Genomic DNA, 100,352 nt, shown 5'->3' with positions numbered 1-100,352 from the left:
GATCAGACATGTTCACCGCTCGTTTTTGAACCGTGAATCACGCCGCAAAACGGAAATCAATGGGTCCTGACCCTAGACAATATGCAATGGAAACAAGAGGCAGATCAGGGGCTAATTCGGGGGTCAGTTGCACCGCTTACGCTCAAAGAATACATCAACGGATTCTACAACCCGGGCCACCGACATTCAGCACTGAACGGGAGCATCCGGTCGCATATTGAGGGTTCGGGCATCCGTATTGAGAAAAAACCGACGCAAGCAGCGCCGGTTTTCATAGTCTCTTCCTAAGAGACTGCTAACGGTGTCAGCCGAATACACGCCCCAGTGCGCCATCGACAGCATCGGTGATTTGGTCGATGTCATCCGCGGTGGCAATCAGCGCTGGTGAGAAGCACAGAGTGTTGTTCCGACCGGGGACCGAGCGGTTGGTGACGCCGATGATCACGCCTTGCGCCATGCAGTCGGCCACAACGGCCTGGGCAAGCTTCTCATCAACTGGCTCACGGGACGCGCGGTCTGCGACCAGCTCAGCACCCAGGAACAAGCCTTTGCCGCGTACATCGCCGATGACCTTGTGCTTTTCCATCAGCGCCTGAAGGTTGCCCGTCATCCGGTCGCCCATGGCCGTGCAGTTGCCCAACAGGTTTTCATCCTCGATAATCCGCATGTTCTCGATCGCGGCCGCTGGACCGGCGGTGCAGCCACCAAATGTCGAGATATCGCGGAAATAGCCCATCGGGTCCGAGGCGTCTTCTTTGAACATGTCAAAGACTTCCTCAGTAGTTACCATGCAGGCGATGGCGGCATAGCCCGAGGCGACACCCTTGGCCATGGTCACAAAATCTGGCTTTACGCCATATTGTTGGTAACCGAACCAGGTGCCGGTGCGGCCCACGCCGCAGACGACCTCGTCGATATGCAGCAGGATATCGTATTTCTTGCAGATTTCCTGTACGCGCTGCCAATACCCTTCGGGCGCTTCGATCACGCCGCCACCGGCGGTCACGGGCTCAAGGCACAGGGCGCCAACCGTATCGGGGCCTTCGCGCAGGATCACCTCTTCGATCTGATCCGCGGCCCATTCGCCGAAATTCTCTTCGGGCGCGCCGTCCAGCTCGTGCTTGCGGTATTCCATGCAATGCGGCACGCGGATGAAACCGGGGGCGAAAGGCCCGTACTGCGCGTTGCGCTCGTCCTGACCACCTGCCGACATCGCTGCCAGGGTCGAGCCGTGATAGTCGCGGTCACGGTACAAAATCTTGGTCTTCTTGCCGCCGTATTTCTTGTGGGCGATTTGGCGAACCATCTTGAACGCCTTCTCATTCGCCTCGCTGCCCGAGTTGGTGTAATACACGCGGCTCATGCCAGGCATTTTCTCGATCAGCTTTTCGGCGAACAAAGCACCTGGGATCGAGCCTGCCGAGTTGGCGAAATAGCACAGCTTCATCAGCTGGTCGTAAACCGCCTTACAGATCGATTCGCGGCCATAGCCGACATTCACAGTCCATACGCCGCCCGATACAGCGTCCAGATGCTCTTTGCCTTTTTGATCCCAGACACGCATGCCCTTACCTTCGACAATGATGCGCGGATCGTTGGTTTCAAAGGGTTTATGCTGGATCAAGTGGTGCCAAATATGGGCGCGGTCGGCTTCGACGACGCGGGAAAGATCGTTTTCGTTGAACGTGCCGTCCATGACATGTCCTTTCAAAATTAGCGTGTGCACATCTTACAGAGGCGGTGTCGCCTCGGCTTGTATATTCGATGGCTCAGATCAGCGTGAATGGCCAGTACAAGATAGGGCCAGATCGGGTAGGTTGGTATCGCCAGTCGGGCACAGCACAGTTATTTGGCCGCCTCAGCCCGTATTTCTACGGGTTTGTCATGGGACTATGTTTGTGTTCAATTCGCGCAACTTGCGATTTGGGAGGATCCGCAGATGACAGGGGCCAACATATATGAACGCCACTTGGATCAATGTCAGGCGAATTATACGCCGCTGTCACCGCTAAGCTTTATCGAACGGACGGCGCAGGTCTACCCTGATTACCCGTCAGTTGTTTATGGCGTCCGCCGGTATTCCTGGGCCGAAACCTATACCCGTTGTCGTCGACTGGCGAGCGCTCTGGATAGGTGTGGAATAGGGCGAGGAGATACAGTTTCGATCATCGCAGCAAACATCCCCGAACTGTACGAGGCCCATTTTGGCGTTCCTATGGCCGGCGCCGTGCTGAACGCGATTAACACCCGGCTGGACGCGCCGATCATTGCCTTCATCCTGAACCATGCTGAATCCAAGGTGCTGCTGGTCGATCCGGAATTTTCTGCGATTGTGCAAGACGCATTGGAACAGGTTGATCACGATATTCTCGTCATCGATATCGAGGATCCCAGCTTTGATGGTGGCGAGAAACAGGGCAGTCTGACTTACGATGCGCTCTTGGCCGAGGGCGATCCCGAGTTCGCATGGTCCCTGCCAGCGGATGAATGGAATGCGATCACGCTGAATTATACCTCGGGCACCACAGGCAATCCAAAAGGGGTTGTGTATCATCACCGCGGTGCGGCCCTGAATGCCCAATCTGATCTGCTTGATTGGGGCATGCCTCGGCATTCTGTCTATCTGTGGACCTTGCCGATGTTCCACTGCAACGGCTGGTGTTTCCCTTGGGCTATGGCGGCAAATGCAGGGGTCTCGGTTTGCCTGCGGGCGGTTCGGGATGAGCCGATTTATGCCGCCTTTCGGGATGAGAAGGTCACGCATTTCTGTGGTGCGCCGATTGTTCTGAACATGTTGGCCAACGCGCCCGATCACCTTAAGGATTTCGATCACGAGATCAAAGTGATGACCGCAGGCGCTCCACCTCCGGCGGCTGTGGTTAAGAAGATGGAGGATATGGGGATCGAGGTTACCCATGTCTATGGCCTGACCGAGACTTATGGTCCGTCCGTGGTCTGCGCCTGGAAGGATGAATGGAACAGCAAAGAAGGCGAAGAACGCGCCGCTTTGAAGGTTCGTCAGGGTGTGCGGTATTCGGCCCTGTCTGGCCTTATGGTGGCCGACCCGGATACGTTGGAACCCGTGCCTGCGGATGGCGAGACGCTGGGTGAGATTTTCATGCAGGGCAATGTTGTCATGAAAGGGTATCTCAAAAACTCCGATGCCACGGACAAGGCGTTCCGGGGCGGCTGGTTCGCCTCAGGCGATCTTGGGGTGATGCATGCGGATGGATATGTCGCACTCAAGGACCGGTCCAAAGATATCATCATCTCGGGAGGTGAGAATATCTCATCGGTTGAGGTTGAGGATATCTTGTACAAGCACCCCGCCGTGATGGAGGCCGCCGTGGTCGCCCGCCCCGATGACAAATGGGGCGAAACACCCTGCGCCTTTATTGAACTCAAACCAGATGGGCAAGCGACAGAAGCAGAGATCATCGCGTTCTGCCGGGACAACATGGCCCATTTCAAGGTGCCTAAGACGGTGGTCTTCGGTCCTTTGCCAAAGACTTCGACCGGCAAGATTCAGAAGTTCAAGCTGAGAGATCAGGCGAAGGCGTTGGGTTAAAGCTGGTCGAAGATCGACAGATCCAGATCCAGCATCTCACCCATCCAAATGGCGCGGTCGCGGTGGTCTGCCAGATGCTCGCCGGTTTCGGGATGGGTGAATATCGTCAATCCTTGCCGATTCAGCGTCAGCCAGGGAATGACCTGATCAAATGCGTCGGCTGCAAAGCCCAACTGGCAGCTCCACCTTGGATGTGGGCCTACATTGCGGGCGTGCATCCGCCCCATTGCAACTGGGAACAGGCGCACTGCTTCTTCACAGAGCTGCCGGGCGGTATCCTGCGTTTCTGCATCGAAATAGACATGGGCGTGATAGCCGATGATTTCGGGCATTGGGGCCTCCTGCATTTTGTTTTGAAGAACGTAAGGCAGGGGTCAGGCAATTCCCATTCGCATCGACACACAGACCCTGTGCAGAGGATCAGGTGGGGGCGTGTTGATCGGGATGCGCTGCGGCAAAGGCTGGGTGTTTGGCGCAGGCGGCCTCGACGCCCAGGATACGGGGCAGGTCGGTCAGATCGACCTGATAGCGGCGGGCATTGTACATCTGTGGGACCAGGCACAGATCAGCCAGCCCTGGCTGCGGCCCAGTGCAATAGGGGGTCTGTTGGAAACCGCCCAACTGGGCTTCGAACGCAAGCAGACCCGGTCGTATGAAATGGTTCATCCATTTGCCAGGCATACCTTCCGCATTCCCACTGAGCGCGGTTGCATGGCGTGCGACTGACAAATTGCAGACTGGGTGAAGATCAATTGCGATGGTTTGTGCCAGCGCCAGTGCTTGTGCGCGAATACCGGGTTCCGCAGGAAGCAACCCCAGACCCCGCGTCATGTCCAGATAGTCGATGATTGCCAAAGATTGCGTCAGCCGCAGCCCGTCAATCTCAAGCACAGGAACCAGCCCCTGAGGGTTGCGCCTCAGATGCGCATCAGATTTGTGATCTCCGGCGACAAGATCGACAGACACCGCACGATAGGTGATGCCAGCCAAGTTTAACGCGATCCGCACCCGGTAGCTGGCCGACGAGCGCCAATAATCATACAGAACTACGCCACTCATCGCTGGCCTCCTGTTTACGTCAATTCTCGTTCAGCTTGGCGGCTTTCAGGGCTTCAGACAACACCTCGGCATTTCCGATATGGTTGGCTAGCACCAGTACCAGCCGCGCATTCAGCGCGTCGCTGTCGGATTTATCCAGCCGGTCATGGGCAGCGATCAGTTCAAAATAGAAATCATCTGCATTGTCCAGATTAGGTGTGAGGATCAGTTGGGTCATCTCGCTTACTCCTTACCGGTGGCCCTGCGGATCGCCTGCCGGAATGCATTTTCTTCGTACGTATCACGGCGGGCGGCCACGTGTTGATCGGGACGGATCAGATAAACCGCGCTGGTGGCATCCCCCAGATAGCGGCGCTTGAGCGCCAGGGTCGGATCGTCCTTAACCGACAACGCCAAGCGGGTTGCCTGAACCCCGTCTTCCTCAAGAGTGTCTGGTGCGTCGGCGTCAATCGTCAAAAGGGTAAACTTGCCCGCGAGTTTCGGCAGCAGGAACGCGGCGCCGAGGGGGGCATCCGGGCACGCTGCGCCGGGACGGGTGATATCTGGCCCGTTCAGCGCATCTGCGGAATTCAACGACGAGCCCGCATAGGTACAAGGTGTGCTCAGACGGCCGGAATTCACCAGAGGGCGCGCGAATTCGTAGTGCTCGCCCAGGTCCAGAACGGCGTCGCGCAACAAGCGGGACATCTGGGATTTCGGCGTGATGAAGTCGGTCGAGCGACTGGAATAGGCAATATTCTCATCAGCGGCCTGCACCCGTTCATGGCTGTAGCTATCCAGCAAATAATCGGGCGCTTTTCCGTCGATAACCAGCTTCAGCTTCCAACTCAGGTTGTCCGAATCCTGTACACCCGAATTGGCCCCACGCGCACCAAACGGGCTAACCTGATGGGCGCTGTCGCCGGCAAACAAGACCCGGCCATACCGGAATCGCTCCATCCGGCGACACTGGAAGGTATAGATCGAGACCCATTCCAAATCGAATTCGACATCTTCGCCCAGCATCTCCTTGAGGCGCGGGATCACATTCTCGGGCCGTTTTTCCCGTTCCTTGTCGATATCCCACCCCAGTTGCAGGTCAATGCGCCAGACATTGTCGGGCTGTTTGTGCAGCAGGGCGGATTGCCCCCTGTTGAACGGTGGATCAAACCAGAACCAGCGTTCGGAAGGAAAGTCAGCCTCCATCACGACATCAGCTATCAGGAAGTTATCTTCGAACACGCGCCCGTCGAAATCCAACCCGAGCATCCTGCGGGCCGGAGAGTGCGCGCCGTCACAGGCGATCAACCAGTCGGTTTCGATGTTGTAGGGGCCTTCGGGGGTCTCTACCTCAAGCGTGACATGGTCCTCATGGGTGCCGATCGCCTCGACCCTATTGCGGCCGCGAATATCGATTGGCGCGCCTTCAGCTTGGAGTGCGCGCAAGCGGTCCACAAGGATCTGTTCTAGGTGATATTGCTGCAGATTGATAAATGCCGGATTGGCATAGCCTTGTTCTGGCTGCAAATTGAATTCATAGATCTGTCTTGTGTCGAAAAAGACCTTGCCGGTATCCCAAAGAACACCTTTCCGCACCAAGGGCTCTGCGCATCCAAGCCTGTCGGCTATGTCCAGCGTGCGCTGTGAAAAACAGATGGCCCGGCTGCCAAAGCTGACCTTGTCATTTTCGTCCAGAACGACAACCTCAACGCCCTGTTGTGCCAGATCAATAGCTGTGGCCAAGCCGATTGGCCCGGCGCCGATGACGATCACCTTGTGGCGTATTGGGGCTACGGCGTCCTGATCGGGATTTCGCGCGTAGGCGTAAAGCGGTATTTCGAAGATCTTGTTCATGGGGCTCTCCCATTGCGCTGCGCTGAGGGTCCTTTCCACCAGCCGTTCAGGCTCAGTGGTCCCGATCCCAGGGTCTCACCAATCCGTCCTGCGAAAAACGATCTGGATCAAATGCGACCGTATGTCCTTAACTCTGCAAGGCTTCCCACATCTCCAGATCTCGTTGGGCGGTCCAGATGCGCGGGGTGTCGATCCCGCGCGCCTCGTCATAGGCACGGGCGACGTTGAAGGGCAGGCAGTGTTCATAGATCGCGTAATCGGCGAATTTCGGGTCGCATTCGGCGCGCACCGCGTTCCATGCTTCCTTCAGGCTTCCTCCGCGCGCCGCAACCTTGGCTGCCGGACGATAGGTGCTGTCGACAAAATCGCGGGTGTTTTCGATGGCTGCATTGACCATGTCCTTGCCGACCAGGGCATCGCCACGGCCTGGCGCAATGGCGTCGACATCAAACCACTTGATCTCATCCAGTGTATCGCCCCAGTCGCCGAAATGCCCATCGCCGCAGTAGCAGGCCGAGTGATACTCGACGATGTCACCGGTAAACATCACATTCTGATCGGGTACATGGATGACGATATCGCCTGCTGTATGTGCGCGGCCCAGATGCATCAGGTCAATCCGACGTTTGCCCAGATACACCGTCATGGTGTCGTTGAACGTGGTCGTGGGCCAGGTCAGACCGGGAATGCTTTCGTGCCCTTCGAACAGGCGCGGGAAACGCTGGAACTCACTGTCCCAATCTTCCTGTCCCCGTTCCACCACCATCGCGCGGGCCATGTCTGACATCAGGATCTGCTGCGCCCCAAAGGCGCTGGCACCCAGAACACGGACGGCGTGATAATGGGTCAGCGCCACATGCGTGATCGGCTTGTCGGTGACCGAGCGCACGCATTCGATTACCTTGTTGGCCAAACGGGGCGTCGCCTGTGCCTCGACAATCATGACACTGTCATCACCGATGATGACGCCCGAATTCGGATCCCCTTCGGCGGTAAAGGCATAAAGCCCGTCTCCTACCTCGGTGAACGAGATTTTCTTTTCCGACATGTCCCCCTGGGACGCAAATGCCTTGGCCATTTGTGGTTCCTTATCGCGAGTATGGGTTTTCGAGAGCGGGCAGCACGGTTCCGGCACATTCGCCAAATCCGATCGTGTACCCTTTCCCCTTGGCCGCTCCTGTCAGGGTCAGCGTGTCGCCATCCTCGATAAAGCTGCGGCTTTCGCCGGTTTCCAGTGTCAGCGGCTCTTTCCCGCCCCAGCTGAGCTCCAGCAACGAACCGCGCTCGGGCTTTGTCGGGCCAGAGATCGTGCCGGACCCCAGCAGATCACCGGTGTTCATCGGGCAGCCCGACGTCGTGTGATGGGCCAACTGCTGTGCGGCGGAATAGTACATCTGACTATAGTTTGTTCGCGCGATTGTGGTTGCGGCCTTGCCGTCCGGAGCCATCGTGATCGACAGATCAATGTCATACAGCATCGGGCCGGTCTCTTTGAGGTGACCCAGCAACTCAAAATCCCGCTCGGGCGTGTCACAGCGGAAAGGTTCCAGCGCCGCCTTGGTCACGATCCATGGGCTGATCGACGTGGCGGTGGCCTTGGCCTGAAACGGCCCAAGCGGCTGATACTCCCACGCCTGAATATCGCGGGCGGACCAGTCATTCAGAAGGACATAGCCAAAGATATTGTCGTCTGCCTCTTGTACGGAAATTGGTCCGTCAGAGGGCGTGCCCACGATGGCGCCCATCTCAAGCTCGATGTCGAAACGACGGCTGGGAAGGAAGGCCGGAAGGTCCTGATCGGGGGATTTCAACTGGCCCCAGGGGCGGCGGATATCTGTTCCCGACACCACGACCGAAGACGCCCTGCCATTATACCCGATCGGAATATGCAGCCAGTTAGGGGGCAATGCATTCTCTGGTCCACGGAACATGGTGCCGACATTTTGGGCGTGGTGCCGGCCGGCGTAGAAATCGGTATATTCGCTGACGGCAAAAGGCATGTGCAGCTCGGCATCTGCCTGCGCCACAAGCAAAGGCGCGACGTCCTCTTTTGCCGCGCTGCCTTCGGCCAGCAGATCCATCAGACGGTTGCGCAGGGCGGCCCAAACGGCGGGGCCTTGCTCCATCAGCGGGTTCCAGAAAGGCAGGTCGAACAGCGGTTCGTCGTCCAGAACGACCAGTCCCTCGGCCTCGGCAGCTGTGACATCAAGGATCATGTCGCCGATTGCAACACCACAATGCGGGTCTTCGCCGCCAGTCGAAAACACGCCATAAGGCAGGTTGTTCAAAGGAAAAGGGTGATCGGCAGAATTGGCCGAGCTCACCCAGGATTTCTTCAATGGCATTTTGTCTCCAAACCTCTGTCAGGGGCCAAGATTTTTCGTCGAAAAATCTGCGACCTCAATCGGAATTATTTCTTGCCCGGTGTACCGTCGAACTTTTTCTCAAGCGACGTCCAGCAGTCAATGTAATCATCCTGCAGCGGGGCCTCGGTCGCTGCAAATGATGTCAGATGCTGCGGGAACCGGGTTTCGATCATGAAGGACATCGTATTATCCAACTTATCCGGTCCAAGGTTCGAATTCGACGCGTTGTCAAAGGCATCCTGGTCAGGTCCGTGAGGCAACATCATGTTGTGCAGACTCATGCCGCCGGGAACAAAGCCCTGTGGTTTGGCGTCATACTGGCCATAGATGTTCCCCATCAGCTCAGACATGATGTTCTTGTGATACCAAGGGGGGCGGAATGTATCTTCGGCCACCATCCAGCGTTCGCGGAACAGGACAAAGTCGATATTGGCCGTGCCCGGTTGTCCAGACGGCGCGGTGAGTACGGTGAAGATCGACGGGTCAGGGTGGTCAAACAGGATCGCCCCCACCGGGCAATATGTGCGCAGGTCGTATTTGTACGGGGCATAATTGCCGTGCCAGGCGACTACATCCAGCGGGCTTTGCCCAATCTTTGTGGTGTGGAACTGCCCGCACCATTTGACAGTGACGGTCGATGGTACCTCACGGTCTTCATAGGCCGCGATAGGTGCCTTGAAATCGCGTGGGTTGGCCATGCAGTTGGCGCCGATCGGCCCGCGTCCGGGCAGTTCGAATTTTTGCCCGTAATTCTCGCAGACAAAGCCGCGGGCAGGGCCCTCAAGAACCTCAACCCGATAGACCAACCCGCGCGGCAGAATGGCGATTTCCTTGGGCTCAAGGTCGATGATCCCCAACTCCGTCGCAAAGCGCAGGCGGCCTTCTTGCGGCACCACCAGCAATTCGGAATCGGCCGAGAAGAAATAGTCATCCACCATCGATTCGGTGACCAGATAGATATGGCTGGCCATCCCGACCTGCGTATTCACATCCCCTGCTGTGGTCATCGTGCGCATGCCTGTCAGCCATGTCAGCCCATCTCGGGTATGAGCGACGGGGTCCCAGCGATACTGGCCCAGGCTGGTCACATCTGGGTCAACACAAGGTGCCGATTTCCAATAGGGCAGGTCGATCTTATCGTAGCGATGCGAATGCTTCACCGAAGGGCGGATACGATAGCACCAGGTGCGCTCGGGTGGGTTGGCGGTAAAGGCAGTGCCGCTCAGTTGTTCGCCGTATAGCCCATAGTTGCAGCGTTGCGGGCTGTTCATGCCCTGCGGCAGCGCACCGGGTAGGGCCTCGGTTTCGAAATCATTGCCAAAGCCGGGCATATAGCCCGGATGGGTGCCAGTGGGCGTACTGGCCTGGATCATTTTATGCGGGTCTGTCGGATGGTTCATCCTTGGCTCCTGCTGTTTTCTGCTTGTGAGATAATAGTTGATTTTGTAACTAACAAGCATGACAAAGACAGAAAGTACCGAAAGAGACGGGTTTGATCTGCTGGATTTCCTGCCCTATCTGCTGAACCGGGCAGCCGAAGAAAGCGCACTGGAATTTCAGCGTGTATACAAAGACCGCTATGGGATGCTGCGCACGGAATGGAGAGTGTTGTTTCATCTGGGCAATTACGGAGAATTGAGCGCGAAAGAAATCGGTCAACGCGCCAGGATTCACAAAACCAAGATAAGCCGCGCGGTCAGCAGGCTTGAGCAGCGCCGATTTCTTGTCAGAACCGTCAGCCAGACGGATCGCCGCGTTGAACATCTTGCATTGACCACGGCCGGACGGTCGGTTTATCGCGAATTGCGTGGTATTGCGCAGCAATATGATGCTCAGCTTGCCGCAATGTTCACAGAAAACGAGGCTACCTTGTTGCGCAAAATGTTGCGAAAGCTGGCTGATATGAATTGACCTCTGGTAATTCGAACCCTTCGCTCCCAGATGGAAGCCAGAGCGGACACAGGAATGTGAAATGACAGCCCCGAACCAAAACGCGGCAAAATCAAATGATCTGATCAACTGGCTGGTGACGCGGGGCCTTGAAGGTGCCGAAAAAGAAGAATTGCTGGATGGCTATTGTACCCGTCTGATTGAACTTGGTGTGCCCCTGATGCGATTTCACGCGGCGCAATCGGCGCTGCACCCGGTATATGGCGGCACCGGATACAGCTGGTATCAAGACACCGGCGGTGACTATCAGAAATTCGAGTATTCAGAAGAGACCAGAGAAGACTGGATGAGCAGTCCTCTATATGCGATTTTACATCACGATCTTGACGGCGTCCATGAACGCATGGTCGATCAGAACGAGCCCAGCCGCTATCCATTGATCAATGAATTACGCGAAGCTGGTGCGACCGAGTATTACGCTAAAGGTGTGAATTTCGATCCGCGGTCGCAGACCTCAAAAAAAGCCGTAGATGGAGTCCTGTTGTCGTGGGCCTCGAACGCGCCGGATGGGTTTCGGGAACAGGATCTTGACCTTATCAATACGGCTCTGCCCCATTTGGGCCTGGCACTAAAGTCAGCCTCGAACGCGCGGATATCCAAAGATCTGATGCGCGTCTACTTAGGTCGGGATGCTGGACGGCGTGTTTTGTCGGGTGAAATTCGTCGCGGATCCCTACAGCAGATCGACGCCGTGATATGGAATTTCGACCTTGAAGGCTTTACCAGCCTCTCCGAGAATCTGCCCGGAATCGAGATCATCGATATGTTGAACGACTATCTGGCGGTTGCCGTTGGCGTCGTGCACGATAATGGCGGCAATATTCTGAAGTTCATGGGCGATGGACTGATGGCTATGTTCAATGTCGGCGAGATTGAAGAGGACGTGCAGGCGGCCCTGCAGGCGGTTCCCATGTTGCAGGACCGGATCGCCGAACTGAATGCGCAGCGCGAATCCGCTGGACTGCCGGTGGCCAACTTCACACTGGCCTTGCATGCGGGCGAAATTCTGTATGGCAATATCGGTTCTGAGACACGTTTGGATTTCACAGTGATCGGCCCAGCGGTGAATCAGGCCGCGCGTATCGCTGGGATGCATCGGTCCTTGGGGCAACGGATACTGATCTCGGATGACGTAGCCCGCGCGGCGCAGCCCTACGATCAGGATCTGATCTCGGTCGGGCGCTATATGCTGCGCGGTGTGGCCGAGCCGAAAGAGCTGTTTACGGTTTATAATGTTGCCGGAACGCAATCAGGCGTTTGAGCGTCCGGTTTGAGCCCATATTAGCGATTTTCTGCAACGCGGCGAAAGCCAGCTTCCGCAAAATCGGATGCAGTCTAACCGCTTGACGACAGAAAAATTTCAGATTAGCCAACGTACAGGCTGTGGACGCCTGCCTCCCGCTGACTTTTGTCTTGGTTAAGTTCTGCGACTTAATTCTCTATCTACCTCTTTCCGCATATCGCGCGGATGGTAATGCGGGTCCCATCTCAAATTGCGCGATCAGGCAAGAGAGATATGGGACATGACTGATACCCCCACTAATACATTCACCGATGGGCCGCTTGGCACCATCTACTTTAGGACCGCATTTCCGATCATTTTCGTGATGGGGATGAATGGGCTTCTTTCTGTCGCAGATGCGCTGTTTCTGGGCATTTATGTAGGCCCTGATGCGCTGGCTGCGGTCACCTTGATGTTCCCGATTTACATGCTGATTGTGGCGCTTTCCACGCTTGTGGCTAACGGCATGTCGAGCCTTCTGGCGCGATCCCTTGGCGCGGGTGACATGAACGGCGCGCGTGCCACGTTTGCAGGCGCACACGGGCTGGCAATTGGATTGGGCGCAGTTCTGATAGTGTTGTTCCTTCTATTGGGCCAGCCAGTTGCATTGCTGGCCGCTGGTGGGTCAGAGACTTTGGCCCAGATGGGGGTGGTCTACCTGCGGATTACGGTGTTTTTCTCGCCACTGTTGTTCGTGTTGTCAGTCAATTCTGATGCGTTGCGCAACGAAGGGCGCGTGGGCTTCATGGCGGCGATGAGTCTGTTGGTTTCGATTGCAAACATCGGGTTCAACTACGCACTAATCGCCGTTCTGGACATGGGCGTCGCTGGGTCAGCCTATGGAACTGCGGCGGCACAAGCGCTCGCGTTTACGATCATTTTTGCGTTCCGATTGTTTGGGGAAACATCGCTGCGTCCTGCGACCTTGCTGTCCCATTCCGCATGCGGAAAATGGGGGCGGATCCTCGCACTGGGTGCACCACAAAGCCTCAATTTCATTGGACTAGCTCTCGGGTCGGCCGCGATTATCTCAGCCCTGCAATGGATTGGTCGTCCGGGTTATGCCGACACAATTACTGCTTACGGGATCATCACGCGAGTCATCACCTTTGCTTTCCTGCCTCTTCTGGGCTTGTCGTTTGCAATGCAGACGATCACGGGCAACAACTATGGTGCTGAACTTTGGCAAAGGTCAGATGCAAGCCTGCGCATGGCACTTTGTGTCGCGTTTGTTTATTGCGCAATCGTGCAGGTCGTTGTGATTAGCATGCCTAGCCGGATCGCCAGCGCGTTTGTAGACGACACGTCGGTCATTGCAGAAGTTGCGCGCATCTTGCCGGTAATGACATGTGTCTTTTTCCTGTTGGGCCCGTTGATGATGATTGCGACCTATTTTCAGGCGATTGGATCTGCAAGAAAGGCAGCCCTTCTAGGGCTGACAAAACCTTATGCCTTTGCGATCCCGTTGACGTTCCTGTTGCCCCTCTGGTTTGGCGAAGTTGGCATCTGGTATGCGGGCCCGCTGGCCGAAGTGATGATGTTGGGTCTCACCGTTGTAGTGTTGTGGCTCTCCGCCCAAGACCCAGAGTTAAAATGGGGTATTTTCCACACCAAAAAAGGAGTGGCGTCATGAACACGCAATTTCCGTCAGCTACGCAAGCCAAGGATCAAGCTAAGCGTTTGCGCACAAAATTGACCGAAGAAGGGGCATCGATTGGCCATGCCAAGTCCCTCGAGTTGGTCGCCCACCAACACGGGTTCCGCGATTGGAACACGATGTTTGCAGCCATCGGAAACGGACCACCCAATGGATGGGCCATCGGGGACAAGGTCAGCGGAACGTATCTATCGCAACCGTTCACGGGGCATGTGGTCTCTATTTCGATCATGAAACCAGGATGGTTCCGGTTAGAGCTGCACTTGGATGAAGCCGTAGACGTTGTCACATCCGAAGGCTTCTCAAATTTCCGCTCGCGCATTCGTGGTGTAATTGGTCCCAAAGGACATTCTGTTGAACGGACAAGCGACGGGCAGGCGCACCTTCAAATCAATTTATGCTGACTGGGAAATCCGGTTCTTAAATTTGTCAGCGGCTGTTGGCGCGATTGAAGCCGATGGCGGTCTTGTCCCGTAACCTGTGAATATGTCGTATTAGAAATTCTGCGCAATCGGCGAATGGCAGATTTTGCCGCTGTCTTGCGGCGGCGGAACCTGACCTCTTACGGAGATTTTCGTGCGCGAGCGCGCGCAGCAAAAATACCGAAGGTACAGATTGGGCTCAAAGCCGTCATCTGACAGTTTTTGTATGGTTCAAACGATCAGAAGTGGTGGTCGATGTCTGCTGTGCGGACAAACATGCCCCTGGTATTTTCCGCTCGAATGACCGCTTTGTACGCTTTGTGATCGCGGTGAAAAACATCTCTGGCGGGAAGTAGGCCTTCGGTGGTGATGTAAAACTGAACGGTTGCTGGATAAGATCAAACCTTCAATCTGACAGAAACAGTAGACTTCTTTCTGTGGAGAAAGCCTCTGATTGAGTTATGTAAATTGCAAGATTATCGAAGTCCTTTTGATCTGTTTGAAACGAACCCACGTTGTTGGCTTCGAGTACTGATTGATGGACCAAACCAAGGTTAAAAGGCCAAGAAGGTTTTTCCGTGAGGACCAAAGACGGCAATTGCCCAGCACCTGCACTCCGATTTTCTCTGGTAGGAAACTGAAAACACTGCATTTTCAGATCCTGAGTCTCTAGTATCCGGACCTGATACCGAGAGGCTTCCAAACAATAAAGCCTAGCCATCTTTTCGCATGGAAATACCGTTCATCCAACGTTCACATTCTATATATGCGCTTTTCATCTCTGCGAGCCATATTGTCCTACTGAATTTAAATACCGTTGGTTCACAGAAACAACCGACGAGTAACCATACCGCTGCTCAGAACACCGGCTTGTTCAGAGAACTTTGGCTCACTCTCACCATATACGGTGAAATGAAACATACCGGTTTCGTTATCTTTGTCTGTTACGCACGCCCAGACAGTTGTGTCGCAAACTTTTCGAAAGACTAGAACCAGTGTTATGCTTTTTCACAACCCACCTATTCAATGTGGCGTGGTCAACTCGCACACTGCGTTCAGCCATGATCTCTCTATTACTTGCCCACGTAGTGCAAGTCCGCCAGCCACAAAGAAGTGCCTCTTCTGACCGTGAACTTGAAGTCAGTCTGGCCGTCATTCAAACCTGCACGCAGAAGATCGGCAATCGTATCTTGCCCATCGATATTTTCATCTGTCGGAAAATATGCTGTCAGCTGGTCGTTCGGTTTCAGAGTTGTGCCTGGGCCTACATCTTCTGGGACATGAACCACGCTCGTAACCCATTTTCCATTCTCAGCATATTGAGTTTGAAAAACGACGCCATTCGACAAGGTCGTGTCTTGTACGACACCCAGTGTAACGTCCCGCACTTCTACACCGTCTCTTGGGTTTGAAAGCCCGATGGTCACATCCATGGTTCCCTCTTGCGAAGGAGTAGCCCCAGATTGAAGTAGAACGGCAGCGATGGAGTTCAGATCATTGATTTCAATCCCATTGACAGAGTCAATACGCAGCCCCGCGTGAACCCAAACCGGGGCCTCGCTAGCGACGTATTCCACAGTATCGGGACTATCCGCCGACGCTACAAAAGGCAGAAGAACCTTCCATTCAGATTTCACTGAAGTCGGCCCTAAATCCTGAACGATTTGAGTGGTAGTATCAGCTTCGACATTCGCCTGATCTGTGTCGCCAGTGCTCACTTTAGCAGCAACTTCAACGCTAGCCTGCGCGCGCGATTCTGCCTCTGCCATCGCCATTGCGACTGCTTCGATCTCAGCCTGTGCTCGGGCTTGCGCTTCTGCTGCGGCTTTGGCTGCCGCTTCGACTTCGGCCTGCGCGCGCGCTTCTGCCTCTGCCGCGGCTTTGGCGGCCGCTTCAACCTCGGCTTGCGCGCGTGCTTCTGCCTCGACAACGGCTTTGGCACGTGCTTCGGCTTCGGCTTGGGCCGCCGCCTGAGCAGCCGCTTCGGCCTCAGCCTGTGCACGAGCTTCCGATTCGGTTGCCGCTTTGGCGCGGGCTTCGGCTTCGGCCTGAGCCGCTGCCTGAGCTGCAGCTTCGGCCTCAGCACGCGCTATGGTCTCTGCCTGCGCGCGGGCTTCGGCTTGGGCCAGTCGTGCCTCGGCTTCTGCGACCCGTGCGGTGGCATCTGCGATTGCTTCTGCTGTCGCCGCTGCTTCGATCTCAGCTTGGGCGCGGGCTTCAGCTTCGGCAGCCAAAACGTCCTCTTGCGTTGCTTGTGGCTCGGAGGATGGTGAAAATGCTCCGATGGCCAGCACGCCGACTACGGCACCTACAACTCCAAATGCCAGCAGCCCGCCGGTTATTGCGACACGGTTGATTCCGCCGGATGAAGAGACCGCAACTCTAACATCCTGTTCAACGGTGGTCGGTTCGGTCAAGTGATCTATCGCCTCGAGCCACTCATCAGCGGTTTGAAAGCGATCCTTTGGCATCGCCGACATAGCCTTGTCGAGCGCTTCGAGAAAGACGTCATCATACTTATCAAAGCGCCCCTGCAAAGGTTTGCAAGGATCGGGCTTTTGCTCGGCAATCGCAGAGACCCGAGTCTGGCTGTCTGGCGCGCGCTCTCCGGTGATCACATGATAGAATGTTGCCGCCAAGGAATAGAGGTCGCTAAACGGTCCTTGCACGCCGTCAGTGACATAAAATTCCTGTGGGGAATAGCCATCCTTGACTGCGCGTAAGGCAGACAAAACACGGTTTGTTTTCCTATTTTGCTCACGCGCAGCACCAAAATCAATCAATACAGGTATCTTGTTGGGTCCGACCAGAATGTTGTCAGGCGATATGTCCCGATGCAACATCCCTTGCTTGTGCATAAATGCGACCGCATCCAGAATCTGCCGCAGGATCGACATGACATCGGCTTCGTCCAGCTGGGTTTCAGCGTCGTCGATTGCGTCCAAAAGGTCTGGGCCTTCAACGAAGTCCAGTGCCATATAGGCGGTGTCGTTGTCCTCAAAGACTTGGTGCACACCAACGATATTGGGGTGATCCATAGTTGCCAGGCGCTGTGCTTCGTTGATGAAGTGCCGCACAATCTGGCGAAGATCTTCTTTGTGTTTTTGCACACGAGCCTTCACCAGCAGATTCTGTCGGCGCGCGAACATGGCTGGAAAACACTCTTTGATGACCACCTTGCGGTTGAGACTGTCATTGGCCAGATAGGTAATGCCGAAGCCGCCGCTGTTCAGGTAGTGGTCAATTTTGTACTGACCATGCAACAACCGGGCGCCGGCAGGGAGATCATCTGCGGAAGAGGCTCCGATCATCTGACCCGTATCTTCATCACCAGTCGTTACTAGTTTCATTACGTTGCCCATGCCTCGTCCCGTCCGTTATCGTCCCTTGCACATCAGGAATTATTCAATTTCCAATCACAAAACGTTTCTCAGTTATACACACTCTTTACGCGAGTCCGTTTGTTTCGTGATTTCCAGTATGCACACTGTTCGATCCAAGTTGGTCAGCGTAGGAAGTCAGTACATACAAACGTTTTACTTTTGCTTTATCGGAACCGGAACCATTGAACGGTTAAGCTATTTTGCAAAGGTTCACGACGCCTTCAAACATGTGATAATCTCAATCAAACCTTGTTTTAGCTATATGTTAGATCTTGGCTTTCAGATTAGCGGCAATGCAAGACGATCGAATGCCACGAGAGTAGTGGCGGCGCATGTTGTTTACCAACTGCGCGAAGATTTCGACCGAACGATTAGAATTCATGAATGTAGCCTGGTCAATTGACCCCTCAACTGGGGTGCGGATGGACATCAGCGTCTTGTAGCCACCTATGATTTCCAGAGCCTGAACCACGCAATCGTAGTCTACTGTTTCACCTTCGCATGAGTCGCAGTAGCGTTTTACGATGTTCAAGTATTTATCGGTTTCACTGATGCGAGAAATGCTTTCGTTCAAGCGAACCAAATCGACACTTTCAGGCAAGTCCGAGCCCCGGCCCAGCATCACTGTCGTGAACTGGTTGGCTTCGTCGGAAAAATGCTGATTGAGGTTCAACAGTCGTGCCAGTCGTTTGAGACCCAACAACCCCGAAACACGTTTGGGATTGGATTCTTCCACAAAGGCCCGCATCGTGATCGCCTTGTTTTCCCGCGCCATATAAGCTTCGATCCACTTGAGAAAACCGGCTTCGGACAGGCCGTAGTTTTCTGAAGGCATGGAATTGATCAGATCAAAGCGGCCGTTATTCAGTGTATTCCACAATACATACTCGGCGCCTTCAATCTCACCATGAGTTTGCAGTGCTATCGCATTGCTGATTGGCTGACGACCAACCCGATATCCAAAGATGGCCTCGCCGTGTTTTTGTAGGGCAGGATTGCTCAGAGCAAGCAACCAGTTTACGGTTCCCTTATCGGGATCCGGTGCACGAAGAAGCTGGTCTCGTGCCTGATGATTGATCAAGTAATCGGAAAATCCTCCAGGTACAGTATCGCGATCGATCTGACCAAGGATCATTTGCGCCGATGTGTTCCCCTGACTGGCCGCTTCCGACAAACCTTGCAGGCCTACGGCCTCGCTACCATTGAGCCAGCTGTCTACTGCGGATTTGTATGGGTCTTCCTGCGCGACAGCCGCCCCTGACAATTGCAGTAGGAAAACATTGGCCAATACTGCGAGCATTCTCATACGACGTTACTCCATTGAATTATCGTCTTGGTCACTGACCGTTGTATTCCCGTTCCGAAGCTGAGTTGGCGCTTCGCTACTGGGATGTGGTGACAACGTCTCGCAACCAGACTTCCACTCGGCGGTTGATACGGCGACCATTCTCAGTGTCGTTGCAACTTAGCGGCGAGATCTCACCATAACCCAGAGTTCGGATGGTTAACCCGTCCAGGCTGTTGGTAGGCGCTGCTTTTAGCAACGCATTGCTAACTTGTTTGGCACGCTGCTGACTGAGTGACCGGTTGGATCCCCCAGCGCCGACAGAGTCTGTGTATCCGATCAAAAGAAGTTCTTTGTTTGTGGTTTCTTCCTTGGCAAGCAACGAAGCAAGGCGCCTTATGTCGTCCTGTGCCCGCGTATCCAGGCGAGAGGATCCGAATGCAAACCGAAAGGTTATAGAACTACGGTCGGCACCGGACAGCTCAGCCGACATTTCCTGCAACTGTTTCAGGGTAACCTCTGCATCGGTTGGCATTACTGCGCCAAGATAGCGTAGTCCCTGCTCATTGGGGCCTTGCAGGGATTCACCAAGTGACACAAAGCCCGAAGCATCAATTGTCTCTTGCGCCTTTTCGCTTTCGAGGAATTGCATGAAGCGGTTCAACTGTGCTGGCGCAGTTTTGCCGGTATATGCATACAAGCGTCGGCTAAGCGGGTATTCTTCTGTCTTGATGGTGAAAGGTGTCGCTGGAACCTGAATTCCACAAACACCGCGAATTGCAAGAACCTTGGCCTCATCAGCACTTGCGAGGCTGGTAATTCCGATACCAAGCGGATCAGAAGCAACTGCTGCAGCCAATTCCGTGTCTGTTTCGAAAAAGCTTGTATCGCTCGCGTATGTTGCGCCCACGGGGTTCATGATCAGGTCATTGAAAACCAACGCAGTTCCGCTTTCAGGCGCTCGCATGTAAAGCTGGATCGGGGCATCGGGCCCACCAATCTGGCTCCAGTTGGAAATGGCTCCGGAAAATATCCGCGCTAGATCCTGTTCGGCGACTGCCCGCAGTTGGTTACTTTGCGATGTAATAACAACTAAACCGTCCAGCGCAAAAATTTTCTCGTTTTCACTCGTGGTGATATCCCCGAGTCCAGCCTGCGATGCGCTCGCCAGCTCGTCGGGTTGAGCAGGGCGTGTGGTCACGGCCAGTGCTGAGTTCCCATCGACCAGTTGTTTGATCCCGTCTGCGGAGTCACCACCCATCAAGGAGACTTCGGCCAAAAACTCGCCTAGCTCGTTACGGAGCAGTAGCTTATCGACACCTTCTTCCTCAGAGCGCAAAGCAGTGCCGCCAATCTCCTCACCGAATTGCGTCGTAAGATCAGCGAATAAGACATCGACCAGGCGAGAAGAACCTGAAATGCCATATTCGACTGGACCTTCGTTCCGACTGGGGCAGGCTTCGCCTATGCATTCAACTTTGAAAGCGTCAACCGTGATTGTACCAACCACCGTTCGGAGTTCGTAATTGGCGCCATCAAAATCTATTAGCTCTCCGGTCAGAGTCATTCCGCCGTCTAAACTGTTCAACTGAACAGTTTCAGCGTTTGCCATGGTCGCGACGGACAACATCAACGCACCAGAGGTAGTTTTCAGGACCCGATTTAACATTTTCCTAACCTCAAACTTCTGATTATTGATTCTCGTTTTACTCAAGGTTGTTTCGCAAAAACTGATACAACCTTCATAATTTCTTAATGACGTAGCGGTACCCGGGAAGTTTAGTCAAGGCTGCAGCGGGGATACATAAAATTGCCTTGCTTCCCCCCACTTATGGACACGTTTGAGGCAGATTCTGACCACAGTTGGCGCTCTTTCTTAGCTTGTATCCGAAGCTGACGCGATTCAACGTCGAATTGAGTCGTGATTTTAGGGGCTCAGGTTTTCCCTGAGATTTCCCAGAACGAACCTCATACCTTTCTTGCCACGCATTCGCAGCCTTTGACCCAGGTGATTCTTAACTATTTCGGGCACTCGAACGGTTCTGTTGCAAAGTTCTGAACCTGCCGAGCGGTTTCAGCAATCGCTCGTGAGTTAGGCCGCGAGCTCGGCGAACTGCCGAAACGGACAGAATCCGGGTGTGAATTGCCCCTTGCGGATTATGTGAGGGACTTCGATATCGTCCAAAGTTGGCGCTGCTGAAGCGAAGGGGTTGTGTCGCAAACTTTAAATGACGCGTACGGCACATGTGTGGGTTCAAGCCATTTAGATCAGCTTCAGCCACACTGGATGGCATTGAGGTAGTCAACATGATCCGGAAGAAACAATTCTCTAGTAATACAACCTCTGGCTTTCGGATGTTTGCTGAGATCGCAGGATAATTGGGTCTAGCATAACGCTGGTTCTAGTCTTCGAAAAGTTGGCGACACAACCTTTGGGCCAGTCGCAAACGCGCAGCACTCCAGTTGGAGTCGTAGATTCCCATCATCGAGCACAAGCTACAAATACGCTTCGATAGTGAAGTACATTATTTTAGACATTGTGTATAATATTTCATACAAGTAGTAAGCAATAATCGACTCATTAGAAGTGTTCTGTCCAAAAGGGATTTCAGAAATGACCTACCAAGATCGCAATACGGTCGTCTCGATCTTCGTGAACCTCGCCGTTAGTGCATTTGTTGTTTCACGGCTTCTGGATATGAATGCCTCTGGATTGTTTGATGGCCCAGACGCTGTAAACAACTGGGCCCGCATGGTGATCTGGCTGATCCCCTTGGGCGTCGTGGCCACCATCATCGGCACCATACTGTTCAACATTGGGTTTGCGATTGTTACACACGAACCCAAACCCAGCTTCGTCGTTGATGAACGTGACAAGATGTTCGAGCGCCGTGGCAGCTACGCCATCATTATCTTCGCCGGTGCGGGTTTTATCTCAGCTGTCGTCGCCATGGCTCTCAACGCATCAGCGCTCACTGGCTTCAACATCATCTATTTCGGAATGGCCTTCGGATCCCTGTCAGCAGATATTGTCAAATTTGCTAGCTATCGGCGGGGGTACTGATCCATGGGCAAGCTCAGGATCACCAACAATATTAGACGTCTACGCTTTGACGCAGATGAAATGACGCAAAAAGAACTCGCCGAAAAGGTTGGAGTCACCCGACAAACCATCGTTGCCATTGAAAACGCCAAATATTCACCAACGCTCGAACTGGCGATCTTGATTTCTCGTGTATTCGACAAGCCCCTCGAAAAAGTCTTCGACATCCAAGACGCCAGCTAAATCATCGCGTCTGCTGCACCCTACCAAAGGATTAGATATGTTCATCAAACCCACCCGGTTCTGGAATCTGATGGCGAGATCCTATGCCCGCCGTCCGGTCCAAAACCAAGCCGCCTATGAATACAAACTGGACATAACTGCAAGACACCTGTCCCCCCAAGACCGCATCCTGGAATTTGGCTGTGGCACAGGTACGACGGCGCTCATTCACGCCCCAAAAGTCGCCCATATCGACGCCATCGACTATTCATCCGAAATGATCTCAATCGCCCGGGAAAAAGCCGACGCGCAGGGTAGCAAGAACATCAACTTTGAAGTTAGCGCGTTCGAGTGCTGGCCTATTCCGGCGAAGGGTCAACAGTATGATGCCGTACTGGCTATGTCGATCCTGCACTTGGTACTGGATCTTGACGCGACACTGGACCGTGTTCGTAGTTCCTTGAAGGAAGGTGGCCTGTTCTTCAGCTCGACGGTCTGCCTGGAAGGTCTCGAGAAGTTCGTCATACCAGCTCTCGGGACCATCGGCCTATTGCCCAAGATCCGCGCCCTGACGCAAGAAATCCTTGTAGAGCGTATGCAAGCTCATGGGTTCGAAATTGAACAAAAGTGGCGTCCCGAAACGGGTTCGACTGCTTTCATCATCGCAAGGAACAGCGGTTAGTCGTTCGACATCTGACAACACTGACCCAGCCGTTCATGCACGCCGCCGAGAACGGCTGGAGAGAGCCCTGATTGACCTATGCTGATACACGCATGAATGTCCGCTATGGGGCAAGCAAAGCAATAGCGATGGTTGAGGCGATGATGCGAAGTACAATGTGGCGACGGATTGATGTCGTGGGCACAGATGCCTGTTCGGTTAACCGTAACGGAACGTCTCGCGTAATCTCGGGCATGGCTGTCTACGTAGTTGAAAATTCTCCTGTCAGAATAGCTTATTCCGTGACCTGTAATGACGAATGGGTGTGTAGCGCCGCCACCGTACAGCGTTGGATTGGGGCAGATAGGGTTGATCTTGTTTTAGTGAAGCAAGACGATGGTACATGGACCTCGAATGACAAAGTTGTGGATGCTGTTGATGAATTGCTCGACATCGATCTTGGGTTTACACCGGCCACGAACACGAACACGAACACGAATGCGATCAAGCGACTCCAGCTAGGGATTGGAGATCAGGCAGAGTTCACTGCTGTTTGGTTGGATGATGAAACCTGGACATTCAAACCGCTGAAGCAACGATATGAGCGGCTGAACGAGAATACCTATAGGTACACTTCGATCAATAGTGGATACGAAGCAAATTTGACTGTCGATGGATTTGGTTTCGTTCGAGTTTACCCTGAGTATTGGAAAGCAGTGATAGCTTAGGCCCAACAAGGGCTCTAAAGCTAAAACGATTGCCAGAAACGGACTTTCGTTTTTCCAGGTGAGCGGCAGTATAGTCCGTCTACCCGTCGTAAAAAGCTTCTAAAAATCGATCTCAACACCCGGCAGGTTCAGCTCTTTCATCATGTCGCGCAATTCCTGACGTGCTGCGATGTTCGAAATGTTCAGCTGTTTGATCCCGATATCCTTGAGGTCCAATAGGGTCAGCCCGCGCGGGAACAGCTCTCGGAAAATAACGCGTTCGGAAAAGCCCGAAGCAACCCGGAAGCCGATCCGCTGCGACAGCATCTCGATCGCGCGCTGCATCTTTTCCTTGTTGACCATGCGTTGGGTACCGACGCGGTTGCGCACAACGACCCAGTCGATGGGCTTCAGGCCGGCTTGCGCGCGCAGCTGGCGTGCGTTCCAGACCATCTCGGAATAGACCGACGGGCCCAGAATATTCTCACCCTTTGAATCGATGCGTGCCAGCAGGTCAAAATCGATAAAACTGTCGTTCAGGGGAGTGATCAGCGTATCAGCCAGCGAATGCGCCACCTGGCTGAGACGGGTATGAGAGCCGGGGCAGTCGATCAGGATGAAATCGCTATCGCTTTCCAGCTCGGACACGGCCGCTGAGAGGCGGTGGTCATAGATGTTTTCTCCCGGTTTCAGCGTGCTTGCATCAATCTCGGGCAGGTCATGGTGGCGGGGGCTGGGAAGGGTCAGGTCCGCGCTTTTCAGAAAGCTATTCCGGTTCTCGAAATACCGTCCCAAGCTGCGTTGCCGCAGGTCCAGATCCAGGGTGCTGACCTTGTGACCCAGGCGGGCGAGTGCGGTGGCCACATGCATGGACACAGTCGATTTGCCCGCGCCGCCCTTCTCGTTCCCCACTACGATAATATGTGCCATGCCTGTATTCCCAAGTCTCACCGTGTTTGCGTACACGTTGTTGCAGGCCACTATATGTTGTGGAAAGCGGGAAGGGAAGAACCCGAAGCAATGTATGGCGGCATAAAAAGGCGGTGTTGCGGAAATCTCAGCCTGCCCACAGACCGCTGACTTGCGAAAGCCAGGACTATGTTTCAATCTCCAGGCTTAAGGACTGTGAGAAAGACATGGCTTGGAGCATCTGTTTCTGAACGTACTGAATGTGGTGCTGCCGGTGCTGATCTGTGCCGGGGCTGGGTATGTACTGGCGTTGACCAAAACGCCCTTTGACAACAAGGTAATTGGCGCGATCGTTTCGCGGGTTGGATATCCCACACTGATCATCTCTCATCTGTCGGCCACAAAGATCGCTGTTGGAACGTTTCTGGACGTGATGGCCGCTGCGGTTTTGGCGATTGCCGGGTTTGGTGTTCTGGGATTTGCGGCGCTGAAGGTTATGCGCCTACCGGCGCGGGCCTTTCTGACGCCTCTGATGCATGGGAATGTGGGCAATATCGGATTGCCAATCACCTTGCTTGCGTTAGGCGATGCGGGGATGGCCTATACGATGGCTTTTGTAGTGGTCGTTCTTGTCAGCATCTTCACTGTAGGGATGTGGATACCAGCCAAAGAGTTTTCGCCCAGAAAGCTCGCCACCTCGCCGATCATATATGCGGTGGTCCTATCGCTGGTGCTGATGGCCAGCGGCTATAGCCTGCCTCAGCCTGTTGCGAAGTCATTCGATATCCTGGGTGGGCTTTCCATCCCGCTGATGCTGCTGACATTGGGCCACACATTGGCCAGCCTTCGGGTCAACCGCCTTGGGCGTGCGGTGACGCTGACCGCTTTGCACCTGGTGATGGCAGTTGCAATCGCCAGCGGGTTGGTCTGGACCTTCGGCTTTACAGGCGCTGAGCGCGGCGCGGTGATCCTGTGCTGTTTGATGCCGTCATCGGTGGCGACCTATTTGTTCATAGACCAGCATGTGCCGGAATACGGCCCCGATGTTGCCGGGTTCATACTGGTTTCGACGCTGACAACGATCATCGCTTTGCCGCTGGCACTGTCATACTGGATCTAAAGCTAGGCGGCTTGCACATTCCTGTTAAACTATCGTTGTGACGATCCAAAACCGCCACCCGTATTTAAGGACGTATTTGATGTTAAAAGCGAATTCATCTGATGCTGGCGCACGCGTTGTATTGGTCATGACGGCGATTTGCATGGTTGTTGTTGGCTTCAATTCCACGGCGGTCGCGACCATCCTGCCTGATCTCAAAAATGAGTTCGATCTGTCGCCTTCGGGCCTGCAATGGGTCATGGCCATCTATACCGTGGTCAGTGCCACGCTGGTGACGATTATCAGTCGGCTGGGTGATATCACGGGCAAGCTGGGCGTGTTTCTGGTTGGCATGATCGTTTTTGCCATAGGCTCTGCCTCGGCCTTGTTCGCGCAGGACGGGGCGATGATGCTGTTTGGCCGTGGGGCGCAGGGGGCAGGGGCCGCAGCGCTGTTTGGCACGTCGTTGCCCTTGTTGACTGCAGCGACCCCGGAGGAAAAACGCGCCAGCGTTACCGGAGCATGGGGCGCCATCGTCGGACTGTCGATCGGGATCGGCCCTATCCTTGGCGGCGCATTCGCCCATTACATCAGTTGGAGAGCCGTATTCGCCACCGATCTGATCCTGCTGACCACCGCGTTTATCATTGGCTTGACCGTGAGAAAGCGGAACTATGTACCGAACACGCGACTGGCCGGTGCCCGGTTCGATTATCTCGGCGCTGTGGCTCTTGTGCTGTTTCTGGGGCCGCTGTCATTTGCCCTGAGCAATGGGGAAAGTGGAGGATGGCAGGCACCGTTGACGCTGGTGCCGTTGGGTGTGGCCATGCTGGCCATGGTCGGCCTTGTGCTGGCTTCGCGCCGCAGTGAAGATCCGTTGGTCGAGCTGCGCTATTTCCTTCATCCGCGCTATTTCATGGCGGCAGCGGGGATGTTCCTTACCGGCTTTATGCTGTTTGGTTTTTTCGTCTACTTCAACACATTCGTCCAATCGCCTGATGCATTCGGATACACGTCTATCGGGGCTGGGCTTGCGATTATGCCGTTGAGCCTAAGCATGTTCGCGATCTCGGTCATCGCTCCTCGATTTCTTGCGCCCTACAGCTTTCAATGGCCTGTTGTGATCGGGCTGGGCGCAATGGCCGCTGGGTTTTTGTTGCTGACCACGATTACAGTTCCCACTCAATATGCGCAGATCTGGTGGAAGTTGATGATCGTCGGCATTGGTCTTGGTATCTGTTTCTCGCTGCTACCGCGTCTTGGGTTGCGGCTTTTGCCTGATGAGCATGTGGGGCAAGGCTCAGGTGTAATCAATGCCTGCCTCTATTTCGGGGCTACGTTGGGGGCTGTGGTCTGCGGGCTTGCCGAAGCCATCACCTCTCGTCGGGGTCTTACCGAAGTGATCGACGCGTTACCGGCCGGCTCGGCCCCCCGTGATGATCTGGCTCATGCGCTGACCCACGGAACGCCCAGTCAAATCCAGCAACTGATTGCCGGCATGGATCCGACGTCGGGAAGTGCTCTGTCAAATGCTTTGCGCGACCTGCAGGACAACGCTTTTGACAGCGCCATGATGGTGACGGCGATTGCGGCGCTGATCGGCGTGACGCTGGGGTTGATGTTGCTGCGCGGCCCTGTGCCCCCGGTGCACAGCGCGGCGGATCTGACACGCGCGAAGAATTCCTGAGGGATTGATCCTGACGCGTTTCTTGCCAGGGCGGTGTCAGAGGTTTCGGGTAAAACGAAAAAGGCCGCCCAGAGGGGCGGCCTTTCGCATTCGAAACGGGTCAGGCTTAGAAGCCCAAACCTTCGTATTTCTTTTTGAACTTCGACACACGGCCACCGGCGTCCATCAGACGCGCGCCGCCACCGGTCCATGCGGGGTGCACGGAGGGGTCGATTTCCAGAGCCAGCTGATCGCCTTCGGAGCCCCAGGTGGATTTCATCTGAACTATGGTGCCATCGGTCATTTTGACGTCGATGACGTGATAATCGGGATGGATGTCTTTTTTCATCTTTCCGTTCCTTACGCTTCGGCGCCAGCTTTGGGCTTGTAGTTGGTGACCTCTGCGATACGTGCGGATTTACCGCGACGAGTGCGCAGATAATACAGTTTGGCGCGACGAACGCGGCCACGGCGGACAACGGAGATGCTGTCGATATTGGTTGAATACAGCGGGAACACACGCTCCACGCCTTCACCAAAGGAAATCTTACGCACGGTGAACGCACCGGCGATGGTGTTGCCACCTTTACGGGCGATGCAGACGCCTTCGTAGTTCTGAACACGGGTGCGCGACCCTTCGGTCACTTTAAAGCCGACACGAATGGTGTCACCGGCTTTGAAATCGGGGATGTCTTTCCCCAGGGCGGCAATCTGTTCCGCCTCAAGCTGTGCGATCAGGTCCATCGCAGGTTCTCCTATCTGCTCGTGGTTGGTCCACGAAGTTTGGGCACGGCCTGAGAGCTCTTGGTCTTCACCGGGTCCTGCGTACAGCCCGCCAGAGGTCAGATCGAATGTTCACTTGGTCTCTGGCCTGCCCGCCGCGCCGTGGCTGAAGAAAGCCGGGCGTCACGACATGATGCAAACCAAAACACCGGAGTCGCGAAGTTGCGGCACCGGATTGCGGTCATTTACGGGCATCGGGGGCAGGGATCAAGCCTAAATCGCCATGCAAGGCGGGGAAAACGGTGGGTTTCCGCCGCACGCAAACAGAACCATTGCCTTGCGGGGCTGATCAGGCAAACTGGACGTAATTATAAGAGCAGTCATTTGATACAGGATTAGATCATGCGCACCGCATTGATGCTCGCCGTCATGGCCTTTGCGACCCTGTCCTGCGGTCGCAGCAGCCCGCCGCCGCAACTGGTCGAGGCCCAGTCGTTTCCAGATGCTACGCCGCCCTCTGTGATCTTCCCAGCCTTTGCAGATGCAGACCCCCACGAATGGGAAGGGAGACATCCGGGGCATTACCCGGTGCACGGGCTGGACGTATCGCGCTGGCAAGGAGCGATAGACTGGCGCACCGCCAAGCAGTCCGGCGTTAGTTTCGTCTTTATCAAAGCGACCGAAGGGGGCGATGTCGCCGACCCCATGTTTGCCAGCCATCGGCAAGGTGCGCAGGCTGCGGGCGTGCCGTGGGGGGCATATCATTACTACTATTTCTGCCGGTCGGCGCGGGAACAGGCCCGCTGGTTCATCCAGAACGTACCCAAGGGATCGGATCTGCCACATGTGCTGGACATGGAGTGGACCCCGCATTCTAAGACCTGCACCTTGCGCCCCGATGGTGCGACGGTCCGGGCCGAGGCTCAACAGTTCCTGGATATCCTCGAACGCCACTATGGGCGCCGTCCGATCGTCTATACGACGGTGGATTTCTATGGTGATACGAATATCGGGCGGCTGCCCAAGACTGAGTTCTGGTTGCGTTCGGTCGCCGGTCATCCGCGAAATGTGTATCCCAAAGCGGTGTGGCGGCTCTGGCAATACACCGGCACCGGGCTGGTGCCCGGTGTTCAGGGGAGGGTTGATATCAATGTCTTCAACGGGCCACCGGAAATCTGGGCGCGCTGGAAATCTGGTAGCCCTTAGACTTTGGGCACCCCATAGGTTTCGATGGTGTCGCCCACGACGAAGTGATCAAGCCTGCATTCGCGCTTTTCCCCCCCGAATAATTCTGCAACCGGGACCGCTCAGCTGCGGGGCTCATGTCACACGGGGGATGTCAGTCAGACGTCTCTTCCCGTTCACTCAGATAGGCCTCCCACAGATCGGGTCGCCGTTCGCGGGTGATCTGTTCGGACATATCGTGACGCCATTCGGCGATGCGACCATGATGGCCTGACATCAAAATCTCGGGGATTGGGCGGCCTTTCCATTCGGCCGGGCGGGTGTACTGGGGGTGCTCCAGCAGGCCCGACGAAAAACTCTCTTCTTCGGCCGAGGCCTGATTGCCCAGAACGCCGGGGATCAGACGCACCGTGGCGTCGATCAGCGCTTGCGCGGCAATCTCGCCTCCGGTCATCACGAAATCCCCCAGCGAGACCTCTTGGACGCCGTAATGCTCCAGCACCCGTTCATCAACACCTTCAAACCGCCCACATAGCAGGGTCATGCCATCACAGCGCGCGAGGTTCTGCATCATGCGCTGGTCCATGCGGCGACCGCGCGGGCTAAGGTAGATCAGAGGCCAGTTTCCTTGCGCCTCGGTCATCGTGTGCTCGATTGCTTCGCCCAATACATCAGAGCGCAACACCATCCCCGCTCCGCCGCCGGCCGGGGTGTCGTCCACATTGCGATGCTTGCCGACACCGAACTGACGCAGGTCAACGGTTTCCAGCTGCCACAACCCTTCTTGCAGGGCTTTTCCAGTCAGGCTTTCGCCAAGAACTCCGGGAAAGGCCGACGGAAACAAGGTGATGATCTTGGCCTTCCACACCCCATGCAAATCGGGCGTGGGCGTAAGCAGTTCGCGCGGTTTCAGCGTAGGACGGATCGCCTTGCGACCATGAGATTTCGGGGACGTATCAGTCATGATGTACCAATCAGGTCTGTCTGCGCGCGTTCAATCACGGCAGTCTTTTGCGCAACCAGAGCCGCTTCTTCCAGGCGCGAACGGTTCAGTTCCAGCAACTCGGACAGGACGTCTTCGGGGAGCCGGGTATTGACCTGAGTCGGAGGCACCAGAAGGTTGGCCTTTTCACGCGACAGGTCCATAAATTCGGCAAAGGGGTCGCCAGGTCCAAGCCGTCGCAGTTGCAAATCTTCCAGCCATTCAGTCGTAACAGAGACGGAAGGCAGCTTTTCCTTGATGCGGCTGACGGTGTCTTGCAGCGGGGGCAGGTGGTCCAGGTTGTCGCGAAAGGTTTCAAAGTCAAAAACCTGTCGCATCCGTTCCAGATCATGTGCCCACAGGCTGCGCAACCAGCCTCCGCGCTGGCGCAGAGACAGGTATATTGTGATCTCAACCTCTTGCCCTGAAAATCGCTGGCGAATTGAATCCACCAGACAGGCAGCCAGATCGGGGGCCGCAGCATAGCCTTGGTCGATATTGCGGCTGGGCCTGAGGCCGGCGAAGTTTTCTTCGCTCAGGATCAGTCCCCGCTTGTCGCCGAAATCCAGGCTGTCCAGAAATTCGCGCAGCTGACTGCCAAACTCGGAGAGGGTTCCCACTGTTCCATAGACGGAATGGTTGGTGGCCGCGCGGGACAGGCCGGAATTGCGGGTGCGATACGGTAGGACCAGCGCAAAATGCGGCCAAATCAGCTCGCGATTTTCATAGAGGAAGGATTGTGCTGCTGTTGTGCCAGTTTTGTGCAGGCCCAGATGCAGCAGGACCCGACGCATCAGATCAGCCCTTCGGGCGGGTCGGCGACGATGCGGCCCTGTTCCAGATCAACTGTAGGAACCGACTCGAGTGTGAACGGTAGCAAAACAGTGGAATTCAGGCCCGGCCCGTGCAATTCCAACAGGTCCGCCGCACCGTGGTTCTGGACAGATTTAACCTGACCCAGCAACGCGCCCCCTGTGTCATAGACCGCAAGTCCGATTAGATCTGTGTGGTAGAACTCGTCATCAGGTAGCGAAGGCAACTGATCGCGCCGCGCAAACAGGCGCAGCCCCTTCAGGTCATCTGCCTGTTCCTTGGTTTCAACTCCGCCCAATCTGGCGGCAAAGCCATTCTTGATCGGACGAGTCAGGACAAGCGGATAGCGTTTCGCGCCCTGTTCATCCGTCAGCGGCGAATAGGCTTCGATATCCTCAGGGATCGCGCAATGGCTTTTCAGGCGCACTTCGCCGCGCACCCCGTATGAGCCCGCAACACTTCCTACGCAGATCAGGTCATTCATTTGGTCCATCCACCGTCACACATAGCCCGTCTTGCCATAACCCGCGTGCCTCACACGCTTCGCGCTGGTTCGAGCGTTCGAAAAACACGCCCACAATAAAGGCGATCATCAACAGGATAGGAAGCCGTAATAGTCCGAACATACGTCTATCGTACCTCCACAAGCAGGTTGTCGTCGCGGAATTCCCAGCCAGATTGCTGCAACTCGGGGGTTTCCGAGTGCTCTTCGGGCCATCCGACACAGAAGTAACCGATCAACCGCCAGCTATCCGACACATTCAGATCACGCGCCATTCGTTCGGGGTCCAGAATAGACACCCATCCCAACCCCATCCCTTCGGTCCGCAAGGCAAGCCAGAACAGGGTGACTGCCGAGACCACGGAATAGCGCCGCATCTCGGGCATCGAACCTGCACCCAAACCGCGCCCCTTGTCGGTGGAATCGTCGCAGAACACGGCCAGCTGCACCGGTGCTTCCTGCATTCCCGTCAGTTTCAGCTGACTGTAGAGCCGCGCATTGTCGCCCGAGTATCCCTTTAGGGCCTGGGCATTCGCCGCCTGAAAGTTCTTAAGCGCAGCCTCACGCGCGGGGGTACTTTCGACTCGGACCACACGCCAAGGCTCGCTGAGCCCAACAGACGGCGCCAGTCGAAATGCGTCGAGGCAGCGCGTCAGCACTGCCTCGTCCACAGCATCGTCGCGAAACCGGCGCACATCGCGCCGGAGCCGCAACAACAGATCGAACTGCGCGCGAAAATCGTCGGTAAAGGTCTGATCCCGCACGCGCCGCCCTGCTTACTCTTCTGCTGCTGCTTCTTCAGCAGGCGCAGCAGCAGCTTCGGCAGCTTCAGCGGCCTTTGCAGCTTTTTCTTCCGCGCGCTCCTGAGCTTTCTTGCCCGGGGTACCCTTGTTGGGGTTGCTACGCTCAGCTTTTTCCTTGGCGCCGGCTGCTTCCAGCATGCGGGCGATCCGGTCGGTGGGCTGGGCGCCCTGGTCCAGCCAGTACTGGATGCGCTCCATGTCCATTTTAACGCGCTCTTCGTTGTCTTTCGGCAGCAGCGGGTTGTAGGTGCCCAGCTTTTCGATGAAACGGCCGTCGCGCGGCATGCGGCTGTCGGCAGCCACGATGCGGTAGAAGGGACGCTTTTTCGAGCCGCCGCGGGCGAGACGAATTTTCATTGCCATGGTGGTATCTCCTTTAGATGGCGTGTGCCGGGAACGGCCCGGTCAATTCTGGTGTTTCTTATGGTGTCGGATGACTTCCTGAATGATGAAATTCAGAAAAGCCTTGGCGAAATCGGGGTCAAGATCGGCCTCTTTCGCCAGGTCTTCTAACCGTGCGATCTGCGCAGCTTCGCGCGTGGGATCGGACGGGGGAAGGTCGTGTGCCGCTTTCAGTTTGCCAACGGCTTGTGTGTGCTTGAACCGCTCGCCCAGTGTGTAAACCAGAATCGCGTCCAAGCGATCGATGCTTTCGCGGTGGTCCTTGAGCAACGCGGCAGCCTGAGTCACGGGATTGGTCATTGGCCGGTCCTTTCGGTGGTCAAAGCAGGTTCGGATAAATCGAGCGTGGGATGGCGCCAGACCTGGCAGGGCTTGCCCATCACTTCGCCTTCGCGCTCGAAGCTGGCCCCCATACGCTCGGCCAAGGCACGAGAGCGCGTGTTTTCATGCGCGATATAGCTGATGACGCCATTCAAACCCTGTTGGCGCGCAGCATAGTCGCGAGCTGCAAGGGCTGCCTCGAAAGCCAGACCTTTGCCTTCCGCCCCGTCCATCAGGGTCCAGCCGAGTTCGGGTTCGTCCCAGCCAGGTACATCAATGATGCCAACCGCGCCAACAAAGCGACCGCTGGAATTCTCGGTCAGATGCCAAAGGCCGTAGCCTTTCAGCGCCCAGTGACCCAGACGCGTTGCCAGAGAGCTCCAGCTGCCCACCTGATCCCGCGGACCGCCAACCATATGGCTGCGCTCGGATGCATAGAAGGCAGTCAACTCAGGCAAGTCATCCGCATGCGGGGCCCGCAGAACAAGGCGTTCAGTTTCGATGATCGGGATGGAGAACGTCGTCATGCGTATGCCTCCACTCCACCGTTCTCAAGGTCTGATGGAGCCGGATGCCGCCAAACCTGCATCTCGCCATAGGCCGGGTGTTTATAGATGCTGTCAAACCGCGCACCCAATCGATCGGCCACGGCTCTGCTCGCCAGATTGTCGGGGTCGATCAGAGAAATAGCAGTATCCCAGCCCAGTACGTCATAGGCATATGTCCGTGCTGCGAGCGCCGCCTCGGTCGCGTATCCTTTGCCTGTTGCGCTGCTCATCAGTGTCCAGCCGATTTCCGGCTCAGGCCAGCTATGCGGAAACCACAGCCCTACATGGCCGATGTATTTGCCGGCGCCTTTTTCCTCTACCGCCCAATACCCATAGCCGCGAAGGGTCCAGTGACCCAGCAGTAGGGCAAGTGTCCGCCATGTCTCATCCGCACGTTTGGGACCGCCGACGAATTTCGATGCGTCGCTGGCAAAGAATGCTTCCAGCGCGCTGAAATCGTCCTCGCACGGGGCGCGCAGGATCAGGCGTTCGGTTTCAAGCCGGGGGATATGAGGTGCAGCGGCGGTCATTTACTTCTTTTTGCCAAATCCGCTGAGGCCCGGAGGCAGGGCCATGCCTCCGCCCATTCCGGGCATCTTGCCACCCATCGCTTTGGCCGCCTGCTCCAGCGCCTTGGGGTCCATGCCTGCCGCCATGTCTTCTGGCGAGGGGCCGCCTTTACCAAACATGCCCTTCATGGCCTGTTTCAGCATCTTGCCTTTGCCCATCTTGCCCATCTTCTTCATCATGTCCGACATCTGCCGGTGCATCTTGAGCAGCTTGTTGAGGTCGCTGACCTCCATACCCGAACCCGCCGCGATACGTTTCTTGCGGCTGGCTTGCAGCAGTTGCGGGTTGGCGCGTTCACGCTTGGTCATGGATTGGATCAAGGCGATCTGGCGCTTGAGCACCTTGTCATCCATGCCCGATTCTTCGACCTGTTTGGCCATCTTGCCCATGCCGGGCATCATGCCCATCATGCCTTGCATGCCGCCCATCTGGATCATCTGTTCCAGCTGCATCTTCAGGTCGTTCATGTTGAACTGACCTTTGACCATACGCTTCATCATGCGCTCGGTCTGTTCGATCTCCATCGTTTCCTGGGCCTTTTCGACCAGGGCAACGATGTCGCCCATTCCCAGAATACGTCCTGCAATCCGGTCCGGCTCGAACGTCTCAAGCGCGTCCATCTTTTCGCCCAAGCCCACAAAGCGGATCGGTTTGCCGGTGACCGCGCGCATCGACAACGCCGCGCCACCGCGCCCGTCACCATCCATCCGGGTCAGAACCACGCCCGAGATACCGACCTTGGCTTCAAATTCCTCGGCGACCTCAACGGCGACCTGACCGGTCAGACCGTCGACGACCAGCAGGGTTTCGCGCGGGTCGACCGCGTTGCGAACCTGCTCGACCTCGTTCATCAGCACTTCGTCGATGTGCAGACGGCCCGCGGTATCGAGCATATAGACGTCATAACCACCCAGCGTCGCTTGCTGCTTGGCGCGTTTGGCGATGTCGACGGGCTTCTGGCCGGGAACAATCGGCAGCGTATCGACGCCGACCTGCGTGCCCAGAACGGCCAGCTGATCCATCGCCGCCGGGCGATAAACATCCAGCGAGGCCATCAGGACCTTCTTGCCCTCTTTCTCTTTCAGGCGTTTGGCCAGCTTACCGGTGGTTGTCGTCTTACCCGAACCCTGCAAACCGACCATCAGGATCGGGGCAGGCGGGTTGTCGATCTTGAGCGCACCGGGATCATCCTCACCGCGCAGCACGTCAACCAGCGTGTCATGCACGATCTTGACGACCTGCTGGCCGGGGGTGATCGACTTGGTAACAGCCTGACCGGTGGCCTGATCCTGTACCTTCTTGACGAATTCCCGCGCGACCGGCAGCGAGACGTCGGCCTCAAGCAAGGCAACCCGTACTTCGCGCAGGGCGGTCTTGACGTCCTCTTCAGACAGCGCACCCTGTTTGGTCAGCCGGTCAAAGACGCCAGAGAGGCGTTCGGATAGATTTTCAAACATGCCTTCGGCCTCCTATGCCGGTTATCTGGTGGCGCCTCTTAGATAAGAAACACCGGTTAAATGCACAATTGCCCCCACGGGCGTAACACGCTGGTGGGGGGCGATCCCTGAACGACTCAAGGGACCGGAAGATCAGACGCTTCCGGATGTTGGGCAGGGATTTAAGCTGAACGGCTAGCGGTGTCAACCTTGCGCGCGGGAAGCCAGTTATTGACCGCATCAACCAGCCGATGCGCACCACGACCGTTCGAGAACGCTTCGACGATAGGATGACGTCCCGCGCTCATCCCCTTGTCCAATATTAGCACAGGGCGATAGAGGGTGGATGACCCCTTGTCGCTTCTAGATATAGTGCTTTCAATCTCCGCATGGGATAGGTTTGAAAGCACATGCTCGACAGTCTCATAGCCAAAAACCGACTGCCTGCGGATCATAATGCGGTCTTCCTTTCGGTCCAGGATGACCTGAACACGACGGACAAATGCGCAGAATGCTCCAAAACCCATTCCACCGCCGAACAGTGCGAAGAAGATGCCGAACAAGATGCCCTCACCGCCTTCGCTGGCCAAGAACAGGCCTGCGCCGACAAATGCCAGAATGAAGAAGACCAGCATGATGCCGATAAACCAAGGGGTATCGGAAAGGATCAACTGGTTAGAGGAATTGCGCGTCACTTTCATGGCGGCACGCTAGCACCCGTTTTGCGGTTTGTCTCGGCTTGAAATCGTACCCGTGTTGGGCGATGAGCGAGGCAGACAGGAGGTTCCCATGGACGCATCATCCGCTTTTCAAGACACATTGCCGCTCAGTTCCGATGGGCTGTTGGCGCAGCTGGATGCGTGGGGCCTGACCTATAGGCTGCATACCCACATCCCGCTGCGCACGGTTGAGGATGCGAAAGGCGTCGAAGATCAGTTTCTTGTGCCGGGTGAGCGTACCCTGCGCCTCAAGAACCTCTATCTGCGCGATAAGAAAAAGCGGAACTATCTGGTGACGCTGGAACAGAGCCGCGACATCGACCTCAAGGCGCTGGGCGCCGAGCTGGGTGTCGGCAGCCTGTCCTTTGGCTCGGCGGATCGGCTGTTGCAAAACCTCGGCATCCGCCCTGGGGCTGTCAGCCCGCTGGCGATGATCAACGGGGTGCAGAATGATGTACGCTTTTACATGGATGCTGCCGCACAACAGGCCGATGTGATCAACATGCATCCCTTGGTCAACGACCGCACAGTTGCCATATCGCGCGCTGATTTGATGGCCTTCTTCGATCGGATTACATGCGCGGTGAACTGGCTGCCCTGATCAGGGCACTAACGCCTCCTCCAGGGCCGCGGCCACATGTGCAGCGGACGGGTTGATGAACAGATGCCCGTCAGCCTCGAACACAGGGTCGTCCAGATGATCGGGAAAGGCCAGCGGCAGTTCCGTACAGGCCAGAAGGATTGCGGTTCCGTGTTCGGCATGCCGGTTACAAAAGGCCAGCAGGCGCGCACGGGCGCTTTCTGACGCGCCGCCGTAGAAATCACCGTCGATCATCGCTTGCATCTTTGCAATTTCGCTTTCGGGCAGGCGGGCGTTTGCGCTGATGCCAATCTCGCCCAGCTTGTTGGCATAGTGCGTTGCCTGCATCGTTACCGTGGTGCCCAGAACCAGCGCGCGCGTGGCGTCTGTCGAGGCCGTAACCTCGGCGGTTGCATCGAAGATGCTGAGAATGGGCATCGTAACGCCCTGTCGGATTGCATGCAGCCGCGCGTGGGGTGTGTTCGAGGCGATAATCCCAAAGTCACAGCCAGAGGCTTCAAGAGTTAACAAAGCTTCCCGAAATACAGCATCAAATCCGGCCCAACTGGCCTCATCGCCCGCGACGCCACGCAGGGCACGGGTTTTAGCCTGGGTCACGGACTCGATGGTCATGGGTGGGATGGGCAGAGGGGATCCATGTCCGCGCTGGGCGAAAAACCGCCCCGAGCCTTCGGCAATCGCCCGGTAATAATCAACGGTCGAGGCCCAGCCCACGCCGCCCAGAATGCCGATCTTTTTCATTGCGTGCGTCCAGTCTGCCCATTTGGTATCCAGGACAGACTGGACGTTTTCTGAGGTGAAGGTCAATCAGGCTGCCAGTTGCGAAACCGCATTTCGTGCATTGCTGAGAGAACCTTCGGCATCCAGCGCCAACTGGTCGGCGGCGACGATTTCGACGTCATGGATACCGATAAAGCCAAGTACATGCTTGGCATAGGTGGTGGCAAAATCGACATCAGACCCGACAGCTGTGCCACCCGACGCCACGGCTAAAACCGCGCGCTTTCCATCCAACAAGCCTTTTGGACCGCTTTCGGAATACGAAAAGGTCACTCCGACGCGGGCAATCAGGTCGATCCAGGCTTTGAACGCCGCGGGCACCGAGAAATTGTAGATCGGCAGGCCTATGACAAGCGTATCGGCCTGCTGCAGTTCAGTAACCAGCTCGTCAGACAGGGATAATTGGTCCTGTTGCATGGTACTGCGCTGATCGGCAGGGGTGAAATTTGCGCTGACCCAAGCTTCGGTCAGCAGCGGCAGAGGTGTGGCAAGGTCACGGCGAATTATGCGGTCAGCGCCCAGGTGATTGACGATGCGTGCCGACAGGTCACGAGTGGTCGAGCCTTCGCGGCGGGCCGATGCGTCGATATGCAGGATAGTTTTGGTCATGGTTCAATTTCCTTTGGTGTGCAGGATGTGTCTTGGCCCGATATGAGCGTTGCGCGAGCGAACAAAACTCTGGTAAGTCAACAGGGTCTGTTAGAATTTGCACAATGGAAAACCGCAGTGGACAACTGGGACGAGGTAAGAACCGCCTATCAGGTGGCGCGTATGGGAACGGTCAGTGGCGCGGCCGAGGTCCTGGGTGTGCATCATGCCACCGTCATTCGCCACATTGATGCAATTGAGGCCCGGCTGGCGGTCAAGCTGTTCCAGCGCCATGCGCGCGGCTATACCCCGACCGAAGCCGGAGAGGACCTGTTGCGTGTGGCACAGGCGACTGAGGATCAGTTCAATCAACTGATCGGCCGTATGAAGGGTCGGGGTGATGACGTGTCGGGCGAGTTGGTCGTGACGTCTCTGTCCTCTCTGGCATCTCTGGTGGTGCCGGTTCTTGCCGAGTTTCAGCGACGGCACCCGGAACTGATCGTCCGGTATCTGACCGGTGATCGGCTGTTTCGTCTGGAATATGGCGAAGCGCACGTGGCGATCCGTGCCGGGTCAGCGCCTGATCAGCCCGACAACGTGGTTCAGTCCTTTATGAAGCAAGAGGTCGGGTTATACGCCAGCACCGATTATGTCGCGCTGCACGGCAAGCCTGGCAGCCTGGATGACTTTGCGGATCATTCTTTCATCAGTACCGATGACGAAAACAGCCGAGCGCCGTTTTCCCGCTGGTTGCGCCAGACCGTGCCAGCCGAGCGCATCACCTTCCGTTGTACCAACAACTTCTGTATCCGCGAGGCGGTCCTGTCCGGGGCGGGTATCGGTTTCATGCCACGTTGGTCAGCTGCAGGAGATCCGAATCTGGTCGAAGTGATCGACCCGATGCCGGAATGGTTTGGTGATCTGTGGCTTGTTACCCATGTGGATCTGCATCGCACGACCAAGGTGCAGGCCTTTCTGACCTATCTGAAAGAGCAATCCAAGAGCTGGGCAAAATGAGTCAACAGGCGCGTGGCCATCTGGCCATGCTGATTTTTTCGGCCCTGGTTGCAGGGAGTTTCTCGCTGGGGTCACTGATCGCCAATCAGATCGCGCCCGAAGCCATTACCGCGGCCCGGTTCGGCATCGCATCCGTGGTGATTGGGGGTGCCGCCCTTATGACCACCGGCCTGCCGCGCAGCGCGGCACAAGCCTCGTGGCGCTATTTGGTTCTGGGCGGAGTATTCGCGGCCTATTTCGTGTTGATGTTCTACGGGTTGAAAACTGCACCGCCTGTCAACGCGGCAGCGGTCTTTACGCTGACTCCGGTTATGGCCGCATTCGCCGGTTGGATCTTGTTGCGCCAGATCACCACACCAAGGATGGCGCTTGCACTGACCCTTGGGGCAGTCGGGGCGCTGTGGGTGATCTTTCGCGCCGATTGGCAAGTCGTGCGCGCGTTCGATATCGGGCAGGGGGAAATCATCTATTTCTGGGGCTGTGTCGCGCATGCTTTGTATACCCCCCTTGTACGCAAGCTGAACCGTGGAGAGCCTGCAGTGGTGTTTACCTTTGGTACGCTTCTGGCGGGATGCCTGATGCTGACGATCTACGGGTGGTCCGAGATCCGTGCCACCGACTGGGCGAACCTGCCAGCGATAGTCTGGGTGGGTTTGATTTATGTTTCGGTCTTTGCAACCGCGGCCAGTTTCGTGCTGGTTCAGTATTCAACGCTGCGCCTGCCATCGGCAAAGGTGATGGCTTATACTTATCTGGTTCCCAGTTGGGTCATTCTGTGGGAAATCTCTCTGGGGCAGCAGGCGGTTGGCCCTGTCGTCTATTTTGGTGCCGGTCTGACGATCCTGGCCCTGGTTTTGCTACTGAAATCCGAGGAGGGCAAACCCGCGCGTCCTTTGCCGCAAGCCGATTGAACTTGTGAAACGACCAAATTGTGTCAGGCTTGGCCCTAGACCAGAATATGAAACGTCCAAGGGGACGACATGAAACCAGTTCTTTCCATAATGATATTGGTGGCTTGCGGCGCCTGTGCCGGGTCATCTGAAACGGATTTACAAGCCAGTTGCGAGGCGCTGGTCGCAGCCGAAACTGGAACGCGGCCCGGGGATGTTCGGGCATTGTCCACCGATACCGAACCGGACGGGTCGGTCACGACGGTTTCCGTTACCGGGGCCCAGGCCCCGTGGTTGTGTCGGGCGGACCCTTCGGGGGTCGTGACCGGTGTTGAATACAGTCAGGAAGGCTAGCCCGTTTCAATGTTTGACCAAGCGGGCGACGGTGTTGAGGCAGATCAAGGCCTGGCACCCTCTGGTTTCTCTATGCTTCAGGCCAAGGAGGAACGTCCCATGTACAGTCATATCATGATCCCGGTTGATCTTCATCTGCCACCCGAGGTGCGCAAGGCCGCCAAAGTTGCAGCAGCTATAGCCGAATGGCAGGGGGCCAAGATTACTTTGGTCAGTGTCACCGGCACCCAACCGGGTGACCCTGTTCAGTCAGATGCTGCGATTGACAAGAACCTACGTGATTTTGCTAAACAGCTGGCTGAAAGCAGCGGGACCGAAGTTGCGTATCGCAATATCCATTCGGTTGATGTCGCCGCCGAAGTTGACGGTGACCTGACACGGACTGCCGAAGAAATCGAAGCTGACCTTATCGTCGTCGGCACCCATGCGCCGCGTATTACCGACTATATATTCTCGAGCCATGCGGGGTATCTGGCGAAACATGCCAGTGTCTCTGTTTTTGTAGTCAGGTAGGCGGATCATTCCTCGGCTGCGGGCAGTTCAACCTCAAGAAATCGTTCGAACGCGTCCAGATTGACCGGCTCGAACTGCCCGAACCCTTGCATCCAGACGGATGCGGATCGCAGCGCGTCAGGCTCCAGCTTGCACCACTTCACCCGTCCGCGCTTTTCCTGGCTGATCAAACCGGCTCTGGTCAGGATCACCAGGTGTTTTGAAATCGCGGCAAGCGACATCTCGAACGGTTCGGCGACATCCGTCACCGCCATGTCATCCTCCAGCAGCATCGCAAGGATGGCGCGGCGTGTGGGGTCGGCAAGGGCCGCAAAAACGGTATCGAGATCGTTGGACATACTCCTTTCCTAAAGCGCAAGAACCGGTTTGACAATTTTCGGTATGAGGTCACTGTGCCCCGGCATGTGTATCGGGGGTTGGGATGTCACTAAAATACTGGCTGGTGATTTGTATTCTTGGCATCGGCTGGGGCATGTCCTTCATGTTTAATGCCATTTTGCTGCGGGAACTTGGGCCGCTTTCGGTGTCGATGGGACGGGTTGCATTTGGGGCGCTGGGGTGCTGGGTCTATGTGATCGGGGCGCGATTGCCAGTCAATCTGACACTGACACGTGCGTTTGGGTTGTTGGGATTTGGTGCGCTCAGCTATGCCGCGCCCTTTGCCTTCTATGCGCTTGGGCAACAGCATATCGCTTCGGGTGTGGCAGGGATCGTCAATGCAACGACACCGGCCTTTGCCGTCATTGTTTCGCATTTCTGGCCCGGAAGTGAACGTGCCACCCTGTTAAAGTCTCTGGGCGTGGTTTGCGGCTTCACCGGTATCGTTGTGCTGTCCCTGCCTGTACTGGGCGGTGGCGCGTCGTCCGAATTTTGGGCGATCCTTCTGACACTTTGCGCACCGATCTGCTATGCGTTCTCAGTCAACATCGCGCGGGCCTTCCGGGATATGCAACCTGTGGTTCTGACCGCCCTTGCATTGACGGGTGCTACGCTGGCCATCACGCCCTTGGCGCTTTGGCAAGAAGGACTACCCCAAATAACCCGGGCCGAGACTTGGGCCTCGCTGGCGATGATCGGGTTTGTGCTGACATCCGCCGCCTTTATCGCGTTCTACTGGTTGCTGCCCAAGGTTGGCCCAACCAATATCTCGACAGTGACATTGATTGCGCCTGTTTCGGCGCTGGTGCTTGGAACATGGGTGCTGGGAGAAACCCTGCGGCCCGAGCATCTGCTGGGAATGGCAGCGATCTTCGCCGGTCTGCTGCTGATCGACGGGCGCGTGATCAGACGTATCTGGCAGGGGGTGTCGGGCAAAGATCAACCAAAAGGTTGAATATGCGGATTCCGTACCTTTGTACCCGCTTCCTGTGGTTCGGGCTGATCACGTCTATGCTGACTCGGAAAAAATGTCTTTAAAAACAATAGAGTAAAGTGCGGCAATTCGGGCTGCCAACGCCGTTGACTCTGCGCTCTCCGCCCCTTAGCACCGTGCCCAAGACTGTACGAGGGAAACGCCCGTGACTGATGATGACCAAAAGCAGCGTATGGCGCAGCTTGAGGCCAAGATCACGGCGGCAAAAAAGGCCAAGTCAAAGCCTGAGGCCCGTGCGGACGCCGATTATTCGGGAGGCGAGCTTGCCTGGCGGATGGTCATCGAAATGGTATCCGGTCTGGGGATCGGATTTGGCATCGGATACGGGCTGGACAGCCTGTTCGGGACAATCCCGATCTTCCTGGTGCTGTTCACATTGCTGGGTCTGGTCGCCGGAGTAAAGGTTATGCTCCGCAGCGCACAACAGGCGCAAGAGAAACAGATGGCCGACAAGGCCGACGAAGACGAGAGGGACTGAACGTGGCAACTGAGACCACCGCAGCAGAAGGCAGCAGCCTGGTTTTCCATCCGATGGATCAGTTCATCGTCAAACCGCTTTTTGGCGACGGTGCGATTGCTTGGTACACGCCCACTAACGTCACTCTGTGGCTGTTTTTCGCAATTCTCGCCGTGATCGGCCTGCTGGTGCTCAGCACGTCCAAGCGCGCCATTGTCCCGACGCGCATGCAGTCGGTGGCCGAACTGGCCTATGGCTTTATCTACAAGATGCTTGAAGACATCTGCGGCAAGGATGGCGTCAAATACTTCCCCTATGTCATGACCCTGTTCATGTTCATCGTGACCGCGAACTTCCTGGGTCTGATCCCGACCTCGTTCACAACTACATCGCATTTCGCCGTGACCATCCCACTGGCGCTGGCCGTGTTCCTGACTGTGACCATTCTGGGTTTTGTCAAGAACGGCGCCGGGTTCCTGGGCCTGTTCTGGGTCTCCAGCGCGCCGCTGGCGCTGCGCCCGATCTTGGCGATTATCGAGCTGATCTCGTATTTCGTGCGCCCGGTCAGCCACTCCATTCGTCTTGCTGGTAACGTCATGGCAGGCCACGCGGTTATCAAGGTTTTCGCAGGCTTCGCCGCGATTGCCGTGATCTCGCCAGTGTCCGTTCTGGCGATCACCGCAATGTACGGTCTTGAGGTCCTAGTGGCCTTTATCCAGGCCTACGTATTCACCATTCTGACCTGTGTATATCTGAAGGATGCACTGCATCCGTCGCACTAAGGTCCGATACCCAAACATCGAAACTTCCAATTCGTAAGGAGAAACATCATGGAAGGCGATCTCGCACACATCGGCGCAGGCCTGGCAGCAATCGGTTCCGGCGCAGCCGCAATCGGGGTGGGCAACGTAGCAGGCAACTTCCTGGCTGGCGCTCTGCGCAACCCTTCGGCGGCTGCTTCGCAGACCGCAACCCTGTTCATCGGTATCGCATTTGCAGAAGCCCTGGGGATCTTTGCATTCCTAGTTTCGCTGCTGCTGATGTTCGCCGTCTAATCTGCGGAACCTGATCCTTACGCGCAGGTGGGCCCAAGCCATAGCGGCCCACCTGTTGTAAAGACAACGTTCCGACGGAGGACATCATGGCGACAGAACCCGTATACGAAGAGGTGGCTGGCACCTGCGTTGACTCTCATGGGTCGGCGATTGGTATGCCTCAGCTTTGCTTCGATTGGTTCCCCAACCAGATTTTCTGGCTGGTCATCACGCTGGTCGTCATCTTTCTGGTCCTGTCCCGCGTGGCTCTGCCCCGCATCGCGGCAATCCTGGCGGAACGTCAGGGGACCATTACAAATGACCTGGCTGCGGCCGAAGATCTAAAGGCCAAAGCGGTCGAGGCTGAAGAGGCCTATAACAAGGCGCTGGCCGATGCCCGTTCTGAGGCACAGCGTATCGCTGCCGAAGCACGCGCCGAAATCCAGTCTGGTCTGGATGACGCGATTGCCAAGGCAGATGCTGAAATCGCTGCAAAAGCGGCTGAATCGGAAAAGGCTATTGCCGACATCCGTGCAGGTGCGCTGGAAAGCATTCAAATCGTTGCCAAGGATACGGCAGTAGAACTAGTTACCGCTCTGGGTGGCGAGGCTGATGCCAAAACCATCAACGGTGCGGTTGACGCGCAGACAAAAGGATAAGTGACATGCGGAACACTCTTGCCCTTATCCTGACATTTGCTGCCGCCAGCCCCGCGCTGGCCGCAAGTGGCCCGTTTTTCTCGCTTGGCAACACCGACTTTGTGGTTCTGCTGGGCTTCATCGTTTTCATCGCAGTCCTGTTCTACTTCAAGGTCCCGGGCATGATTGGTGGAGCGCTGGATAAGCGTGCCGAAGGCATCAAGTCCGAACTGGACGAAGCTCGCGCCCTGCATGAAGAAGCGCGTAGCCTGCTTGCCTCGTACGAGCGCAAGCAACGCGAGGTTCAGGGTCAGGCGGATGCCATCGTGGCCGCCGCAAAGGAAGATGCGGTTTTGGCTGCTGAGCAAGCCAAGGTCGATCTGGAGAAATCCATCGCGCGCCGTCTGGCGACCGCGCAGGACCAGATTGCATCGGCTGAAGCGTCGGCTGTCAAGGAAGTCCGCGATCAGGCCATCACCGTTGCTATTTCTGCAGCCAATGCTGTGCTGGCCAAGCAGATGACCGCCACGCAGGCCAACAAGCTGATCGACGCATCCATTGCGGATGTGAACGAAAAGCTTCACTAAGACAATTCCGGCCCGGCAGCACATCTGCCGGGTCCGGACATTGGGCTGCGAATCTCGCACCCCGCTTCCCGATTTGACCGGGGACCGATTGTCTGCGTTACATATTCGGAAACACTCCAACCAATTTTGCGCCCGTGCGACGGCATATGCCGAAACCGGGCTGGATAAGAGCCCTTTATGACCGAATTGCCGACAATCAGTGTCGTTATTCCCAACCTGAACTGCGTCGATTTCATCGAACGGACAATCCTCTCTGTGCTTGAGCAGGAATATCCTAAGCTGGACCTGATCCTGACGGACGGCGGTAGCACCGATGGTTCGATGGAGGTGGTCGAAAAGTACCGCGATGCGTTTTCACATATCATCTCGGGCCCGGATACCGGGCAGGCCAACGCTGTAAACAAAGGCTTTGCAGTGGCCACGGGCGACGTAATGGGTTGGATCAATTCGGACGATGTTCTTATTCCCGGCGGCCTTGCCACGGTAGGATCGCTGTTTGCGTTGAACAAAAACATGAACTGGATGACTGGGCGGGTCACGTGCATTGACGAGGAAGACAATGTCCTGACTGTACGGCGCCCAAAGCCTGTTTCACGGGTAAGACTGCTTGCCGGGGATTATCAGTGGGTTCAGCAGGAATCGACCTATTGGCGGCGTGACCTATGGGATCAGGTCGGGGGCCAACTGAACGAGAACCTCAAGCTTGCCGTCGACGGAGAGTTATGGCTGCGGTTTTCGCGACATACCGATTTGGTGCCCGTGCATGCTCAGGTTGGGGCTTTCCGGTTCCGCAAGGGCCAGCGGTCCGAAGCGGCTGAGGCTTACCATGCGGAAATGCTTCAGGCGATTGAGGTCGAGCGTCAGGCGCAGGGCCGGTCGGATGACCTGATCGGGGCGATATTGGACACGCCGTTGGAATTGCGCTCTCGGACCGAAGCTGAAGGGTTGTTTCCGTCGCTGTCCAGTCAGGACCCGAAGGCAATGAAACGGCCAAATTTGTGGGTTCACAGTCTTAAGCGGCGGCTGAACGGAATTTAACCCTCAAGGCCCTGCTGTTTCTCCCGCCTGCTGGTCCACCACACATAGGCCGCCAAGAGTGTGATTGCGATTTCGATCTTGAAGGTCCAATGGCTTAGAAAAGATAAAATCCAATGAGAATGCGTGGCCTGAACAACCACCAGCGGGTGGGTGAATTCGGAAATTGGCCAAGCCCATGCCACTTCGCCAACAATCGAATCCAAGGTCATATGCACCAGACCCCCGGCGCCGAAGGCTGCAGTAATAAGACCTGCGCGCGGGAATCTTAGCCGCAGCAGCAGGCCGAGCGTCAGGATGCCGAGCCAGAGCAGAGGGCGGTGTGTGAGGTATTCGTGATGGTGGTGGCTGCGATTGTCTACGAAATAGAACCACAGCAAATCGATATCCGGGGCGATGGAACCAATCATCGCAGCGGCAAACGCAGCTTTATCCAATCCGGGCGTCGCAGTGCGAAAGACCAGATACGCACCAGGTAGGTGCCCAATGAACATCAGTGCTGTCCTGTCTCATGGTCTAGGCGCTGCTGCGCAATGGCTTCGTTCCGCAGGGCTTTCTGGTGGTCTTCCATGCAGATGCGAACAAAGCCCAGATGCTCCTGGACTGCAACGCGCGCCGCCTCAGGGTCGCGAGCCTGCAGCGCTGAATTGATTTCCCGGTGCTGATCCAGAATGGCGTCTCGCGTCGTACGCTGCCGGAACATCATCTGCCGATTGTAGAAGACACCCTGTCGTAGCAGGTCGAACATCGACCGCATCATATGCAGCATGACCACGTTGTGACTGGCTTCAATGATGGCCATGTGGAACTGTGCATCCAGATGGGCCTCTTCCTCGGCCGCATTGCGGGCATGGGCGGCTTCCATCTTGTCAAAGATCGCCTGTACGACCTTCAGGTCGCTTTCCGACCCCAGTCTTGCCGCGCGTTCTGCTGCAAGCCCTTCCATGTCCCGACGGAAGGACAGATAGTCGAAAACCGCCTCGTCATGGCTGCTGAACAACCGGATCAGAGCCGGTGAAAAAGCCGAGCCTAAGACTTCGGCAACATAGATTCCTGACCCCGCCTTGGCTGTCAGCAAACCCTGATGCTGAAGATCAGAAATCGCTTCGCGCAGTGAGGGGCGTGAAACGCCCAGACGGTCGGCCAGTTCCCGTTCTGCAGGCAAACGTTCTCCCGGGCGCAGAATCCCGCGCAGAATCAGCAACTCGATTTGTTTGACCACCGCAATGGACAGCTTTTCAGTTTGGATCTTTTGGAAGGGCATGGCGGCGCGTTTTCGAAATTGGTCAATTCATATGACCACGTATCCGGGCCTGGTTCAAGCAGGGGGGTGGAGTTGAATTTAGGTCAGCAATATTGACATTATAAAATTTGCACCTAGGGTGGGTCGCAACAGGGCAGGAGGAGGCCAAGGATGACCCAGAATCTGTTTGCAACGCGCGCGTCCCGGATGAAAGCATCGGAAATTCGCGAGTTGTTGAAACTTCTTGATCAGCCGGGAATCATCTCGTTCGCCGGCGGCATCCCAGACCCAAACCTGTTTCCCACCGAGGCCTTTGCCCAAGCTTGTCAGGCCGCTTTGAATGCTGGGCCGCAGGCGCTGCAATATTCAGTCAGCGAGGGCTATGGTCCATTGCGCGAATGGCTTGTGCAGCATATGCGCGAGATCGGCGTCGATTGTAGTGTCGATAACATCCTGATCACCTCGGGATCGCAACAGGCCTTGGATTATCTGGGCAAGCTCTATTTGTCGCCAGGGGATACTGCGTTGATCGGCTGGCCGACCTATCTGGGGGCGATCAACGCCTTTGATGCCTACGAGCCCCGGTTCGACCGTCTCATGCTTAATGGCAATAGAGGTGCCGCCGAATATTCCGAAGCCGCAGGCGAGGGCGCGGTCAAATTCGCTTATCTGTCGCCTGATTTCGCAAATCCAACCGGTGAAACCGTTGACCTGCGTGGTCGAGAATACCTGCTGGATCTTGCCGATGATCTGAATATCGCGGTGATCGAGGACGGCGCCTATCAGGCTCTGCGCTATGAGGGTGACGCGATCCCTCCGGTCCTGGCGTTGGAACAGGCGCGAAAAGGGTCGATCGAGGCCTGCCGTACGATCTATTGCGGCAGCTTCTCGAAAACGCTGTCTCCTGGTTTGCGCGTTGGTTGGGTGGTGGCTGCCAAGCCTGTCATCTCGCAACTGGTGTTGGTCAAGCAGGCGGCGGATTTGCATTCGCCCACATTGAACCAGATGGCGGTTGAGCAGGTTGCGCGCACGCATTTTGACACACACATCCCACTGTTGCGGCAGGCCTATGGTGCCAGGCGTGATGCGATGCTGGAGGCGCTGCAACAGAACATGCCCGATGGTGTTCAGTGGACGCATCCGCTCGGAGGCATGTTCATCTGGGTGACTCTGCCTACCGGTATGAACGGGGCAGACCTGCTGGCCCGTGCGCTCGACACAGTGAAACTGGCCTTTGTGCCGGGTCGGGCCTTTTTCGCAGATGGTTCGGGCGCCAATACGATCCGGTTGAGTTTCTCGAACTCGGATGAGGATACGATCCGCGAAGGTATTCGCCGCTTGGGAACAATACTTAGGGCCTGAGCGAAGGAAAAGTTCTGTTAACCAGTTTTGGCAATGATGCGGATATGATCCGGATTTTGTCTTTTCTGATGCTGGCAGCATGTTCGGCCGGGACCCCTCACTTTCGCGATGTTCAGGTGACGCGTATCGCTGTGAATGGCAGCGTATTTGATGTTCGCGTGCGCGGAGATCTGGCCGAAGCCGTTCGGGTTAATTCGCAATACGCTCCGCGTCTTGGCCCGATCCGCGAACGAGCGGCCATGGCGATGGCTCAGGTCTCGGGATGCCCGATACTGGATGTCCTGGGCGACGCGGCCGTGACCGTTGGCGTTTTGGGTTGTGACCGCGCCATGGGCAAGCGGTTGCTGCTTACGGCGGTTTCAGTCCCGAATTACGAATGCATTGATACCGGGCTGTTTCAAGACCTTGGTAACGGCGACGGCTATCAGGTCTTTGAGTGTACAGCCTACTGAATCGCGCTTTTTCTTGCGGATTTAGGCAAGATGTTGTGGATAAGTGGGCCATATATCCCATATCCTGCGCGACTCCGTTGACTCACCCCCAATCCGTTGCGCAGACTTCGAAGGTATAGGAATCACGGGACCCATTGCCTTTGCGCTTTAGCAAACTCAAACTCACCGGCTTCAAAAGCTTTGTTGATCCGACCGATCTGATTATCGCGGATGGGTTGACCGGTGTTGTGGGCCCTAATGGTTGTGGCAAATCCAATCTGCTGGAAGCTCTGCGTTGGGTGATGGGGGAAAACCGACCCAAATCCATGCGCGGTGGCGCGATGGAAGATGTGATTTTCGCCGGGGCCGCCACGCGGCCGGCCCGCAATTTTGCCGAAGTTGTGCTGACCATGGACAACTCCGAGCGGCTCGCGCCCTCGGGTTTCAATGACAGCGACCAGCTTGAGATTGTCCGCCGCATCACCCGAGATGTCGGCAGCGCCTATAAGACCAATGGCAAGGATGTGCGGGCGCGTGATGTGCAGATGTTGTTCGCCGACGCCTCAACGGGTGCGCATTCTCCGGCGCTAGTCGGACAGAACCGCATTGCCGAGTTGATCAACGCCAAACCGCGCTCTCGTCGCCGCATTCTGGAAGAGGCGGCCGGGATATCGGGCCTCTATCAGCGTCGGCACGAGGCCGAGTTGAAGCTGAAGGGTACTGAGGCCAACCTGACCCGTGTCGATGACGTGTTGGAACAGCTGGGCGGACAGCTCGCGCAGTTGGCCCGTCAGGCGCGTCAGGCCGCACGCTATCGCGAAATCGGAGAGCAGTTGCGCCAGGCCGAAGGCATGCTGCTCTATCGTCGCTGGAAAGAGGCTGACATAGCCCGTCAGCAGGCCGAGGAAAAGCTGCGCGAACGCCTGACCGAGGCGTCGCGCGCCGAAGCCGAAGCACGCTCTGCCGTCGCCAATCGGGCCGAAATCGAAGAAACCCTGCCGCCCCTGCGCGAGGAAGAGGCCATTGCCGCCGCTGTCCTGCAGCGCCAACAGGTGCAGCGCGATCAGCTGTCGGATCAGGAAACCCGCGCCCGTCAGACGATTGAGACATTGACTAATCGCATTCAGCAGCTTGGTAACGATATCGAGCGCGAGGCCGGGCTGAACCGCGATGCGGGGCAGATGATCGAACGGCTGGAATGGGAAGCTCGTGAATTGGCCAAAGCTGCCGATGGCCACGACGAAAAAGTCGCCGAGGCCGCCGAGGTCGCGCGCGAAGCGGCCTCTGTCCTGCAAGACCGCGAAGACCACTTGTCACAAGAGACTGAGGATATGGCGCGTCTGGTTGCGCGCCACCAGTCCGGCCAGCGATTGGTCGACGACAGCCGCAAAACGCTGGCCAGGTCGGAAGGTGAAGAGGAAAAGGCCCGCGCAGCGGTGGATGAGGCGAAAACAGCCCTGACCCGCGCCGCCGAGGCATTTGAGGCCGCGCAAGAGGGTGAAGAAGAGGCTCGCGAGGCCTCTGAAGCCGCCGAAGAGGCACTGGCCGCCGCTGACGAGTTACGCAATGAAACCCAGGGCCGCGAGGCCGAGGCGCGTGCGAAAAGATCCGAAGCTGAAGGTGAGCTGGGTGCGATCCGCGCCGAGACCACAGCTCTGGCCAAGCTGGTTGAACGGGATACCGCAGAAGGAGGGCAGGTGCTCGACATGCTGCGTGTGGCTCCGGGTTATGAAAAGGCATTGGGCGCTGCGCTTGCGGATGATCTAAGGGCACCCTTGGTCGAGGGCGACGGGCCATCAGGCTGGGTTCCGGTTGCGGGCTATGATGCCGATCAATCGCTGCCCAATGGGGCCGAGCCGCTGGCCTTGCATGTATCCGGTCCTGATCGCCTCAGCCGCCGGATCGCGCAGATTGGTTTGGTCGACGCGGATCAGGGCGCGCGGTTGCAGGCATCGTTGAAGCCGGGCCAAAGGTTGGTGTCGCGTTCGGGCGATCTGTGGCGGTGGGACGGATTCCGTGCCTGGGCCGAGGATGCGCCAAGTGCGGCCGCCCTGCGGCTTGAACAGCTCAACAAACTTGAGGCACTGAAACAGGAACTGGCCCGGACTGAGGCGCAGGCCGACGGTGCCCGCGCTGCACACGAGACGCTGTCGCAACAACTGGCCGACGTGACCGAGGCTGATCGCCGCGCCCGCGAGGCACGCCGCGCCGCCGATCAGCGCATGGCTGAAACCGCGCGTCTGCTCAGCAGGGCCGAGGCCGATCGCAATCTGGCGCAGGGCAGGCTGGAAACGCTGGCGCTTGCCGTTGATCGCCACAAAGAGGATGCGATGTCCGCCCGTGCCCAGCTGCGCGAGGCCGAGGGCGCCTTGACCGGTCTGGGCAATCTCGACAATGCCCGCGCGCAGGTCGAAGACATCAAACAGACGGTCGAGGCGGCGCGGATCACGATGCTGACTCACCGCTCGTCCCATGACGAGCTGCGCCGCGAGGGCGAGGCCCGTACCCGCCGTACACAAGAGGTCACCAAGGACCTCAGCGGTTGGCGGCACCGCCTGGACAGCGCCGAAAAGCGAATCTCGGAACTGGCCGAGCGCAAGGAAAGTTCCGAGGAAGAGCTATCCGAAGCGATGGCTGCTCCGGGCGAAATCGCCGAGGCGCGTGAAGAGTTGAACGAATTGATCGAAACTGCCGAAGCCCGCCGGGCCGAGGCCGCCGACAAGTTGGCTGCCGCCGAGGCCCGCCAGCGAGAGATTGTGCTGGCTGAGCGCGAAGCGGAACGTTTGGCTTCGGAGGCGCGCGAAAGCCGCGCCGCCGCTGAGGCGCGCTGTGATGCAGCCAAAGAGGCCGTATCGGCAGCGGCCGAGCGTATCGCTGAGGATCAACAGCTAACCCCGAACCAGTTGCTGAACCAGCTGGATGTGAATCCCGACCAGATGCCAGCTGCCGATGCTCTTGAGGCCGAGGTCAACCGCCACAAACGCCAGCGAGATGCGATGGGCGCGGTAAACCTGCGTGCCGAAGAGGACAGCAAAGATGTTCAGGAAGAATTCGACACGCTGAACGGCGAAAAGGCCGATCTCGAAGAGGCGATCAAAGCGCTGCGCAGCGGCATCTCCAGCCTCAACCGCGAAGGACGCGAACGGCTACTGACCGCGTTTGAACAGGTGAATTCGAACTTCGCCATGTTGTTCAAGCATCTCTTTGGTGGTGGCGAGGCCAATCTGGTCATGGTCGAAAGCGACGACCCGCTGGATGCCGGCCTTGAAATCATGTGCCAGCCGCCGGGCAAGAAATTGTCGACGCTCAGCCTGCTTTCGGGCGGTGAACAGACCCTGACCGCGACGGCCCTGATCTTTGGCGTCTTTCTGGCGAACCCGGCTCCGATCTGTGTTCTGGACGAGGTCGATGCGCCGCTGGATGATGCCAACGTGACCCGGTTCTGCGACCTTCTGGACGAGATGTGCCGCCAGACCGACACACGGTTCCTGATCATCACCCACCACGCGGTGACCATGGCGCGGATGGATCGTCTGTTCGGCGTGACCATGCAAGAACAGGGTGTCAGCCAGCTGGTCTCGGTTGATCTGAAGAAAGCCGAACAGATGGTCGCCTGACCTCTCACTGCAACGTTATGATCGGTTTCGTAAGAATTGGGTTAGTCTGCTGCCATGACCCGTTTCCTGATCATCGCCCTACTGACTGCTACCCCTTTAGGGGCCGCGGAATGGACGACCAAGCCCGATGACGTCCCCCTGACCCAACAAGAGTTGACGGCGCTGGCGGGTCGGACGCTGACCTTTTATGATGACGGGCAGTCGCGATATTCGGCTGGCGGGGCCTATTCCTATACCTATGCCAGCGGAGAATCTGCGTTCGGAACCTATTCCATCGCGGAGGATGGCAGTATCTGCGTGCAATACAGAAACGGGTTCGGTCGATGTGATCTTTATGTCCTGAGTGCTGGACGCCTGATCCTGATCACGGAAAAGGGAGAGCGTTTCCCGGTACGGCCCGAGTGACATTCAAGAAACCGCGGCAACTATTGAAATTGATCTGAATATGTGGGTTTTTGGTGGTCATTTAATCGTAATATTTCAAAATTAGATGGGGATCAGGGGCGAATTCTCACCCCGCGTTGTTGTAAGTTCCCGTATCAACAACGGATCAAAAGAGGCGGGTCGATGTGCAGATTTCTGGCTTGGGCGGGTGCGAAACGGTTTCTGGACGAACTTGTCATGGACCAGGAACAGTCGCTGGTGCATCAAAGCAGAAACGCCCTGATTGGCAAAACGCCGATCAACGCGGATGGTTTTGGGTTGGCCTGGTATTCCGGGCGCGAAACGCCGTGTTTTTACAAAGACACCAACCCGGCTTGGTCGGATGCCAACCTGAAACAGTTGACCCATCACACGAAATCGCACCTGTTCCTGGCGCATGTACGTGCCTCAACTGGGACTGCCACGTCGCGGAACAACTGCCATCCTTTTGGCTGTGGTAAGTGGAGCTTTATGCATAACGGGCAGGCAGGTGGCCATGACCGTATCCGCCAACAGCTTGACGGGATGATACCGGGCCACCTGTACGATCATCGCCTTGGCGCAACTGAAAGCGAGGCGATTTTTCTGATTGCCCATGGCGAAGGGTTGGACGCCGAACCCATCGCCGCGATGGAGCGTGCGGTGCACCGTGTCGAAGTGCTTGCCCGCGCCAAAGGAAGCCTACCCCATATGCGCTTTGCCGCCTGCTGGTCCGATGGAGATCGCCTGTTTGCTGCGCGCTATGCCTCGGACCGTTTCGCACCCAGCCTGCATTACAGGCCCTGCGATGATGGGATCATTATCGCGTCTGAGCCGCTGGATGCGAAGAATGGCGATTGGGCCGAGATCCCGGCAAATACCGCCATCGAAACACGCGGCGATAGGCTGCAAATGCATGTGTTTGAGCCGAACGGGCGATCTTTGGACGCCGAAGTCGCCTAGATCGCCGTATCGAAGAGCGACTAGAGCCGGTTCAACAACTCAGCCGTTGGCCAGGCATCCGCAGGCAGGCCTAGTCGTGTTTGCTCTGACTGGACAGCCGCGCGGGTCCCAGCGCCCAGAATCCCGTCGATCTTGCCCACATTATGGCCGCGCGCCTGCAGCTTGCTTTGCAGCTGCTTCATCTGTGCACCCGATAAGCCTTGGGCCGCGTTGCCCGCGTCATAGACCTGTGCCCCTTCAAGCCGGGTGCCGAAATAGGCGGCGGTCAGCACATAGACAAAGCTCTGATTCCATTCGAAATACACATCAAAATTTGGATAGGCCAGAAAGGCAGGCCCGTTATGCCCTTGCGGTAGGATCAGCGAGGCGGGCAGGTTGGTGAGGGACCCGTTGCGTGCCTGAACGCCCATCGCCTGCCAGTCAGAAACCGAACGCGGTTTGCCCGGGCCCGATAGCGACCAATCCATCCGTGCGGGTACGGTGACCTCTTGCAGCCAAGGCTGCCCCGGTTGCCAGCCCAGATGCGACAGCATCTTGGCGCCCGACATAAGCGCATCGGGCGCAGAGGTCTTTAGCGAAACCTTGCCGTCACCATCGCCATCGACCCCGTTTTCCAGAATGTCTCGGGGCAGCATCTGCACCATTCCAATCTCGCCAGCCCAGGCACCTGACGTGCGGGCCGGGTCGAAATTTCCCCGGCTGTACAGCTCAATCGCGGCGAACACCTGAGGCCGGAACAATTCTGGACGACGGCAATCATGCGCCAGCGTCACCAGCGCGTTGCGGGTGTTGAAATCCCCCTGAAACGCCCCGTAATCCGTTTCGAACGCCCAAAATGCCAACAGCACCCCGCGCGAGACACCATATTGTTGCTCGATCCGGTCAAACACCGCGTCGTATTTGCGCGACATGGCCTGACCCCGGTCGATCCGGTTTTGTGAAATCAGGTGTCGCGAAAAATCAATGAACGGTTTCTGGAACACGCCCTGTGCCCGGTCGGCTTTCAATACCGCGTTGTCTTGTTGCACACCTTTGAAGAAGGCATTGACGGTGGATTTGTCAAAGCCTTGCTGAACGGCCTCGGCCTTCAACCCCTTCACGAAGGAATTGAAACCCCCGCCACATTGGGCAAACGCAGGTGAAGCAAACAAGGCGGCGGCAACAAGGCCGGAAAGAAAACGCATGGACAGGTCCGTCAGATTATGAAGCTGACCCCAACCCACACTGACACGAGGCCAAGCGCAAGCCCCCATATCCTCCAAAGCATGTCACATGCGCGGAAAACCTCTGGCGCACCAATTTCGCGCGGGGCATTGCCGTTGACCCAGGCCAGATCACGGAGCTTTCCGTCATAACTGCGCGGCCCGGCAAGGGCCACGCTCAGCGCGCGTGCCATTGCCGCCTCGGGCCAGCCAGCGTTGGGAGAGATATGGCGGCGCGCATCGCCGACCATCTGATCCCATCTAGCCCATTTGTTTGACAAGATGACGATCAATAGAAAGGTCAGTCGTGCCGGGACCAGGTTCAGGACATCGTCCAACCGCGCAGCTGCCCATCCGAAATCACGGTATTTATCCGTGCGATAGCCGACCATGCTGTCGGCGGTATTGATCGCCTTGTAGACCAGAAGCCCTGGCAGGCCACCCACCAGAAACCAGAAGGCCGGCGCGATGACTCCGTCGCTGAGGTTTTCAGCCGCGCTCTCGATCGCGGATCGGGCGGCCTGTGCTTCGGTCATGTCCTTGGTGTCGCGTGACACGATCATGGCGACCTGCGCGCGCCCATCGACCAGCGAGGTCTGCAAACCCTCGCCAACAGCGCGAACATGTTCCACCAGCGATTTTTGTGCCAACAGCACAGCGCAGATGATGGTGCCGATGATCGGGCCAAGCAAAGACAGAAGCCCCCCAAGCCCAGCGGCACCTGCGACCAGCAGCGCGGCAACAGCTATGCCCTTGAGGCGACGGTACGAGCCATGGTTCAGGCGGTCGTCAAGCCACCCGATGAGTTTACCAATCATAACGGCGGGGTGCCGGACGCGCGACCACAGCCAATCCGGCTCGCCCAGTGCCGCATCCAGACACATCGCACAGACCAAGATAAAGGCGGTGCTCACAGGGCCGCCTCAAGCCGCGCCCAGCCATCTGCCGGTGGCAGTCCAAGGCGCAGATAGGTTTGCGAATAGGGGAATACACGACTCCAGATATGTGCGCGGGCCAGACGGTCTTGCCAGGCGCTGGCGTCGTCGACCTGATAGAGCCGGAACAGACCGGTGCCGCCGATCAGCTGCGCGCCTTTCTGCGTTACCATCCGATCCATCCGGGCGGCATCGGCCGCCAAAAGCAGGCGGGTCTCGTCAGCCCAGGCCGTGTCGCGCAACGCTTGCTCTCCGATCCGCAAGGCGGGACCTGAGACCGCCCAAGGCCCGGTCAGATCGTTCAAACGTGCGATCAGATCGGGGCGTGCGATGGCAAATCCCAGCCGTACCCCCGCCAGCCCCCAGAACTTGCCAAAGCTTTTTAGCACGATAACACCGGGCCGGTGGGCAAGATGGATCAGCGAGGCATCGGGCGTGACGTCGCAAAAGCTCTCGTCGATAATCGTCAGGGGGGCATCCACATCGCCCACGCTCCAGATGCGCCCATCTGGGTTGTTGGGGTGCACGATCACGCGCGCCTCAACTGGGCCGGAGTTCTGTAGCGTCCAACCCTGCGCGGCAAAGGCGGCGGCATGTTCGTTATAGGTCGGAGTGGTAATCTGAACCCGGCCGGTTGCAGCCAGCGCAGGAATGCGGGCGATCAGAGCAGATGCGCCGGGTGCAGGCAGGATCTCTGCACCTTCGGGAACAGACCAGAAACTGCGGGCCGCATCGGTCAGCCGTTCAAATGCGCCATGGTCTGGCAGTTCCGTCCAATCCGATGGGGTGAGCCCGGCAACCTCGTAGGGAACCGGGTTGATTCCGGTGGACAGGTCGATCCAATCGTTGCGCTTGCCGCCATAGACAGACATGGCCCCATCCAGCCCACCGCCATGGTCCCGGGCGGCCCGCGGATTCAAATCTCTGTTTTCGCGCGCCATCGGGCCCCTCGCCGGAATCACCAAAATTTGCTTGTTTCAAGCGGATTTCTGCCGGTTTTACAAGCAAATCCGCGTGATCAGAGGTGTGCTCAGGCCTGGTTAACACTTTGTTAATGAATTCGCGTGAACACAAACCTTAGGGGTCGGCACCACTCACCAATATAAGTGCCGAGGTTGTTGATGATGAATGTACTGATTGTTGAGAGTAACCCTGATTTAGGTCGGGTCTGGAAAAGGCATCTTGAGCGACAGGGTGCCGAGGTCACGCTTGTGACCGGGCAAGAGGATGCGATCCTTGCCCTTTATGGTGCCGAATTTGAGATCATCGTGATGGATCTGGTGCTGGAAACCGGTAGCGCCTTGGCCGTGGCTGACTTTGCCAGCTATCGCAGGCCCGAGGCCCGGGTGATCTTCGTGACCAACACCACTTTCTTTTCGGATGGCTCGATCTTTGCCCATAGCCCGAATGCCTGCGCTTATGTGCAAAGCGGCACGCCGCCAGAGGATCTGGCGGCGATGGTTGAGCATTACGCGGCGGGGCGCTGATCGCGCCCATGGGGCTCCAGATAGTTCAGGATCGGGTTCGTCGGGATGATCCGGTGCGGGTTAATGCTCTCATGGCTGTAGTGATAGTGGCGCACGATATGGTTTAAGTTCACGGTCCGCGCGACACCCGGCCACTGGTACAGCTCGCGGGTATAGGCCCACAGGTTGGGATAGTCGATCAGACGCCGCCGGTTGCATTTGAAATGCAGATGGTAGACCGGATCAAACCGGATCAGCGTGGTGAACAACCGCCAGTCGGCCTCGGTGATGCGGTCGCCCATCAGATAGCGGCTGGTGGACAGCCGGTCTTCGAGCCAGTCCAGCGTGTCAAAGAGCGGGCCAACGGCTGCGTCATATGCCGCCTGGCTGGTGGCAAAGCCGGATTTGTAGACCCCGTTATTGATGTCGGAATAGACGCGGGCATTGACCTGTTCGATTTCGTCACGCATCGCCTCGGGCCAGTAATCATCGGTGTTCCCGGTGATCCCGTCAAAGGCCGAGTTGAACATCCGGATGATTTCCGAACTTTCGTTTGAGACGATGGTTTCCTGTTCCTTGTCCCACAGGATCGGAACGGTTACGCGCCCCGAATAGGTCGGGTCAGCCTTGGTATAGATTTGGTGGGCATAGTCCATTCCGTACAGTACGTCGCCCGCCGCCCCGTGTTCGTCGGTTGCAAATGTCCATCCCTTGGTCAGCATGTCTGGGTGTACGACCGAAACCGGGATCAGATCGGACAGCTCTTTCAGTTCGCGGAATATCAGTGTCCTGTGGGCCCAGGGGCAGGCATGGCTGACATAAAGATGGTACCGGTCAGGTTCGGCTTTGAAGCCGCCCGTGCCGGAGGGTCCGGCACTGCCATCAGCGGTCAACCAGTTGCGAAATTGCGCCGCGCTACGCTTGAAGGCGCCGCCTGTGGATTTGGTATCATACCATGTGTCGTGCCATTTGCCGTCGACCAATAGGCCCATGCTTGGATCCTCCGTAATGCGGTTTCCCGGAACATACGCTTTGAAGGGAACCGATCCTATGCGAGCCGCCGCGCATTGTGCCTGCGTTTTCGCACAGGTTGGAATGGGATTTCCGTGCAACAGGTTTGGATTCGACCGCGTTGAGTGATCGGCTTCACTGGATTTTTACAGTCTACGTTCCAAAATAGAGTCCGCTGCGGGGGAGTTTTGATATGAGTACCTATGTTTCCAAAGAAATCAGCGCCGAATTGGATGCTGCGCGAATCGCGAGTCTGAAGAAAACCAGCCGACTTCGTGTCGAATTGGGTGACAATACCTACAAAATTCTCCGATTGTGGAAGGATGGCTTCACCGTAGAGGCCGCGACCACGCCTCGATTGCGCGGTTTGGTCGATATCTACGATGGCGCGCGTCACTTATATCAATGCCTGATCATTGCCGATGAATGTGAGGCAGGCGAAATGCGCTATGAATTCAAGCGCAGCACGGCTGCCTCCGACAAGGCCCCATTGGATTTCTATCGATCTCCGGACGCGCCCATCGCGCTGCTTGGAAACAAGGACTAGGCATTTGCCCATCGGGTCTGCCGATGGGCATCCCGCTATTGCAGATCGGAAAACGCGTGTTTCAGCCGTTTGCTGGCCTCTTCAACACGCCCGCGTTGCGTCGCAAGATTGAACCGCTCGAATGTCTCTCCGCCCGCACCAAAGCCGGGGCCGGGCGAGGTGGCGATTTTTGCATCCTCGCGCAGACGCCGGGTAAATTCTGCGTGGTCCATTCCGGTGCCCGAGAAATCAATCCAAGCCAGATAGGTTGCCTGTAAGGGCATTGACCACAGGCCAGGGATTTCTGCGATTGCAGCGTCAAAGATTTTTCGGTTGCTATCAAGATGGGCGATCTGTTCATCCACCCAAGCGGCCCCTTCAGGCGAATAAGCAGCGGTGATCATTGCGACTCCCAATGCGCTGGGGTCATAGTCCAGTGTCTGGATTCGGTGACGCATCGCAGCGCGCAGGTCCGGGTCGGGGATGATCATATTCCCCGTCCGTTGACCGGCGATGTTGAAAGTCTTGGACGCTGCCGTCAGTGTCACGGTCCAGGGCCGCGCATCCGGCGCGGCGACATCCATCGGAACAAAGGTCGTGCCGGGATAGACCAGATCGTGGTGAATCTCGTCCGAAACCAGAATAAGGTCGTTCCGTTCCGCAAATGCCGCGACTGCGCGCAATTCCTCTGGCGTCCAGACCCGGCCCGAGGGGTTCTGAGGCGAGCACCACAAAAGCATCTTCTCGGTTCCGTCCAGCCGCGACTGCGCGTCTTCCAGATCAAGGCCATAGCCGTCGCCGTCGCGCATCAGGGGGCATTCCACCACGCGCCGACCTGACTTGTTCACCTTATGTGCAAACTCATGGTAGACGGGTGTAAAGATGACCACTCCGTCGCCCGGACTGGTCCAGACATCGAGGCAGAGCGCAATCGCATTTCCCAGACCCTGCGACGTCAGAATCCAATCAGAATCGATCTCCCACCCGTGGCGGTTCTTCATCCACCATTGGACGGAATTCAGGTAGTCCGGGTGCATCCAGGAATATCCGAAAACACCGTGATCCGCCGCGTTACGCACAGCGTCGATCACACAAGGCGCCGTAGAATAGTCGGAATCGGCCGTCCACATTGCCAGACCGTCATCCGGCGAAAGGCCATACAGCTTTTCAAGCTTGTCCCATTTCGAACTGTTGGTGCCGCGGCGGTCGATCAGGTCGTTGAATGTCATATCTGCTCCATCTGTCCGGATGAAAGCTAGCCGCATATTCGGCAGGTGCAAGGGGGGCGTTGCGGCTTAGGGCGTGATGGCCTAAATCAACCTCATGAAACGCAATATACTGATCCATCCCGACCCCCGCCTGAAAAAGATCTGCTCTCCCGTAGTGGATCTGACGGACGAATTGCGCCAGCTGGCTGATGACATGCTTGAGACGATGTATGATGCGCCTGGTATCGGGCTGGCAGCGCCTCAGATTGGGATGCTGGACCGGCTGATCGTTATGGACTGTGTCAAGGAAGAGGGCGAGGCTCCACGCCCGCTGATTATGTTCAATCCCGAAGTGGTCGCGTCGTCTGACGAGACGAATGTCTATGAAGAAGGTTGTCTTTCGATCCCTGAACAATTCGCCGAAGTCACGCGCCCAAAGGTCGTGGACGTGGCTTGGATCGATCGTGATGGTAACGCGCAGCGGGAAACATTCGATGGCCTTTGGGCAACCTGTGTCCAGCATGAGATTGACCACCTGAACGGGAAGCTGTTCATCGACTACCTCAAGCCTATGAAACGCCAGATGATCACCCGAAAAATGCAAAAGCTGAAACGCGAGCAGGCGCGCGAATGACCGTTCGTACCTGCCTGCCATGGCCTGATAGGCGTCTGCGGACCAAAGCCGAAGATATCACCGAAATTACTGACGAGGTTCGTGCCATCTGGGATGACATGATCGACACGATGGAGGCGATGCCCGGCGTCGGTCTTGCAGCACCGCAGATCGGCGTGATGCTGCGGCTGGCGGTGGTCGATGGCTCGACCGAGCGGGGGCGGGCTGTGCTGCTGGCAAACCCTGAGATCCTGCACAGATCGGTCGAATTGCGCGAGCATGAAGAAGCCAGCCCAAACTTGCTTGGCGTGTCGGCTAAGGTGAAACGTCCCCGGGCTGTGACGGTAAAGTTTCTCAACGAAAAAGGCATCATCGACCGCCGTGACTTTGTCGGGATCGAAGCCACCAGCGTGCAGCACCAGATCGACCATCTTAACGGGCGGATGTATTTCGACAGGCTCAGCAAGGTCAAACGCGACATTCTGCTGCGCAAAGCTAAAAAGCTGGGGTAGGCATGCGGCTGATCTTTATGGGGACACCCGATTTCTCGGTTCCGGTGCTGGACGCGCTGATTGATGCGGGGCATGAGGTTGCCGCCGTCTACTGCCAGCCTCCGCGCCCAGCGGGCAGAGGCAAAAAGGATCGTCCAACCCCCGTTCATGCTCGGGCCGAGGCATTGGGACTGACCGTTCGGCATCCGGTCTCATTGAAATTGGCGGAAGAACAGGACGCCTTTGCCGCGTTGAATGCGGATGTGGCTGTCGTCGTGGCCTATGGCCTGTTGTTGCCACAACCGATTCTGGATGCGCCATCGCAGGGATGCCTGAATATTCACGCGAGCCTGCTGCCGCGCTGGCGCGGGGCCGCGCCGATCCATCGGGCGATCATGGCGGGTGATGCGCAGACTGGTATTTGCATCATGCAGATGGAGGCTGGTCTGGATACCGGGCCAGTCCTGTTGCGGCGGGCCGCCGACATTGGTGCGCAGGAGACCACAGGGCAGTTGCATGACCGGCTGTCCGAAATGGGCGCTTCTCTGATCGTCGAGGCACTGTCCAAACTGCCGAACCTGACGCCCGAGCCTCAAACCGACGACGGCGTGACCTATGCCGCCAAGATCGACAAGGCTGAGGCGCGTGTTGATTGGGCCAGACCCGCGGTCGAAATTGACCGTCAGATCCGTGGCCTGTCCCCCTTTCCCGGCGCCTGGACCGAGATGAATGGCGAGCGGATCAAGCTGCTTGGTTCCAAATTAGCTGAGGGGCAGGGTGTTGCAGGAGAGGTTCTTGACGACCAACTGAAGGTTGCCTGTGACGATGACGCGATCGAGCTGCTGCGCTTGCAACGGGCGGGTAAAGGGGCGCAGGATAGGGAAACTTTTCTGCGGGGGTGGCCGATTGCCGTTGGTACCCGCCTGTCATCGGAGTAGGCCGCCATGTTCATGATCCTGATGGGGACTGTCGTTATTGCTGGGATTGTCGGCTATCTGTCCGAGAAATCCGGCTTTACCCATAATGGCATTCTGCAGTCGATCATCATCTGCGTAGGTGGTGCATTCCTGTTCTATTTCGTGCGCATCATGTTCGGGGTCAGCTTTGGCCCGCCCGGTCTGGATGCAGTGCTGTCCTCTGTCGGGGCGCTGATCATCGTTCCGACCCATTGGAGGAAGTGACATGCCCCTCATCGCCCTGATCGTCATCGGTGCCGCTGCGGGTTTTCTGGCCACCCGCCTGATGCGGATTGAGGCAGATATTCCCACCACCATGCTGATCGGTATCATTGGTGCCTTGGTAGGTGGGTTTCTCCTGCGGGCATTGGTCACGATGATGGGCTGGCTGTCCGGGTTCATCGGCGCTGTGCTGGGCGCGCTTCTGGTGATCTGGATCTGGCAGACCTATATGCGCCGCTAAGCCTTGATCAAGGGCGACTGCGTGGCGGGCGGCTTTTGTAGACCGGCAGTCTCCAGCCGAACAGCAGCGATCCTGCCCGCAATGCCCAGCAGATCAGGGCGCATGCGGCAAGCACGGTCAGCTCCTCGAACCCCATCCGGTTGGCAATAACGGCCGCTACCGAGCCTGCAAGGGCGCAGGACACATAAAGCTCACCCTGTTTCAGCACCAGCGGAACCTCGTTGCAGACCACGTCCCGCATCAGGCCGCCAAAGCATCCGGTGGTGACACCCATCAACACCACGATCGTGCCGGATTGGTCCAAGGATAATGCGACGCCCGTGCCGGCAGCGACCGCGATGGACAGGGCGAAACTGTCCAACCAAACCAGCCAGTTATATCGGCTTTCGACCAGATGGGCTGTAAAGAACACAAGCACCGCCGCACTGCAGGCCATCAGGACATAGCTGGGCTGGCCAACCCAGAACACCGGATTCCGATCCAACAGCAGGTCACGCACCGTGCCACCGCCAACGGCAGTCAGGCAGGCGATAAAGGCAAACCCTACAAGATCAAGCTGCGCGCGACTGGCGACCAATGCGCCGGTCAGCGCAAAAACCAGAACCGAGGCATAATCGAGCAGGTCCAAACCGCTCATGTCTGTGCCTTCGTTGGTTTGAATGGGGCCATGCCTGCACGGGCCAGTTCGTCGGCTTTTTCGTTTTCCGGGTGACCCGCGTGGCCCTTGACCCATTCCCAGGTCACATCATGACGCACCTGCGCCTCATCCAGCCGTTGCCACAGGTCGACATTCTTGACCGGTTTTTTGTTCGAGGTTTTCCAGCCGTTCTTTTTCCAACCGAATATCCAGCCGGTGACGCCGTTTTTCACATAGGCGCTGTCAGTAATCACGGTGATTTTCGAGGCACGTTCGAGCGTTTCAAGCGCGCTGATCGCGGCCAGCAGTTCCATTCGGTTGTTGGTGGTTTCAGCTTCGCCGCCGCTCAGTTCACGCTGTTTCAGGACGGTGTCGCCTTCCATTGCACGCAGCAACACGCCCCAGCCACCCGGGCCTGGATTGCCGGAACAAGCACCGTCAGTATAGGCAAACAGTTCAGGCATGGGCCAGCACCAGAATGAAGCCATCGTAAGAACCCGCCAGACCTTTGCCGATCCCGGTCCTAATCCCGTCGATGGTAAAGCCGGCATCTGCCAGGGCCTCCTCGATCTCGTTCTGCGAGAAGTAGCTATAATAGCGATCCAGATGATCGCGATGTTCGCCCGTGCCCAGTTTGAGGCCCAGGAAAAAAACGCCCTGCGGTTTCAGCGCCCGGTGGATGGCCGCCAAATGGCGTGGGAAATCCTTGCGAGGCGCGTGCAGCAGTGAGAAGCTGGCGTAGATGCCGTCATATGCGGCCACTTCGGTCACGTCGTCGAAAGTACCCAGATGCGCGTCCACGCCATTGGCACGCGCATAGTCAACAAAAGCGGGCGTCGCATCCAGCGCATGCACGCTCAGGCCCTGGCGTAGAAAGAACGCGCTGTCTGACCCGGGGCCCGAGCCCAGATCCAACACATGCCCCTTTCCGACGGCATCGACAAATTCCTGACGCGATGTCAGCTGCTCCGGTGGTAGAGGAACCTTGAGGTATTCGGCCACGTTGTTGGTATAGGCGTTGATAGTTTTGGGATCGCTCACAGATAGACTCCGACGGCAAGGCAGGCCAATACGACTGCGGTCAGCAAAATGCGCAACCGCATCCACCAGACTGGTGTTAGCCGCCAATACGAAAAGATGGCATCCAACACCAGTAGCCCGCCAAACCCCCACATCAGATTTGTGCTAGTGCTGACAGGCCCGCTGCCGGTTTTCAGAAAGGCCCACAGGGCGGGTAATGTGGACAGCGCATAACAGGTCGCGGCCTTGCTGCCAGAGGTTTTACTGGAAAACCCCCACAGCACGCCGGACATAAAGCTGAGGATGATCGCCCCATAATACAACTGGATATACGGACCGACAAAACGTGCGCCCAGCGCCTGTCGGCCCCAGTCGTTCAGATCGCCGTTCAGATAGGTCAGCGCGCCCCAGATGAAGGGGATCAGCCCGGCCAACCCCAGAAACAGCGGCGCCCTTGGTATGCCACTCATGCGGGTTGGCGCAGGACGCGCGGGACTTTGAATTCGACATTCTCGGTCGCTGTTTCGACCATCTCGACCGTCACATCGTAATGCTGTCTGAACGCATCAATAACTTCGTTGATCAGAACCTCGGGGGCAGAAGCACCTGCTGTCAGAGCGATCGAAGAGATACCTTCGAGTGCGCGCCAGTCGATGTCGGTCGCGCGTTGCACCAGTTGGGCATAGCTGCATCCCGCGCGCGCCGCGACCTCGACCAAACGGCGCGAGTTAGATGAATTCGGCGCCCCCACAACCAACAGGGCATCGGACTTCCGGGCCACGACCTTGACTGCTTCTTGCCGGTTGGTTGTGGCGTAACAGATATCTTCTTTGTGAGGGCCGACGATAGATGGAAACCGGGTCCGAAGCGCTGCAATGATATCCTTTGTATCGTCAACCGACAGGGTCGTCTGAGTGACAAAGGCCAGTTTGTCAGGGTCGCGGACCTGGACGTCTGCGACGTCTGCAACGGTTTCGACCAGCAAAACCTCTCCTTCCGGTAGCTGTCCCATCGTTCCGATGGTTTCGGGATGGCCCTTATGTCCAATCATGATCATCTGCAGCCCGGCTTCGGCGTGGCGCTGTGCTTCGACATGGACTTTGGAGACCAGCGGGCAGGTGGCGTCGACATAGACCATCTGGCGCTGCGCCGCCGTCGCGGGTACCGATTTGGGAACCCCGTGCGCCGAGAATATTACCGGGCGATCGTCGGGGCAGTCTTCCAGTTCATCGACAAAGATCGCACCTTTGGCGCGCAATCCATCGACCACGAATTTGTTATGGACAATCTCGTGCCGAACATAGACCGGGGCGCCCCATTTTTGCAGCGCCATCTCGACAATCTTTATGGCCCTGTCGACACCAGCACAGAACCCGCGCGGGGCGGCAAGATAGAGGGTCAGGGGGGGCTTGGTCATGTCGCGTTCTCCTTACCGACACAGGTAAGTCTTTTCACGGCCATGGTCCAGTCAGGACAATGTCATTGATCCGACATGGTTCAATGCTAGCCAATAGGTGTTTTCAGCACCTGATCTTTGTTTAAAAGCGCGGCCAGGGTTTCCCCTGACCGCGCTAATTTTCAACCGAGTTTGCTTTGGGGCCAGGTTATTACCCGCCTGCGGCAACGGTGCGCGGTTCCATCGGCATTTCGCGCGGCGGGCGACCGATCACGTCGCGGAGATCTTCCAGCTCAATGAAGTTGTCGGCCTGGCGGCGCAATTCGTCCGAGATCATGGGGGGCTGGCTGCGGATGGTCGACACCACAGAAACGCGTACCCCCTGACGTTGCAGGCTTGCGATCAGCGGGCGGAAATCTCCGTCGCCGGAAAACAGCACGATATGGTCTACACGTGGTGCAAGCTCCATGGCATCGACGGTCAGTTCGATATCCATGTTACCTTTAACTTTCCGACGCCCCATGCTGTCGGTGTATTCTTTTGCCGGTTTCGTAACCATGGTGAAGCCATTGTAATGCAGCCAATCAACCAGTGGACGGATGGGCGAATACTCGTCATTTTCAAGTAGCGCTGTGTAATAGAAAGCTCTGAGCATCTTACCGCGGCGCATGAATTCCTGGCGCAGCAGTTTATAGTCAATGTCAAACCCCAGTGCTTTTGCGGCTGCATAAAGATTCGAGCCGTCGATGAACAGCGCTAGCCGTTCGTCTTTATAAAACATAAATAGATCCTTCCGGTACAAATCAGCGCGCTGCGTGTTACGTGAGTGAGGCTTGGGAAAATACAGCGCATTGATATCCCCATAATTAGGGGTTTTATGGTGTATCGCAAGTATGCAATTCGCCGAATATAGGGAGTAGGATGCGCAAAACCACCTCAAAAGCAGTGCTTGCCCTCGGCGCAAATCTCAAAGTGAGAGGTTTTGAGCCCCATCTGACGCTACGGCATGCCATTGACGCGATTTTGCGCCAGGGGCTGTTGATTCGGGCTGAAAGCCGCTTTTATGCGACCCCTTGTTTTCCTGAGGGCGCGGGCCCGGACTATGTGAATGCGGCCGTGTTGATCGAGACTGAAAGGTCACCCTTTGAGTTGCTGCAGATATTGCATGGAATTGAACATGATTACGGGCGTGAGAGGATTCAGCGCTGGGGAATGCGGACGTTGGATCTGGACCTGGTCTGTTACGATGATCTGGTTCTGCCCGACCGCGAGGTTTTTCAAAGCTGGTTATCTCTGCCACCCGAAGATCAGAAACAGCAGGCGCCGGATCAGTTGATCCTGCCGCACCCAAGGGTACAGGATCGTGCGTTTGTGCTTGTTCCCATGGCGGATGTTGCCCCGAACTGGCGGCATCCGATACTGGACCAGACCGTCATGGAAATGCTTGCGGGGCTTCCTTCAGACGATATTGCGGCAGTTACCCCGTTATGATTGGTGCATTTGCAGCATTTCCTGCTTGTCAAGGCAGGGATTCGCCCTTAGATAAACCTCTTCCTGACATGGATTCAGTAACGGAGAGCGCCCCATGGCCCGCGTGACGGTTGAAGATTGCGTAGACAAGGTTCCGAACCGGTTTGAACTGGTGATGCTTGCCGCCCATCGTGCGCGCGAGATTTCCGCCGGTGGTCCGATCACCGTTGACCGTGACAACGACAAAAACCCGGTTGTTTCTCTGCGTGAGATCGCTGACGAGACTCAAAGCGCTGATGAGCTGCGCGAGCGGCTGATTGAGGCCAACCAGACCCAAATCGAGGTCGACGAGCCTGAAGAAGACCAAATGGCGCTGCTGATGGGTGCGGAAACAGACAAGCCTGCGGATGACGACATGTCCGAAGAAAAGCTGCTGCGCGCTCTGATGGAGGCTCAAGGCCAGGGGTAATCCCCACAAATGAAGGTGCGGACCGGATGATTTCTGCTGAAGACCTGATTGCGCTGGTCCGCAACTACAATCCCAAGACGAATGCAGACCGCATTGCCAAAGCTTATGAGTTCGGCAAGCAGATGCATGATGGGCAATTCCGCCATTCTGGCGAGCCCTATTTCACCCACCCTGTTGCCGTTGCCGCCATCCTGACCGAACAGCGTCTGGATGATGCGACTATTATCACGGCGCTGCTGCACGATACGATCGAAGACACCAAGGCCAATTACGGCAAAGTGTCTGAGCTGTTTGGCGAAGAAGTCGCCAAGCTGGTTGATGGGGTCACCAAACTGACAAACCTTCAGCTGTCCAGCCGCGAAACCAAACAGGCCGAGAACTTCCGCAAGCTGTTCATGGCGATGTCCAAGGATTTGCGGGTCATTCTGGTCAAGCTGGCAGACCGTCTGCACAATATGCGCACGATCAAGGCGATGCGGCCCGAAAAGCAGATCGTCAAAGCGCGCGAGACGATGGATATCTACGCGCCGCTTGCAGGCCGTATGGGTATGCAATGGATGCGGGAAGAGCTGGAAGACCTCGCCTTCCGCGTTCTCAACTCTGAAGGCCGCCAGTCCATCATCCGCCGCTTCATCACGCTGCAGCGCGAAACGGGTGACGTGATCCACCGGATCACCGGCGACATGCGGCACGAACTTGAAAAGGCCGGGATTGAAGCCGAGGTTTTTGGCCGTGCCAAGAAACCCTATTCGATTTGGCGTAAGATGCAGGAAAAGGACCAGGGGTTCTCGCGTCTGTCCGACATCTACGGGTTCCGCATCATTACGCAAAGCGAAGAAGACTGCTATCGAACCCTTGGCGCGATCCACCAGCGTTGGCGCGCCGTGCCGGGGCGGTTTAAGGATTATATCAGTCAGCCGAAATCGAACGGTTACCGGTCGATCCACACCACCGTTTCAGGCCGTGACGGCAAGCGGGTCGAGGTTCAGATCCGCACCCGTCAGATGCATGATGTCGCCGAAACTGGCGTGGCCGCGCACTGGTCCTATCGGGATGGCGTGCGTTCGGAAAACCCCTTTGCAGTCGACCCGGCTAAGTGGATCGCCAACCTGACCGAACAATTCGACAGCGAAGAGGATCACGAGGATTTCCTCGAGGCGGTCAAGCTCGAGATGTATTCGGACCAGGTCTTTTGTTTCACGCCTAAGGGGGACGTGGTGAAACTGCCGCGTGGTGCGACGCCGATCGACTTTGCCTATGCCATCCACACGCGCATCGGGCACGCCTGTGTGGGGGCCAAGGTTGATGGTATTCGCGTGCCACTTTGGACCCGGATCAAGAACGGGCAGTCGGTGGATATCATAACAGCTGACGGTCAGACTCCCCAAGTCACGTGGTTGGAAATTGCCGTCACCGGCAAAGCCCGTACAGCCATTCGTCGCGCCCTGCGCGAGGTTGACCGAGAGCGGTTCATCAAGCTGGGCAAAGAACTCGCGCGATCGGGATTTGAACATGTCGGGCGCAAAGCGACCGACAAGGCGCTGGACACTGCTGCCAAGCATCTGCGCCTGAAAGACCGGCATGAGCTGCTGGCGCGCCTGGGCAGTGCAGAACTAACTGCCCATGATGTGGTAAGCGCCGTCTACCCAGAACTGACGCAGGATGATGGTGATGCCATTCCGATGCGCCGGGCCGTGATCGGTCTTGAGCCGGGGCAGAAGTTTGACCGCGCCCCTTGCTGCCAGCCATTGCCGGGTGAACGGATCGTCGGGATCACTTATCGCGGCAAAGGTGTTGTCGTGCATGCAATCGACTGTGATCGCCTGAGCGAATACGAGAGTGAGCCCAAACGCTGGGTCGATCTGCACTGGCACTCGGGAACTCACCCGGCTGTTTACGGGGCAACGATTGATGTTACGATTGGCAATGACGCAGGTGTGCTGGGTCGCATTTGTACATTGATCGGCGAGAAAAAGGCCAATATCTCGAACCTAGAATTTGTGGATCGCAAACCGGATTTTTACCGCCTGCTGGTCAACGTAGAACTGCGCGACCTTGAGCAGTTGCATTCGTTGATGTTGATGCTTGAGGCCGAAAGCGATGTTGCAGCGGTTGAACGTTTCAGAGACAGAGCTAAATCCGCAGTTGCGGCTGGCTGAGAAGGGGTGATCAGGAGTGGTATTCAAGCGCCGAGATCGACGCTCGCCTGTCCAGATCGCATCGGAATTCGTCTATCCTCGTGGTGGCTGGACCCGGGCCTTCCACTATGTGAAACACCGCGTCCGGCGATTGCCGGATTCACCTGAACGCATCGCCCGCGGGGTAGGGTTTGGAGTGTTTGCGGCCTTTACACCTTTTTACGGGCTGCATTTTGGCATTGCCGCCCTGGCTGCGCGATTGTTCAACGGCAATATGCTGGCTGCACTCAGCGGTACGTTTTTCGGAAACCCTTTGACCTATGTGCCCATCGGGGTGGTTTGCCTTCAGACCGGGCATTTCCTGTTGGGCACCGAGTTTGAAGAGGGCGACACCCATGGGCTTATGGGGAAGTTTGCCAATGCGATCGGTGATCTCAAAGACAACCTGATTGCAGTATTCACTGACCGGGTAGCTGACTGGCACGGGCTGGGAATTTTCTACGACGAGGTTTTCTTTCCGTACCTGATTGGCGGCATTCTTCCCGGATTGCTGGCTGGGGTGGTTTGCTACTATCTCAGCCTGCCGCTGGTCCACACCTATCAGCAACGGCGTCGCGACAGGATCAAAAAGAAGTTTGAAGAAATCAAACGCCTGGCTGAATCCGAGGCTGCCGTTCCAGAGTCAAACCAACTAGGCTCGAGCCAGGATTTGGGAAAGGAATCAAAGGATGTCTGAGAACCGTTTGCGTCTCGGTGTGAATATCGACCATGTGGCCACAGTGCGGAATGCACGTGGTGGGGTCTATCCCGACCCTTTGCGCGCGGCCACGCTGGCCGAGCAGGCCGGTGCAGATGGCATTACTGCCCATCTGCGCGAAGATCGCAGGCATATTTCGGACGCAGATATTGACGGGTTGATGGAGGTTCTTTCGGTACCTCTGAATTTTGAAATGGCAGCCACGCCCGAGATGCAACAAATCGCTTTGCGCCATAAGCCGCACGCGGTCTGCATCGTCCCCGAAAAGCGCGAGGAACGGACCACCGAAGGCGGGCTGGAAGTCGCGCGCGAAGAAAACAAACTGGCCCATTTCATTGCACCTTTGCGTGATGCGGGCTGTCGCGTGTCGATCTTTATCGCCGCCGACCGTCGCCAGATCGAGGCCGCGCATCGCATCGGCGCCGAAGTGATCGAACTGCACACAGGCGCCTATTGTGACGCCCATGCCGAAGGCAAACTGGATGAGGCAGCGCAAGAGCTGGAAGGCCTGCGCGACATGTCCACCTTTGCCCATTCGCTTGGCCTCGAAGTGCATGCCGGACATGGTCTGACATACGACACGGTCAAACCTGTCGCCGCTTTCCCCGAGGTGCGCGAGTTGAACATTGGTCACTTTCTGATTGGCGAATCGATCTTTTTGGGCATGACCCCCGCCATTCAGGAAATGCGCCGCCTGATGGATGAGGCGCGGGGATGATAACCTCGGGTTTCATAGCAATCTGGATCGCCTGGCTGATGGCCGGAGGCTCACCCGGTCCGGCAACCATGGGCATCGCCGGAACTGCAATGAACGAAGGCCGCCGCGCCGGCCTGGTCTTTGCACTGGGCATCTGTGCTGGGTCCGCTGCCTGGGGCATCGCCGCCGCGCTGGGCCTGTCGGCGATCATGCTGGCCAATGTCTGGGTGTTCGAAGTAATCCGCTATGTTGGTGTAGCCTATCTGGGCTGGCTGGCGCTCAAGGCCCTGAAACGGGCGCTGTCGTCGGAGGAGATGGCGTTGGGCAACCCGGTCACCGGCTCGCTACGCACCATCTTTGCCAAAGGCGCGGCGATCCACCTGACCAACCCCAAGGCGATCCTCAGCTGGGGCTCGATCTACGCCATCGTTGCCCCGAATGACGCCAGCTTGTCGATGCTGCTTGGCTATTTCGGCCTGCTCTACGCGGGCTCGTTGCTGATTTTCATCAGCTATGCATTCCTGTTCTCGTCTAAGCGCACAGTCGGCGCCTACCACCGCGCCCGCCGCTGGTTCGATTTTGCCTTTGCCGGGTTCTTTGGGGTGGCAAGTTACAAGATTTTGACGGTGCGGTTGTCATGATCCTAGGCATCGGCACAGACCTCGCAAACATAGACCGCATTCAGGGCACGCTCGACAGGTTTGGTGACCGATTCCGTAACCGCGTTTTTACCGACACTGAACAACGCAAGGCCGAACGCCGTGCAGACACAGCAGGCACATACGCCAAGCGCTGGGCCGCGAAAGAGGCGTGCTCCAAGGCGCTGGGCACCGGGCTTCGTATGGGGATTTCCTGGAAGGACATGGCTGTCACCAACCTTAAAACCGGCCAGCCAGTGATGCATGTGACCGGTTGGGCGGCGGAACGGCTCAACGATATGACCCCCGAGGGTCATGCGGCGATCATCCACGTCACCCTAACCGATGACCACCCCTGGGCGCAGGCCTTCGTGGTGATCGAGGCGCGCCCAATTCGCGAACGCAGCGCTCTGTCTTGACTAACCCCGCCGCGCCGCGCATGTAGCACCCCAACAAACCAAGGACCGGAGAGCAGTATGGCCGAGGACGTCAAAACCGGAAATCCCGTGTGGGAGACGATCAAAACCATCGTCTATGCGCTGTTGATCGCGGGCGTTTTCCGTACCCTGTTCTTTCAGCCGTTCTGGATTCCGTCAGGGTCGATGAAACAGACCTTGTTGATCGGGGATTTCCTGTTCGTCAACAAAATGGCCTATGGCTATTCCTATGCCTCTTGCCCCAGTCTGATCATCCCCAGCGTCGGCCTCAATATCGACGCCGAGGATGTTTGTGGCTGGATGCAAAGCGATGACAACTCGCGTATCTGGGCTGGCGATCCCGAGCGCGGTGATGTGATCGTATTCCGTCATCCGGTAACGGGCCGCGATTATATCAAACGCCTGATTGGCCTGCCCGGCGATCGTATCCAGATCATCGAGGGCCAGATCATCCTGAACGGTACTCCGGTTCCGCAGCAACCCGATGGCGTCTTCACCGAGGTCGCGGCGCCCCAAGGTCCGCAAGGGTTGCGCCCGCGCTGTGAAAACGGCCCAGTTGGCCGTGGTGGCGTGTGTGAGAAATCCCGCATGATCGAAACCCTGCCCAACGGGGTGTCCTATGATGTGCTCAATATCGGTAATCAGGGGTCGGACAATACCGGCGTCTATACAGTGCCCGAAGGCGAATACTTCTTTATGGGCGATAACCGCGACAATTCCAGCGACAGCCGCCTGCCGCAATCGGCCGGGGGTGTCGGATATGTACCCTATGAAAACCTGATTGGTCGTGCAGATCGTATCATGTTCTCATCCGCTGGCCGGTCGATGCTGTTCTTCTGGACCTGGCGCGGAGACCGTTTCTTTAAGGCCGTGAATTGAAGCTATCCGCCGAAATAAAGGCGTTTCAAAAGCGTCTGGGGTATGAATTTGCCAACCCCGAGCTGTTGGTGCGCGCGTTGACCCATGGATCGGTTTCCTCGGCTACGCGCCCGGACAACCAGCGGCTCGAGTTTCTGGGCGACCGGGTGCTGGGTCTGGTGATGGCGACGGCCTTGCTGGAGGCGGACAAAAAGGCCAGCGAAGGTCAGCTTGCACCCCGGTTCAATGCGCTTGTGCGCAAAGAGGCCTGTGCAGATGTGGCGCTGCAGATTGATTTGGGTGCTGTACTGAAACTGGGCCGGTCTGAAATGCTGTCCGGTGGGCGGCGCAAACAAGCTTTGCTTGGCGACGCGATGGAGGCGGTCATCGCTGCAGTTTATCGCGACGCCGGGTTCGAGGTCGCCAGCGCCGTTATCCTAAAACTCTGGGGTGATCGCATCCACGATGTCGAGGCCGACGCCCGTGACGCCAAAACGGCGCTTCAGGAATGGGCGCAGGCACGGGGCCAGAAACCGCCCAGCTATGTCGAAGTCAGACGCTCTGGCCCGGACCATGCGCCGGTCTTCACCATTGCTGCGCGTCTTCAGGACGGGGCAGAAGAGCAGGCAACAGCAGGGTCAAAGCGTCAGGCCGAACAGGCGGCTGCCAAGTCGTTGCTGGACCGTTTGCAGAATTAGTCTACCGGGTAAAAATAGTCGGTCTCCTGAGGGCTGTCCGGAAATGCCTATCGGTCGAACCCGGGTCATTTCCGGTGACGGGTCGCCCACCATACCCCACCCAATGCCATCCTGAACGCATGTGCCAAAGCTGCAAATCGCTCTGGTCCGCTGCCTCTTTCTGCGATAGGGAGGCCCATCTGCAAACAGGATCAAACCCCAGATGACGACACGCGCCGGATTTATCGCCCTGATCGGAGAGCCCAACGCAGGCAAATCCACCCTTCTGAATCGCATGGTCGGGGCCAAGGTCTCGATCGTGACACATAAGGTTCAGACGACCCGCGCCCGCATCCGGGGCGTGGCGATGGAAGGTGATGCACAGCTGGTCTTTGTGGACACGCCGGGCCTTTTCAAACCGCGCCGCCGTCTGGATCGGGCAATGGTGGCCGCCGCATGGGGCGGGGCCGCGGATGCCGATGTGGTTGTCCTGATGGTCGAAGCGCATCGTGGCATTACCGAGGGCGTAGAGCGCATCCTTGAAGGTCTGAATGAGATCGGGCAGGGCCGCACCGTCGCGCTGGCCATCAACAAGATCGACAGGGTGCAGTCCGAAGTTTTGCTGGCCCTGACCAGCGACCTCAATTCGCGCTACGCGTTTGCCGAGACCTTCATGATCTCGGCCGAGAAAGGCCATGGGGTTGACGATCTGCGTAAATGGCTGGCAGGCGAATTGCCCGAAAGCCCGTGGCTGTATCCCGAAGACCAGATCGCTGATCTGCCGTTGCGTATGATCGCGGCTGAAATGACACGCGAAAAGCTGACCCTGAGGCTGCATCAGGAACTGCCCTATCAGCTGACCGTCGAGACAGAGAATTGGGAAGAGCGCAAGGACGGGTCGGCAAAGATCGACCAGATCATCTATGTCATGCGCGACGGCCATAAAGGTATCGTTCTGGGCAAAAAGGGCGAGACCATCAAGGCCGTCAGCCAGGCGGCCCGTGCCGAGCTGGAAGAGTTCCTTGATCGCAAGATCCACCTGTTCCTGCAGGTCAAAGTCCGGCCAAACTGGCTGGAGGAATCTGAGCGCTATTCGGAAATGGGTCTGGAATTCAAAGACGGAAACGCATGACGCGACTGACGGCAGACTTCTGGGTTCACGCCTATCTGGCACGGTTGCGATTTCAGGAAATACCGGCCTTTGTTGTGGCCCATGGTGACGACACAGCCGGCGCGGTTTTGATCAAGCTCAACACGTTGGACGGTCAGGCCACAGCCTTTCAGCGCAGCTTTGATCTGATGAGCGGTGAGCGCAAGTGGGTTGAACTCTCCTCTGGTCCCGAGGTCGATGTGGACGAGGCGATCCAACGCCAGCGCAGCTTTGACCCTGACCTCTGGGTGATAGAAGTCGAAGACCGGCAGGGGCGCCATTTGCTGGGTGAGGACGGTCTGGATTAGCGGTACTAGCACAGACGCGGTGCAGGCCTCTGCCAAAGTTATGGCATAGGTCTTGGTAAGACGGTCCATTTTCGCTATTTGTACGCGTATTTAACGGATGGTGCGGAAACGGGTCGTTGCAGCCTATGACAAGGATAGAGGTCTTACGTTGGCTGAAACAATTGGTCAGAAGTTCATAAAGTCAAACCTTGGTCTTGTGATGAAGCACTTCGAGGGCTTCATGGTATTTGTCGGCATTTTAGGCCCATTTGCCACGCTTCCACAGCTTGTGAAGCTCTTCTTGACCCACTCTCAACATGCGTCGGGCCAATCTCTGTTAACGTGGTCGCTCTATGCGGCGTTGTCTTTGCTTTGGTTCATCTACGGTCTGATCGTCAAGAAGTTGCCCATCTATGTTGGCAACGGCATTTCTATGGTGCTGAACCTTCTTATGGTCCTGGGTATCATGATCCACGCGGGGGTCACGTTCTGACCCAATAGGTCGTCGATTTCCCTGTCTCTCTTGCAGTGGTCCCGGCTTTGCGTTCTTTTGCTCGGGCAGGACTGACCCCACAAGATTGGACACGCTTTGGACTGGCGCGACCACGGCATACTTCTGACCTCACGCCGCCATGGCGAAACGGCGGCAATTATCGAGGTCTTTACCGAAGGCCACGGTCGTCATGCCGGCGTCGTACGTGGTGGAACCAGCCGCAAGATTGCGCCGATCCTGCAGCCCGGGGCGCAATTAGATGTGCTTTGGCGCGCACGGCTCGAAGAGCATATCGGCACTTTTCAGGTCGAGCCCCTGCGGTCGCGGGCGGCGGCGGCGTTTTCGGGTAGGCTTGCGCTGGCTGGATTGAATACGGTGGTGGCCCTGCTCTCGTTCTGTTTGCCTGAGCGCGAAGCGCATCCGCGCATCTATAAACAAACCGAACAGTTGATGGATCTGCTGGGTCAGGACGAAATTTGGGTGCTTGCCTATCTGCGGTGGGAATTGTCGCTGCTGGAAGAGCTGGGGTTTGGCCTTGACCTGACACGCTGTGCCGTGACGGGTGTAACAGAAGGTTTGGAATATGTTTCTCCGAAAACAGGTCGTGCGGTAAGCGTTGATGGGGCAGGGGACTGGGTGGATAGGTTGCTTCCCTTGCCACCTTGCCTGCGTGGCGTGGGCGACGCGCCGGATACCGAATTGGTGCAAGGATTGTTGACCACCGGACATTTTCTAGAGAACCATGTTGCTCCGTCGTTGGGGAACAACCCTCTGCCCGGCGCACGGGCGCGGTTTATTGATCAGATCAATCGGCAGCTTTGAACACCATTTCCTGCCCGTCCTCATTGCGCAAAATCAGCAGGTTCCCTGATACTTCGGATTGGGTCATGACAAGCAAGGCGGCGAAATAGATCCCTTCTGCCTCAAGCCCGGCACAGGCGGCACGGGTCGCTGTCAGGCTGGTCAGCTCAAACCATGGATAGGGCGCGTTAAGCCTGCCCGTGTAGCTGTTGCAGGGGGCGTTGCCCGCTACTTTGCCTTCTTCCGGAAATCGCAATAAGGCACTGGCATTGTAGGGCTGACCGTTGATCTCTTGCAGGGCCCATTCCCGTTCGGCAGCACCATAGGCCGCAACGGTTTCATCCTTCTGACAATGGAGTAATCCGGAAAGGGAAAGCAGCATTATGTAACGCAACATGGCAGAATTCCTGAAATCAGCGAAGAACAGTTTCCTGGGCTTGGACACATTGTTTTGAACCGACTAGGTAAAGGGTCGGATACAATGCTGACCGTTGACTTGTAAAACATCTTAGACATATTGAATGCGAATAATGGGCCTTTCTTTGGATTTGAATAGCTCCTGTGAGTTTTAGTGCCGGTAATTGTATCCGGTTGTGTTTTGTTCTGATTTGGTAAGGTTGGAGCTTCGTTTTGACCAGAAATGACGATGTTGGCAACGGGCGGACACGAACAGCTGTTAAGGTTTTTGTGGCTCTATTCTATGTGCTCTTTCTCTTCCTGTTGGTGGAGCTTCTTTCATACTATGCTGTGGTTCATGTGTTCGATAACTCGCTGGGAAATACGGCAGAGCGGCATCTATACTCTTCGATCCGTGGTCACAAACTGAACCCAGAGTATCAGCGCGGATTTGATACTGGCGGACAGCGTATCCATTCCGATCAGGGGTTCCGCCACGATACGCTGATTGAACAGCCAAAACCCGACGACACGTTCCGCATCTTTCTGATGGGTGGCTCAACTGCTTATGCCATCGGATCGCAGGGCAGTATTTATCCTGACCATCCTACGCTCACCAATCAGGAAACGGTTGCATATTTCCTGCAGCAGGACCTGCGCGAGCGGTTGGGCGATCAGATGCCCGGTGTGACGATTGAGGTGATCAACGCCGGAGTTGTTGCGTATCACAGTTTTCAACATGTGTTGTACCTGTACGAGACGCTATATCAATACAGCCCGGACATGATTGTGTTTCTGGATGGTCACAACGATTTTTACAATGTCGGAGTTGATAACCCGGTTCAAAGCTATGGCTATTCATCGGCAAGGATGGTTGACGCTTTGAACGATCGTAAGCCGTTCTTTTCCTTGTACGCATTTCTGAGATACCCGGCGCAATATTTCTATACCTTCAAAATGGCGTCAAAGCTCACACAAGGTCTTTACGACCGCTATGAGGCGCCCAAATATAATACCTCTGGGGATGTCACCTCCTTGCAAAGAGACTTTTCAGCTGAGCTTGAACAGACTGCAAAGGTTGGCTTCTTGCGCAATTACAAGCTGATCGAGTCTTTCGGTGACTACCATGGGTTTTGCTATCACGTCTTTTTGCAGCCTGAGGTCGTCTATGAGGACACCAATGTCCTAAGCGAGACCGACCGCGAAATCGCCCAGCTCACGCGGGATTGGTACAAGCCGGGACGTGAAGATCTGATGCATCGCGCGCGAGTCGATTTCCCTGCTTTGTTTGAAGAGGCCAATGTGCCTTTCACCGATATTGCAGAGATCGGCGGTCCACTCCACAAAGACAAGGTGCTGTATGTCGATTACACGCATCTGACGCCCGAAGGGTCAAAGCTGGTGGCTGCGCGGATGCTGCCCGTGGTGGCGGAACGGATCAGCCAGTGTAAGACCCCGTCCTGACCTCAGTAGGGTTGCTCTCCGTTTAGCAAAGCGGTGCGCACCTCCATGCGGGTACGCCAGTTGTATCGCGTATCTTCGCGCGTTGGCGCCCATGTCAGCGCGCCACTGTTGCGCCATGGGTCAAGGATGATGCCTTCGAACATCGTGTCGCCCTTTGCGCTGATCACTGCGGAATGGTGGATGATCCTCAGCGGCGTTGGCGGTGATGTAGCCCAGTGCATTTCCAGGGTGCGGAAGTTTTCTGCCCTTAAACGGCTGGTCATCGCTTCGGCCCAGTCGTTGCACAGGCCGCGCTCACGAAATCCGTTAATGACCTTGGCGTTGTGGATGATGGCCGGGTCGGTAACCTGCCATTCTCGGGCCAGACGCTGCGAATAGGTATAGGCAATGGTGGCCGCCTTCTGTGCCTCGGCTGGATCAACCGCGGGACCCATGGAACGGATGGCGAGCGCCAGCTCGTCTATGTCGTTCTGCGTTGCTGTCGGCTGAGAGGTGGTGGCACAGCCAGCAAGGGCCAAGGCCGCAAGCGTGGCCAGAAGGGCAAGAATGGATCGGGTCATGTGGTTCGCCGCTGGTTCGTGATCGCACGCTGATCTACCGGGAATATCGGCGCTGCGATAGGGGGAAGTTTCTGCCGTGGCTGGTCATGGCTGAACGTAGACAGCAGGGAAGGTAAGGGCAGGATTTCGAGGAACTGAGGGCTGCAGTAGTTTGGGCAAAAAAAGACCCGGCGCGCGCGCCGGGTCAAGTCGGGGAAACAGGGTTGCCGTTACAGGTTAGCTCAGCAAACGCCGCGCGATCACCTGTGCCTGAATTTCGGCAGCCCCTTCAAAAATATTGAGAATACGTGCGTCACACAGCACGCGACTGATCTTGTATTCCAGTGCAAAGCCGTTGCCGCCGTGGATCTGCAGGCCGTTATCGGCAGCAGCCCAGGCCACGCGGGCGCCCAGCAGCTTGGCCATCCCGGCCTCAAGATCGCAGCGATGACCGTTGTCTTTTTCCCAAGCCGAGAAATAGGTCAGCTGTCGTGCGATCATGATCTCGACCGCCATCATCGCCAGCTTGCCGGACACGCGGGGGAAGTTGATCAGCGACTTGCCGAACTGTTTGCGGTCCTGCGCATATTGCATGGCGATGTCCAGCGCGCTTTGGGCCACACCGATGGCGCGGGCTGCGGTCTGAATGCGGGCGGATTCGAAGGTTTCCATGAGCTGCTTAAAGCCTTTGCCTTCTTCGCCGCCCAGTAGGTTCTCACCCTTGACCTTGAACCCATCGAAGCCCAACTCGTATTCTTTCATCCCGCGATAACCCAGAACTTCGATCTCGCCACCGGTCATGCCTGGGGTGGGGAAGGGGTTGTCGTCCGTGCCGGGCGTCTTTTCCGCCAGGAACATCGACAGGCCGCGATGATCGGAAGTGTCAGAGTTGGTGCGCGCCAGCAAAGTCATCACATGGGTCCGGGCCGCATGGGTGATCCAGGTCTTGTTGCCGGTGATCTCGTAATCACCTTCGGCATTCTTGACTGCTCGGGCGCGCAAGCTGCCCAGATCAGAGCCTGTGTTGGGTTCAGTGAAAACTGCTGTCGGCAGTATCTCGGCGCTGGCGATCTTGGGCAGCCACTGCGCTTTTTGCTCATCCGTTCCACCGGCAATGATCAGCTCGGCCGCGATCTCGGACCGGGTGCCCAGCGATCCAACGCCGATATAGCCGCGCGACAATTCTTCGGACACCACGCACATCGAGGCCTTGGAAAGGCCAAACCCTCCGAACTCTTCGGGGATGGTCAGGCCAAATACACCCATCTCGGCAAGTTCCTCGATGATTTCCATCGGGATCAGCTCATCCTTGAGGTGCCAATCATGGGCGTTTGGTTCGACTTTTTCCTGGGCATAGCGGCGGAACTGGTCACGGATCATTTCCAGTTCTTCGTCCAGGCCCGACGTTCCGAACATCGCGGCACCGGCCTGTTCTTCCATCAGTTCAACCAAGCGACTGCGTGCAGCCTGTGAATTGGCCTGTGCCATCAGTGTCTGAACTTCAGCGCATTGGAAACCGGACAGCGCGTCCCAGCCCAGACCCATGTCCTGAAGACGCAAAATCTCACCCTGGTTCATTGGGATGCCGCCCGCGACCTGATGCAAGTATTCACCAAAGGCGATTTGGTGCAGCAGCTGTTCGATCTCGCCGAATTTGCCTTCTGCCTCCAAAGCATCGGCCCAGCGTTGCATTTGCTGCAGCGACTGGTTGTATGTCGCCAGCCATGCCAACCCATGAGCGGCGGTCTGATTGGCCTCGATCAGAGCGCCGGACACGCGACCATCTTCTGTCACCATCGCGCGAACCGACTCGCGGGCGCGTTCGAATACGGTCTCCACGGCGGGCAGAGCCGCACGTGTCAGCGTTAGAAGCTCGGGCAAAATCGCGGATGTAATCATCTGGGTCATATCCTGTCCGTCATGGGCCATGAATCAGCTTTCTCCTAAAGTCGTCTGGTCATATCATGCTGCACATGCAGCGCAACAAAAATACGAATTATGCGACTAAAAAGTTCTAAAGTTGCTTGATCATTTTTGCAGTGCAGCACCCGTCAGGAGTGATATCAGGGGGACATGACGTTGTTTTCTATGCTCTCTGCCCAAGAACTGCTGCTGGCCTGTGGGGTTGCCTTCATTGCCGGTTGGGTCAAAGGCATGGTCGGGTTTGCCATGCCAATGGTTCTGATCTCGGGGCTGAGCATGTTCCTTTCGCCGGATATGGCGATCGCGGGGCTTATTCTGCCAACCCTGGTGACAAATGGGGTGCAGGCATTGCGCGGGGGTGTTCCGGCCGCCGTGTCCTCGATCCGTCAGTTCCGTGTATTTCTGGTTGTCGGGTTGGTGTTTCTGCTGATTGGTGCTCAGTTGGTCAGCGCAGTGCCAGCATCAACTTTTTTGTTGATGATTGGCATCCCGGTTACAGTCTTTGCATTGATCCAAGTATTGGGGCTGCGTCTGAAATTGGCCAGCCCATCTGCCCGAATAGAGGCCATGATCGCCGCGGTTGCAGGCTTTGTCGGGGGGATGTCTGGAATTTGGGGACCACCAACCGTTGCCTATCTGACCGCCTTAAACACCCCGAAAGCGGTGCAGATGCGTGTGCAGGGGGTCATCTATGGTTTGGGGGCGTTGGCGTTGCTGTTCGCGCATATGGGCTCCGGGATTTTCCGCGCCGAAACCGCTCCGTTCTCGGCTGCTCTGGTGCTGCCGGGGCTGGCGGGCATGTGGGTGGGGTTGCAACTGCAGTCGCGCATAGATCAGGCGCTGTTTCGCAAGATCACCCTGTTCGTGCTGCTTATCGCAGGGCTGAACCTGTTGCGACGCGGGCTGATGGGCTAGGCACGCCGATCTATCGTGCGCAGCGTGAAATAAAGCCCCAGCATCAGAAAGAACAGGCCCGAGATATCGCCGATCAGGAAGGCGATATATTCCAGCCCACCGCTGCCAAAAGCCAGATTGGTCAGTACGGACACCAATATTGACGTGACGATCCCGACCCCCATGACGCAGGACCAGCATGGTTTGCGGTCCGGGTGGGGAAACAGATCGAAGCCGACCCATTTGCATAGGTAAAATACAGCAGGAACGGTTGTGACGGCGATTGCTATGGCGGCCAGACGGTTGGGCAGGAAGACGTCGCTTCCGCCGAGAAAGGCAAAGACAAGAAAGACACCGGGCAAGAGCGCAAAAATCGCCCGCCACCCCAACAACCAAGCAGAGAGCACACGCACACCATGCGGGAGAAACAGCAAGCTGGCCTTGCTGGGATATTCGGGGAAGAATACGTTCTGCAGTGGCATCAGAACCTCGAACGTAAGGAACGAGGCAATCACGTAGGCCAGTGAGGCAAAGAACGTTTCAGAGGCCCATCTGCGCACGGCGGTCAGCCAGCAATGCGCAGATCAAACGCTTTATTACTTAGGCGCATGCACAACATACCGTCCACGGTTCGCGCTACCGCTTTGTGACAAATACCCCTTCTGCACCAGCGACTTCAGCGCACGAAAAAAGGTCGGGCGCGAGACGCTTTGCACAAGCGTGTGTTCAATCAACCCAAATGTCCGAACTTCCTGGTCAGCTTTGGACAGTTCTTCGGCGGCGTAATAGATATCGCGCTCTACCGGTGAGAGTTGTTCCAGCCCCAACGTGCGCTCCATGCTTTGCATCAGTTTGCGCAGTTCGGTCAGTTTCAAGATTTCAGTCATTTCGTTACCTGTCGTTTCCCTTGTCACGCGCTGCGACAAAGCAGCGGTATGAGACGAACTGAAATCTGAATGTTCAGAAAGCCTCATATTGACACTCATCCCCATTGGCATACACTTGCTATCTGATTAGGTTTCTCAATTCGCGAATGTGAGTGCGCGGCTGAGTTACCCAAGGTATTTTTAAACAACGCCCGGCGCGATTGCGTCGGGCGAATTTGTCTTAATGACATCATTGGATAGCTTAAACCGGCAAATCGGGCAACGAATTTGTAAGGACACCTTACGTTAGACGTATAAGGACGATTGCCAACAGATGTGCTGTCCGAAAAAAGGGGAAAGGTTTGCCCCCCTTTTGCAACATTAGCCGATTGCTACGGCTTTGATGTCTTCGTCGATGAACGGCAGATACTGCTCAAAGTTTTCAGCAAACATCTGAACCAGCTTCTCAGCCTGTTTATCGAAAGCGGCCTGGTCGTCCCAGGTGCGACGCGGATCCAGCAGAACTTCGGCGACACCGGGGACGGAAACCGGCACATCAAAGCCAAAATTCGCATCCTTGCGGAATTCCGCATCCCGAAGCGATCCATCCAGAGCGGCAGTCAGCAAACCGCGGGTCGCACGGATCGGCATCCGGCTGCCAACGCCATAGGCGCCGCCAGTCCAGCCGGTATTCACCAGCCAGCAGGTCGCGCCGTGCTGGGCGATCTTGTCGCGCAGCAGGTTGCCATAGACTTCTGGGCGACGCGGCATGAACGGAGCGCCAAAGCATGTCGAGAATGTGGGTTGGGGCTCGGTCACGCCGCGCTCTGTGCCAGCAACCTTCGAGGTGAAGCCCGACAGGAAGTGGTACATCGCCTGAGCCGGGGTCAGCCGCGCAATCGGGGGCAGAACACCAAACGCGTCACAAGTCAGCATGATGATGTTCTTCGGATGCCCGCCCAACGCGCTTTTCGAGGCATTGGAGATATACTCGAGCGGATAGGCGCAACGCATGTTTGCGGTCAGCGAGTCATCTTCGAAATCCAGCTCCTTGGTCTCGGGATCGAAAACCATATTCTCGATCACGGTGCCGAATTTGCTGGTGGTTGCATAGATCTCGGGTTCGGCCTCGGCGTTCAGGTTGATCGTCTTGGCATAGCACCCGCCCTCGAAGTTGAAAGTGCCACGGTCTGACCATCCATGTTCGTCATCGCCAATCAAGGTGCGGGCCGGATCAGCGGACAGGGTGGTCTTGCCAGTTCCCGAGAGGCCAAAGAAGACTGCGGTATCAACGGGATTGCCGACCGCGTGGTTCGCCGAGCAATGCATCGGCATCACGCCTTTTTCGGGCAGCATGTAATTCAGCAGGGTGAAGACGGACTTCTTGTTTTCGCCGGCATATTCTGTGCCGCCGATCAGAATCAATTTGCGGTCGAAGTTCAGTGCGATCACTGTCTCGCTACGGCAGTTGTGCTTGGCCGGATCAGCTTGAAAGCTGGGACAGTTGATGATTGTGAAATCCGCGATGAACTCATCCAGGTCTTCACGATCCGGGCGGCGCAGCAAGTGACGGATGAACAGATTATGCCATGCCAGTTCGGTGACCATGCGCACGTTGATCGAATAAGCGGGGTCGGCGCCGCCGACCAGGTCCTGCACAAAATAGTCACGACCCTTCATGTGCTCGATCATATCGGCATAAAGCGTTTCGAAACCCTCAGGGCTCATCTCGGCGTTGTTTTCCCACCAGATCGAATCGGCGACACTGTCGGTGCGGACAACATGTTTGTCCTTGGGAGAACGGCCAGTGAACTTGCCGGTACTGACAAGAAAAGCTCCGCCATTGCCAAGTGTACCTTCACCCCGCTTGAGGGCTTCTTCAATCAGTGCCGGTTCCATGAAGTTGTAATAGACATTGCCCAGACCCTCGATGCCCTGATCTTCGAGGCGGAATTGCGGGTTCACCCGTCCAGATGTCATGTGTGTCTTCTCCTGTGGCGGCGCGGCGGCAGATTGGCCAAGGTGCGCTCTTGGGGCAGTGTACCGGGAAAACCGGCGATTGGGCGGGTCTTATCATGGTCGTTTAGGGCGTGAACAGGACGGTTTGGCGCAGTTAGCGCAACCAAGTTCAGGTTTAGCGCCACCATGTTTTTTCTGCCGGAAATACAGACACTTTTCGAAGACCATTAACGGCTTTTTTGCCGCATGTGTGTGACAACAATCGCACGATTCGTAGATGGTGATTGATTCGCGGCCATAAAAACGACAAAAATGCCCTACAAATAAGCGAATTGTTTCGTATGAGAGCAGGAATAGGGGTTAACCCGATGTCAAAGATTGCACTGGTGGATGACGACAGGAACATTCTGACGTCCGTATCCATGACGCTCGAAGCCGAGGGTTTCGAGGTAGAAACGTATAACGACGGGCAGGCTGCTCTGGATGCGTTTAACAAGAAGCTGCCCGATATGGCAGTGCTGGATATCAAGATGCCGCGTATGGATGGCATGGATTTGCTGCAGCGACTGCGGCAGAAGACCCAGATGCCGGTGATCTTTCTGACTTCGAAAGATGACGAGATCGACGAAGTTCTGGGTTTGCGTATGGGTGCTGATGATTATGTCAAAAAGCCCTTTTCGCAACGGTTGCTAGTAGAACGGATACGGGCCTTGCTGCGCCGTCAGGAAGCGACCTCGGGTGATCCCGTGGCTGCCAACACAGGCGACGCCAAGGTGATGGAACGGGGCGAATTGCGGATGGACCCCTTGCGCCACGCGGTGAGCTGGAAGGGATCGGATGTCTCTTTGACAGTGACCGAGTTCCTGCTGCTGCAGGCCTTGGCGCAGCGTCCGGGATTTGTCAAAAGCCGCGATCAGCTGATGGATGTTGCCTATGACGATCAGGTCTATGTAGATGACCGCACGATCGACAGCCACATCAAGCGTCTGCGCAAAAAGATGCGCGCTGCTGATCCGGAGTTTTCGGCCATCGAAACGTTGTATGGTATTGGGTATCGGTACAACGAAGAATAAGCGTGGCCTAAGTTAAGGGGTTACTGGGTCTCGTGCGCGATACTGAGCAAGAAAACGAGTTACGCGACGGTGACGTCGTTCTTGGGGATGACTGGGTCATCCCCCAGAGCGACGATTCCGCCGAACTCAGGGCCACACGCGGCCGCCGCAATCTGTTTTCTCTGCGGGGCTCGCCTCTGGCGCGCAAGATCATCACATTCAACATGATTGCATTGGTGATTCTGGTCACCGGATTGCTATATCTGGATAATTCGCGAGAAGAACAGGTGCAGCAAACCGCCCGGAACCTGGTTGGTGATGCGCAGTTGGTCAGCAACGTATTTGAAACCCAACTGCGACAGAATGTGACTGGCATTACCCGCGACGCGGCCATTCTGGATGTCAAAGATACGTTGGCTGGTCTCAGCCTGCCGGTCGGCGGTGAAGTCTTTGTTTACGATGCTCGTGGGACGCTGATTGGTTGGACGCGCGGCGCGCCTGCGGTCTCAGAGATGCCGGTCATGCTGCGCTCAGAAGCTGATGCGCAGACTGGAAGCACACTGATCAGTGATGCCTTGAACGCGGTTTGGACCGGGCTGTCCAAAGTGTTCAAGCAAGATGAAACCAGCGAAGCGCCAACCTTGGCCCAACGCGTTCAGGCCATCATTCCACAGGCGCTGACCGGGCATATTCAGGTTCAGGCGGTTCAGGATGACGCAGGCGAAACGGTTATCGTTGCTGCGGCCCCGATCCAACTGGATGGAAAGCCCGTTGGCGCAGTTGCCATGGCCGGTCCCGCCGGAGAAATCGACGCATTGGCCCGCCGTGATCAAGAGCGGATTCTGCGCATGTTCGTCGTGGCGCTTTTGGTTTCCGTTGGCTTGAGCCTTGTCCTTGCATCGACCATCGCCAACCCGCTGGCCGATCTGGCATCCGCCGCCGAGATGGGCAAAGACCGCGGTGCGGGGGTCAACCCGGGCCGCATCCGCATCCCCGATCTGAGCGCGCGACCGGACGAAATCGGACGACTCAGCCGAGCTTTGCGCGGCATGGTTACAGCGCTGTACAACCGGATTGATGCAAACGAACAATTCGCGGCAGATGTGGCGCATGAGATCAAAAACCCCCTAGCCAGCCTTCAATCTGCTGTGGGCACGTTGCGCATGGTTAAAAGAGACGACCAGCGCGACAAGCTGTTGGGGGTGATCGAACATGATGTCCGTCGGCTGGATCGTCTGGTCAGCGACATTTCGAACGCCTCGCGCCTGGACGCCGAACTGGTCAAGGAGGAAGAGCAGCCATTTGATTTGTTGAACCTGATCGGAAACCTCGGTCAGTATCTGGGCGAGGATGCGCGCGCCAAGGGAATCGATTACATCACTGATCTGCCGCCCGAACCAATCACCGTGACCGGGCTTGAGGCGCGATTGGCGCAGGTGTTCGTAAACCTGATCACCAATGCGATTTCCTTCTGCGAAGAAAGCGATGCCATACGTGTGTGGGTACGCCGGCGCGAGGATCGGGTTCTGGTTGTTGTTGAAGACACTGGCCCAGGCATCCCCGAGCAGGCCCTGACCAAAGTGTTCAAACGGTTCTATTCCCAACGTCCCGTTGAGCATTTCGGCAATAACTCGGGGTTGGGTCTGGCGATCTCGAAACAGATTGTCGAGGCGCATGGCGGGGTGATTTGGGCCGAGAATATCCGCCCGACCGAAGCGGACATAACATCAGACCCTCAGGGCGCGCGATTCGTCGTGGGCCTGCCGGTTTGACGCGGTGAGCACGTCCGCACTCTCCTCTGTTGAACACAAAGATACTGCCATCGTTCACGCCTCTTGCGTCGCGGTAGCAGACCGTGCTGTTTTGATCGTGGGGCCTTCGGGCACCGGGAAGTCAGCGCTGTCTTTGCAGATGATGGCGTTGGGGGCCGATCTGGTCGCGGACGATCGGGTTCGGTTGTATATGGATGGCAATCTCGCCCTGGCAGAGGCGGCTCCAAATATCGGTGGACTGATCGAGGCAAGAGGTCTTGGCCTGTTGCGGGCAGTCTCGGTTGGGCCGGTGCCGGTTGGCTTTGTGGTGGACATGGCGCAAGAAGAACCCGAGCGCCTGCCAGAACCCCGTTCAATTCTTATCCTGAGGCAAACTGTTCCCTTGCTTCGGGGCGCTGGCGTCTCCAATTTACCAGCAGCGCTCTTGCTACTGATGAAAAACGGGTGCGCAGACCCGGAATGGCCCAATCAATGACGACCCAAAGACGCATCGTACTTGTCACCGGCCCATCCGGCGCAGGCCGGTCCACCGCAATCCGTGTGTTAGAGGATCTGGGGTTCGAGGCCATCGACAACCTTCCCATGGGTCTTTTGCTGCGTCTATTAGACGGGCCAAAAACCGACCGTCCCATGGCGCTTGGTATTGATGCGCGCAACCGCGATTTTTCCACGATTGGCGTCATCGAATTGCTGGCTAAGCTTCGGTGGATGGAACAGGTTGACCTGACCACGCTTTATCTCGATTGCAGCGATGAAGTCCTGCTGCGCCGGTATTCGGAAACCCGCAGACGTCACCCGGTGTCTGCGGATGCCAGCCCTGAAACCGGCGTGCGCCAGGAAAAAGAGTCGCTGGCCCCAATTCGTGAACTTGCAGATACGTTGATCGACACCACGCCACTGAATGTTCACCAACTGCGCGAAGAGGTAGAGCGTTGGTTTGCACCTCAGGGTGGGCGGCATCTGGCGGTAACCATCGAATCATTTTCCTATAAGCGTGGTTTGCCTCGCGGATTGGATATGGTCTTTGACTGCCGTTTTCTCACCAACCCGTACTGGCGTCCCGAGCTTCGGGCCGAAGATGGTCGCAATTCGGATGTGGCGAGCTATATTCAAACCGACGCGAACTATGCGCCTTTCTTCGAAAGGGTGGTTGACCTGCTGACTTTGTTGTTGCCCGCTTACCGGGCCGAGGGCAAAGCCTACCTGTCCGTGGCCTTTGGCTGTACCGGAGGGCAACACAGATCGGTTGCAATGGCCGAAGCGGTTGCAAGGGCCCTTGCAGAGGGGGGGCAGCAAGTGGCAATTAGGCATCGCGAAATGGAAAGACGATCGTTGAATGTGAGGCCGGATTGATCGGGATCGTACTCGTAGCACATGGTGGGCTGGCCAAAGAATATTTGGCCGCGATGCAGCATGTGGTCGGCAATCAGCCCGGCCTGGCCGCGATCTCGATCGAGGCCGATCATGATCGCGAAGCGAAGCAATCGGAAATCTGTGCGGCCGCCGACAGTGTTGATGTTGGTGACGGTGTTGTCGTCGTGACCGATCTGTTTGGCGGAAGCCCGTCGAATCTCAGCCTGCGTGCCTGCGCGCCGCAGGATCGCCGTATCCTTTACGGCGCAAATCTTCCCATGTTGATAAAACTGGCCAAATCCCGCCACCTGCCGATTGGCGAAGCCGTGCGGCAGGCAATGGAAGCTGGACGTAAGTATATCAATGCGCAAAATGTGACGTTTGACGAGAACCGGACAGATAAAGAATGACCACCCGAAGCTTGAAAATTATCAATGAAAAGGGCCTGCATGCCCGCGCCTCGGCCAAGCTGGTTGAGTTGGTAGAAGGGTTCGACGCTCAGGCCGAGGTGTCGAAAGACGGGCTTTCCGCATCCGGCGACAGCATTATGGGTCTTTTGATGTTGGCAGCGTCTCGTGGAACGACTATTGACGTCGAGACGTCCGGACCGGATGCTGAGGCGTTGGCTGATGCGTTGGAGACTCTGGTGAACGACAAGTTCGGAGAAGGTTTCTGACCGCACCCGCCGTGATACGAAGAACGGGATAACCAGGAATTGGCGGAAACAACGCACGAGACCAAGACAGGCCCGGTGGTGGATGGGACCAAGGACCAGGGCGAGATCTATGATCGTAAGACCCTGACCTACGCAAACTCGTTCGACGACCCTTGGACTGCAACAGCGATCCGCACCATTGAATGGTGTACGGGTAAGTTGACCATTTTGGGTATGGTTAACAAGTTCGAGAAGCAGAATGAACAATTCCGCGGCCAACGGTTCTGGGCAGGTGCGCTTAATATAATGGGCATCGACCTAACCACACCAGAGGAACAGATCGCGCGTATTCCAAAAACGGGGCCCGTGGTCGTCGTAGCCAACCATCCCCATGGCATGGTCGACGGCATGATTTTGGCAGAGCTGATCGGCAGGGTCCGCAGCGACTATCGGATCTTGACCCGTTCGGTTCTGACAGGTTTGGACGAGGCGGCGACGTCGTTCATGATTCCGGTGCCCTTCCCGCACGATCCCGAGGCACAGGCCAAGATGCTTGAGATGCGCGGCAATGCGATGGAGCATCTGAAAAACGGGGGCGTTGTGGCCTTGTTCCCTTCAGGCGTCGTGATGTCTTCGGATGACTGGTTCGGGCCGGTGATCGAGCGTGAGTGGAACGTGTTCACGGCCAAAATGATCCGTCGATCCGGCGCGCAGGTCCTGCCGATCTTTTTCCCTGGCAGGAATTCGCGTGCCTACCAGATCGCCAACAAACTTTCTGCGATTCTGCGCCAGGGTTTGTTGCTGCACGAGATCGTTCGATCCTGCAACAAACCGCAATCCCCGGTGATCGGAGAACCGATCTCGGATGAGGATATGCAGCTGCTGGAGCGAGATCCGCGCGGCTTTATGGCTTGGCTCAGAAAGCACACGCTGGGTCTGGGGCAGGCAACCAAGCTCTGACCTGCAATTTCACCTGATCAGGACAATCTCGTGGCTGCGCCTGGATGAATTCCGGGCGGTGGCCTTTACCGGGTCGGCACTGGCGCCTCGCCCCGATAGTCATAAAAACCACGCTGCGTTTTACGTCCCAGCCAGCCCGCTTCGACATATTTCGTCAACAGCGGACAAGGGCGATATTTGGTATCGGCCAATCCATCATGCAGCACGTTCATAATGGCCAAACAGGTGTCCAGACCGATAAAGTCAGCCAGTTCTAGTGGTCCCATCGGGTGGTTTGCGCCCAATTTCATCGATTGGTCAATCGACTGAACATTCCCCACGCCTTCATACAGGGTGTATACGGCCTCGTTGATCATCGGCATCAGGATGCGGTTGACAATGAAAGCCGGGAAATCTTCGGCGCTGGCGGCGGTTTTGCCAAGGCGGTCTACAACGGCCTTACAGGCAGCAAATGTTGGTTGATCCGTAGCAATGCCCCGGATCAGTTCAACCAGTTGCATCACCGGAACTGGGTTCATGAAGTGAAAACCCATAAAGCGTTCGGGCCGGTCTGTTCGGCTCGCCAAACGTGTGATCGAAATAGATGACGTATTTGACGTCAGGATTGTATGCGGTTGCAGATGTGGCAGCAAACTTTCGAAAATGGCTTGTTTGACGGTCTCACGCTCGGTTGCGGCCTCGATCACCAGGTCAGTCTGGCCCAGCTGTGGCAGCTCCATTGTGGTCGTGATGCGTTTCAGCGCGGATTGCATCTCCTCATCCGAAATTTTTCCGCGCGATGCCTGGCGCGCCATATTTCCTTCAATCGTCGCCATGGCGCTGTTCAGCGCGTCCTGGCTAACGTCGTTCAGCAGAACGTCATATTCCGCCAAAGCCAGTACGTGGGCGATACCATTGCCCATTTGGCCTGCGCCAATCACTCCGACTGATTTTACATCCATTTTTTGATGCCTCTGTGCCACGGGGTAGGATGACACTATCGGCAGATCGGGGCGGGCGGCAAGGGGATCAGACCGTTCGACTTTGCTTCAAATGCGCACATTAGGAGATTCTCAAGGCTTGCGGCTGCAAGATGGCATCCGGGTGAAAATTGGGTGAGTGATATGAGCTATCATCAAGCTGGCTCGGGAAGACTCGAGCATGACGTGTGCCAATACGGTGAGTCACGATTGTGGTTTCGTGGGCCAATGCGTTCGCTGGAGAAGTCATTTGTGGCCTGCGCAGGAGGGACCGAAACATTCGGGCGATTCGTCGAGCAGCCATTCGCGGCAGTTCTCGAAGAGAGGTTGGACAGACGGTGCCTGAATTTCGGAAGCCTTTTTTGCGGCGTAGATGCGCTGTGCGATGACACGGAGTTGAGGGGTTTACTGAACCAAGCAGAGCTCTGCGTGGTGCAGCTTAGCGACATATTGGGGCAGTCCAATCGATTCTACCGGGTTCATCCCCGACGCAACGACCGTTTTCTGGCTCCGACAGAGGATCTGAAATCTCTCTATCCCGAGATCGACTTTGCCGATGTCCATTTCGTACATCACCTGATGATTTTGTTGCAGGGCCGCAATGATGCGCGGTTCGAGGTAATCGCAGAAGAGCTGCGACGGAATTGGATCGACCGCATTGGGGGGCTTGTTGAGGCGCTTGAAGCGCCTGTTGTCTTGTTGAATTTGCAGGTCCTGCGTGAGGCAGAAAGTAATCAGCCCAAGCACGGTGCTGATATTCGGATCACGCCACAGATGATCGAGGCCCTGCGCCCTCTCAGCGCCGAGATCGTTGAGGTGACGGTCAGCGTGTCGGGGCAGTCCGATGAGCTTGAAGATATGCTGTTTGGAACACTGCAACAGCCCATGGCGGAATATATGATAGGTCCTGCAGCACACAGGTCGATTGCTGACGCCTTGGTCGGTCCGATCAGAAACCTGCAATGAAAAGGGCCCGCCGATGGCGGGCCCAATGCAAGATTCTTCGTGGAAAAGTCTAGCCCGTTGATCAGCCGAGTTTCTCGGTCAGTTCCGGAACGGCCTGGAACAGGTCGGCGACCAGACCGTAATCGGCAACCTGGAAGATCGGCGCTTCTTCGTCTTTGTTGATCGCCACGATGATTTTCGAGTCTTTCATACCGGCCAGATGCTGAATCGCACCCGAGATGCCGACAGCGACATACAGATCCGGGGCAACAACCTTGCCGGTCTGACCCACCTGCCAATCGTTCGGAGCATAGCCCGAGTCGACTGCGGCGCGCGATGCGCCAACTGCGGCCCCCAGCTTGTCAGCGAGACCTTCGATCAGCTTGAAGTCCTCTTCAGAACCGACACCACGGCCACCCGACACAACAACGCCAGCCGAAGTCAGCTCGGGGCGGTCGCTTGTAGCTACCTTGTCTTCGACCCAGGACGATAGACCGGGGTTCTCGCCGACCGAGATGGTCTCAACGGCTGCCGAGCCATCTTCGCCCGCAGCATCAAAACTTGCGGTTCGGAAAGTGACGACTTTTTTGGCGTCCACAGATTTGACGGTCTGGATCGCGTTGCCCGCATAGATTGGGCGTTCGAAGGTCGAGCCGTCGACGACTCCGGACGCGTCCGAGATGACCATGACGTCCAGCAGCGCGGCAACGCGCGGCATAACGTTCTTGGCATCGGTGGTGGCGGGGGCAACGATGTGCTCATAACCATCAGCCAGACCTACGATCAGCGCAGCAGTGGATTCTGCGAGGCGATGGCCCAGCGATTCGTCCTCGGCGACCAGAACCTTTGAGACGCCGGTGATCTTGGCGGCAGCTTCACCGGCAGCAGCAGCGGAACCGCCTGCGGCCAGAACGGTTACATCACCCAGTGCCTTTGCTGCGTTTACAGCTTTGGCGGTTGCGTCCAGCGCCAGTTCACCATTGTTGACTTCGGCGAGAAGAAGAACAGCCATTACACAGCCCCCGCTTCTTTGAGTTTCGCGACAAGCTCGTCTACCGAGCCGACGATGATGCCAGCGGCACGTGCCTGTGGTTCTTCGGTTTTGACGACTTCCAGGCGCGGCGAGACGTCGACGCCGTAATCGGCGGCGGTTTTCTCGTCCAGCGGCTTTTTCTTCGCCTTCATGATATTGGGCAGCGACGCGTAACGGGGCTCGTTCAGGCGCAGGTCCACGGTCACGATTGTCGGCATTTTGACGCTGATGGTTTGCATGCCGCCATCGACTTCGCGGGTGATCTTTGCGCTGTCGCCGTCGATGTCGATGTCGGACGCAAAGGTGCCTTGTGACCAGCCCAAAAGAGCTGACAACATCTGACCAGTTGCATTCATGTCGTTGTCGATAGACTGCTTGCCGCACAGAACGATACCGGGCTGCTCTTCCTCGACCACTTTGGCCAGGATCTTGGCAACGGCCAGAGGTTCTATGTCCTGATGGACATCATCTGCAGCAACGACCAGGATGGCACGGTCCGCGCCCATGGCCAGCGCAGTGCGCAGTGTTTCCTGGGCTTGTTTTACGCCGATAGAAACAACGACGACTTCGTCTGCCTTGCCTGCTTCTTTCAGGCGGATTGCCTCTTCGACAGAAATTTCGTCGAACGGGTTCATCGACATTTTGACATTGGCGAGATCGACACCGCTGCCATCCGCTTTGACGCGAACTTTAACGTTATAGTCAATCACGCGTTTGACAGGCACGAGTACCTTCATTTTGCGCTAGCTCCTCACAAAAAACGGCAAGCCGCGTCGCGACTCCACCAATGTTCATGAGGGCTTGAATAGCGATTCAATTCAGGCGGCAACAGGGCAAAATCGTCACGTCATCTGCAACGGACGTCGCGTTTTGCTATTTTTGACGTGACCAAGCACCAGACATCCACCCAAAAGGCAGAAAGCTATCGGTTTGCGCCCGCCCGTCGGGCCGGGGCTTCGCCCTTCCGGTCGCCGCCGCGTCCACTGGACGCGACGCCGCTTTCAGCGGTTCGCGCCCGGAACCCACAGAACATCTTGGGTTCCGTTTTCATTGGCACAACGGGCTGCGACGAAGAACCAGTCGCTCAGACGGTTCAGGTACTTGACTGCGGTTTCGTTGACCGGCTCCATGTTGGTCAGCTCAACCGCAAGCCGTTCGGCCCGGCGCGATACGGTTCGACATACATGCAGATGCGCCGCAAGACGCGAGCCACCGGGCAGGATGAAACTGCGCAGCGGTTCCAAGGCTTCGTTCATCGCGTCGATTTCAACCTCCAGCCGGTCAATCTGCGAGGGCACGATGCGCAGAGGCGGATAGTCTGCTTCGGCATCCTTTTCCATGTCGGGACGACAGAAATCTGCGCCCAGATCAAACAGGTCATTCTGAATGCGGGCGAGTGCAGCTTCGACATCCCCATCTGCCTCGGTCCGGGCGACGCCGACAAAGGCGTTCAACTCGTCCACGGTGCCATAAGCGGTCACGCGGCCCGAGTATTTGGCGACGCGTTCGCCATTGCCGAGTGCGGTTTTGCCATCATCACCGGTGCGGGTGTAAATCTTGTTCAATACGACCATTTACTGACCTCCCTGACCGCGCAGCCAGACGTAAAGCACGATCAGAATCACGGCGATGAACTGAAACAGGATACGCAGGCGCATATACTTGTTGCTTTTCAGTGCCGCGTCCCTGCCGCTTTTGCCAAAATTCGAGATGCCAAGCGCCAATACGACGACAACCGCCGCCATGGCCAAAAGCAAAATGACCATCATTAGGTCCATGAGTACACCGTCCGCGTTTCTGTTTGCCTAGGGCTATCATCTAGACCCGTGCGTGCCAAAAGCGAACGGGTTATTTCGCCTCAGACCCCTGCAAGGATGCGGTCAATCGCACGTGTCGACAGGATGCGGCGCAAACAACCGGCAATAAATGTAGGTGTTGTCACATAGTATCGGGGGCGCGGGCGCTTGGATTCTACGGCGTGGGCCAGCTTGGTCGTAACCGCTGATGCGGGCAGTTCAAACCGATCCGGCCCCGGCGATTCATACAGTCTTTTCAACAAAGAGGACTCATACCGCTCGCGCAGGGCCGAGTTTTGCCAGTTGATGAACCGCTCGAAGAATGGGATTGAGTTTTCGCGGATTTTAGATGTGATCGGGCCAGGTTCGATCAAAATGACCTTGATCCCCGTATCAGCCAGTTCCAGGCGCAGTGTATCCGTCAGCCCTTCGATTGCATATTTCGTGGCCACATAGGCGCCGCGCCACGGATAGGCCACCAGACCCAGCACCGAAGAGTTCTGAACGATTCGCCCGTGTCCTTGACTGCGCATAATCGGGATGACCTGCCTGGTCAGTTCGTGCCAGCCAAAGAAGTTCGCCTCGAAAATCTGACGCAGGCCTTCGGTCGGCAGGTCCTCGACCGCGCCGGGCAGGCCATGTGCGCCATTGTTGAACAGCGCGTCCAGGGTGCCTCCGGTGGCCTCCAACACTTCGTTCAAACCCGACGAAATGCTGGCCGTATCGGTATAATCAATGCGCGGGCTTTCAAACCCCTGCGCCCGCAACCGGTCGCAATCGCGCTGTTGTTTGCACGAGGCAAACACGCGCCAACCCCGCGCGCGCATCCCATGCGCCGCATCCAGTCCGATGCCCGATGAGCAGCCAGTAATTAGAATGGTCTTCTGCATGATTTTCCCGATTCTGAACCAGCCCCAAGCTAGGGTGCACAGAGTATGGGAACAATCATTGCTCCACGTCAGTCTGGTGTTTTTCTGACCAAAGAGGTCGAAATCCACCCCACCTGTTGCTGCGGCAACACGCGCAGTCGCAACCATCCGGTGCCCGAGTCACTTAGCACCTCGACCTTCTGGCCGATGCGCGCTTTGCCAACAATCGGGTAGATCGTTCCAGGGCCGTCACGCATGTTCACGCGGGTCCCGGAGATTTCCCGGATATCTTTCCTGGGTTCAGGCTGGGCGGCGGGTTCAGGCTGCACGTCCTTGGTGATTTGCTTCAGGCCAGTTACACCGTCTTCCAGGGACGCAAGCGTGATGCTGGCAGTCTGATCGTCAAACACCGAAAGCGCGTTGAAAGTGTCCAGACTGGCGGGTTCTGCGACAATCGCTGCGACTGCTGGCTGGGGATCAATCGGGCGCTCGCGCACGACCGGCGAGCGCATAGCGACATTTGTCACAAGCTCTTTTGCCGGAGACGGTGCTACGGTTTTGGGGGCCGCTTTCGAGGCGACTCGCACAGGCTGTTCTGACCGCACACCGCGCGGCTCGAAATTAGGCCCGCCACTCATGACGTAAAAGCACCAGCCAAGTGCAGCGAAACTCATTACAATCAGGCGCGTCATGGCGCATCCCCCGGTCGATCAATCAAAACAAAAAAAGGCAGCAGACTAATGTCAGACATCCTAGCATAATTCGCGACCCAAGTCGAAAAACGGGGGAAATCGGGGGGTTGCCTCCCCCTGTTGCAAAAAGCGCCACTTGTCCCCAGTAAAATATGTCTTGCTTGCTTTACCCGCGCGCCCTTGCGTCGTATCACATCATCTATGAATGATACGATCGACGACCCCAATATGGTGGCCCCCGAGAACGGGGGCGAAGTAGCCGAACCGCTGCGCCGCGCGATTGGTGAACGTTATCTGACCTATGCGCTGTCCACCATCATGCACCGGGCCTTGCCCGATGCACGGGATGGTCTGAAGCCGGTGCATCGGCGAATCCTCTATGCGATGCGCGAACTGCGACTCAGTGCAACGGGCGGGTTCCGTAAGTCGGCGAAAATCTCGGGCGATGTGATGGGTAACTATCACCCGCACGGCGATGCCGCGATTTATGACGCGATGGCGCGTTTGGCGCAGGATTTTAATGTGCGCTATCCGCTGGTCGACGGGCAGGGGAATTTCGGCAATATCGACGGCGATAACCCGGCGGCCTCTCGTTATACCGAGGCTCGGATGACCATCGTGGCCGAGGCTCTGCTTGAGGGTCTGAACGAGGATGCTGTCGATTTCCGTGACAACTATGACGGCACGCTGACCGAACCGGTGGTTCTGCCCGCGCAATTTCCGAATCTGCTGGCCAATGGCTCCAGCGGTATTGCGGTGGGCATGGCGACGAATATCCCGCCACATAACATCTCGGAACTGTGTGACGCCTGTTTGCATCTGATCAAGACGCCGGATGCGCGCGACGATACGCTTCTGAACTACGTGCCCGGACCGGATTTTCCAACCGGCGGCGTAATCGTTGAACCGCCTGCGAATATCGCGCAGGCCTATCGCACCGGGCGCGGGTCATTCCGCCTGCGCTGTAAGTTCGAGGTCGAGGATCTGGGCCGCGGTCAGTGGCAGATCGTCGTCACCGAGATTCCCTATCAGGTTCAGAAATCGAAGCTGATCGAAAAGATCGCCGAGCTGATTCAGACCAAGAAAATCCCGATCCTTGGCGACGTTCGTGACGAATCCGCAGATGACATTCGCCTGATCCTTGAGCCGCGTTCCAAGAACGTGGACCCCGAGGTACTGATGGGCATGCTTTACCGTAACTCAGACCTTGAGGTGCGGTTCAGCCTGAACATGAACGTGCTGATCGACGGGGTGACACCCAAAGTCTGCTCGATGAAGGAAGTGCTGCGCGCTTTCCTGGATCACCGGCAAGAGGTTCTGCTGCGCCGGTCGCGCCACCGGATGGCCAAGATCGACCATCGGCTGGAGGTGTTGGAGGGCTTTATCGTTGCCTTCCTGAATCTTGACCGCGTGATCGACATTATCCGCTATGACGATGACCCCAAGGCTGCGCTGATGCGCGAAGACTGGGGCATCGACCATGTCCGCGCCACCAATGAGGCCGACTATGTCTCGCCCAAACCGGGCGAGGGCGAGCTGTCCGAGGTCCAGGTCGACGCAATTCTCAACATGCGTCTGCGCAGCTTGCGCCGTCTGGAAGAGATGGAGCTGGTTCGCGAACGCGATGAGCTGATGTTGGAACGTGCCAATCTCGAAGATCTGCTAGCCGACGAAAGCCTGCAATGGGCCAGCATCGCCGAGCAACTGAAAGAGACCAAGAAAACCTTCGGCAAGGACTATGAGGGCGGAGCGCGGCGCACCCAGTTTGCCGAAGCCGGTCAGGTCGAAGAGGTCCCGCTTGAGGCGATGATCGACCGCGAACCGATCACGGTTGTCTGCTCTCAGATGGGCTGGATTCGCGCCATGACCGGCCATATCGACCTGAACCGCGAGTTGAAGTTCAAGGATGGCGATGGGCCACGGTTCATCTTCCATGCGGAAACCACCGATCGGCTGCTGGTCTTTGCCTCGAACGGTCGATTCTATACCATCAGTGCCGCGAATCTGCCCGGCGGTCGGGGTATGGGCGAGCCGCTGCGCCTGATGGTTGACCTGCCGAATGAGGCGCAGATAATCGACATCCTGATCCACAAGCCGGGGCGCAAGCTGCTGGTGGCCTCGGATGCGGGTAACGGCTTCACCGTGCCCGAGGATGATGTGCTGGCACAGACCCGAAACGGCAAACAGGTGCTGAACGTCAAAGGCGACGAAACAGCGATTATCTGTAAACCGATCGAAGGTGACCACGTTGCAGTGGTTTCTCAGAACGGCAAGTTTCTGGTCTTCCCGACCGAGGAACTGCCTGAAATGACCCGCGGCAAGGGCGTTCGCCTGCAAAAATACAATATGGCGCGCGGGCGGCAGGGGACGCTGGAATTGGACGGCGGGCTGTCAGATATCACCACCTTCAACTGGGAAGAGGGCCTGAAATGGTCCATGGGTGGCGACAAGACCCGGCACGAGGCAGATCTTTCGCAATGGCTGGCCAAGCGTGCCAGCGTCGGGAAAAAGCCGCCATACGGCTTCCCGCGTGATTTTAAATTCTCCTGATCAGGCCCGGTCACAGAGGATTTATGCCGATACCGCTTGGCACAAGCCGTATCGGTGCGTTAGATCAAAGAAAAACAGGCCTATCGAGACGAGATATGTTGCGCATTTTGACACTGATCACCGGATTGGCCCTGATGGGCGCCTGCACCCAAACGCAGGTTTACGAAGAGCCTGAGTCGCTGGGCGAATTCAAGTTGCGGGTAAACTATGCCTTTGCCGATAAGGCGGTGCAGGGACCGGTAAGCCGGGATGCGACGCCCGACGAATGGACTGCTGCCATTCAAAACGCGTTGGACATCCGCCTTGGGCGCTATACGGGCGCTCAGGAATACGACATCGGCATCAGCCTCGAGGGCTACATGCTGGCCCCTCCCGGCATTCCGGTGATCTATAACCCCAAGAGCACTGCGATTGTTCTGGTCAACGTTTATGACGTGAACAAGAAAGAGTTTCTTGCCAAAGGTAAGCAATTCCAGGTGCTGGAAGACACAACCGGCGGCAGTGCCCTGAAAGGTTCGGGCCATGAACGGACAAAACAAGAGCAAATGAGCGGGCTGGCTCTGAAAGTTGCGGACCGAGTCGAAGAATGGTTGGCCGAGGAACATTTGGAAAACGGTTGGTTCGACCGGCGTCCCGAACTGATCCAGCCACTCGATTCAGGTGAAGCAACGCAAAATCCGGCTTAAAGAACGGCATTTCCCGCAGGATGTGCTTGATTTTCTCCTTTGAACCCAATATCTCGCGCGCGCAGATGTAACCACGGGACCAAGGGTCCCCCAAAGCACAAAAGGGCGCCTGAGGAATGGCAAAGGAAAAGTTTGAGCGTAATAAGCCGCACGTCAACATCGGCACGATTGGCCACGTTGACCACGGCAAGAC

116 protein-coding genes are annotated in these 100,352 nt (G+C 56.9%); 61 read left to right on the top strand and 55 right to left on the bottom strand.

The annotated features are described in order from the left end of the window. Nucleotides 1-304 precede the first annotated feature (304 nt). Entirely contained in the window at nt 305-1,696 is a 1,392-nt protein-coding gene (locus tag AC2FIZ_RS16110) for an aminotransferase family protein (RefSeq protein ID WP_281995847.1), read from the bottom strand. A 243-nt stretch (nt 1,697-1,939) separates the two neighbouring features. Between AC2FIZ_RS16110 and AC2FIZ_RS16105 the strand changes: the two genes are divergently transcribed. Next, nucleotides 1,940-3,568 carry an acyl-CoA synthetase gene (locus AC2FIZ_RS16105; RefSeq protein WP_281995848.1) on the top strand — a complete coding sequence of 543 codons (1,629 nt, stop codon included), beginning with the start codon at nt 1,940-1,942 and terminating at the stop codon, nt 3,566-3,568. Here the strand turns inward: AC2FIZ_RS16105 and AC2FIZ_RS16100 are convergent. The 7 genes from AC2FIZ_RS16100 to hmgA all read right to left on the bottom strand — a co-directional run bounded on the left by AC2FIZ_RS16100 (nt 3,565) and on the right by hmgA (nt 10,226). Beyond that, entirely contained in the window at nt 3,565-3,900 is a 336-nt protein-coding gene (locus tag AC2FIZ_RS16100; protein ID WP_142639094.1) for a DOPA 4,5-dioxygenase family protein, read from the bottom strand. The two genes, AC2FIZ_RS16105 and AC2FIZ_RS16100, sit on opposite strands and share 4 nt — an antisense overlap. Before the next feature lie 88 nt (nt 3,901-3,988). After that, entirely contained in the window at nt 3,989-4,627 is a 639-nt protein-coding gene (maiA, locus tag AC2FIZ_RS16095) for a maleylacetoacetate isomerase (RefSeq protein WP_281995849.1), read from the bottom strand. A gap of 19 nt (nt 4,628-4,646) precedes the next feature. Further along, nucleotides 4,647-4,844, bottom strand: a complete 198-nt coding sequence (locus tag AC2FIZ_RS16090) for a DUF2783 domain-containing protein (protein WP_281973542.1) — start codon at nt 4,842-4,844, stop codon at nt 4,647-4,649. A 5-nt stretch (nt 4,845-4,849) separates the two neighbouring features. After that, nucleotides 4,850-6,460, bottom strand: a complete 1,611-nt coding sequence (locus AC2FIZ_RS16085; protein WP_281973541.1) for an FAD-dependent oxidoreductase — start codon at nt 6,458-6,460, stop codon at nt 4,850-4,852. A 127-nt stretch (nt 6,461-6,587) separates the two neighbouring features. Next, complete coding sequence (locus tag AC2FIZ_RS16080; RefSeq protein WP_281973540.1) at nt 6,588-7,538, bottom strand: MBL fold metallo-hydrolase; 951 nt, start codon at nt 7,536-7,538, stop codon at nt 6,588-6,590. Nucleotides 7,539-7,548: 10 nt separating this feature from the next. Beyond that, a complete protein-coding gene (gene fahA, locus AC2FIZ_RS16075; RefSeq protein WP_281995852.1) occupies nt 7,549-8,805 on the bottom strand; it encodes a fumarylacetoacetase in 1,257 nt (418 codons plus the stop codon). A gap of 65 nt (nt 8,806-8,870) precedes the next feature. Beyond that, nucleotides 8,871-10,226, bottom strand: a complete 1,356-nt coding sequence (hmgA, locus tag AC2FIZ_RS16070) for a homogentisate 1,2-dioxygenase (RefSeq protein ID WP_496791326.1) — start codon at nt 10,224-10,226, stop codon at nt 8,871-8,873. A gap of 58 nt (nt 10,227-10,284) precedes the next feature. On the opposite strand from hmgA, the gene AC2FIZ_RS16065 reads away from it, so the two are divergent. From AC2FIZ_RS16065 to AC2FIZ_RS16050, 4 genes are all read left to right on the top strand, one after another. Continuing rightward, nucleotides 10,285-10,737 carry a MarR family winged helix-turn-helix transcriptional regulator gene (locus tag AC2FIZ_RS16065; protein WP_142639108.1) on the top strand — a complete coding sequence of 151 codons (453 nt, stop codon included), beginning with the start codon at nt 10,285-10,287 and terminating at the stop codon, nt 10,735-10,737. Nucleotides 10,738-10,798: 61 nt separating this feature from the next. Beyond that, on the top strand, nt 10,799-12,037 hold the full coding sequence (locus AC2FIZ_RS16060) for an adenylate/guanylate cyclase domain-containing protein (RefSeq protein WP_142639110.1): 1,239 nt from the start codon (nt 10,799-10,801) through the stop codon (nt 12,035-12,037). Nucleotides 12,038-12,299: 262 nt separating this feature from the next. Beyond that, on the top strand, nt 12,300-13,691 hold the full coding sequence (locus tag AC2FIZ_RS16055; protein ID WP_496791325.1) for an MATE family efflux transporter: 1,392 nt from the start codon (nt 12,300-12,302) through the stop codon (nt 13,689-13,691). Further along, complete coding sequence (locus tag AC2FIZ_RS16050) at nt 13,688-14,119, top strand: glyoxalase superfamily protein (protein WP_271951480.1); 432 nt, start codon at nt 13,688-13,690, stop codon at nt 14,117-14,119. Before AC2FIZ_RS16055 ends, AC2FIZ_RS16050 begins: the two co-directional genes overlap by 4 nt. 1,091 nt (nt 14,120-15,210) lie before the next feature. Here AC2FIZ_RS16050 and AC2FIZ_RS16045 read toward each other — a convergent pair. The 3 genes from AC2FIZ_RS16045 to AC2FIZ_RS16035 all read right to left on the bottom strand — a co-directional run bounded on the left by AC2FIZ_RS16045 (nt 15,211) and on the right by AC2FIZ_RS16035 (nt 20,474). Then, a complete protein-coding gene (locus tag AC2FIZ_RS16045) occupies nt 15,211-17,487 on the bottom strand; it encodes a serine/threonine-protein kinase (protein WP_496791324.1) in 2,277 nt (758 codons plus the stop codon). A 298-nt stretch (nt 17,488-17,785) separates the two neighbouring features. Continuing rightward, nucleotides 17,786-18,808, bottom strand: coding sequence for a hypothetical protein (locus AC2FIZ_RS16040; RefSeq protein ID WP_271951478.1), 1,023 nt, complete (start codon nt 18,806-18,808; stop codon nt 17,786-17,788). A gap of 94 nt (nt 18,809-18,902) precedes the next feature. Then, the gene (locus AC2FIZ_RS16035) at nt 18,903-20,474 is read right to left on the bottom strand and encodes a phosphate ABC transporter substrate-binding/OmpA family protein (protein WP_496791322.1); all 1,572 of its coding nucleotides are present in this window, start codon (nt 20,472-20,474) and stop codon (nt 18,903-18,905) included. Nucleotides 20,475-21,419: 945 nt separating this feature from the next. Between AC2FIZ_RS16035 and AC2FIZ_RS16030 the strand changes: the two genes are divergently transcribed. The 4 genes from AC2FIZ_RS16030 (at nt 21,420) to AC2FIZ_RS16015 (ending at nt 23,459) form a co-directional block, all read left to right on the top strand. Continuing rightward, nucleotides 21,420-21,869, top strand: coding sequence for a hypothetical protein (locus tag AC2FIZ_RS16030; RefSeq protein WP_142639122.1), 450 nt, complete (start codon nt 21,420-21,422; stop codon nt 21,867-21,869). 3 nt (nt 21,870-21,872) lie between these two features. Continuing rightward, on the top strand, nt 21,873-22,091 hold the full coding sequence (locus AC2FIZ_RS16025) for a helix-turn-helix transcriptional regulator (protein ID WP_142639124.1): 219 nt from the start codon (nt 21,873-21,875) through the stop codon (nt 22,089-22,091). A 37-nt stretch (nt 22,092-22,128) separates the two neighbouring features. Then, nucleotides 22,129-22,752 carry a class I SAM-dependent methyltransferase gene (locus AC2FIZ_RS16020; RefSeq protein ID WP_142639126.1) on the top strand — a complete coding sequence of 208 codons (624 nt, stop codon included), beginning with the start codon at nt 22,129-22,131 and terminating at the stop codon, nt 22,750-22,752. Between the two features lie 92 nt (nt 22,753-22,844). Beyond that, a complete protein-coding gene (locus AC2FIZ_RS16015; protein WP_496791321.1) occupies nt 22,845-23,459 on the top strand; it encodes a putative glycolipid-binding domain-containing protein in 615 nt (204 codons plus the stop codon). 99 nt (nt 23,460-23,558) lie between these two features. Here the strand turns inward: AC2FIZ_RS16015 and AC2FIZ_RS16010 are convergent, their stop codons facing one another. Next, a complete protein-coding gene (locus AC2FIZ_RS16010; RefSeq protein WP_496791320.1) occupies nt 23,559-24,368 on the bottom strand; it encodes a division plane positioning ATPase MipZ in 810 nt (269 codons plus the stop codon). Nucleotides 24,369-24,579: 211 nt separating this feature from the next. Here AC2FIZ_RS16010 and AC2FIZ_RS16005 point away from each other — a divergent pair, with 211 nt between their 5' ends. Beyond that, nucleotides 24,580-25,467: an AEC family transporter gene (locus AC2FIZ_RS16005; RefSeq protein WP_281995858.1), complete on the top strand. Its 888-nt coding sequence runs from the start codon at nt 24,580-24,582 to the stop codon at nt 25,465-25,467. Between the two features lie 79 nt (nt 25,468-25,546). Further along, nucleotides 25,547-27,133, top strand: a complete 1,587-nt coding sequence (locus tag AC2FIZ_RS16000; RefSeq protein WP_282027904.1) for an MFS transporter — start codon at nt 25,547-25,549, stop codon at nt 27,131-27,133. Between the two features lie 106 nt (nt 27,134-27,239). On the opposite strand, the gene rpmE is transcribed toward AC2FIZ_RS16000, so the two are convergent. Then, the gene (rpmE, locus tag AC2FIZ_RS15995) at nt 27,240-27,461 is read right to left on the bottom strand and encodes a 50S ribosomal protein L31 (protein ID WP_142639136.1); all 222 of its coding nucleotides are present in this window, start codon (nt 27,459-27,461) and stop codon (nt 27,240-27,242) included. Between the two features lie 11 nt (nt 27,462-27,472). Next, nucleotides 27,473-27,856: a 50S ribosomal protein L19 gene (gene rplS, locus AC2FIZ_RS15990; RefSeq protein WP_496791318.1), complete on the bottom strand. Its 384-nt coding sequence runs from the start codon at nt 27,854-27,856 to the stop codon at nt 27,473-27,475. 381 nt (nt 27,857-28,237) lie between these two features. Here rplS and AC2FIZ_RS15985 point away from each other — a divergent pair, with 381 nt between their 5' ends. Next, entirely contained in the window at nt 28,238-29,041 is an 804-nt protein-coding gene (locus tag AC2FIZ_RS15985; protein ID WP_142639140.1) for a glycoside hydrolase family 25 protein, read from the top strand. A gap of 133 nt (nt 29,042-29,174) precedes the next feature. Here the strand turns inward: AC2FIZ_RS15985 and trmD are convergent, their stop codons facing one another. The 11 genes from trmD to AC2FIZ_RS15930 all read right to left on the bottom strand — a co-directional run bounded on the left by trmD (nt 29,175) and on the right by AC2FIZ_RS15930 (nt 36,098). Beyond that, nucleotides 29,175-29,984 (bottom strand): tRNA (guanosine(37)-N1)-methyltransferase TrmD, encoded by an 810-nt coding sequence (gene trmD, locus AC2FIZ_RS15980; RefSeq protein WP_271951461.1) that lies wholly within the window; start codon nt 29,982-29,984, stop codon nt 29,175-29,177. Continuing rightward, the gene (locus tag AC2FIZ_RS15975; RefSeq protein WP_281995860.1) at nt 29,981-30,796 is read right to left on the bottom strand and encodes a hypothetical protein; all 816 of its coding nucleotides are present in this window, start codon (nt 30,794-30,796) and stop codon (nt 29,981-29,983) included. The genes trmD and AC2FIZ_RS15975 overlap by 4 nt, the downstream gene beginning before the upstream one ends. Beyond that, nucleotides 30,796-31,299 carry a ribosome maturation factor RimM gene (gene rimM / locus AC2FIZ_RS15970; protein WP_496791317.1) on the bottom strand — a complete coding sequence of 168 codons (504 nt, stop codon included), beginning with the start codon at nt 31,297-31,299 and terminating at the stop codon, nt 30,796-30,798. The genes AC2FIZ_RS15975 and rimM overlap by 1 nt, the downstream gene beginning before the upstream one ends. Continuing rightward, a complete protein-coding gene (locus AC2FIZ_RS15965; RefSeq protein WP_185956731.1) occupies nt 31,292-31,441 on the bottom strand; it encodes a hypothetical protein in 150 nt (49 codons plus the stop codon). Before AC2FIZ_RS15965 ends, rimM begins: the two co-directional genes overlap by 8 nt. A gap of 4 nt (nt 31,442-31,445) precedes the next feature. Beyond that, nucleotides 31,446-32,081 (bottom strand): 5,6-dimethylbenzimidazole synthase, encoded by a 636-nt coding sequence (gene bluB / locus AC2FIZ_RS15960; RefSeq protein WP_281973528.1) that lies wholly within the window; start codon nt 32,079-32,081, stop codon nt 31,446-31,448. A 12-nt stretch (nt 32,082-32,093) separates the two neighbouring features. Next, nucleotides 32,094-32,483: a 30S ribosomal protein S16 gene (rpsP, locus tag AC2FIZ_RS15955; protein WP_142639148.1), complete on the bottom strand. Its 390-nt coding sequence runs from the start codon at nt 32,481-32,483 to the stop codon at nt 32,094-32,096. Nucleotides 32,484-32,525: 42 nt separating this feature from the next. Next, on the bottom strand, nt 32,526-32,822 hold the full coding sequence (locus AC2FIZ_RS15950) for a chorismate mutase (protein WP_142639150.1): 297 nt from the start codon (nt 32,820-32,822) through the stop codon (nt 32,526-32,528). Further along, entirely contained in the window at nt 32,819-33,370 is a 552-nt protein-coding gene (locus tag AC2FIZ_RS15945) for a GNAT family N-acetyltransferase (RefSeq protein ID WP_142639152.1), read from the bottom strand. Before AC2FIZ_RS15945 ends, AC2FIZ_RS15950 begins: the two co-directional genes overlap by 4 nt. Further along, entirely contained in the window at nt 33,367-33,921 is a 555-nt protein-coding gene (locus AC2FIZ_RS15940; protein WP_142639154.1) for a GNAT family N-acetyltransferase, read from the bottom strand. Before AC2FIZ_RS15940 ends, AC2FIZ_RS15945 begins: the two co-directional genes overlap by 4 nt. Further along, nucleotides 33,922-35,418 carry a signal recognition particle protein gene (gene ffh, locus AC2FIZ_RS15935; protein WP_281995861.1) on the bottom strand — a complete coding sequence of 499 codons (1,497 nt, stop codon included), beginning with the start codon at nt 35,416-35,418 and terminating at the stop codon, nt 33,922-33,924. Nucleotides 35,419-35,579: 161 nt separating this feature from the next. Then, on the bottom strand, nt 35,580-36,098 hold the full coding sequence (locus AC2FIZ_RS15930; protein ID WP_281995862.1) for a hypothetical protein: 519 nt from the start codon (nt 36,096-36,098) through the stop codon (nt 35,580-35,582). 88 nt (nt 36,099-36,186) lie between these two features. Between AC2FIZ_RS15930 and AC2FIZ_RS15925 the strand changes: the two genes are divergently transcribed. After that, a complete protein-coding gene (locus AC2FIZ_RS15925) occupies nt 36,187-36,717 on the top strand; it encodes a prolyl-tRNA synthetase associated domain-containing protein (protein ID WP_142639160.1) in 531 nt (176 codons plus the stop codon). Here the strand turns inward: AC2FIZ_RS15925 and AC2FIZ_RS15920 are convergent, their stop codons facing one another. After that, nucleotides 36,718-37,458, bottom strand: a complete 741-nt coding sequence (locus AC2FIZ_RS15920) for an aspartate/glutamate racemase family protein (RefSeq protein ID WP_281995886.1) — start codon at nt 37,456-37,458, stop codon at nt 36,718-36,720. A gap of 66 nt (nt 37,459-37,524) precedes the next feature. Next, on the bottom strand, nt 37,525-38,106 hold the full coding sequence (locus AC2FIZ_RS15915; RefSeq protein WP_281973523.1) for an FMN-dependent NADH-azoreductase: 582 nt from the start codon (nt 38,104-38,106) through the stop codon (nt 37,525-37,527). Between the two features lie 117 nt (nt 38,107-38,223). Here AC2FIZ_RS15915 and AC2FIZ_RS15910 point away from each other — a divergent pair, with 117 nt between their 5' ends. The 4 genes from AC2FIZ_RS15910 to AC2FIZ_RS15895 all read left to right on the top strand — a co-directional run bounded on the left by AC2FIZ_RS15910 (nt 38,224) and on the right by AC2FIZ_RS15895 (nt 40,859). Next, nucleotides 38,224-39,102 carry a LysR family transcriptional regulator gene (locus AC2FIZ_RS15910; RefSeq protein ID WP_142639300.1) on the top strand — a complete coding sequence of 293 codons (879 nt, stop codon included), beginning with the start codon at nt 38,224-38,226 and terminating at the stop codon, nt 39,100-39,102. After that, the gene (locus AC2FIZ_RS15905; RefSeq protein WP_496791316.1) at nt 39,099-40,013 is read left to right on the top strand and encodes a DMT family transporter; all 915 of its coding nucleotides are present in this window, start codon (nt 39,099-39,101) and stop codon (nt 40,011-40,013) included. The genes AC2FIZ_RS15910 and AC2FIZ_RS15905 overlap by 4 nt, the downstream gene beginning before the upstream one ends. A gap of 69 nt (nt 40,014-40,082) precedes the next feature. Next, on the top strand, nt 40,083-40,346 hold the full coding sequence (locus AC2FIZ_RS15900) for a hypothetical protein (protein ID WP_281995863.1): 264 nt from the start codon (nt 40,083-40,085) through the stop codon (nt 40,344-40,346). 9 nt (nt 40,347-40,355) lie between these two features. Next, entirely contained in the window at nt 40,356-40,859 is a 504-nt protein-coding gene (locus AC2FIZ_RS15895; protein WP_281995864.1) for a universal stress protein, read from the top strand. 5 nt (nt 40,860-40,864) lie between these two features. On the opposite strand, the gene AC2FIZ_RS15890 is transcribed toward AC2FIZ_RS15895, so the two are convergent. Next, nucleotides 40,865-41,197: an ArsR/SmtB family transcription factor gene (locus AC2FIZ_RS15890; RefSeq protein ID WP_142639170.1), complete on the bottom strand. Its 333-nt coding sequence runs from the start codon at nt 41,195-41,197 to the stop codon at nt 40,865-40,867. A gap of 83 nt (nt 41,198-41,280) precedes the next feature. Here AC2FIZ_RS15890 and AC2FIZ_RS15885 point away from each other — a divergent pair, with 83 nt between their 5' ends. The 7 genes from AC2FIZ_RS15885 to AC2FIZ_RS15855 all read left to right on the top strand — a co-directional run bounded on the left by AC2FIZ_RS15885 (nt 41,281) and on the right by AC2FIZ_RS15855 (nt 45,985). Continuing rightward, nucleotides 41,281-42,192: a DMT family transporter gene (locus AC2FIZ_RS15885; RefSeq protein WP_271951437.1), complete on the top strand. Its 912-nt coding sequence runs from the start codon at nt 41,281-41,283 to the stop codon at nt 42,190-42,192. Nucleotides 42,193-42,376: 184 nt separating this feature from the next. Then, nucleotides 42,377-42,709, top strand: coding sequence for an AtpZ/AtpI family protein (locus tag AC2FIZ_RS15880; RefSeq protein WP_142639174.1), 333 nt, complete (start codon nt 42,377-42,379; stop codon nt 42,707-42,709). 2 nt (nt 42,710-42,711) lie between these two features. After that, the gene (locus tag AC2FIZ_RS15875) at nt 42,712-43,470 is read left to right on the top strand and encodes a F0F1 ATP synthase subunit A (RefSeq protein WP_142639176.1); all 759 of its coding nucleotides are present in this window, start codon (nt 42,712-42,714) and stop codon (nt 43,468-43,470) included. Between the two features lie 48 nt (nt 43,471-43,518). After that, the gene (locus tag AC2FIZ_RS15870; protein WP_005981269.1) at nt 43,519-43,743 is read left to right on the top strand and encodes a F0F1 ATP synthase subunit C; all 225 of its coding nucleotides are present in this window, start codon (nt 43,519-43,521) and stop codon (nt 43,741-43,743) included. An 86-nt stretch (nt 43,744-43,829) separates the two neighbouring features. Continuing rightward, nucleotides 43,830-44,381 carry a F0F1 ATP synthase subunit B' gene (locus AC2FIZ_RS15865; RefSeq protein ID WP_271951428.1) on the top strand — a complete coding sequence of 184 codons (552 nt, stop codon included), beginning with the start codon at nt 43,830-43,832 and terminating at the stop codon, nt 44,379-44,381. 5 nt (nt 44,382-44,386) lie between these two features. Continuing rightward, nucleotides 44,387-44,947 (top strand): F0F1 ATP synthase subunit B, encoded by a 561-nt coding sequence (locus tag AC2FIZ_RS15860; protein ID WP_271951426.1) that lies wholly within the window; start codon nt 44,387-44,389, stop codon nt 44,945-44,947. 177 nt (nt 44,948-45,124) lie between these two features. After that, nucleotides 45,125-45,985, top strand: coding sequence for a glycosyltransferase family 2 protein (locus tag AC2FIZ_RS15855; protein ID WP_281995866.1), 861 nt, complete (start codon nt 45,125-45,127; stop codon nt 45,983-45,985). Here the strand turns inward: AC2FIZ_RS15855 and AC2FIZ_RS15850 are convergent. Both AC2FIZ_RS15850 and AC2FIZ_RS15845 read right to left on the bottom strand, forming a co-directional pair. After that, nucleotides 45,982-46,476, bottom strand: a complete 495-nt coding sequence (locus AC2FIZ_RS15850; RefSeq protein WP_282027901.1) for a metal-dependent hydrolase — start codon at nt 46,474-46,476, stop codon at nt 45,982-45,984. The genes AC2FIZ_RS15855 and AC2FIZ_RS15850 overlap by 4 nt on opposite strands. Next, nucleotides 46,476-47,246 carry an FCD domain-containing protein gene (locus AC2FIZ_RS15845; protein ID WP_142639185.1) on the bottom strand — a complete coding sequence of 257 codons (771 nt, stop codon included), beginning with the start codon at nt 47,244-47,246 and terminating at the stop codon, nt 46,476-46,478. Before AC2FIZ_RS15845 ends, AC2FIZ_RS15850 begins: the two co-directional genes overlap by 1 nt. 150 nt (nt 47,247-47,396) lie before the next feature. Between AC2FIZ_RS15845 and AC2FIZ_RS15840 the strand changes: the two genes are divergently transcribed. The 5 genes from AC2FIZ_RS15840 (at nt 47,397) to AC2FIZ_RS15820 (ending at nt 54,000) form a co-directional block, all read left to right on the top strand. Then, complete coding sequence (locus tag AC2FIZ_RS15840; RefSeq protein WP_496791314.1) at nt 47,397-48,587, top strand: aminotransferase-like domain-containing protein; 1,191 nt, start codon at nt 47,397-47,399, stop codon at nt 48,585-48,587. 44 nt (nt 48,588-48,631) lie between these two features. Further along, nucleotides 48,632-49,039 carry a hypothetical protein gene (locus AC2FIZ_RS15835; protein WP_281995869.1) on the top strand — a complete coding sequence of 136 codons (408 nt, stop codon included), beginning with the start codon at nt 48,632-48,634 and terminating at the stop codon, nt 49,037-49,039. Between the two features lie 140 nt (nt 49,040-49,179). Continuing rightward, the gene (locus AC2FIZ_RS15830; protein WP_282027900.1) at nt 49,180-52,635 is read left to right on the top strand and encodes a chromosome segregation SMC family protein; all 3,456 of its coding nucleotides are present in this window, start codon (nt 49,180-49,182) and stop codon (nt 52,633-52,635) included. 54 nt (nt 52,636-52,689) lie between these two features. Continuing rightward, complete coding sequence (locus AC2FIZ_RS15825) at nt 52,690-53,040, top strand: hypothetical protein (RefSeq protein WP_281973514.1); 351 nt, start codon at nt 52,690-52,692, stop codon at nt 53,038-53,040. A 162-nt stretch (nt 53,041-53,202) separates the two neighbouring features. Then, nucleotides 53,203-54,000 (top strand): class II glutamine amidotransferase, encoded by a 798-nt coding sequence (locus AC2FIZ_RS15820; RefSeq protein WP_142639195.1) that lies wholly within the window; start codon nt 53,203-53,205, stop codon nt 53,998-54,000. A gap of 20 nt (nt 54,001-54,020) precedes the next feature. Here AC2FIZ_RS15820 and AC2FIZ_RS15815 read toward each other — a convergent pair whose 3' ends face one another. From AC2FIZ_RS15815 to AC2FIZ_RS15805, 3 genes are read right to left on the bottom strand one after another with little or no spacing between them, the layout of a single operon-like run. Next, entirely contained in the window at nt 54,021-55,184 is a 1,164-nt protein-coding gene (locus AC2FIZ_RS15815) for a lytic murein transglycosylase (RefSeq protein WP_281973513.1), read from the bottom strand. 11 nt (nt 55,185-55,195) lie between these two features. Continuing rightward, nucleotides 55,196-56,116 (bottom strand): adenosylcobinamide-phosphate synthase CbiB, encoded by a 921-nt coding sequence (gene cbiB, locus AC2FIZ_RS15810; protein ID WP_281995871.1) that lies wholly within the window; start codon nt 56,114-56,116, stop codon nt 55,196-55,198. Beyond that, nucleotides 56,113-57,078 (bottom strand): threonine-phosphate decarboxylase, encoded by a 966-nt coding sequence (locus AC2FIZ_RS15805; protein ID WP_282022236.1) that lies wholly within the window; start codon nt 57,076-57,078, stop codon nt 56,113-56,115. Before AC2FIZ_RS15805 ends, cbiB begins: the two co-directional genes overlap by 4 nt. A 183-nt stretch (nt 57,079-57,261) precedes the next feature. Between AC2FIZ_RS15805 and AC2FIZ_RS15800 the strand changes: the two genes are divergently transcribed. After that, nucleotides 57,262-57,624 (top strand): response regulator transcription factor, encoded by a 363-nt coding sequence (locus AC2FIZ_RS15800; RefSeq protein ID WP_142639202.1) that lies wholly within the window; start codon nt 57,262-57,264, stop codon nt 57,622-57,624. Here the strand turns inward: AC2FIZ_RS15800 and AC2FIZ_RS15795 are convergent. Beyond that, nucleotides 57,606-58,595: a glutathione S-transferase family protein gene (locus AC2FIZ_RS15795; RefSeq protein WP_281973510.1), complete on the bottom strand. Its 990-nt coding sequence runs from the start codon at nt 58,593-58,595 to the stop codon at nt 57,606-57,608. The genes AC2FIZ_RS15800 and AC2FIZ_RS15795 overlap by 19 nt on opposite strands. 212 nt (nt 58,596-58,807) lie before the next feature. Here AC2FIZ_RS15795 and AC2FIZ_RS15790 point away from each other — a divergent pair, with 212 nt between their 5' ends. Beyond that, a complete protein-coding gene (locus tag AC2FIZ_RS15790; protein WP_142639206.1) occupies nt 58,808-59,161 on the top strand; it encodes a hypothetical protein in 354 nt (117 codons plus the stop codon). A 35-nt stretch (nt 59,162-59,196) separates the two neighbouring features. Here the strand turns inward: AC2FIZ_RS15790 and AC2FIZ_RS15785 are convergent, their stop codons facing one another. Further along, nucleotides 59,197-60,369, bottom strand: a complete 1,173-nt coding sequence (locus AC2FIZ_RS15785) for a MalY/PatB family protein (RefSeq protein WP_281973509.1) — start codon at nt 60,367-60,369, stop codon at nt 59,197-59,199. 94 nt (nt 60,370-60,463) lie between these two features. Here AC2FIZ_RS15785 and def (AC2FIZ_RS15780) point away from each other — a divergent pair, with 94 nt between their 5' ends. The 5 genes from def (AC2FIZ_RS15780) to AC2FIZ_RS15760 are packed head-to-tail and all read left to right on the top strand — an operon-like array spanning nt 60,464 to nt 62,871. Then, the gene (gene def / locus AC2FIZ_RS15780) at nt 60,464-60,982 is read left to right on the top strand and encodes a peptide deformylase (RefSeq protein ID WP_271951383.1); all 519 of its coding nucleotides are present in this window, start codon (nt 60,464-60,466) and stop codon (nt 60,980-60,982) included. Next, a complete protein-coding gene (gene def / locus AC2FIZ_RS15775; protein WP_281973508.1) occupies nt 60,979-61,473 on the top strand; it encodes a peptide deformylase in 495 nt (164 codons plus the stop codon). The genes def (AC2FIZ_RS15780) and def (AC2FIZ_RS15775) overlap by 4 nt, the downstream gene beginning before the upstream one ends. Before the next feature lie 2 nt (nt 61,474-61,475). Then, nucleotides 61,476-62,390, top strand: a complete 915-nt coding sequence (gene fmt, locus AC2FIZ_RS15770; RefSeq protein ID WP_281973507.1) for a methionyl-tRNA formyltransferase — start codon at nt 61,476-61,478, stop codon at nt 62,388-62,390. Nucleotides 62,391-62,396: 6 nt separating this feature from the next. Further along, nucleotides 62,397-62,633 (top strand): hypothetical protein, encoded by a 237-nt coding sequence (locus AC2FIZ_RS15765; protein ID WP_271951377.1) that lies wholly within the window; start codon nt 62,397-62,399, stop codon nt 62,631-62,633. A gap of 1 nt (nt 62,634) precedes the next feature. Then, nucleotides 62,635-62,871 (top strand): GlsB/YeaQ/YmgE family stress response membrane protein, encoded by a 237-nt coding sequence (locus AC2FIZ_RS15760; RefSeq protein ID WP_271951375.1) that lies wholly within the window; start codon nt 62,635-62,637, stop codon nt 62,869-62,871. 7 nt (nt 62,872-62,878) lie between these two features. On the opposite strand, the gene AC2FIZ_RS15755 is transcribed toward AC2FIZ_RS15760, so the two are convergent. The 6 genes from AC2FIZ_RS15755 to AC2FIZ_RS15730 all read right to left on the bottom strand — a co-directional run bounded on the left by AC2FIZ_RS15755 (nt 62,879) and on the right by AC2FIZ_RS15730 (nt 66,705). Then, nucleotides 62,879-63,508 (bottom strand): trimeric intracellular cation channel family protein, encoded by a 630-nt coding sequence (locus tag AC2FIZ_RS15755; protein ID WP_282022240.1) that lies wholly within the window; start codon nt 63,506-63,508, stop codon nt 62,879-62,881. Then, nucleotides 63,505-63,972 (bottom strand): ribonuclease HI, encoded by a 468-nt coding sequence (gene rnhA / locus AC2FIZ_RS15750; RefSeq protein WP_496791312.1) that lies wholly within the window; start codon nt 63,970-63,972, stop codon nt 63,505-63,507. Before rnhA ends, AC2FIZ_RS15755 begins: the two co-directional genes overlap by 4 nt. Continuing rightward, nucleotides 63,965-64,549 (bottom strand): class I SAM-dependent DNA methyltransferase, encoded by a 585-nt coding sequence (locus tag AC2FIZ_RS15745; RefSeq protein WP_281973504.1) that lies wholly within the window; start codon nt 64,547-64,549, stop codon nt 63,965-63,967. Before AC2FIZ_RS15745 ends, rnhA begins: the two co-directional genes overlap by 8 nt. Further along, nucleotides 64,546-64,998 (bottom strand): DUF3429 domain-containing protein, encoded by a 453-nt coding sequence (locus AC2FIZ_RS15740; protein ID WP_496791310.1) that lies wholly within the window; start codon nt 64,996-64,998, stop codon nt 64,546-64,548. The genes AC2FIZ_RS15745 and AC2FIZ_RS15740 overlap by 4 nt, the downstream gene beginning before the upstream one ends. Further along, complete coding sequence (ispH, locus tag AC2FIZ_RS15735; RefSeq protein WP_496791309.1) at nt 64,995-65,945, bottom strand: 4-hydroxy-3-methylbut-2-enyl diphosphate reductase; 951 nt, start codon at nt 65,943-65,945, stop codon at nt 64,995-64,997. The genes AC2FIZ_RS15740 and ispH overlap by 4 nt, the downstream gene beginning before the upstream one ends. 190 nt (nt 65,946-66,135) lie before the next feature. Then, nucleotides 66,136-66,705: a LabA-like NYN domain-containing protein gene (locus tag AC2FIZ_RS15730; protein ID WP_142639223.1), complete on the bottom strand. Its 570-nt coding sequence runs from the start codon at nt 66,703-66,705 to the stop codon at nt 66,136-66,138. A gap of 140 nt (nt 66,706-66,845) precedes the next feature. Here AC2FIZ_RS15730 and folK point away from each other — a divergent pair, with 140 nt between their 5' ends. From folK to recO, 13 genes are all read left to right on the top strand, one after another. Then, the gene (folK, locus tag AC2FIZ_RS15725) at nt 66,846-67,415 is read left to right on the top strand and encodes a 2-amino-4-hydroxy-6-hydroxymethyldihydropteridine diphosphokinase (protein WP_142639232.1); all 570 of its coding nucleotides are present in this window, start codon (nt 66,846-66,848) and stop codon (nt 67,413-67,415) included. A gap of 94 nt (nt 67,416-67,509) precedes the next feature. Continuing rightward, on the top strand, nt 67,510-67,863 hold the full coding sequence (rpoZ, locus tag AC2FIZ_RS15720) for a DNA-directed RNA polymerase subunit omega (protein ID WP_142639234.1): 354 nt from the start codon (nt 67,510-67,512) through the stop codon (nt 67,861-67,863). A gap of 26 nt (nt 67,864-67,889) precedes the next feature. Then, nucleotides 67,890-70,022: a RelA/SpoT family protein gene (locus AC2FIZ_RS15715; protein ID WP_142639236.1), complete on the top strand. Its 2,133-nt coding sequence runs from the start codon at nt 67,890-67,892 to the stop codon at nt 70,020-70,022. Between the two features lie 16 nt (nt 70,023-70,038). Continuing rightward, nucleotides 70,039-70,737 carry a DUF2062 domain-containing protein gene (locus tag AC2FIZ_RS15710; protein ID WP_142639238.1) on the top strand — a complete coding sequence of 233 codons (699 nt, stop codon included), beginning with the start codon at nt 70,039-70,041 and terminating at the stop codon, nt 70,735-70,737. Continuing rightward, nucleotides 70,730-71,476 carry a pyridoxine 5'-phosphate synthase gene (locus AC2FIZ_RS15705; RefSeq protein ID WP_281995877.1) on the top strand — a complete coding sequence of 249 codons (747 nt, stop codon included), beginning with the start codon at nt 70,730-70,732 and terminating at the stop codon, nt 71,474-71,476. Before AC2FIZ_RS15710 ends, AC2FIZ_RS15705 begins: the two co-directional genes overlap by 8 nt. After that, entirely contained in the window at nt 71,473-72,096 is a 624-nt protein-coding gene (locus AC2FIZ_RS15700; protein WP_496791308.1) for a LysE family translocator, read from the top strand. Before AC2FIZ_RS15705 ends, AC2FIZ_RS15700 begins: the two co-directional genes overlap by 4 nt. After that, nucleotides 72,093-72,512: a holo-ACP synthase gene (acpS, locus tag AC2FIZ_RS15695; protein WP_142639245.1), complete on the top strand. Its 420-nt coding sequence runs from the start codon at nt 72,093-72,095 to the stop codon at nt 72,510-72,512. Before AC2FIZ_RS15700 ends, acpS begins: the two co-directional genes overlap by 4 nt. Nucleotides 72,513-72,569: 57 nt before the next feature. After that, on the top strand, nt 72,570-73,409 hold the full coding sequence (gene lepB / locus AC2FIZ_RS15690; protein WP_496694503.1) for a signal peptidase I: 840 nt from the start codon (nt 72,570-72,572) through the stop codon (nt 73,407-73,409). After that, on the top strand, nt 73,406-74,086 hold the full coding sequence (gene rnc, locus AC2FIZ_RS15685) for a ribonuclease III (protein WP_496678783.1): 681 nt from the start codon (nt 73,406-73,408) through the stop codon (nt 74,084-74,086). The genes lepB and rnc overlap by 4 nt, the downstream gene beginning before the upstream one ends. A gap of 202 nt (nt 74,087-74,288) precedes the next feature. Continuing rightward, a complete protein-coding gene (gene era, locus AC2FIZ_RS15680) occupies nt 74,289-75,197 on the top strand; it encodes a GTPase Era (RefSeq protein ID WP_271951341.1) in 909 nt (302 codons plus the stop codon). After that, on the top strand, nt 75,194-75,523 hold the full coding sequence (locus AC2FIZ_RS15675) for a DUF1491 family protein (RefSeq protein ID WP_142639253.1): 330 nt from the start codon (nt 75,194-75,196) through the stop codon (nt 75,521-75,523). Before era ends, AC2FIZ_RS15675 begins: the two co-directional genes overlap by 4 nt. Before the next feature lie 148 nt (nt 75,524-75,671). Further along, nucleotides 75,672-75,995: a SemiSWEET transporter gene (locus AC2FIZ_RS15670; protein ID WP_282027893.1), complete on the top strand. Its 324-nt coding sequence runs from the start codon at nt 75,672-75,674 to the stop codon at nt 75,993-75,995. A gap of 96 nt (nt 75,996-76,091) precedes the next feature. Then, nucleotides 76,092-76,817: a DNA repair protein RecO gene (gene recO, locus AC2FIZ_RS15665; protein WP_281973499.1), complete on the top strand. Its 726-nt coding sequence runs from the start codon at nt 76,092-76,094 to the stop codon at nt 76,815-76,817. On the opposite strand, the gene AC2FIZ_RS15660 is transcribed toward recO, so the two are convergent. Beyond that, nucleotides 76,801-77,193, bottom strand: coding sequence for an META domain-containing protein (locus tag AC2FIZ_RS15660; protein ID WP_281973498.1), 393 nt, complete (start codon nt 77,191-77,193; stop codon nt 76,801-76,803). The genes recO and AC2FIZ_RS15660 overlap by 17 nt on opposite strands. A 233-nt stretch (nt 77,194-77,426) precedes the next feature. Between AC2FIZ_RS15660 and AC2FIZ_RS15655 the strand changes: the two genes are divergently transcribed. After that, nucleotides 77,427-78,656, top strand: a complete 1,230-nt coding sequence (locus tag AC2FIZ_RS15655) for an SGNH/GDSL hydrolase family protein (protein ID WP_282022245.1) — start codon at nt 77,427-77,429, stop codon at nt 78,654-78,656. 2 nt (nt 78,657-78,658) lie between these two features. On the opposite strand, the gene AC2FIZ_RS15650 is transcribed toward AC2FIZ_RS15655, so the two are convergent. After that, complete coding sequence (locus tag AC2FIZ_RS15650) at nt 78,659-79,216, bottom strand: hypothetical protein (RefSeq protein WP_281973496.1); 558 nt, start codon at nt 79,214-79,216, stop codon at nt 78,659-78,661. Nucleotides 79,217-79,432: 216 nt separating this feature from the next. Beyond that, nucleotides 79,433-81,124 (bottom strand): acyl-CoA dehydrogenase family protein, encoded by a 1,692-nt coding sequence (locus AC2FIZ_RS15645; protein WP_496791305.1) that lies wholly within the window; start codon nt 81,122-81,124, stop codon nt 79,433-79,435. A 144-nt stretch (nt 81,125-81,268) separates the two neighbouring features. On the opposite strand from AC2FIZ_RS15645, the gene AC2FIZ_RS15640 reads away from it, so the two are divergent. After that, nucleotides 81,269-82,033, top strand: a complete 765-nt coding sequence (locus AC2FIZ_RS15640; RefSeq protein ID WP_496692203.1) for a sulfite exporter TauE/SafE family protein — start codon at nt 81,269-81,271, stop codon at nt 82,031-82,033. On the opposite strand, the gene AC2FIZ_RS15635 is transcribed toward AC2FIZ_RS15640, so the two are convergent. The 3 genes from AC2FIZ_RS15635 to AC2FIZ_RS15625 form a co-directional block, all read right to left on the bottom strand. Then, nucleotides 82,030-82,572 (bottom strand): hypothetical protein, encoded by a 543-nt coding sequence (locus AC2FIZ_RS15635; RefSeq protein WP_496692204.1) that lies wholly within the window; start codon nt 82,570-82,572, stop codon nt 82,030-82,032. The genes AC2FIZ_RS15640 and AC2FIZ_RS15635 overlap by 4 nt on opposite strands. Nucleotides 82,573-82,608: 36 nt before the next feature. Continuing rightward, nucleotides 82,609-82,899 carry a hypothetical protein gene (locus tag AC2FIZ_RS15630; RefSeq protein WP_142639308.1) on the bottom strand — a complete coding sequence of 97 codons (291 nt, stop codon included), beginning with the start codon at nt 82,897-82,899 and terminating at the stop codon, nt 82,609-82,611. Between the two features lie 360 nt (nt 82,900-83,259). Continuing rightward, nucleotides 83,260-84,858 carry a phosphoenolpyruvate carboxykinase gene (locus tag AC2FIZ_RS15625; protein ID WP_142639267.1) on the bottom strand — a complete coding sequence of 533 codons (1,599 nt, stop codon included), beginning with the start codon at nt 84,856-84,858 and terminating at the stop codon, nt 83,260-83,262. Nucleotides 84,859-85,205: 347 nt separating this feature from the next. On the opposite strand from AC2FIZ_RS15625, the gene AC2FIZ_RS15620 reads away from it, so the two are divergent. From AC2FIZ_RS15620 to AC2FIZ_RS15590, 7 genes are read left to right on the top strand one after another with little or no spacing between them, the layout of a single operon-like run. Further along, on the top strand, nt 85,206-85,910 hold the full coding sequence (locus AC2FIZ_RS15620) for a response regulator transcription factor (protein ID WP_142639269.1): 705 nt from the start codon (nt 85,206-85,208) through the stop codon (nt 85,908-85,910). A 32-nt stretch (nt 85,911-85,942) separates the two neighbouring features. Then, nucleotides 85,943-87,661 (top strand): sensor histidine kinase, encoded by a 1,719-nt coding sequence (locus AC2FIZ_RS15615; protein ID WP_281973490.1) that lies wholly within the window; start codon nt 85,943-85,945, stop codon nt 87,659-87,661. 4 nt (nt 87,662-87,665) lie between these two features. Next, entirely contained in the window at nt 87,666-88,136 is a 471-nt protein-coding gene (locus tag AC2FIZ_RS15610; protein WP_496690309.1) for an HPr kinase/phosphorylase, read from the top strand. Then, nucleotides 88,121-89,014 carry an RNase adapter RapZ gene (gene rapZ / locus AC2FIZ_RS15605; protein WP_246097304.1) on the top strand — a complete coding sequence of 298 codons (894 nt, stop codon included), beginning with the start codon at nt 88,121-88,123 and terminating at the stop codon, nt 89,012-89,014. Before AC2FIZ_RS15610 ends, rapZ begins: the two co-directional genes overlap by 16 nt. Continuing rightward, nucleotides 89,011-89,424: a PTS sugar transporter subunit IIA gene (locus AC2FIZ_RS15600; protein WP_142639275.1), complete on the top strand. Its 414-nt coding sequence runs from the start codon at nt 89,011-89,013 to the stop codon at nt 89,422-89,424. Before rapZ ends, AC2FIZ_RS15600 begins: the two co-directional genes overlap by 4 nt. Then, nucleotides 89,421-89,690, top strand: a complete 270-nt coding sequence (locus AC2FIZ_RS15595) for an HPr family phosphocarrier protein (protein ID WP_142639277.1) — start codon at nt 89,421-89,423, stop codon at nt 89,688-89,690. Before AC2FIZ_RS15600 ends, AC2FIZ_RS15595 begins: the two co-directional genes overlap by 4 nt. 39 nt (nt 89,691-89,729) lie before the next feature. Continuing rightward, entirely contained in the window at nt 89,730-90,629 is a 900-nt protein-coding gene (locus AC2FIZ_RS15590; RefSeq protein WP_271951305.1) for a lysophospholipid acyltransferase family protein, read from the top strand. A gap of 65 nt (nt 90,630-90,694) precedes the next feature. Here the strand turns inward: AC2FIZ_RS15590 and AC2FIZ_RS15585 are convergent, their stop codons facing one another. Then, nucleotides 90,695-91,570, bottom strand: coding sequence for a 3-hydroxybutyryl-CoA dehydrogenase (locus AC2FIZ_RS15585; protein ID WP_142639281.1), 876 nt, complete (start codon nt 91,568-91,570; stop codon nt 90,695-90,697). Nucleotides 91,571-91,732: 162 nt separating this feature from the next. Here AC2FIZ_RS15585 and AC2FIZ_RS15580 point away from each other — a divergent pair, with 162 nt between their 5' ends. After that, nucleotides 91,733-92,554, top strand: coding sequence for a DUF6473 family protein (locus AC2FIZ_RS15580; RefSeq protein WP_281973487.1), 822 nt, complete (start codon nt 91,733-91,735; stop codon nt 92,552-92,554). Nucleotides 92,555-92,615: 61 nt separating this feature from the next. Here the strand turns inward: AC2FIZ_RS15580 and AC2FIZ_RS15575 are convergent, their stop codons facing one another. The 6 genes from AC2FIZ_RS15575 to AC2FIZ_RS15550 all read right to left on the bottom strand — a co-directional run bounded on the left by AC2FIZ_RS15575 (nt 92,616) and on the right by AC2FIZ_RS15550 (nt 96,923). Then, the gene (locus AC2FIZ_RS15575) at nt 92,616-93,545 is read right to left on the bottom strand and encodes an electron transfer flavoprotein subunit alpha/FixB family protein (protein ID WP_142639283.1); all 930 of its coding nucleotides are present in this window, start codon (nt 93,543-93,545) and stop codon (nt 92,616-92,618) included. Then, entirely contained in the window at nt 93,545-94,303 is a 759-nt protein-coding gene (locus tag AC2FIZ_RS15570; protein WP_142639285.1) for an electron transfer flavoprotein subunit beta/FixA family protein, read from the bottom strand. The genes AC2FIZ_RS15575 and AC2FIZ_RS15570 overlap by 1 nt, the downstream gene beginning before the upstream one ends. 264 nt (nt 94,304-94,567) lie before the next feature. After that, nucleotides 94,568-95,140 (bottom strand): cob(I)yrinic acid a,c-diamide adenosyltransferase, encoded by a 573-nt coding sequence (locus AC2FIZ_RS15565; protein ID WP_142639287.1) that lies wholly within the window; start codon nt 95,138-95,140, stop codon nt 94,568-94,570. Next, the gene (locus tag AC2FIZ_RS15560) at nt 95,141-95,344 is read right to left on the bottom strand and encodes a twin transmembrane helix small protein (protein WP_142639289.1); all 204 of its coding nucleotides are present in this window, start codon (nt 95,342-95,344) and stop codon (nt 95,141-95,143) included. A gap of 80 nt (nt 95,345-95,424) precedes the next feature. Beyond that, nucleotides 95,425-96,252, bottom strand: a complete 828-nt coding sequence (locus AC2FIZ_RS15555; protein ID WP_281995884.1) for an SDR family NAD(P)-dependent oxidoreductase — start codon at nt 96,250-96,252, stop codon at nt 95,425-95,427. A gap of 68 nt (nt 96,253-96,320) precedes the next feature. Beyond that, the gene (locus tag AC2FIZ_RS15550; RefSeq protein ID WP_246097307.1) at nt 96,321-96,923 is read right to left on the bottom strand and encodes an SH3 domain-containing protein; all 603 of its coding nucleotides are present in this window, start codon (nt 96,921-96,923) and stop codon (nt 96,321-96,323) included. 201 nt (nt 96,924-97,124) lie between these two features. On the opposite strand from AC2FIZ_RS15550, the gene AC2FIZ_RS15545 reads away from it, so the two are divergent. Then, on the top strand, nt 97,125-99,473 hold the full coding sequence (locus AC2FIZ_RS15545) for a DNA topoisomerase IV subunit A (protein WP_281995885.1): 2,349 nt from the start codon (nt 97,125-97,127) through the stop codon (nt 99,471-99,473). Nucleotides 99,474-99,568: 95 nt separating this feature from the next. Then, entirely contained in the window at nt 99,569-100,159 is a 591-nt protein-coding gene (locus tag AC2FIZ_RS15540) for a hypothetical protein (RefSeq protein ID WP_281973483.1), read from the top strand. On the opposite strand, the gene AC2FIZ_RS15535 is transcribed toward AC2FIZ_RS15540, so the two are convergent. Continuing rightward, nucleotides 100,156-100,352, bottom strand: a 197-nt coding sequence (locus tag AC2FIZ_RS15535; RefSeq protein ID WP_271951280.1) for a hypothetical protein, incomplete at its 5' end; no start/stop codon positions are given. The two genes, AC2FIZ_RS15540 and AC2FIZ_RS15535, sit on opposite strands and share 4 nt — an antisense overlap.

Source organism: Ruegeria sp. CDSB022 (assembly GCF_059611145.1).
This window is presented reverse-complemented; position numbering and strand designations above follow the sequence as displayed.

What these genes read in the sequence shown, in the direction of transcription:
- AC2FIZ_RS16110 (WP_281995847.1), bottom strand. Translation starts at nt 1,696, where the DNA reads ATGGACGGCACGTTCAACGAAAACGATCTTTCCCGCGTCGTCGAAGCC.
- AC2FIZ_RS16105 (WP_281995848.1), top strand. Translation starts at nt 1,940, where the DNA reads ATGACAGGGGCCAACATATATGAACGCCACTTGGATCAATGTCAGGCG.
- AC2FIZ_RS16100 (WP_142639094.1), bottom strand. Translation starts at nt 3,900, where the DNA reads ATGCCCGAAATCATCGGCTATCACGCCCATGTCTATTTCGATGCAGAA.
- maiA (WP_281995849.1), bottom strand. Translation starts at nt 4,627, where the DNA reads ATGAGTGGCGTAGTTCTGTATGATTATTGGCGCTCGTCGGCCAGCTAC.
- AC2FIZ_RS16090 (WP_281973542.1), bottom strand. Translation starts at nt 4,844, where the DNA reads ATGACCCAACTGATCCTCACACCTAATCTGGACAATGCAGATGATTTC.
- AC2FIZ_RS16085 (WP_281973541.1), bottom strand. Translation starts at nt 6,460, where the DNA reads ATGAACAAGATCTTCGAAATACCGCTTTACGCCTACGCGCGAAATCCC.
- AC2FIZ_RS16080 (WP_281973540.1), bottom strand. Translation starts at nt 7,538, where the DNA reads ATGGCCAAGGCATTTGCGTCCCAGGGGGACATGTCGGAAAAGAAAATC.
- fahA (WP_281995852.1), bottom strand. Translation starts at nt 8,805, where the DNA reads ATGCCATTGAAGAAATCCTGGGTGAGCTCGGCCAATTCTGCCGATCAC.
- hmgA (WP_496791326.1), bottom strand. Translation starts at nt 10,226, where the DNA reads ATGAACCATCCGACAGACCCGCATAAAATGATCCAGGCCAGTACGCCC.
- AC2FIZ_RS16065 (WP_142639108.1), top strand. Translation starts at nt 10,285, where the DNA reads ATGACAAAGACAGAAAGTACCGAAAGAGACGGGTTTGATCTGCTGGAT.
- AC2FIZ_RS16060 (WP_142639110.1), top strand. Translation starts at nt 10,799, where the DNA reads ATGACAGCCCCGAACCAAAACGCGGCAAAATCAAATGATCTGATCAAC.
- AC2FIZ_RS16055 (WP_496791325.1), top strand. Translation starts at nt 12,300, where the DNA reads ATGACTGATACCCCCACTAATACATTCACCGATGGGCCGCTTGGCACC.
- AC2FIZ_RS16050 (WP_271951480.1), top strand. Translation starts at nt 13,688, where the DNA reads ATGAACACGCAATTTCCGTCAGCTACGCAAGCCAAGGATCAAGCTAAG.
- AC2FIZ_RS16045 (WP_496791324.1), bottom strand. Translation starts at nt 17,487, where the DNA reads ATGAAACTAGTAACGACTGGTGATGAAGATACGGGTCAGATGATCGGA.
- AC2FIZ_RS16035 (WP_496791322.1), bottom strand. Translation starts at nt 20,474, where the DNA reads ATGTTAAATCGGGTCCTGAAAACTACCTCTGGTGCGTTGATGTTGTCC.
- AC2FIZ_RS16030 (WP_142639122.1), top strand. Translation starts at nt 21,420, where the DNA reads ATGACCTACCAAGATCGCAATACGGTCGTCTCGATCTTCGTGAACCTC.
- AC2FIZ_RS16025 (WP_142639124.1), top strand. Translation starts at nt 21,873, where the DNA reads ATGGGCAAGCTCAGGATCACCAACAATATTAGACGTCTACGCTTTGAC.
- AC2FIZ_RS16020 (WP_142639126.1), top strand. Translation starts at nt 22,129, where the DNA reads ATGTTCATCAAACCCACCCGGTTCTGGAATCTGATGGCGAGATCCTAT.
- AC2FIZ_RS16015 (WP_496791321.1), top strand. Translation starts at nt 22,845, where the DNA reads ATGAATGTCCGCTATGGGGCAAGCAAAGCAATAGCGATGGTTGAGGCG.
- AC2FIZ_RS16010 (WP_496791320.1), bottom strand. Translation starts at nt 24,368, where the DNA reads ATGGCACATATTATCGTAGTGGGGAACGAGAAGGGCGGCGCGGGCAAA.
- AC2FIZ_RS16000 (WP_282027904.1), top strand. Translation starts at nt 25,547, where the DNA reads ATGTTAAAAGCGAATTCATCTGATGCTGGCGCACGCGTTGTATTGGTC.
- rpmE (WP_142639136.1), bottom strand. Translation starts at nt 27,461, where the DNA reads ATGAAAAAAGACATCCATCCCGATTATCACGTCATCGACGTCAAAATG.
- rplS (WP_496791318.1), bottom strand. Translation starts at nt 27,856, where the DNA reads ATGGACCTGATCGCACAGCTTGAGGCGGAACAGATTGCCGCCCTGGGG.
- AC2FIZ_RS15985 (WP_142639140.1), top strand. Translation starts at nt 28,238, where the DNA reads ATGCGCACCGCATTGATGCTCGCCGTCATGGCCTTTGCGACCCTGTCC.
- trmD (WP_271951461.1), bottom strand. Translation starts at nt 29,984, where the DNA reads ATGACTGATACGTCCCCGAAATCTCATGGTCGCAAGGCGATCCGTCCT.
- AC2FIZ_RS15975 (WP_281995860.1), bottom strand. Translation starts at nt 30,796, where the DNA reads ATGCGTCGGGTCCTGCTGCATCTGGGCCTGCACAAAACTGGCACAACA.
- rimM (WP_496791317.1), bottom strand. Translation starts at nt 31,299, where the DNA reads ATGAATGACCTGATCTGCGTAGGAAGTGTTGCGGGCTCATACGGGGTG.
- AC2FIZ_RS15965 (WP_185956731.1), bottom strand. Translation starts at nt 31,441, where the DNA reads ATGTTCGGACTATTACGGCTTCCTATCCTGTTGATGATCGCCTTTATT.
- rpsP (WP_142639148.1), bottom strand. Translation starts at nt 32,483, where the DNA reads ATGGCAATGAAAATTCGTCTCGCCCGCGGCGGCTCGAAAAAGCGTCCC.
- AC2FIZ_RS15950 (WP_142639150.1), bottom strand. Translation starts at nt 32,822, where the DNA reads ATGACCAATCCCGTGACTCAGGCTGCCGCGTTGCTCAAGGACCACCGC.
- AC2FIZ_RS15945 (WP_142639152.1), bottom strand. Translation starts at nt 33,370, where the DNA reads ATGACGACGTTCTCCATCCCGATCATCGAAACTGAACGCCTTGTTCTG.
- AC2FIZ_RS15940 (WP_142639154.1), bottom strand. Translation starts at nt 33,921, where the DNA reads ATGACCGCCGCTGCACCTCATATCCCCCGGCTTGAAACCGAACGCCTG.
- ffh (WP_281995861.1), bottom strand. Translation starts at nt 35,418, where the DNA reads ATGTTTGAAAATCTATCCGAACGCCTCTCTGGCGTCTTTGACCGGCTG.
- AC2FIZ_RS15930 (WP_281995862.1), bottom strand. Translation starts at nt 36,098, where the DNA reads ATGAAAGTGACGCGCAATTCCTCTAACCAGTTGATCCTTTCCGATACC.
- AC2FIZ_RS15925 (WP_142639160.1), top strand. Translation starts at nt 36,187, where the DNA reads ATGGACGCATCATCCGCTTTTCAAGACACATTGCCGCTCAGTTCCGAT.
- AC2FIZ_RS15920 (WP_281995886.1), bottom strand. Translation starts at nt 37,458, where the DNA reads ATGAAAAAGATCGGCATTCTGGGCGGCGTGGGCTGGGCCTCGACCGTT.
- AC2FIZ_RS15915 (WP_281973523.1), bottom strand. Translation starts at nt 38,106, where the DNA reads ATGACCAAAACTATCCTGCATATCGACGCATCGGCCCGCCGCGAAGGC.
- AC2FIZ_RS15905 (WP_496791316.1), top strand. Translation starts at nt 39,099, where the DNA reads ATGAGTCAACAGGCGCGTGGCCATCTGGCCATGCTGATTTTTTCGGCC.
- AC2FIZ_RS15900 (WP_281995863.1), top strand. Translation starts at nt 40,083, where the DNA reads ATGAAACCAGTTCTTTCCATAATGATATTGGTGGCTTGCGGCGCCTGT.
- AC2FIZ_RS15895 (WP_281995864.1), top strand. Translation starts at nt 40,356, where the DNA reads ATGTTTGACCAAGCGGGCGACGGTGTTGAGGCAGATCAAGGCCTGGCA.
- AC2FIZ_RS15890 (WP_142639170.1), bottom strand. Translation starts at nt 41,197, where the DNA reads ATGTCCAACGATCTCGATACCGTTTTTGCGGCCCTTGCCGACCCCACA.
- AC2FIZ_RS15885 (WP_271951437.1), top strand. Translation starts at nt 41,281, where the DNA reads ATGTCACTAAAATACTGGCTGGTGATTTGTATTCTTGGCATCGGCTGG.
- AC2FIZ_RS15870 (WP_005981269.1), top strand. Translation starts at nt 43,519, where the DNA reads ATGGAAGGCGATCTCGCACACATCGGCGCAGGCCTGGCAGCAATCGGT.
- AC2FIZ_RS15865 (WP_271951428.1), top strand. Translation starts at nt 43,830, where the DNA reads ATGGCGACAGAACCCGTATACGAAGAGGTGGCTGGCACCTGCGTTGAC.
- AC2FIZ_RS15860 (WP_271951426.1), top strand. Translation starts at nt 44,387, where the DNA reads ATGCGGAACACTCTTGCCCTTATCCTGACATTTGCTGCCGCCAGCCCC.
- AC2FIZ_RS15855 (WP_281995866.1), top strand. Translation starts at nt 45,125, where the DNA reads ATGACCGAATTGCCGACAATCAGTGTCGTTATTCCCAACCTGAACTGC.
- AC2FIZ_RS15850 (WP_282027901.1), bottom strand. Translation starts at nt 46,476, where the DNA reads ATGTTCATTGGGCACCTACCTGGTGCGTATCTGGTCTTTCGCACTGCG.
- AC2FIZ_RS15845 (WP_142639185.1), bottom strand. Translation starts at nt 47,246, where the DNA reads ATGCCCTTCCAAAAGATCCAAACTGAAAAGCTGTCCATTGCGGTGGTC.
- AC2FIZ_RS15840 (WP_496791314.1), top strand. Translation starts at nt 47,397, where the DNA reads ATGACCCAGAATCTGTTTGCAACGCGCGCGTCCCGGATGAAAGCATCG.
- AC2FIZ_RS15835 (WP_281995869.1), top strand. Translation starts at nt 48,632, where the DNA reads ATGATCCGGATTTTGTCTTTTCTGATGCTGGCAGCATGTTCGGCCGGG.
- AC2FIZ_RS15825 (WP_281973514.1), top strand. Translation starts at nt 52,690, where the DNA reads ATGACCCGTTTCCTGATCATCGCCCTACTGACTGCTACCCCTTTAGGG.
- AC2FIZ_RS15820 (WP_142639195.1), top strand. Translation starts at nt 53,203, where the DNA reads ATGTGCAGATTTCTGGCTTGGGCGGGTGCGAAACGGTTTCTGGACGAA.
- AC2FIZ_RS15815 (WP_281973513.1), bottom strand. Translation starts at nt 55,184, where the DNA reads ATGCGTTTTCTTTCCGGCCTTGTTGCCGCCGCCTTGTTTGCTTCACCT.
- AC2FIZ_RS15805 (WP_282022236.1), bottom strand. Translation starts at nt 57,078, where the DNA reads ATGGCGCGCGAAAACAGAGATTTGAATCCGCGGGCCGCCCGGGACCAT.
- AC2FIZ_RS15800 (WP_142639202.1), top strand. Translation starts at nt 57,262, where the DNA reads ATGAATGTACTGATTGTTGAGAGTAACCCTGATTTAGGTCGGGTCTGG.
- AC2FIZ_RS15795 (WP_281973510.1), bottom strand. Translation starts at nt 58,595, where the DNA reads ATGGGCCTATTGGTCGACGGCAAATGGCACGACACATGGTATGATACC.
- AC2FIZ_RS15790 (WP_142639206.1), top strand. Translation starts at nt 58,808, where the DNA reads ATGAGTACCTATGTTTCCAAAGAAATCAGCGCCGAATTGGATGCTGCG.
- AC2FIZ_RS15785 (WP_281973509.1), bottom strand. Translation starts at nt 60,369, where the DNA reads ATGACATTCAACGACCTGATCGACCGCCGCGGCACCAACAGTTCGAAA.
- def (WP_271951383.1), top strand. Translation starts at nt 60,464, where the DNA reads ATGAAACGCAATATACTGATCCATCCCGACCCCCGCCTGAAAAAGATC.
- def (WP_281973508.1), top strand. Translation starts at nt 60,979, where the DNA reads ATGACCGTTCGTACCTGCCTGCCATGGCCTGATAGGCGTCTGCGGACC.
- fmt (WP_281973507.1), top strand. Translation starts at nt 61,476, where the DNA reads ATGCGGCTGATCTTTATGGGGACACCCGATTTCTCGGTTCCGGTGCTG.
- AC2FIZ_RS15765 (WP_271951377.1), top strand. Translation starts at nt 62,397, where the DNA reads ATGTTCATGATCCTGATGGGGACTGTCGTTATTGCTGGGATTGTCGGC.
- AC2FIZ_RS15760 (WP_271951375.1), top strand. Translation starts at nt 62,635, where the DNA reads ATGCCCCTCATCGCCCTGATCGTCATCGGTGCCGCTGCGGGTTTTCTG.
- AC2FIZ_RS15755 (WP_282022240.1), bottom strand. Translation starts at nt 63,508, where the DNA reads ATGAGCGGTTTGGACCTGCTCGATTATGCCTCGGTTCTGGTTTTTGCG.
- rnhA (WP_496791312.1), bottom strand. Translation starts at nt 63,972, where the DNA reads ATGCCTGAACTGTTTGCCTATACTGACGGTGCTTGTTCCGGCAATCCA.
- AC2FIZ_RS15740 (WP_496791310.1), bottom strand. Translation starts at nt 64,998, where the DNA reads ATGAGTGGCATACCAAGGGCGCCGCTGTTTCTGGGGTTGGCCGGGCTG.
- ispH (WP_496791309.1), bottom strand. Translation starts at nt 65,945, where the DNA reads ATGACCAAGCCCCCCCTGACCCTCTATCTTGCCGCCCCGCGCGGGTTC.
- AC2FIZ_RS15730 (WP_142639223.1), bottom strand. Translation starts at nt 66,705, where the DNA reads ATGTTTTATAAAGACGAACGGCTAGCGCTGTTCATCGACGGCTCGAAT.
- folK (WP_142639232.1), top strand. Translation starts at nt 66,846, where the DNA reads ATGCGCAAAACCACCTCAAAAGCAGTGCTTGCCCTCGGCGCAAATCTC.
- rpoZ (WP_142639234.1), top strand. Translation starts at nt 67,510, where the DNA reads ATGGCCCGCGTGACGGTTGAAGATTGCGTAGACAAGGTTCCGAACCGG.
- AC2FIZ_RS15715 (WP_142639236.1), top strand. Translation starts at nt 67,890, where the DNA reads ATGATTTCTGCTGAAGACCTGATTGCGCTGGTCCGCAACTACAATCCC.
- AC2FIZ_RS15705 (WP_281995877.1), top strand. Translation starts at nt 70,730, where the DNA reads ATGTCTGAGAACCGTTTGCGTCTCGGTGTGAATATCGACCATGTGGCC.
- AC2FIZ_RS15700 (WP_496791308.1), top strand. Translation starts at nt 71,473, where the DNA reads ATGATAACCTCGGGTTTCATAGCAATCTGGATCGCCTGGCTGATGGCC.
- acpS (WP_142639245.1), top strand. Translation starts at nt 72,093, where the DNA reads ATGATCCTAGGCATCGGCACAGACCTCGCAAACATAGACCGCATTCAG.
- lepB (WP_496694503.1), top strand. Translation starts at nt 72,570, where the DNA reads ATGGCCGAGGACGTCAAAACCGGAAATCCCGTGTGGGAGACGATCAAA.
- era (WP_271951341.1), top strand. Translation starts at nt 74,289, where the DNA reads ATGACGACACGCGCCGGATTTATCGCCCTGATCGGAGAGCCCAACGCA.
- AC2FIZ_RS15675 (WP_142639253.1), top strand. Translation starts at nt 75,194, where the DNA reads ATGACGCGACTGACGGCAGACTTCTGGGTTCACGCCTATCTGGCACGG.
- AC2FIZ_RS15660 (WP_281973498.1), bottom strand. Translation starts at nt 77,193, where the DNA reads ATGTTGCGTTACATAATGCTGCTTTCCCTTTCCGGATTACTCCATTGT.
- AC2FIZ_RS15650 (WP_281973496.1), bottom strand. Translation starts at nt 79,216, where the DNA reads ATGACCCGATCCATTCTTGCCCTTCTGGCCACGCTTGCGGCCTTGGCC.
- AC2FIZ_RS15645 (WP_496791305.1), bottom strand. Translation starts at nt 81,124, where the DNA reads ATGGCCCATGACGGACAGGATATGACCCAGATGATTACATCCGCGATT.
- AC2FIZ_RS15640 (WP_496692203.1), top strand. Translation starts at nt 81,269, where the DNA reads ATGACGTTGTTTTCTATGCTCTCTGCCCAAGAACTGCTGCTGGCCTGT.
- AC2FIZ_RS15630 (WP_142639308.1), bottom strand. Translation starts at nt 82,899, where the DNA reads ATGACTGAAATCTTGAAACTGACCGAACTGCGCAAACTGATGCAAAGC.
- AC2FIZ_RS15625 (WP_142639267.1), bottom strand. Translation starts at nt 84,858, where the DNA reads ATGACATCTGGACGGGTGAACCCGCAATTCCGCCTCGAAGATCAGGGC.
- AC2FIZ_RS15620 (WP_142639269.1), top strand. Translation starts at nt 85,206, where the DNA reads ATGTCAAAGATTGCACTGGTGGATGACGACAGGAACATTCTGACGTCC.
- rapZ (WP_246097304.1), top strand. Translation starts at nt 88,121, where the DNA reads ATGGCCCAATCAATGACGACCCAAAGACGCATCGTACTTGTCACCGGC.
- AC2FIZ_RS15595 (WP_142639277.1), top strand. Translation starts at nt 89,421, where the DNA reads ATGACCACCCGAAGCTTGAAAATTATCAATGAAAAGGGCCTGCATGCC.
- AC2FIZ_RS15585 (WP_142639281.1), bottom strand. Translation starts at nt 91,570, where the DNA reads ATGGATGTAAAATCAGTCGGAGTGATTGGCGCAGGCCAAATGGGCAAT.
- AC2FIZ_RS15580 (WP_281973487.1), top strand. Translation starts at nt 91,733, where the DNA reads ATGAGCTATCATCAAGCTGGCTCGGGAAGACTCGAGCATGACGTGTGC.
- AC2FIZ_RS15575 (WP_142639283.1), bottom strand. Translation starts at nt 93,545, where the DNA reads ATGGCTGTTCTTCTTCTCGCCGAAGTCAACAATGGTGAACTGGCGCTG.
- AC2FIZ_RS15570 (WP_142639285.1), bottom strand. Translation starts at nt 94,303, where the DNA reads ATGAAGGTACTCGTGCCTGTCAAACGCGTGATTGACTATAACGTTAAA.
- AC2FIZ_RS15565 (WP_142639287.1), bottom strand. Translation starts at nt 95,140, where the DNA reads ATGGTCGTATTGAACAAGATTTACACCCGCACCGGTGATGATGGCAAA.
- AC2FIZ_RS15560 (WP_142639289.1), bottom strand. Translation starts at nt 95,344, where the DNA reads ATGGACCTAATGATGGTCATTTTGCTTTTGGCCATGGCGGCGGTTGTC.
- AC2FIZ_RS15555 (WP_281995884.1), bottom strand. Translation starts at nt 96,252, where the DNA reads ATGCAGAAGACCATTCTAATTACTGGCTGCTCATCGGGCATCGGACTG.
- AC2FIZ_RS15550 (WP_246097307.1), bottom strand. Translation starts at nt 96,923, where the DNA reads ATGACGCGCCTGATTGTAATGAGTTTCGCTGCACTTGGCTGGTGCTTT.
- AC2FIZ_RS15545 (WP_281995885.1), top strand. Translation starts at nt 97,125, where the DNA reads ATGAATGATACGATCGACGACCCCAATATGGTGGCCCCCGAGAACGGG.
- AC2FIZ_RS15540 (WP_281973483.1), top strand. Translation starts at nt 99,569, where the DNA reads ATGTTGCGCATTTTGACACTGATCACCGGATTGGCCCTGATGGGCGCC.